Raw genomic sequence first — 84,924 nt, 5'->3', positions numbered from 1 at the left:
GATTTTGCCTCTTGACAATGTCCTGCTCATATTAAAAGGAACGTCCCTAACTGTCACGACTACCTCAAAAGAAGCGTCCCCAAGTGCCGGCTTTGGCAACGCCGATGTCTTGGCAACGACAGCGAAAGCCCGCCAGAGCGAGCAAGGTGCCTTGAAACGAGGCGGCATTGACTTTTTGGTCATACCGCCGAAGTTGAAAGGCAGATTGCCGCACTGGCGGGCTTGTAGCGTCGGCCGGTTACGGCGTTTGGCAAAACGCCGTAACTCTAAACCCGCTCTGCGATCTCGTGGATGAGGTAGTCGGTCTTTTCCCAGCCCAGGCACGGGTCAGTAATCGACTTACCAAAGACACCGCCATCGACCGGCTGGTTGCCGTCCTCAAGGTAAGACTCGATCATAAAGCCCTTGACCAGCTTGGAGATGGACTCGTTGCGGCGGCAGCTGTCGAGCACCTCCTTGCAAATGCGGTACTGCTCCAGCGGGCGCTTACCTGAGTTGTCGTGGTTGCAGTCGATGACCGCCGCCGGGTTGGCGTAGCCGGCATGCTCGGTATAGCGCTCGGCCAGGCGTTCCAGGTGTTCGTAGTGGTAATTGGGGTAGGTACGACCGTCGAGACCGATGTAGCCACGCATAACGGCGTGCGCGAGCGGATTGCCGTCGCACTCGACCTCCCAGTTGCGGAAGATGAAGCTCTGGTGTGCCTGGGCGGCGTAGATGGAGTTGAGCATAACGGTGGTCGAACCGGCGGTGGGGTTCTTCATGCCCACAGGCACCGAAATGCCGCTCGACACCAGACGATGCTCCTGGTTCTCGACCGAGCGCGCGCCCACGGCGACGTAGCTCAGCAGGTCGACGAGGTACTGGTAGTTGGACGGGTAGAGCATCTCGTCGGCGGTAAAGAAACCGGTCTCTTCGATGACGCGCAGGTGCATGTGGCGGATGGCCTTGACGCCTTCGAGCAGGTCATCGGGCGCCTCGGGGTCGGGGTTGTGCAGCAGACCCTTGTAGCCGGTGCCCTTGGTGCGCGGCTTGTTGGTATAGACACGCGGAATGATGATGAGCTTGTCCTTGACCTCTTCGGCGACCTTGGCCAGTCGGTTCATGTACTCAAGCACCGAGTCCTCGCGGTCGGCAGAGCACGGGCCGATGATGAGCACTTTGCGTGCGTCCTCGCCGGTAAAGACCTTGGCGACGTCGGCGTCGAATGCCTGCTTTTTGGCGGTAAGCTCGGCGGAAAGCGGCATTTCCTCGCGGATCTCCATGGGGATCGGCAACCTGCGCTTGAATTCCATGGCCATATGGGGCCTCCTTTATCAATTAACGGCAACAATTGGCGAATTCTCGAATGCTCGGCATTATCCGCTGTCGCACGCTAAAGTGCAAGTCCTTGTCACCCCGAAACCTGCCAAAAAGGGACAGGTTTATTTTGGCAGGTTTTACCTGGGCAAACGTTGGCGGGTCCTGGAATGGAATGATGCCACGTGGCTTGGAAGGGGCTGTTAATCAGGTCCCAGGGGAGGTGGTTCGAGGTCCGCAGAACAAAAAATGGGGGCGCTGGTTGTCCTGCGCCCCCATTCTTTGGGTATTGCGGTTGTTTGCCGCCGGTTTTACGCCGCTTCGTCGAACTGCGAGTTGTACAGGTCGGCGTAGAAGCCGCCTTGGGCGAGCAGTTCGTCGTGTGTGCCCTTCTCGACGATGTCGCCGTCGCGGATCACCAAGATCACGTCGGCGTTACGGATCGTGGACAGGCGGTGCGCGATGACAAAGCTTGTACGGCCTTGCATCAGCGCATCCATGGCGCGCTGAATGAGCTCCTCGGTGCGGGTGTCCACGTTGGAAGTCGCCTCGTCCAGAATCAGCGCCGGGCGGTCGGCCAAAATGGCACGGGCGATGGTCACGAGTTGGCGCTGACCCTGCGACAGGTTAGTGCCCTCCTCGTTGATCATAAAGTCGTAGCCACCGGCGAGCGTATGGATAAAGTGGTCGCAGCGTGCGGCGCGTGCGGCGGCCTCGACCTCGGCGTCGGTCGCATCGGGGCGTCCGTAGCGGATGTTCTCGCGGATGGTGCCGTTAAACAGCCAGGTGTCCTGCAGCACCATGGCAAACTCGCCGCGCAGCGCCGCGCGGTCCCAGTCGCGCACGTCGACGCCCTCGACGCGCAGCGAACCGTCGTCCACGTCGTAAAAGCGCTGCAGCAGCTTAATGAGCGTGGTTTTGCCGGCGCCGGTGGGGCCGACGATGGCGATGGTCTGGCCGGGCTGCGCCTCGCAGCTAAAGTCGTGGATGATGGTCTTGTCGGGCGTGTAACCAAACTTGACGTGGTCGAACTCCACGTGGCCGGGGCGCTTTTCGGGAATCTGCGCGTCGACCTTCTGCTCCTCCTCGGGCGCGGCCAGGAACTCAAAGACGCGCTCGGTGGCGGCTGCCATCGACTGCATCGTGTTGCTCACGTTGCCCAGCTGCTGCACCGGCTGCGTAAAGTTGCGAACGTACTGGATAAAGCTCTGGATGTCGCCGGGTGTGGCATTGCCGGTCAGCGCGAGCTGCGCGCCCACCACGACGACGCCCACGTAGCCCATGTTGCCCACCAGACTCATAAGCGGCATCATCAGGCCCGACAGGAACTGAGAGCGCCAACCGCTCATAAAGAGGCGGTCGTTCTCTTTGTCGAACTCCTCGATCGAGGCCTCGGCGCGGTCGAACACCTGAATGACGTTCTGGCCGGCAAAGTCCTCCTCGATAATGCCGTTGACGGCGCCCAGGACTTGCTGTTGCTCGCGGAAGTACGGTTGCGAGAAGTGAATCATCACGGTCAGGATAATCGCGGCGGCCGGCAGCGTGAGCACGGTGACGCCGGTGAGCGGCAGGCTGATCGACAGCATCATGACGAGCACGCCGATAATCTGCGTCACCGACGTGATGAGCTGCGTCACGCTCTGGTTGAGCGACTGGCCGAGCGTATCGACGTCGTTGGTGATGCGACTGAGCACGTCGCCCTTGCTGTGTCCGTTAAAGTAGCTCATCGGAACGACGGCGATCTTGGCGGCGATCTCCTTGCGCATGCGATAGCAGATCTTTTGCGTGACGCCGGTCATGAGCCAGCCCTGGATGAGGCTGCAGACAGAGCTCGCCAGATACAGGCAGAGCAAAAAGCCGAGCGTCTTGGCAATCCAGGCAAAGTCGACATCGCCGGTGCCGTTGACCTTGGCAACTAAGCCCTCGAACAGTTTGGTGGTAACCTGACCGAGCACCTTGGGCCCCACAATGTTAAAGATGACCGAGCACACGGCAAAGGCGACGGCGGCAAACACGGCAATCTTGTGCTGGCCGATATAGCCGAGCAGCTGCCTCATGGTGCCCTTAAAGTCCTTGGCCTTTTCGCCACGACGCATGCCGCCCATGCGGCCCATGGGACCACGCTGGCGGGTGGGCTTGGGAATCTGAGTCTTGGTCTCGTCTGCCATTAGCGCTCGCCTCCTTCCATGACGGCTGCAATTTCTTCTTGGGTAAGCCCCAGCTCCTCGGCGGAAAGCTGCGACTGTGCAATCTCCAGGTACGCCGGGCAGCCGTGCAGCAGCTCCTCGTGCGTGCCGGTGCCCACTACGTGACCGTCGTCGAGCACGATGATCTGGTCGGCGTGCATGATGGTCGCGATGCGCTGGGCCACGACCACGAGTGCGGCGTCGGTGACGTTTTTGGCCAGCTCCTCGCGCAGGCGCGCGTCGGTCTTGTAGTCGAGGGCGCTAAACGAGTCATCGAACACCACGACCTCAGGCTTTTTGGCCAACGCGCGGGCAATGGCCAGGCGTTGGCGCTGACCACCCGAAACATTGGAGCCGCCCTGGCTGATGGGGGAGTTGTAACCGCCCTCGCGCTCGGCGATAAAGTCCTCGGCTTGGGCGATGCGCGCGGCCCGGTGCATGTCCTCGTCGCTCACCATGTTGCCGGCAAACTTGAGGTTGCTCTCAACGGTGCCCGAGAACAGACGACCCTGCTGCGGGATGTAACCAATGCGGCGGCGCAGCTCGGAAAGGGTCATGTCGCGCACGTCGATGCCGTCGAGCGAAATGCTGCCGCCCGTGACGTCGTACAGGCGCGGAATCAGCTGCACGAGCGTGGACTTGCCCGAGCCCGTGGAGCCAATGATGCCGAGCATCTGACCGGCGTGCGTGGTGAAGTTCACGCCGCTGATGACATCGGCGCGGGCGTCGGGGTATTGGAAGCTCACGTCGCGGAAGCACAGCTCGCCGTGCGGCGCGCTGGCCGCGGGCAGTTTGGGCGAGGCGGGGTCGTTGATGCTCGTGGGGCAAGTGATGACCTCTTCCACGCGCTCGGCTGCGACCTCGGCACGGGGCAGGATAACCGAAACCATGGTGAGGATCATAAACGCCATGACGATCTGCATGGTATAGGAGATAAACGCCATCATGTTGCCGACCTGCATCACGCCGTCGGACACACCCTGCGCGCCAAACCAGACGATAAGCACGGTGATGCAGTTCATGACGAGCATCATGAGCGGCATCATAAAGCTCATAGCTCGGTTGGTGTGGAGCTGTGTGGTCATCAGGTCGAGCGATGCCTTGTCAAAACGCTCGAGCTCATGCTCCTCGCGGTTGAACGAGCGGATGGGCATAAGGCCGTCGAGCAGCTCGCGGGCGGTGAGGTTCACGCGGTCCACAAAGCTCTGCATCTTTTTGAACTTGGGCATGGTAAGGCCCATGAGCACGCCGACGACGGCCGAGACCGCGATGATGGCCACGGCGATGGTCCACTCCAGGCCGGTGTGGTTGGCCAGGACGCGCATGACCGCGACGATACCCATGACAGGCGCCATGAGGCACATGCGAATGAACAGAGTCGCTGCCATCTGGATCTGCTGAATGTCGTTGGTGCAGCGGGTGATGAGCGAGGCCTGGCTAAACTTGCCCACCTCGGCCGGCGAGAAGTGCATGACCTTGTTGAAGGTCTCGCGGCGCAGGTCGCGGGCGATGGAGCAGGCGGTGCGCGACGCCACAGCGCCGGTCAGGATGGTGGCGACCAGCGAGATCAGGCACAGGCCAAACATCGTGGTCGCCATGCGGCTCAGGTAGGCGTTCTGCACGTCGGCGGGGTCGATGCCCTGCGCCTTGTACTCGTCCTGCACGTAGGTCACGGCGCGCTGCGTGACGATAGAGCCCGACATGGAGCCCATTTTGTCCGCCATTTCGTTGGCGCCTTCGACGAGCTTGCCCTGGTCGATCAAGCCACCTTCAACGCCCAGACGCAGGCTCTTCATGGTGATCTTGCCGCCGTCGGCATCAATCTGCTTTTGCATGTTCTGTGCCGCTGCGGCCTTCTGCTGCATCTCGGCGAGCTGCTCGGGCGTCATCGCCGCCATCTGCTCGGGGGTGGGCATGTCCTGGGCGGCGCTGTTGTCTTTTTCGCTGGACGTGCCCATCATGTCGCCCATGGAGCTGGCGTCGATGCCCTGGTTGAGCGAAAGGACGACGGTCTCGGGCAGGCTCATGATGTCGGCAATCTTGCCGCCGTCGGCGCGCTCCTCCTCGGTGCCCTTGTACGTTCGAATGCCGTTGTTGTCCGCCTTGCTAAACACGGCATCCACAGCTTTGGCGTCCTTGGCGCCCATAAAGAGCTTGAGGTCATCGAGTGATTCGGCACGAATGGTGTCGGGCACGGGCGAGGCGATGCCGCCTTGCTGCACGCCCACATCGACGATGTCACTCATATACGTAGGCAGCGCTAGGTCGGCATTGCAACTGATTACGATAAGTACGATAGCCGTGAGCAGCGCCAGGACATGTTTTTTAAAGAGCTTGAGAATCCTCACTCGGCATCTCTCCTTTCTTGGTTGCGGTCGATAATTTCGTTGGCACGCCTTAGAAGGCGCACCATCTCTTGGGTATCCGTTTCGCCGAGCTGCTCGAGAAAGGCCGCGGTGCGGTCCTCGAATTCCCGACGTTTGATTTCGAGGTCTTGTCGGCCTTTGTCGGTCACCGTGACGTGTACGCGACGACGGTCGGTTTTTGAGTGCTCGCGCTCGACCCAGCCCTTGCCCTCGAGGGCGCGCAGGATGTTGGCGATGCGGGCGCTCGAGACCCAAGCGCGATCGGCGAGTTCGCTCGGCGTAAGCGAACCGCCGGCGAGCATGAGAGCGCGCATGACGGCCATCTCGCCGCTCATCGCCTGGTCGACAAAACGCGAAACGTGCTGGTGCATGCTGCCAAACTCGGTAAAGAGCTGACGCCCAAGCTCATGGAAATCGGTATCTTCCACCGAAAACCCCTAACACTAGAAACTATTTTCGGTGAAAGATGATACCCGCATATTCGGGCCTCATGCAGTGGGCAATATAAAGAGCGCATAAAGAGTTAAAAAATTCAATTGCTGAAGCGTTTCAAAGAACTATTATGCCCGCGGTTAGGCGAGGGGTTGTCACCACCATGACGACTGGGACTCATTTATCGCCACGTGCGATGCTCCAACTTCCCGCAAGGAGGCACCTTATATAAAGGGGGATGGAGTCATGGCATTTGACTTCACGGGCAAGACCGCGATTGTCACGGGTGGCACTCAGGGCATTGGCCTCGAGATCGCCAAGGGCATCGTCGCGGGCGGCGGACACGTCGCGCTCATCGCAAGGAACGCTGCCAAGGGCGAGGCCGCTGTGGCCGAGCTTGGCGAGGGCAACAAGTTCTATCAGCTCGATGTTGCCGATGCGCCTAAGGCGCGTGAGACCGTCGAGCAGATTTTTACGGACCTGCCGCAAACCAACATCCTGATCAACTGCGCTGGCGTCATCAGCACCAAGAAATTCGACGAGATTGATGACACCGAGTGGCGTCGCACCATCGACATCAACCTCAACGGTACCTTCACTATGATGAACGCCGTGTATCCGCACTTTAAGGCGGCCCATGCCGGCACTATCGTCAACGTGAGTTCCGTTGCGGGCAAGATCGGTGGCGGCCTGCTCGGCACAGCCGCCTACGCCAGCTCCAAGGCCGGTGTTAACGGTCTAACCAAGGCAGTCGCCAAGGAAGGCGGCAAGTTTGGCGTCCGCTGCAACGCCGTGTGCCCGTCACTTACCCTTACCGATATGACCTCGATTCTCTCTGACGAGAACTCTCAGCGCATCATCAACGGTATTCCTCTGGGCCGCGCCGCCCAGGCCAGCGAGCCTGCGCAGATGGTGCTGTTCTTCGCTTCCGACCTCGCCAGCTTCGTGAACGGCGAGATCGGCGACTGCGACGGCGGCATCGTCCTGGACGGGTAATACCCCACGACGATTATTCGGCGACGGTTCCTGCGACTCGGGACCGTCGCCTTCTTTCTGACATAGGCGCGTGCGGCTACGATTCGCATGCATCCAAAGGAGATATATATGAGTGAATCGACTGCGGTGGAGGCGCCGGCGGCAAAGGAGCCGTTCTTTAAGATGTCCTCCATCCCGGGTGCCAATATTTTGGTGCCGCTTTTGTTGGGCTGCCTGCTCAACACGCTGTTCCCCGACCTGTTCAAAACGCTCGGCAGCTTTACGCTCGGCATGACCCAGCAGGGCGCAGGCCCGCTTGTTGGCGCTTTTTTGCTCATCGTCGGTACGACGATTTCGTTTAAGAGCGCTCCTGCCGCCGCTGCCCGCGGCGCCATCATCATCGCCGTCAAGCAGATCGTGGTCGTTGCCGTGTCGCTGCTCATCCTTTATGTATTCAACGACAACCTGTTTGGCATCTCTGCCATGGTGATGCTGGCCGCTTGCACCGGCGCCAACAACGCTATGTACGCTGGTCTGATGGGCACCATGGGCAATGAGGCCGAGCGTGGTGCCGTCGCAATCACCACGCTGGTTGTCGGCCCTCCGGTCACGATGATCGTGCTCGGCGCTGCCGGTCAGGCTCCGATCGGTTGGTCGCTCGTGGGCGCCATCCTGCCGATCGTCGTCGGCATTATTCTGGGTAACCTCTTCCCGAGCTTTAAGAAGATGATGGCACCGGCACTTTCCGCCATCATCGTGCTCGTCTTCTTTGCCATGGGCTCGACCATGACCTTTGGCCAGCTTATCAACGGTGGTCTTCCCGGCATCCTGCTCGGCGTGATCTGCTCGGTAGTCTTTGCAATTCCCGTCATCGCGGTCGATAAGCTCACGGGCGGTACGGGTGTCGCAGGTGCGGCCATTTCGAGCTGCGCCGGAGCCAATGTGGCCACGCCTGCTGCCATGGCAAGCGTCAACGAGGCCATGTACGGCGGCGCGGTGCTCGCGACGGCTACGGCGCAGGTTGCAGCATGTGCTATCGTGACGGCCATTTTGACCCCGCTGGTCACCAGCTGGTGCTACAAGCATTTTGAGGGTCAGGGCCACAGCAAGGCAACGACCGACAAGGCCGCCGCAGCCGCCTAATGCCAAGCGGCAATCAAAGCTAAATAACTAACCATGCCACAGGGCGGTCCCGGGGGAAATCCCGTGGCCGCCCTGCAGTTTCTGCGGGGTCTCTGGGGCACTTTACCCTGCTAAAACTGGCATAACAGCTAGAGTGAACGTCGTACAAAGGCAAGGAAAAATACCAAACAAATCGGTGAACGGTAGTTGTTCGCGCTCGCATTTCCTGCGGATTTGTAAAAAACACCCCAATGTTATAAAAAAAGAAACATATAACAGCCCTGATGAAGGGGGTGGCTATGTTATCCTTCTCAAACGGGTGAAATCTTGGGTTTGGGTTGCAGTTCCAAGGTGGACAAACGTTTTTCCCTGCACCAACGTGTGGTGAAGAACGGAAGAAGCCGGTAGTGCAAGCCGAAAATTCAAGAATTCAATAAGCAGCGGTGTGAGAGAGCGCCGCATTACACGTAACTAGGAGCGTGGTTACACAATGCAGGAGGCATGGGAAGGCTTCAAGGAAGGCATCTGGACGGGAGAGGTTGACGTCCGAGACTTCATCCAGAAGAACTACACCCCCTACGAGGGCGACGAGTCGTTCCTCGCCGGTCCGACCGAGCGTACCAAGGAGCTGTGGGGCGAAGTTCTCGACCTGCTGCTCAAGGAGCGTGAGCAGGGCGGCGTCCTCGATATGGACACCAAGACTGTCACGGGCATCGTGAGCCACCCCGCTGGCTACATCGATAACGCCCACCGCGAGAAGGAGACCATCGTCGGCCTCCAGACCGACAAGCCGCTCAAGCGCGCTCTGCACGTCAACGGCGGTATCCGCATCGCTTGCCAGGCTGCCAGCCAGCATGGCTACAAGGTCGACGAGAACGTTGTCGAGCGCTACACCTTCGAGCGCAAGACCCACAACGCCGGCGTCTTCGATGTTTACACCCCCGAGATGCGTGCTTGCCGCTCGGCTCACATCATCACCGGTCTGCCCGATGGCTATGGCCGCGGCCGCATCATCGGCGACTACCGTCGTGTCGCCCTGTACGGTGTCGACTACCTGATCAAGGACAAGGAGGCCCAGAAGGCTTCCACCCCGACGGTCATGACCGCCGACAACATCCGCGATCGCGAGGAGCTGCAGGAGCAGATCCGCGCCCTCGGCGAGCTCAAGATGATGGCCGAGACCTATGGTTTCGACATTTCCAACCCTGCTACCAACACGCAGGAGGCCATCCAGTGGATGTACTTCGCCTACCTCGCTGCCGTTAAGGAGCAGAACGGCGCCGCTATGTCCATCGGCCGTACCTCTACGTTCATCGACATCTACGCTGAGCGCGACCTTGCCAACGGTACCTTCACCGAGGAGCAGATCCAGGAGTTCGTGGATCACTTCATCATGAAGCTCCGCATGGTCAAGTTTGCCCGTACCCCCGAGTACCAGGCCCTGTTCACCGGCGACCCGCAGTGGGTCACCGAGTCCATCGGCGGCATGGGTGTTGACGGCCGTACGCTCGTTACCAAGATGAGCTACCGCTACCTGCACACGCTCGAGAACATGGGCACCAGCCCCGAGCCCAACATGACCGTTCTGTGGTCGACTCGTCTGCCCGAGAACTTCAAGAAGTTCTGCGCCAAGACTTCCGTCGCCAGCTCCTCGATCCAGTACGAGAACGACGACCTCATGCGCGTTTACCACGGCGACGACTACGGCATCGCCTGCTGCGTGTCCTCCATGCGCATCGGCAAGGAGATGCAGTTCTTCGGCGCCCGCGCCAACCTGGCCAAGTGCCTGCTCTACGCGCTCAACGGCGGTGTTGACGAGGTCTCCAAGAAGCAGGTCGGCCCCAAGTACCGCGCCGTCGAGGGCGATACGCTCGATTACGACGACGTTGTGGCAAAGTACAACGACATGATGAAGTGGCTCGCTGGCGTGTACGTCAACTCGCTGAACATCATTCACTACATGCACGACAAGTATTGCTACGAGCGCATCCAGATGGCTCTGCACGACAAGCACGTGCATCGCTGGTTCGCTACGGGCATCGCTGGCCTTTCCGTCGTGGCTGACTCCCTGTCCGCCATCAAGTACGCCAAGGTCCACCCCGTCCGTGACGAGAACGGCATCATCGTCGACTTCGAGACCGAGGGCGAGTTCCCCAAGTACGGTAACGACGACGACCGCGTCGACCAGATCGCTCACGACGTTGTGCACCAGTTCATGGAGTACATCCGCATGAACGACACCTACCGCAACTCCGTGCCCACGACCTCGGTTCTGACCATCACCTCCAACGTCGTGTACGGCAAGAAGACCGGTTCTACGCCTGATGGCCGCAAGGCTGGCCAGCCCTTCGCCCCGGGTGCTAACCCCATGCACAAGCGCGATAGCCACGGCGCCATCGCTTCGCTGTCTTCGGTTTCCAAGCTCCCGTTCCGCGATGCTCAGGACGGCATCTCCAACACCTTCTCCATCATCCCGGGCGCGCTCGGCAAGGAGGACCAGGTGTTCTTTGGCGATATCGACCTTGATCAGCTGGGCGAGTAACTATTGTTAGTGCTATACTAACAATAACGATTACTGATTAGCGCGCCGGTTTCGGCCGGCGCCTATCGATCGAAGGAGACACATTATGAAGGTTTCTGAAGTTTCCGAGACTCAGGCCGATAACCTGGTCCACATGCTCGACGCTTACGCCGAGAAGGGTGGCCACCACCTGAACATCAACGTCTTCAACCGTGAGACGCTGCTTGACGCTCAGGCTCACCCCGAGAAGTACCCGCAGCTGACCATCCGCGTTTCCGGCTATGCCGTGAACTTCCACACGCTCACCAAGGAGCAGCAGGACGAGGTCATTTCGCGTACCTTCCATGACAAGTTCTAAAGGGGTTTAACTCCCGCAGGATCGCCGGGCCGCTTTGGGTTACTTTCCAAAACGTCCTCGGACATGCAAAGGGCTCCGCTGCGCGCTTCGCGCGGCGGAGCCCTTTGCGTCCTGCGGAAATGTTTTGGAAAGTAACCCAAAGCGGCCCGGCGGGGGTCCTGTGTAGTCACCCTTTAGGCGGAACTCTCCTAATTATTTGGATGAGTCGTTTACTTACTTGTGCTGTTACCGTCTTCCCGCTGTTGTTGGGGTATGCTTTGTTCGTATGTAAACGTTTGACATGTTGATGGGGGAGGGTGCTATGGCTCGCGAGGGCGCTCGTTCTAAGGATTCTGCTAAGCCTGGCATCAAGGAAGTTGCAGCGGTGGCGGGGGTTTCGCCTACTACGGTATCTCGCGTGCTTAATAATCGCGGCTATATTAGCCAAGAGACCCGCGATAAGGTCCATGCCGCGATGGAGCGCATCAACTATACGCCCAACGATATCGCCCGTGCCATGCTCAACGGTCGCCTGAATCTTATCGGTATGATCGTTCCCTTTGTGAGCAGCCCGTTCCATGCTCAGGTTGTGCAGGCGGTTGAGCGCACGTTAGCGGAAAACGGCTTTAAGATGTTGCTGTGCAACAGCGCCAATCGACCCGATCTTGAGCGTTCCTATATTGACATGCTCCGCCGCAATATGGTCGACGGCGTCATCGTCAACTCCCTCAATATCGGTGCCGAGGCATATGCCGAGATGGGCTTGAGCCTGGTTGGCATCGACTGCGATCTTGGCGAGGGCTCTGTCCAGATTGCAAGTGACAGCTATGGCATTGGCGAGCTCGCCACGCGCCGTCTGATTGATGACGGCTGCAGGCGTATCCTGTGCCTGCGCAGCAATAGCCGCATGCGCATGCCTGCCAATAAGCGTACCGATGCCTACCTCGATGTTGTTGAGCAGGCCGGTTTGTCCGCGCTTGTCCGTGAGGTTGAGTTCGTTAAGCCCGACGACGAAAAGGGCGCGGTCGTTGCGAAGATCCTCGATGAGAACCCCGATATTGACGGCATCTTTGCGGGAGACGATACGATGGCGGCCATCTGTCTCAACGTGATGAAGCAGCGCGGCTTGAGCGCTCCAGACGATATTAAGGTCGTGGGCGCGGATGGTGCCCGCCGAACTATGACGTTTATGCCTGACTTAACAACCGTACGTCAAGATATCGATCGCATCGGAGAGCTCGCGGCGCAATCCATCATCGCTCTTATTAACGGCGATAATCCCGAATCGAATATCAAGCTCCCCGTTGAACTCATTGAGGGCAAAACCGCGTAGTTCATCCCGTGCCAAAAGAATTCCTCAAACGCCTCTGATGACCGTTCGCCGGCATATGTCAACCGTTTACCGACGACTGGAACTGCGAAAAGACGTATTGGTATGAAAACGTTTGACATATGAAAACGATTGACATATCTTGCCATTGTACCGAGTTAGTATGTCGTGGAAAGGAAGTCTCGGATGCACAAGGTGTATTACCAGCCTGAGGGAATTTGGGTAGGCGACATCATGCCGTACGGCGAGGACGGCACGTTCTATCTCTATCATCAGCGTGACACGCGTAACCCCGAACCTTTCGGAGAGCCGTTTGGCTGGGCACTCGCTACGACCAAGGATTTCGTCAACTACAAGGACTTTGGCGAGAGCCTTGAGCGCGGCGGCGACGAGGAAGTCGACCAGTACATTTATGCCGGCACGGTGTTTAAGGTGGGCGACAAGTACCATGCGCTCTACACTGGTTGCAATCGCGATAAGGTCCGCGCACGTTTGATGAAGCAGGTTCTTCTTCACGCAACGAGCGACGACGCCGTCAAGTGGGAGAAGAACATCGCCGAGACGCTGCTTCCGCCCCAGGAGGGTTACGATGACCGCAACTGGCGCGATCCCTTTGTGCTTTGGGATGAGGAGAACGAAGAGTACATGCTCATCCTCGGCACGCGTGTGGGCGAGGACAAGCGTCTGATGACCGGCCGCCTGGTCAAGTTCACCTCCAAGGATCTGACCAACTGGGAGTTCCAGGGCGACTGGTGGAACCCGGGCCTGTACACCATGTTTGAGATGCCTGATCTCTTTAAGATGGGCGACTGGTGGTACCTCGTCTTTTCCGAGTACAGCGACGGCAACAAGACCCGTTACCGCATGTCCAAGTCCATCAACGGTCCTTGGATTACCCCCGCTGACGACTCCTTCGACGGCCGCGCGTACTACGCCGCTCGCACCGCATTCGATGGCGAGCGTCGCGTTCTCTTTGGTTGGGTTCCTACGCGTGACGAGGGCGGCGACCCCAGCTCTTACCTATGGGGTGGCACCTTTATGCCCCTCGAGATCGTTCAGCGTGCCGACGGAACGCTCGGCACCAAGCTCCCCGACAGCATGCTTGGCGCCTTTGGCGAGGCTAAGGCAGTCGAGACCTTTGAGCTTTCCTGCGAGTCGGGCAAGGTCGAGCAGGTGCTCGCCGCAGATGCCGGCTCCACCTACTTGCTCGATGCCGACATTGAGCTCGGCGGTAACGCTGCCGGCTTCTCGGTCAAGTTCGCCGAGGACGCCGAGACCGGTCTTGCCTATGAGTTCCGCGCCAACCTGCGCGAGGGCAAGCTCGAGTTCACGCCGGCTCCCCAGTACCCGTGGTTCCAGGTCAACAACATGGGCCTCGAGCGTCCGTTGTTCTTTAAGGGCGAGGGCACTCACCATGTGCGTCTGGTCGTCGACGACGACATCGCGACCATCTTTGTCGATGACGTTGCGCTCAACGCTCGCTTCTGCAACAAGCAGGGCCAGGGTGTGGCGCTTACCGTCACCGACGGTGCGCTCAAGTGCGCAAACGCAACGATCGCGTCTCTGTAGCGGCAACGAACCGTTTTATGATTTAGAAAAGGAATGGAGAGGAACATGGACTACAAGGCAGTGTCCCAGCAAGTCGTCGACAACGTCGGCGGACTGGAGAACATCGAGGGCGCCACGCATTGCGTGACCCGTCTGCGTCTGGTGCTCAAGGATACGAGCAAATACAACAAGGCCGAGCTCGAGAACATCGATGGCGTCAAGGGCGTGCTGTACAACAGCGGCCAGCTCATGATCATCTTCGGCACCGGTACCGTCAACAAGGTTTACGATGAGTTTATGGCTCTGACGGGCGTTAAGGAGATCAGCGCTTCCGAGGTCAAGGGCGCCGAGGCGGACAAGAAGGGCAAGTTCTTCTCGGTCCTCAAGGTATTCTCGGACATCTTTATCCCCATCATTCCCGCCTTCGTCGGCGCTGCAATCATCATCGGCCTTAAGTCGCTGATCGTTGCCAACGGCCTCTTTGGCATGGAGGGCAGCCTCGCCGATCACAGCGAGTTCCTCAAGAACCTCGCAAGCTTCTTTGCCATTATCGCCACCACGTTCGACTACCTGCCTGTCCTGGTTATGTACAGCGCAGTCAAGCGTTTTGGCGGTAACCCGATCCTGGGCATCCTCGTCGGTATCGTCATGGTTCACCCGAGCCTTATGAACCGCAACACGTTCGTTATGGACCCGACGGGTGCTGAGTACTGGAACTTTGGTCCGCTCTCCATTCCCATGGTTGCTTTCCAGGGCGGCGTGTTCCCTGCAATTCTGACCGCCTGGTTTATGGCCAAGGTCGAAAAGATTGCCCAGAAGTACATCCCCGAGGTCGTTTCGTTCGTCTTTGTCCCGACCGTTACCCTGATTCTTGCTAACGTCGCCCTGTTCACCGTGTTCGGCCCGCTCGGTAACCTGATCGGTGACGTCCTCGCCGGCGTAATCGATATCCTGTACAACAGGATGGGCGTCTTTGGTGCCTTTGTCTTCGCCGCGTTCCTGCAGCCGCTCGTCGTTACCGGTACGCATCAGTTCATCCAGGGTATCGAGGCAAACCTTGTTGCCACGACTGGCTTCAACTACATCCAGGCCATCTGGTCGGTTTCCATCATCGCCCAGGGCGGCGGCGCCATCGGTATGTACCTCATTCACAAGAAGCACTCCAAAGAGCGCAACATCTGCATGTCGTCCTTTATCCCGACGCTGGTCGGAATCTCCGAGCCCGCTATCTTTGCTGCAAACATGCGCTATTCGATCATTCCGTTCATCTGCGCATGCATCGGTGCAGGCTGCGGCGGTGCCTTCGTCAAGCTCTTTGAGGTGCGCGCTATCGGTCAGGGTCTGACCGGCGTGCTTGGCCTGCTCATCGTCACGCCCGAGACCCTCGTGTGGTATGTGGCTGGCAATCTCATCGCCTTTATCGTGCCAATCGTCTTGATCTTTGCCTACAACAAGGCAAAGGGCGTGCCGACCACCGATGAAGAGGGCGCTGGCGCTGGCTTCGACGTTAGCTTCTAGTTGAGCCGTTCAGTGTAATCTGAGGATAAGTCCATTTGAGGAAGGGCGTTCGACTCGTGTGAGTCGAGCGTCCTTCCCCATAGACGAGAAAGTCAACGGCGATGTTTAATCAAAAAAATAAGGTGACACGCGCGGACTATGAGCAGTGGCGTGCCGGACAGGATGAGACGGCGGGTCGCATCGCGTCCGACCCCGATAGGCTCCTGTTCCATGTGGAGCCTGAGCTTGGCTGGCTCAACGACCCCAACGGTTTGGTTCAGATTGGTGATACGTATCACATCTATCATCAATACGATCCGTTCGATGCTGCGCATGGCGGTCCAGTGCTTTGGAACCATCTGACGACAAAGGATTTTGTGACGTACGAGAATCGCGGCCCCGCGCTGTTCCCCGATTCCGATTTGGATTCGAACGGAGCGTATTCTGGTTCTGCCTTTGTACGTGATGGCAAGATTCACTACTTCTATACCGGCAACGTCAAGCATTTTGATCGCGATGATTACGACTACGTGTTGACGGGTCGTGAGCAAAACCAGATTCATATGGTTGCGGAGAACCCCGACGAATTGGGCGAGAAGCGCATAGCTGTTGGACCGGTCGATTACCCCGACGATATCGGTACGCACGTGCGCGACCCCAAGATCCTTGAGCACGATGGTATCTACTACATGGTTCTGGGCGCTCGTACGAAAGACGACCGTGGCTGCGTGCTTGTCTATACCTCGCGCAATCTTGAGGACTGGAGCTATGCGACGCGCATTGAGTTGGGCGAGAAGTTTGGCTTTATGTGGGAGTGCCCCGATCTGTTTGAGCTCGATGGCGAGCTTATTCTCGTTTGCTGTCCGCAGGGTGTGCCTGCCGATGGTTGGCGTTACCGCAATCCGCATCAGTGCGTGTGGTTTCCCATCGAGGCCGATTGGGAGGCGCCGAGCTTTAAAATCGTCGGGCAGGGCATGCCCCCGATGGTCGATGCCGGTTTTGATTTCTATGCTCCGCAGTCCTTTGAGGATGCTGCAGGCCGGCGATTGATGATCGGATGGTCGGGTTGCCCCGATGCGACGGCGGAAAACCCGACGGTGGCGCGCGGGTGGCAGTGCGCGTTGACGGTGCCGCGAGAGCTGAGCATGCGCGATGGTAAGCTCTGCCAGCAGCCGGCGCACGAGATTGAGAGGATGCGCGGCGGCTGCGTTCGTGCTGTAGGCGGAGAGACAGTCGAGGAGCCGGGCCGCCTGTTTGATCTTGTGGTTTCCTGTGAGGGCGCCAAGATGGTCGAGCTCGAAATCCGCAAGGGTGTCTTTGTGCGTTATGCGGAGGGGATGCTTACCCTCGATATGGGTAATGAAGGCTATGGGCGAGACCGGAGGTCGATTGAGCTCAGCGAGCTTCGCGACCTGCGCGTGCTTTCGGACACTACGATGGTCGAGATTTTTGCCAACGGCGGCGAGGCAGCACTTACGAGCCGTACCTATTCGCCGGCGGTTTCGGCGATGGGGTTGCATGCCGAGGGTGCGGCGTCGATGGATTTCTACCGCCTCGCGCATTAACCGTGCGTGGAGCACGATTGGACTTGCCGGGCGGAATGTGTCGCAGTTGCCGCAGCGAACTACCGTTTATCGTGTATAGCTACCGTTTGCGGAGTAAGTAACACATTGTTGCAAACCGTGTAGAATCCTAAATAAGCACGGAGTTTTCCAGGGAGACGCTGTCCTTTGTTGTGTGCAAGGGGCGGCGTCTCTTTGGCGCTCTGCCGCCGTTGTGCAACAGTGCGGCGGCGCGTGCCATGTATTGAAAAGCCAATGTCGAGATGGGTCGTGATAATAATGGGCAAGTACGTAATCGTGGTTGAGTCTGGGTCGGATGTGACGCCGGAGCTCTGCGAGCGCTACGGCATCGTGCGCGTGCCCATGCACGTCACAGTTGGTGACGAGACCGTTGAAGATGGTTCAATCGATCCGCTCGAGATTTACTCGCGCTGCAACGAGCTCGGTGTTATGCCTAAGACGAGTGGCTGCGCGCCTGCGGATTTTGCTCACGTGTATGACCGTATCCATGCCGAGCAGCCCGACGCGACTATTCTGCATCTCGCGTATTCCGAGGCCACGACCTGCTCACATCAGTCCTCCAAGATTGCGGCTAAGGGCCGCGACTACGTATTCTCCATGGATACGCGTTTTGTCTCGGTGGGCCAGTCGCTCGTTGCCGTCGAGACCGCCAAATATATCGAGGCTCACCCCGATGCCACCGTCGACGAGATCTTTGCATTTACGAACTCCGTCATGGACCGCGTGCTGCTGGGCTTTGTTCCCACCGATCTGGCCTTTCTTAAGGCGGGCGGTCGTCTGTCCAACGTGGCATTCCTTGGCGCCCACCTGCTCAAGATTAAGCCCTGCATTGAGGTAACGGGCGGTAAGTTCGTGGCAACCAAGAAGTTCCGCGGCTCTATGCTCAAGTGCGCCCGCGCCTTTATCGACCACATGGTTGCGAAGGGCGAGATTGACTACTCGCACATTGGCCTGGCGTATTCGGTAGGCCTTTCCGAGGAGCTGCGCGACGACATGGAAGTCTATGCGCACGACCTGGGCTTTAAGGACGTTACCTGGACTCAGGTCGGCGGCGTCATCTCGAGCCATTGCGGCCCGACCGCCTTTGGCGCGGTGCTCACGCTCAAGGCGTAACGCCTGGCGTCTATCGATTTCTATTGCCTCGGCGGCGGGCGGGTTGCGACAACCTTCCTGCCGCTTTTGCATGGGGCCAAATAGGACAATCCAATTGACCGCTAAACCGTTTCGCCATCAAGCATATAGGCTAGAATGACTCTGGCATTTATGTAGCTAAAACCAATGAGAGGCAAGGTAGCGGGAATGGCTGAGATGACGCTCGAGGGTGTGGACGCTCGTCCTGAGGACTCCGCGTTTGCCCTGGGCCGCGTGCATTCGATTGAGACGATGGGAACGGTCGATGGACCCGGCATCCGCTTTGTGGTGTTTGTTCAGGGCTGCCCCATGCGCTGTGCGTATTGCCACAACCCCGATACCTGGTCGGTTAACGGCGGCACCATGGTGACCGTCGAACACCTGATGGACGAGTTCCAGAGCAACCATGAGTTTTACCGCAGCGGTGGTATTACAGTGTCCGGCGGTGAGCCGCTCCTGCAGCCCGAGTTTTTGGCCGACCTATTCCGCGCCATGCACAACAACCCCGATGGTCGCGTGCATACCTGCCTTGACAGCTGCGGATATGCGTTTGACCCCAACCACCCCGAGAAGTTCGATGCTGTGCTCAACGAGACCGATATGGTGCTGCTCGACATTAAGCACGCCGATCCCGTCGAGCATAAGAAGCTGACCGGTTGCGATCCCGCACGCATTCTGGCGTTTGGTGATGAGCTCGCGCGTCGCAAGATCAAGGTCGTTATCCGTCACGTGGTGGTGCCGGGCATTACCGACACGGTGGAGGAGTGCGAGGCGCTCGGTCGTCTGATCGCCCCGTGGCATAACGTGGTCGGCCTGGAGATGCTGCCGTATCACACGATGGGCATCGTCAAGTATGAGCAGCTGGGGATTCCCTATAAGCTTGAGGGCGTGCCTCAGATGGATACCGCGCGCATGCCCGAGCTGCGCAACGCAGTCATGACGGGCATGAAAAAGCGCCGTGCGGAACTCAAAAACGCCATCGGCTAGCAGCACTCATTGGGGACAGACTTAAATGAGTGCCCCCGGGCACCTAGTTGATTGCTAAAGAGCCCCGTCAAGTTGCGGTGGAATAGTTCCTGTTTATCGGCTAATACCGCCCAAACAGGAACTATTTCACCGCAACTGCGTTTTGGGCGGAGATGCGCAACAGAATCGGTGTTTTTGCATAGATACGCCTGTATTTTGTTTAGAGACACCTTAAACGCGACTGAATGTCTTCGGTAAGAAATGCCTGCTCGGTATTATGCTGCTCGTATATGAATGGTAGCAGTCAGGAGACCACGTGCGAAAGGGCGCATCGCGGGACGAGTATGTGCCGCAACATGGCAGCAGATATGAGACGAAGGGCACGTCTTCGCGTGGCCTTGCAGACGCTCGCATCCGCGGGGTGAAGATTGCCGCCATTGGGATGCTAACGTTGGCGGTTATTATCCTCGGAATTACCGCCAAAACCTACGCGTCGGAGCGAATGGCGCACCCAGATGCGTCAACGGTACAGATGCAAAACAAAAAGGTCTCTGAATCTAAAGCCACCGCAAGTCAAACCCTGTCGACAGCGAGCCTCAAGATGAGGCTTTCGAAGGCGGACTTTAACGATATTCCCTCAGGCGATACCGTGCAGACCTTCTCACTGGCTGAAGACCAGATCCCCGCCCTGGAGGATGAGAGCCTCGCCGCGCTCCAAGATGCCCTTGATCAGGCCCAGGAATTGGGCGATGTGGGCGTGGTGTTTTACGATCTGTCGAGCGGCAAGGGCGTGACGTATAACGCGGACGCCGAGGTGTACGGTGCGAGCAGTTATAAGGCGCTCTATGTACTCTACATCTGCGAGTCGCTGGTCGAGACGGGCCAGGTCTCACTCGATGATTCTCTTGGCACCTATGGTGGCTACAACATGGGCTGGCAGACGGTGCGCGACCTGATCGAGGCCGCGGTCGTTAATTCGGACAACGATTCGTTTATTGCGTTACGCGCGGCGTTTGACCGTGTCGGTTACGAGAATTGGATTGTCAGTCTTGGCATCGATTGCGATACCGCGCTCGATCCGATGAGTGATTTTCCCACCTATTGCCCGCGCACCTCAGCCAAGCTGTGGCACGAGATGAGCGAGTATTTGAGCTGCGATACCGAAACATCGCAATGGCTGTCGGGCCTTCTGGCCTCCACGACCCGATCGTTTATCCGTGACGGCATTGCGGACGAGCAGGTTCTGGTGCTCAACAAGGCTGGTTGGATCAGCGAGGCAGGTTGCAACGCGACGTGCGATGCGGGTCTCATCGATGTCAACGGCGACACTTACGTTATGAGCATCATGACATCGATGCCATGGAGTGACCATTCGAGTGAGGTTGTAGCCGCCATTGCCAGAGCCCTCTACGATACGCGTGCCGCGCTGGTCTAACGGCTTCGTATTGCGCGGATGAGCCAAAATGCTGGTACCATACCGTGGATAAGCAGTTTCACAGGTTTGGGGGATGGTGTGCCTACCATCGCAATCATCGGTGCGCTCGAAAAAGAGGTTGCGCAGATTAAAGAAGAACTGAACGGCGCTCACATGTCGCAAGAGGCGGGCTTGACCGTTGTAAGCGGTGAGCTTGACGGTTTGACCGTGGTCGCAACGACGGCAGGTATGGGTACCGTTAATGCCGCTGCCGCAACGCAGCATCTCATCAGCAAATATGCTCCGCAGGCCGTTGTGTTCTCGGGCATTGCGGGCGGCCTGAACCCCAAGCTCCACATCAACGACGTGGTTATAGGCGGGTGTCTGCGCTACCTGGATACCGATACGGCGCTCATCGCCGAGTCGGCGCCGGAGCTTGAGGAATTTGCCTCGACACCGGCTCTGGTTGATATTGCAACCGCCGTGCTTGTCGAGCATGGGTTTGTGGACGCATTGTTGGATGCGGAAGTTGCGGAGAAAGACCCCAAACAGTTCCTGAACGGCACCATCGCTACGGGCGACCGCTTTGTGACGGGTGATGCCATGCGCACTGCCGCCATCGAGGCGACGCATGCCGATTGTGTCGAGATGGAAGGTGCGGCAATCGCGCATATTGCAGCCAAGAACGGTGTCGATTGTCTGGTGCTGCGTGCTATCAGCGATAATTGTGATGAAGCGTATGACGCGTTTTGCGAGCGCGAGTTCGATCTGGACGAGTATGCCCGCACGGCGAGTGACATTACGCTCGATATCGTCCGCCGCATTGCCGCTGCGTAATCGTGCATCCATATTGTAAGAACCTACGACCAAGGAGTATCCATGGCCGATTCCATTAACTATCAGCTTGCCAAGTTCGTCGCCAGCTATGGCAAGGTTTCGCAGATTCCCGAGTCCACCTGTCCCGAGGTGAGCTTTGTGGGCCGCTCCAACGTGGGCAAGTCGTCGATTATGAACAAGCTCTTTGGCCGCAAGAACCTGGTCAAGGTTTCGAGTACGCCGGGCAAGACGAGCAACATCAACTTCTTCGAAGCCGATGACGTGCACTTTGTCGACCTGCCGGGCTACGGTTTTGCCCGTCGCTCCAAGGCCGAGCGCGACCGCTGGGCCGAGCTTATCGGCGACTTTTTCGACTCCGAGCGCAGCTTTAACTTGGTCGTCTCGCTGGTGGACATTCGTCACGACCCCAGCAAGCTCGACCACGACATGATTGACTACCTACAGGGCAACGAGTTCAACTTTATCGTCTGCCTCACCAAGGCCGACAAGCTCAGCCGCACCCAGCAGGCCCGTCAGGCAGCGGCCATCAAGAAGCAGCTCAACGTCCCGGCCGAGAACGTGATCATCACAAGCTCCCAGACCGGCACCGGCATCGACGAACTCAAGCGCCGCATCGCCGAGGCCTGCCTCTAATCAGGCTTTAGCTCACCAAAAGCTCCTATCTATATCACCTCAGTGATAGTTATTGGTAAACTATCACTGAGGTGATGTCAATTGGTTCCGAGTATTATCCCAGGCGTTTTGAGCGAGAGCAGAACGCGCGGCGTAAGTACTTGGACACCATAAACGGGTTCGACCCTGAGGGTGTCTACATTAAGGATTTAATGGCGGGGAAGGTTGATTAAATGATCCCAGAGTTAATGGATTGTGGGCCGAGTAGGACATATCCCGTCTGTTATCTCGAGGACGCAATGAACAACCTTGGCGACTGCTTTGACTACGCCGTAAACGACTATGGAGCAGAAGGATCCGAAGTCGCTGAACTCTTTTGTTTGAGCGGCGTGGCTCGTGAGTTTGAACGTGGAAACGCATGGGTCGTATCGGGAAAATCGGGCGTTGAGCTATTCGCGCTTATTGCCGAAAGGTCTGGCTACCAGGCGGGGTCGATGCCAGATCGGACCTATCGATTTGAGAAGACACCGGAATACTGGACGGGCTGGATATTGGCGTATCTGCAGTGGCGTCTAGGGGTTTCTTTTGAAGACCTGTTGCATGTCGTTCCGTTTGATGTGCTGCGCAGCCTGTACTACCCCTGGCACGAAGCCTCGGAAGAACGCGTAGCGCGTCTTGTTTGCGATATGGCGAAGAAAACACCTCGTCAAACCAAACTGGCGCTAGCAAGAAAGAGGCTCAAGAAAACCCAGCAAGACTTGGCATACGAATCGGGCGTATCGCTCCGCTCGATCCAAATGTACGAACAACGCCAGAGAAGCATCAACGAAGCATCGGTAACAACCGTAAGGGATATGGCGAAAGCCCTACACTGCAACATCGAAGACCTCCTAGAGCCAGTCTTCGAATACAAAGAAACCAGCGCAGCCTAACCCAATATATTGCCAAGGTTTGTATCTAGTAAGCGCTCCTTACCAGCAAGAGTCCCTACCAATAGAAAGCGGTTTAAAGGGCCGAAATCGTATGAATGGCATTGCGACTTCCAAATGGGCTGACTGCTGCTTGAAAAGCTATAGAAATAGGGGCCGACTTAACGGCCCCAAGCATCGCATAAATGATGTATACGTTTTATCAACTATTTCTTGTTTTTAAACCATTTGCAGATACGCCAAATAACCACTCCGATGAGAATCAAAACGAGAGCGATTGTAATGTCTGAGTGTGCAGGAATAGGGGTCATCGAACTTCCTCAATTGATGTGAGTCTAGTTTGCATAGGTGTGGAGCGTGCTGCCTTCCATGGTTGCTTGCAACACGGCGATACCGGACGCCATCCCCATCGATTCATAGTTGAGTCGATATGTCGCCTGTTTCGAGTTCCATATAAAGGACTCGTTTGTTACCGTACAGCCGATAGTCGTATAGTTTTGTCCCCAAGCGCTGGTAATGAGCGAGTTCGCAATCTTGATCTTGAATTCGCGATAAATAAAAGGACTGTTGTAATAGATAGTCCAAGTTCCAGAAGCATTGTTGTAGTAACTGTCCCATATCAGGCTGGGCTCATTGGTTTTTTTAATTCCTATTACTGCAACGGTCCCATCCTTAAGCTTGATTTGATGAGACTGCTCGGGACCTTTCGTTAAATCAAAATCTTGGGTTGCGCCAGAAATTGCGACAGCATCGCTTTCTGCAGCATAAGCAGTCGAAGGGCTAAACGAGAAACATATCGGTAATATCAAAAGTATCGAGAGGAAAAACGAAGCTTTGAGTGTGCGTAACACTTTGACCACCTCCATACTGCGATGCCTAGTTAAATAGTAGCATAGATAAACAGTTTATTATGTAACCTAAAAAGCCCCTATCTGCCCAGCGCCCCTTCAAAGCGTGGGTTCCTGTAGACATTCTCAGCAAGGTAAACGCAGGGATGGTCGGGGTGTTCCCCTCAAAATCATTCCGCAGCGCGAAGGCCCCTCGTCCGTAGCTCCGTAGGAGCACAAGATTAAATCAGCGAATGCGATTATCCTGACGAGGCCGCGCAGGTCCCCTTGGGGCTTCCCCTGAAAACAATCCGCAGATCGAATTGCCCCGTCGCGCGAAGCGCACGACGGGGCAATTCATGATCGAGGACGTTTTCAGGGGAAGCCCCAAGGGGACCGGTGAGAGCAATGAAGCAGGGCGCTACAGGTATTCGATCTGGGCGCCTTCCGTGTCGCACGTCAGAATATGCGTGTCACACTTGGGGAACTGCTCACGCAGCTTGACCTGCAGGAACTTTGCCACGATGGTGTCATCAGTTACGGCCATGAGGGTCGAGCCGGAGCCACTGATCCAGATGGTCTTGGCGCCGCCGTTAAGGCAGGTGTCGCGCACGGCGTTGTAGTCGGGGATGAGGCGGCGGCGATAGGGCTCCTGGATGCGGTCGTCATTAGCGGCGGCAATCAGGTCTAGGTCACCAGTCTCCAAACCGCGCGTCATGCCGGCGATGCGGCCCATTTGCCATACGGCGGTGGAGAGCGGAATCTCCTGCGGCACGACCTTGCGCGCCTCGCTCGTATGCACCTCGTAGGGCGGAATCACGGTAATAAAACGCAAGCGATCGCTCACCTCGTAGCGCAGGCACTGGGGCAGCGAGTCGGTCGGCGTAAAGGAGCAGACGGCGCCGCCCAGGATAGCGGGGGCGACGTTATCGGGATGGCCCTCGACCTCGGTGGCGATGCGGACGAGCTCGGCGCGGTCGACGGTGTGGCCTGTCAGCGCGGCGGCCGCCATGATGCCGGCGACGACGCAGGTGGAGCTGGAACCCAGGCCGCGAGCGACGGGCACGTCGGTCTGAATGTCGATAGCGACGGGAAAGGCCGGCTCGCTCCAGGCGGCCAGAGCATCGACAAAGCTCACGTAGACCAGGTTGTTCTCGTTTTGGAACTCTTCGGGGCATCCGGTGATGGTGAGCTTGTCGGCGCGCTCGAAGGTGAAGTGCGAGTAGAGGCTGACGGCCATGCCGAGGGTATCGTAGCCGATGCCTAGGTTGGCGCTCGTTGCTGGGACGGTGATTTTGATCATGTGAGTCCTCCTGGCGTGCCTGGCTGTTTAGTTCGCTGCTCGGGCAGTCCTGCGCAAGACGGAAAGCACATTAAGTGCTTTCCTTTGCGTGCGGAACTCGCGACGAACTAAACAGCCAGGCACGCTGTGCGCGTTCGTCATCATCCCGGGGGTTATCTGATGAAAGAAGGTGCGCCGGCTTTCGCCGGCGCTTAATAAGGGGTTTAGTTAGTAGCCATCTTTTTTGCTGCAGACTCGACGTAGCTTGCCATCTCATCGACGTCGCAGACGTCTTCGAAGCGGACGGGTTTGGATTCGAGTTCGGCGAGCTGGGTCGGGGCGACCGTGTTGGTGGCCTGCTCGAGCACACGCATAGCCTCAAAATCATCCTCGGGAACGTCGAGCCCCAGGGCGTCGCAGCAGGCGCGCGGGAACTTGTAGGGGCTGGCGGTCGAAAGCAGCACGCGGGCCTTGGCGCCCTCGGCGGAAGCGACCTGCTCAAAGACGTGATAGCCGCAAGCGGTGTGCGGGTCGATCACGTAGCCGTTGGCGTCCCAGCAGCTCTTGATGGCAGCGCGGACCTCGTCCTCGCTGGCCCAGCCGCAGCCAAACACGCTCTGGATCTTGGCCAGCAGCTCGGCGGGCACCTCGTAGCGGCCGGTCTGGGCAAGCTGATCCATAAGGCCGGCAACGAGCTCGCAGTCGCCGTCGGACAGGAAGTAGAGCATGCGCTCCAGGTTGGAGCTGATGAGGATGTCCATCGACGGCGAGATGGTCGTGAAGAACGGGCGGTTACGGTCGTAAACGCCGGTGGTCAGGAAGTCGGCAAGCACGTTGTTCTTGTCGCTCGCCACGACGAGCTTGGCGACGGGCAGACCCATGCGCTTGGCGTAGTAGCCGGCCAAGATATCGCCAAAGTTGCCGGTGGGCACGCAGAACTCTACGGCGTCGCCAGCCTCGATAGCGCCGGCGCGTAGCAGTTGCGCATAGGCGGCAAAGTAGTAGACGACCTGCGGCACCAGGCGGCCGACGTTGATGGAGTTGGCGCTCGAAAGCACAGTGCCGGCGGCTTCCAGGCGCTCGGCAAGCTCCTTATCGGCAAAGATGCGCTTGATGGCACTCTGGGCATCGTCGAAGTTGCCGCGGATGCCGCAGACGGCGACGTTATCGCCCTCCTGCGTGGACATCTGCAGATTCTGCACGCGGCTGACCTTGCCCTCGGGATAAAAGACGGTAATGCCCGTGCCCGGGGCGTCGGCAAAGCCGGCGAGTGCGGCCTTGCCCGTGTCGCCTGACGTGGCGGTGACGATCATGATGCGCTCGGCGCCGCCGTCCTTGGCGGAGGTGCGGGCCATAAGGCGGGGGAGCATCTGCAGGGCGACGTCCTTAAAGGCGCTCGTGGGGCCGCCAAAGAGCTCCATCACATAGGTCTGAGGGGCGTCGACGCCCGGTGCGGCGTCGAGTTTGACGAGCGGCGTGACCTCTTCGCTTGCAAATGTGTCGCGGTATGCCTCACTCACACAGGCAGAAATTTCTTCGGCCGTGTAATCATTCAGTAACATTCCCAACACATCTTGAGCGATTTCAAAGTAAGATTTATCTGCAAGCGAGCTGATATCGAGCTGCTGGGTGCCCAGCTCGTCCGAGACGAACAAACCCCCGTCGGGAGCGATGCCGGTGCGGATTGCCACCTTACTTGAGCACGATAAAGTGCGTCCTCGTGTACTATGATAAGTTCCCATATAACACTGCTCCTCGGATGCCTTGGTCCCAATCGGTGAACCCATGGTATCAGAGCGCGCAAAACAGGTTTGCAGAGGCTTTTAGAAAGGTAACCTCCAGCCCATGATAAAAATTGCCAAGTTTGGCGGCTCGTCGGTCGCCGACGCCGAACACTTTAAGAAGATCAAGGCCATCGTCGATGCCGACCCGGCTCGCCGTTTTGTGGTGGTTTCCGCCTGCGGTCGCCGCTTTAAGGGCGACACCAAGGTGACCGACCTGCTCTATCTGGTTAACGCACACGTTAAGTATCACGTGTCGTGCGAGGAACTGCTCGAGGACATCGGCCAGCGCTATTTTGATATCGCTGACGAGCTGGAGCTCACCTATCCCATCCGCGAGGAGTTCGCGGCCTTTGCCGAGCGCGCCCGCTCGGGCGGCTACTCCACCGAGGAGCTCGTGAGTCGTGGCGAGTACTTCACCGCTCGCCTGATGGCCGAGTATCTGGGCCTGCCGTTCCTGGACGCCGCGACGGTCGTGGCGTTCCATCACGACGGTACGCTCAGCATGAACCGCACCTCCGAGCTGGTGCAGGAGTACGGTCAGCAGGGCGGCTTTGTCATGCCCGGTTTCTACGGCGCGACGCGTGAGGGTCAAATCAAGCTGCTCGACCGTGGCGGCGGCGATATCTCGGGCTCGATCCTGGCCAAGTGCCTGGGCGCCGACCTGTACGAGAACTGGACCGACGTTTCGGGCTTCTATTCTGCTGATCCTCGCATTGTGCCCGAGGCTCAGCCCATCGCCCGCGTTACCTACGAGGAGCTGCGCGAGCTTTCGTACATGGGTGCAAGCGTCCTGCACGAGGAGGCCGTGTTCCCTGTGCGCGAGGCAGGCATTCCACTGGTCATCAAGAACACCAATGCGCCGCAGGACCCCGGCACCATCATTAGCGAGACGGCTGACGAGGGTGAGGCGGAGCCCATCATTACCGGCGTGACCGGTAAGCGCGGCTTTGTCGCCATCAACGTTGCCCGCGACCGTACCAAGCCGCGCGTCGGCTTTATGCGCCGTGCGCTTTCGGTCTTCGAACGCTATGACGTTTCCGTCGAGCACATGCCCACCGGTGTCGACCGCTTTGGTGCTGTGGTGCAGGAGCAGGACGTGCGCGATTCGCTGTACTCGCTCGTAGGCGACATTCAGCAGGAGGTCGAGCCGCTCGAGATCGAGGTGGTCGAGGGCTTGGCACTTATCGCGACCGTCGGTCGTAACCTGCGCGGCCGTGCAGGTATCTCGGGCCACCTGTTTGGTATGCTCGGCCAGGCCGGCGTGAGCGTGCGCATGATTTCGCAGAGCTGCGACGAGATCAACATCATTATCGGCGTCGAGGAGAAGGACTTCGACCTGGCGATTCGGACCATTTACCGCGCCTTCTCCGACGAGAACGGCATTGTAAAGGTCTCCGACCTGGAGGCTTCCGCGCCGGTCGATCCCGCCCTGGCCGCCTTCCGCAAGTAACGACCATCCCGGTAGATTTTTGGGACATGCCTAAAAATCTACCGTAGGGCGTTTCGTTTCGGTTTCGTTTCGACGGGGCGGGTTTCATGCCCGTCCCGTTTTTGTATAAACTGGGCAAGAAAAACCAGCCTGCTCGGCGTGCGGGCAAAAGCCACAACCTTTAAAGGGGGAAGCATGAAACAGTACACGGTTGCTATTTTGGGCGCGACGGGAGCCGTGGGCACCCAGATGCTCGAGTGCCTCAACGAGCAGGAGTTTCCGGTTGGCAAGCTCAAGCTGCTAGCGAGCGCGCGCTCTGCGGGCAAGACCGTTGAGTTCCGCGGCGAGCAGATCGTGATTGAGGAAGCTTGCCCCGAGGCCTTTGAGGGCTGCGACATCGTGCTCGGCGCCGCCGGCGACGATATTGCGAAGGAGCTACTGCCCGAGGCCGTCAAGCGCGGCGCCGTCGTGGTCGACAACAGCCACGCCTTCCGCATGGATCCCGAGGTGCCGCTGGTTGTGCCTGAGATCAATGCCGACGACATCAAGTGGCATCACGGCCTTATCGCCAATCCCAACTGCGCGACCATCATCGGCCTGGTTCCTACGTGGCCGCTGCATCAGCTCGCCGGCGTGAAGCGCATGATCGTCTCGACGTATCAGGCGGCTTCGGGTGCCGGCGCTCCCGGTATGGCCGAGCTCGAGGCTCAGCTGGCCGCCCTGGGTCGCGGCGAGGAGATTCCCGAGCCGCGTGCATTTGCCGCCCAGCTGGCGAGCAACCTGATTCCGCAGATTGGCGGCGTCAAGGAGGAGGACTTTACCTCCGAGGAGATGAAGCTGCAAAACGAGGGTCGCAAGATTATGCATCTGCCCGAGCTGCGCGTGAACTGCACCTGCGTGCGCGTGCCCGTGCTGCGCTCGCACTCCGAGAGCATTACGCTTGAGTTTGAGCGCGACATTACGGTTGAGGAGGCCCGTGCTGCGCTGGCTGCCGCTCCCGGCGTCAAGCTGGTTGACGACATGAGCGCCGAGGATGCACACGACCGCTTCCCCATGCCGATGGATACGTCCGACCAGGACCTGATTTGGGTCGGCCGCGTGCGTCGCGACATCTCGAACCCCGAGGCCGCGCGCGGTATCACCTTCTGGTGCTGCGGCGACCAAATCCGTAAGGGCGCGGCAACCAACGCCGTCCAGATCGCTAAGCTGCTCTGCGAGTAGTTTGACCTGTCCGGCGGGGGCCGGGCTTGGTTTTCAGAACGTCCTCGACCATGTGTGGCGCCTTGTCCTGCTCCTTCGGAGCCGCGGACAAGGCGCCACACTGGTCTGCGGAATGTTCTGAAAACCAAGCCCGGCCCCCGCCTGCGGTGACGCTGTTGCGAGCGCTCTGCGATGGGGACGTTGTTGGTTGGGGCCGCTGGGCTGATGTGGGGGCGCGTGGTTGTTGCGGGCTCTGGTCCCGGCGGCGGCCTCGGCGCTTCGCGCCTGCCGCCTGGGTCTACTGCGGGGCCGTGGCGGCAGCGGCGGCGCTTCGCGCCTGCTGCCTGGGGTGACTTTGGGCTTGGTGCGAATTGAGGTCTAATACTTTTCCCGTGAAGTGAACGACCTTATTTGGACCCCCGAAGCATTGGCATATTTTGACCGCTATTTCCTGCGGTTTTGCAGCGCGAATCCTGCGGTTTTTTGGTCTAAAGGTGTGGATGCTCCGGGGCTTCGTTTTTACTCGTTCACTTCTCGGGAAAGTATTAGAGCTCGGCTGACAGGGGTACCGCTCTGGTGTCGATGCCCTGCGTCTTTTTCGCTTGATTAGGGAAAACAGTCTCGCTTAAGTAATTGCGAGCCCGCCCAGACGTATCTGCGGGGTTGTCTGTACAATTCGCGGTATTATGTTGCGGAGTTTTGAAGGGAGCCGCTGGTGGTCACGACGACGTTTGCTTCGCCTTTGGGCGAAATCTTGCTTGCCGCTGATGGCCGCGGTCTGACGGGGCTTTGGTTTGAGGGGCAGGAGCACTTTGGTTCCACGCTTCTTAAAGAAAGCGCCGAATACGTTGAGGGCACCGATGCAGTTTCGGGTGCCGGGGGCATGCAGACGGTAAATCCGGCCAATGGCGCGGCTTCTTCGGTGCTAGAGCGTTCTTGGGCTTGGCTCAACGCCTATTTTGCGGGGCAGGAGCCTCGGTTTACGCCGCCGTTGCATTTGATTGGCACGGCGTTTCAGCGTGAGGTTTGGTTTGAGCTACTTTCAATTCCGCGTGGCGAGGTCGCTACGTATGGCGAGATCGCCCAGCGTGTTGCGGCTCGACATCGTGTGCCGGGAAATGAAGCGCCCGTTGTATCTCCTCGCGCGGTGGGGGCTGCGGTCGCTCGCAACCCTATTTCGATTATCGTGCCGTGCCATCGCGTGGTCGCGGCCGACGGATCGCTCAACGGATACGCCGGTGGACTGGATCGCAAAGAATGGCTGCTGCGCCTCGAGGGTGCCTATCTATAAGCTGCAGGCGGCCGCAACGCCCATGCGGCAAGCGCGCTCGCTGTACGGGCGTTGTTTGCAGGGCGAGATGTGAAGCCGCCCGTTCCTTAAGTCCGACTAAGCTATAACCTTGCTTTTTTAAATATGCTCATCGACCTGCTAAGGCAGCACTAAGGCGAGTGCGGGTGCGCTATTATCGGCGCTCACGGAGCGCTTGGTGTTCTTGGCACGCATGGACGAGGGCTCGGCGGGCTTTACCATGGCGTCGATCGATCTTTCGGAGGCGGTGAACAAGGCGGCGGCGCCGTTTAAGTCGGTGGCGGTCTCAGGCGGTAAACGCCTGTCGACGTCGATTGCGACCGGCGTGCGGACCCATGCCGATGCCGCGGCGGTGGCGCAGGTGGTTGAGTTGCTACTGGACAACGCCACGCGCTATGCGAGCGAGGGCAGCGTGATTGAGCTGAGCCTGTGCGCCGTTTCGCACGGCAAAGGCAAGGGCGCCGCCGAGCTGGTCGTATCGAACGCCGTGGACGAGCTGCCCGAGGGCGATCTGGACCGATTGTTCGATCGCTTCTATCGTGCGGATGCGTCGCGCAGCTCCAAGACGGGTGGCTCGGGCGTGGGCCTGTCCGTGGTGCGTGCCATCGCCGAGGCCCATGGAGGCGCCGCCACCGTATCCGGTCACGGCAACCAGATTACCTTCACCGTTTGCCTTTAAAACCTGCCAAAAAGGAACAGGTTTATTTTGGCAGGTTTTATCTGGGGAAACGTTCGCAGGAGAGGGCATGGGCGGTGTGAACATATGCATCTCTACCTGCTAAAATATAGGCATCGTTATTCGGCTCCTGAGTGGAAAGGAGACGGTCATGCAGTACGAGATCGGCGGAGGGGCTTTCCCGGTTGTTACGTGCAACCTTAGCGATGGCGAATCCATGATCACCGAAAGCGGCACCATGGCTTGGATGACCCCCAACATGGAAATGTCTACCTCGGGCGGTGGCATCGGCAAGATGTTCTCCAAGGCTTTTTCGGGTGAGGCATTGTTCCAAAACATTTGGACCGCGCGTGGCGATGGCATGATCGCGTTTGGCTCCTGCTTCCCCGGCCGCATCGTGCCAATCGAGATCGGTCCGGGCAAGAGCTGGATTTTGCAGAAGCGTTCGTTCCTTGCCGCGGAAAGTGGCGTCGAGTTGAGCATTCACTTTAACAAGAAGGCAAAGGCCGGCGTCTTTGGCGGCGAGGGCTTTATCATGTAGAAGCTCACGGGCTCGGGTGTTGCTTTTGCCGAGATCGACGGCGACCTGGTTGAGTACGAGCTCGCTGCTGGCCAGCAGATGATTGTGGATACCGGCAACGTGGCCGGCTTTGAGGAGACCGTGAGCATCGACGCTCAAATGGTCAAGGGCGTCAAAAACATCATGTTTGGTGGCGAGGGCGTGTTCAACACCGTGCTCACCGGTCCCGGTCGCATCTGGTTGCAGACGATGCCCATTTCCAATCTTGCGGCAGCAGTGGCCTCGATGACCAACAACAATAACTAGTCCGCATAGGATAGCGCGCGGCGGGCTTACCCTGTCGCGCGCTTTTTTGCTGGCAAACGCCTCGCTTATAGAGTGTGGCTGCGCTGCTACAGCGAGCGTCGTCATCTCGTCACCCTGATAGCTTGCGGCAAGCGTGGCAATGAGGAGTGAGAATTTGAGTGCTCAGTCCCAAGGCATAATGGCGGCCATGCCAACAAGCAAAAACGAGTTGCCGGTGTCACGGAAAGGCAGGCGTCGGTCGATTCCACGTGAGACGGCTGTGCCGATCTGCACGGCCGCCCCTGCGCGTCCCGCGCTGCCCCCAAAGAGGTACGTTTCCCCATATAAAACCTGCCAAAATAAACCTGTCTCTTTTTGATAGGTGCGAAATGGGTAATACTAAAGAGTTATCCGACCAGATGGGAACCGATCGATGGCCTATATCGAATTTAAAGACGTCATCAAAGCATACGGCGAGGGCGATGCCCGCATTCACGCGCTCGACGGCGCGAGCTTTACCGTTGAGCGTGGCGAGCTTGCCATTATCCTGGGCGCTTCGGGCGCCGGTAAAACCACGGCGCTCAACATTCTGGGTGGCATGGATACGGCGACTTCCGGCACCGTGACGGTGGACGGGCGCGATGTGAGCTCCGCTAACGAGGCGCAGCTCGTGGAATACCGCCGCGCCGACGTCGGCTTTGTCTTCCAGTTCTACAATCTGGTCCCCAACCTGACGGCGCTCGAAAACGTCGAGCTCGCGGCGCAAATCTGCCCCGATTCACTCGATGCCGAGCAAACGCTTTGCCAGGTTGGCCTGGGCGAGCGCCTCGCCAACTTCCCCGCGCAGCTATCGGGCGGCGAGCAGCAGCGCGTGTCCATTGCCCGCGCGCTGGCCAAGAACCCCAAGCTGCTTTTGTGCGACGAGCCCACGGGTGCACTCGACTACAAAACCGGCAAGCAGATTTTGCAGTTGCTGCAGGACACCTGCCGCAAGCAGGGCATCACGGTCATTATCATCACCCATAACTCCGCGCTGGCGCCCATGGCCGATCGCCTGATCCGCTTTAAGAGCGGCCGCGTGGAGAGCGAGACGGTCCAGCAAAATCCCGTGTCTATCGAGACAATCGAGTGGTAGCGCCCATGGACCAGGACCGCCACAACAGCCAACGCCGCGATGCGCAGAACACGGAGCGCGAGCAGGATTTTACGACCTACCGCACTGCCCAAAGCTCAAACGATATGGTGCCGATGGTTTTTCGCCGTGGCATCTACCGCACAATCCGAGGCAGTCTTAAGCGCTTCTTATCCATCGTCGTAATCACGGCGCTCGGCGTGAGCGTGATGTGCGGCCTCAAGGCGGGTTGCGAGGATCTGTGCGATTCGGTCGATGCCTATTTTGACCAGCAGAATGTTTATGACATCAACGTGCAGTCGACCTATGGTCTGACCGATGACGATCTTGCGGCCATTCAGGAGGTCGACGGCGTCGAGACGGCCGAGGGCATCTATACCGAGACCGCCTATACCGCCGTGGGTACGACGCGCGAGCGTGTCGTCGTACAGAGCCTCTCCAAAGAGAATATTGACCAACCGGTGCTAGTACGCGGCGAGCTGCCCGAGACTTCGGGCGAAGTGGCAGTGACCTCACGTTTTTTGAAGGCTTCGGGCAAGAAAATCGGCGATACGGTGAGTTTTGCCGCCAATGACGCGAGCTCGTCGAACCAAAGCGCCAAGGACCAGTTTGCCGATGGGGACTACACCATTACGGCTGAGGTCCTCGATCCCACTGATGTGAGCTCCGACTCGACAGTCAACGCCTTCCGTGCCGCCTCGGCCGCGGACTACAAGTTCTACGTGAGTGAGGATGCCGCGACGTCGTCGTCCTATTCCGCGATCCACGTGATCGTCGAGGGAGCCAAGGACCTCAACTCCTATTCCGATGCCTATACGGCAAGGATTAACGAGGTCAAGGGCAATATCGAGAAGATTCGTGACGAGCGCGAAAAAGCGCGTGCCCAGGAACTGACGGCCGATACGCCGGCGAGCTTGGACGCGGCCGAGCGTCAAGCGAACATGGTCTTTGGGATTGAACAGGACAACATCAACCGTATGGCCGAGGGCAGCGAGGAGCGCGCCCAGGCTCAGGCCGATTTGGACCAGCGCCGCGCCGCCGCCGACCAGCAATTCGCCGATGCCCGCGCCGAGATTTCCGACCTTGGCGAATGCACCTGGTACATCCAGGACCGTGGCAACATCGCGAGCTACTCGAGCGTCGAGAGCGACAGCTCCTCGATCGAGGCCATCGCCACGGTCTTCCCGTTTATCTTCTTTATCGTCGCTGTGCTCATTAGCCTTACCACTGCCACGCGCATGGTCGAGGAGGAGCGCACACTCATCGGTCTGTACAAGGCACTCGGCTATTCACGCGGGCGCATCCTGTCCAAATACGTGGACTATGCGCTGTGGGCGTGCCTGATCGGTGGCGTGCTGGGCAACGTCATCGGATTTGTGGGCCTGCCGCTGTTCCTGTTTACGGTGTTCGACGACATGTACTCGCTGCCCCAGATGCTGCTTTCGTACGACATTGTGTCCTCAATCGTCTCGGTGGCGCTGTTTGCCGTGGGCGTGGTGGGCGCCACGATTATCGCCTGCCGCCACGAGATGGCCGAGACCCCAGCCTCGCTCATGCGCCCCAAGGCTCCGCGCGCCGGCTCGCGCATCTTGCTCGAGCGCATCGGCTTTATCTGGCACCGTATGGGCTTTTTGAACAAGGTCGCTGCACGCAACCTATTCCGCTATAAAAAGCGCGCCTTTATGACCATCTTCGGAATTGCCGGCTGCACAGCGCTCGTGATCTGCGGTATGGGCATCCGTGACACGTCGGTGGCGCTTTCGCCCAAGCAGTACGGGCATATCACGCGCTATGACCTCCTGGCGGTCGCCAATCCCGACGATTTTTCGAAGACGTGCGCGGCATTGGATGAGCGCAGCGCAGCCAAGGATTCCGACGTGACCGTGACTGCGACGTTGCCGATTATGACCGACAACGTTACCTTTACATTTGGCGGCAAGAGCGAGACCGTGCAACTGATCGTGGTGCCCGATGACCGCACGAGCGACCTGGACGACTACGTGTGTCTCGAGGACGAGTCCAAAGAACCACTCGCCCTGCGTGACGGGGATGTGTATTTGAGCAAGAGCTCTCAGCTGGTGCTGGGGATCAAGCCGGGTGACACGGCTCACGTCCAGGATTCGTCGCTCAATGTTGCCAAGGTCAAAGTCAGCGACATTTCGCTCAACTATCTGGGCAACACGCTCTATATGACGCAGAGCACCTACGAGCGCGCGTTCGGTCGAAGCGCGCGCCTCAACGGCATCCTTGCGCTGCTTAAGGGTTCGTCGGCCGATCAGATTGCGTTTACCAACCGTCTTAAGAGCGATGGTTGGATTACGCTGTCGAGTACCGCCGAGCATTGGGAAAACTATGAGGCAAACTTTACGATTATCAATTCGGTCGTGGTGCTTGTGACCTTTATGGCGGCGTGCCTGTCGTTTGTGGTGGTGTTTACGCTGTCCAACACGAATATCTCCGAGCGCGAGCGCGAGCTGGCGACCATCAAGGTGTTGGGCTTCCGCCGTGGCGAGGTGCACCATTACGTCAACAAGGAGACGTTGATCCTCACGGCAATTGGCGCCGCGCTGGGCGTGCCACTGGGCGGCTTGCTGGCCGAGAGTTTTACGTACATTTTGCAGATGCCGTCGCTGTACTTTGACGTCGAAGTCGAGCCGCTAAGCTACGTGCTCGCCGTGGTGCTTTCCTTTGGCTTTACGTTTATCGTCAACCTCGCCACCAATCGTACCCTCAACAAGATCGACATGGTCGGCGCCCTCAAAAGCGCCGAGTAACCTGCCAAAAAGGGACAGGTTTATTTTGACAGGTTTTATCTGGGCGAACGCCGCATCTATTGTTTGCGATGCTTCCATTGTTTACGGCACCAACGCATGAGTGCTTTTACGACCGGGATGGTGATGAGTATTACCCAGGCGGGATGGGGTTGCTCCAGGCAGAGCCACATGTAGAGGAACCATGCCTCGGCACTGACTGAATAGACGACATCGATCAGCTTAGATAAGTGGCGTTGGTCGATAAAGTCGCCAAGCGCGTAATAGACGGGAATCAAAAAGACGAGGAAGAGCCCCGTAGCCCATGCGCCGCAGATGATGCCAAGCGCCAGATAGGCGAGGGCAACCACTGCGGGAAAGAGGAATTTGTTCCATGCACGTCCGACCTTGGTGTGGAAATGCTTGCCATGATGGTCGAGCTTGTCGTGTGCTTCCTTCCAGCTGGAAAACGTCTCGCCGTCGATGGTGACGGTGCCGTCGTCATTGGTGCGTACGCTATGCCCATCGTCCTCAAGCGTATCGATATGCACGCCGCCCGGCCCCACATGTACCTCTTCGCCTTTGCGCTCGTTGGTCACATGGATGCCGCTCCAACCAACATGGACTTCCTCGCCTTTATTGGGATCAATGACGTGGATACCGCGCGCGAGGGAAATATCGACAAGTGGTTTGTTGCCGCAATCGGCGTGCTCGGCAGAACCCTCAGCCTCGTCAGCCACATCCGCCGTCTCGGTGTCGGCGCTACCGTCCTTCAGGTCGTCGGCATCGTTGGCCGCCTCCCCATACAGCAGCTCATCCAGCGACACGCCATACAGCGCGGCGAGCGCAATAAGGTTATCGGTATCGGGCGAGGATTCGCTGCGCTCCCATTTACTGACAGCCTGACGACTCACGCCCAGCTGGGCGGCAAGCGCCTCCTGAGAAAGCCCGGCAGCCTTGCGGCGATCAACGAGCCGCTGTGCCATCGCAAGATCCATAGCAGTTCCTTTCATGTGGTGACCGTAATCGAATGAGCCGAGTATGCCGAGAACAACCGGTAGCGACCACCATTTCTAGTTAGAATCTGCCCCAACCCTACCGCAACTACCGGTAGCAACCCCTAACGACCAGCCATTTCAGGACAAATGTCAGTGCTACTCTCAGCTAAGAGCCTGCAACATCCCAAAATCTCAGCCCACGCACCCGCAGCAAGAAGACGAATAGCCTCGGCCTCCCTAGTTACCGCAGGAGGCCTCAGGGCTTACATCCCAAATCTTTCCGCAGGACGGAAGGACCCCGCCGCGCGAAGCGCACGGCGGGGTCCTGACATGTCCGAGGACGATTTGGGATGTAAGCCCTGGGGTCTCCGATGAGAGCAGTTTCGGCCGAGGCTATTCGTCGCCGAAGCTGATGCCCAGCGCCTTGGCCTCGCGCACCAGATCGCTCTGGGGGTCGACATACTTGAGCTTGCCGGCGACATCCTCGAGCGGCATGTGGCACATCTTGCCGTCGCGCAGGGCAATCATGTAGCCAAACTCGCCGCGCAGGCAGCCAAGCGCGGCCTCGACGCCGCACTGGGTCGCAAAGATGCGGTCCTGGGCGTCGGGCTGACCGCCGCGCTGCGTGTGACCGGGGATGGCGACGCGGGTCTCGCGACCAGTCTTGGCCTCGATCTCCTTGGCGATGTCGTAGACAATCGACGGGCTCGTGCGCTCAGCGAGCTTTTTCTTGTACTCCTTTTTGGACAGCGCCGCGTCCTCCTTGGAGATAGCGCCCTCGGCGACGGCCACGATGGTAAAGCGGCTGCCGGTCTCCATGCGATGCTCGATGGTCTTGATGACGTTATCCATGTCGTAGGGGATCTCGGGAATCAGGATGACGTCCGCACCGCCCGCGACACCGGCGTACAGCGGAATCCAGCCAACCTTGTGGCCCATGATCTCGATGACAAACACGCGGCCGTGACTCGAGGCAGTGGTGTGGATGTCGTCGATGCACTTGGTGGCGACGTCGATGGCGCTCGTAAAGCCAAACGTCAACTCGGTGCCCCAGGTGTCGTTATCGATGGTCTTGGGCAGGGCGATAACGTTGAGGCCCTCTTCGCGCAGGCGGTTGGCGGTCTTGGTGGAGCCGTTGCCGCCCAGCATAAACAGGCAGTCGAGCTGCAGCTTATGATAGGTGTGGACCATTGCGGGCACCTTCTCGACGCCGTCGGCCTCGGGGATGTCGAGGCGCTTGAACGGCGTGCGGCTCGTGCCCAGGATGGTGCCGCCACGGGTGAGGATGCCGCTAAAATCGGCGGGCGTCATGACACGGAACCTGCTGTAGATAAGGCCCTGGTAGCCGTCCTCAAAACCATAGATCTCGATAGGCTCTTCGCTATTGGTCATAAGCGTTTTGACGATGCCGCGCATGGTGGCGTTGAGCGCTTGGCAGTCGCCGCCACTGGTAAGAAGACCGATCCTGAGCATGATGAATCCTTCCGGGCAAGTTATAACATGCGCATAAGTTTACCCCCGCACACTGTTGATACGGGGGTAAAACGTGTTAGCTCAAGCGTATAGAAATGTAAGCAACGTCAGGTGAGCGTAAGGTCGACGGGCCTGGCTCCTTACGGCGTGAAGGCGTCGACGTCGCCCCAGTGGCGGCGCAGCGTGACGGCGGCAGCGGGCTCGGTGTTGTCAAAGACGACCGACCACTGCGTGTTGCTGGTGATGTCTTCCGGATTGGGCTCTTGCGCCGCAGCGCGTAGGGCCTTCCAAGCGACTGCCTCGTCTTGGGCGCCGGCACGGGCGTCAAGGACACCGGCGATTGCGACGGCGCGTTCCTTGCCATGGCCCAGCTCGCCATTCTTTTGGTTGGGGAGCACCTCGTCACCATAGCAGGCGTAGAAGTTCGTGACCTGGCGTACGGGCGTCGCCTTGCATGCACGGTCGGGATCGCGCGGATCCCACTCCACCACCCGCGCGTCACCGGCGGCGTCGTTGATAAAGAAGTGGTAGTCGCGTCCGGCCATGGCGTGCATGTCGTAGGCAGAAAGCAGGTTGACGGCCTCTTGCGTGGTGGCGGCACGGTCGAGCACCAGACGGATGGCGAGCGAGGTATTGATGACGGGGCGTTGCGTGTCCTGGTCACAGGGTTTGGAATCCAGGGTGAGCACGGCAATGGACACGCCACATTCGTTAACACCGTCGAGCTGGGCAAACGGGCCCATCAACGCCGCAGCGCGTCCGCCGACGGAGTCAAGCGGAGTGTTATCGCCCAGGTTGTTAAGAGCAGCAAACCCGATGGAGGCATAACCGCCGCGTGGGTGATTGCGCACCAGCAGCGCCGAGGTGTCGTCCTTAAAGTCGTAATTGCGACCGGTGCGCACGCGGCCTTCGGCATCTACGGCGACAAAAGCGCTGCAGGCAAACTGGGGCGCCTGGACATGTGCCGGCACACCGGGCAGCACCTGCGCCACCACGGCATCGATGTAGGCCTGGTCGTCGCGCACGCCAGCGGCAATGATGCGATCAAGATCGTAGTCGTAGGCAATGTCGATTGCGTACAGGTCATAGCCATCCGTGTAGCCGGTCAAGCGTTTGAGTGACGCGGCGGACTTGATTTGTTTGTGACAAACGGTGCCGGTGGCAGCGGCAAGGCCGACGGCGACTCCCGCGACACCGCAGGCGATGGCAATGTTACGTGGCTTCATGACGGCTCCTTTCGTCCTGTTAGCGTAATTGTCGCAAAAGGAGTGCGGGCATGATGGCTCAACTTGGCGAGCGGCGCGGGATTAAACATGGAATGAAAGGCACGGCACTGGCGCGGCGGGGTATGCTGGAGGGGACCATCAACCCAGCGAAAGGGGAGAGCATGACGGATCAGGAAACGCCCGAGCGCGCGCATGTGACGGCAGACGATATCGAGGCCGCAAACGACCTCATCGACTTTATCGAGGCATGCCCCAGCATGTTCCATACGGCGGCGACCATTATGGCCGAGCTCGACGAGGCGGGCTTTACCTACCTGCCCGAGAACGCGGCGTGGGATATCGAACCGGGTGGGCGCTATTACACGCAGCGCAACACCTCGAGTGTTATTGCCTTTAAGGTGGGCGAGGACTTGGCCGCGACGTGGGGCGAGGACGGCGTTGCCGGCGACTACCATTTTCAGCTGACGGCGTCGCACAGCGACTCGCCGACGTTTAAGGTCAAGGCCGTGCCCGAGCTCGACGGCGCGGGCGAGACGCTGCGCCTGAACACCGAGGCCTACGGCGGCATGATCGACTACACCTGGTTCGACCGTCCGCTGGCGCTTGCGGGCCGCGTGCTGGTGCGCGAGGGCGACCGTATCGAGAGCCGCTTGCTTGCCACCGAGCGCGAGGTCGCCATCATTCCGAGCCTTGCCATCCACATGAACCGCGGCGTTAACGAGGGCTTTGCTCCCAACCGAGCCGTCGACCTGTGCCCGCTCATCAGCGCCGGCGAGCTTAAACAGGGTGACTTCGATGCCCTGATCGCTGACGAACTGGATGTTGAGCCCGAGCAGATTCTGGGCCGCGACCTGTTCCTCGTCAACCGACAGGATGCGCGTATTTGGGGCTGGGCCGACGAGTTTATCTCGACGCCCAAACTTGACGACCTGGCTTGCGCCTACACCTCGCTGCAGGCATTTTTGGGTGCCGAGAACGCGCACGACGTTTCGGTCTTCTGCTGCTTTGATAACGAGGAGGTTGGCTCCGAGACCAAGCAGGGCGCCATGTCGACGTTCTTGGCCGACGCGCTGCGCCGCATCAACGGGTCGCTGGGCTTCGACGACGAGTCGTACCACCGTGCGCTTGCCGCCTCGATGCTCGTGAGCTGCGACAACGCGCATACCGTGCACCCCAACCACGCCGAGAAGTGCGACGCCCGCAACCAGGTTGTGCTCAACGGCGGCATCGTCATCAAGGAGGCCGCCAACCAGCACTACTGCACCGATGCCTTTAGCCGCGCGGTGTTCCAGGCCATCTGCGATGACGCCGACGTACCCACGCAGGCCTTTGCCAACAAGAGCGATATGGCGGGCGGTTCTACCCTGGGCAATCTGTCCAATATGCAGGCGAGCATGCACGCCGTGGACGTGGGCCTGCCGCAGCTTGCCATGCACTCGAGCTACGAGACCGGCGGCGTACGCGACGTGATGTACGCCATCCGCGCCCTCACCGCCTTCTACGAGCGAAACCTAACCATCAACGGCGCCGAAAGCGTGGAGCTCTAAATGCGAGCCGAAGAAATGAAGGCCGAGCGTGGGGCTCAGCTTATTGATCGGGGTTTTACAGCTGTTCGTCGCCGCTTGCCATGAGTCAGGGGTCGACGTGTCCAAGGCGCGACCAACGAGTGCTGAAGAACTCAAGCGTAACGCCTATTCGGACCGCTATGACGAGGAGACGGACTGGCTCTAATAAGCGAAGTGTCGAAAACGCTAGATGTATGTTTGATATCACTTTGGCGAGAGTGTCGCAGACAGAACTACCGGTATGGCGCAAGCCAACCTGACCCCATTGCACCAAACCTACCAAAAAGGGACAGGTTTATTTTGGCAGGTTTTATCTGGGCAAATGCCACAACGCCAACGGCAAGACGGAACTGCTAAGGCTTGCAGATGAAGCCGACGCCAGCGAAACGCCGCAGGTAGAGCGCACGCCAGCGAGAGCCCGCCGTTTGAGCCAAGGTGCCGTGAAATGAAAAGGCGCTGACCTTCTGGTCGCGCCTTTGAAATTGAACGGTAGATTGGCTCAAACGGCGGGCTCGCAGCGTCGAGGGGTTCCGGCGTTTGGTAAAACGCCGGAACAATCAGTGTTCGATCCAGCAACGCAGGGTCTCGCCGGCTTGCAGGTGACGCAGGTTCTCCGCGGCGATGTCGACCACATTGTTGAGCGTGGCTGCCAGGTGGAACCAACCTGAGACGTGCGGCGTGATGAGCATGTTGGGTGCATCCCACAGTGGGCTTGTCTCAGACAGCGGCTCGGGGTCGGTGACGTCGACCGCGGCGCCGGCGAGATGGCCCGACTCCAGGGCGGCAACCAAGTCGTCGGCGACCACAAGGTCGCCGCGGCCGCCGTTGGCAAAGAAGGCGCCCGGCTTCATCGCGGCGAAGAACTCGGCGTTCGCCAGGCCGCGGGTCTCGGGTGTGCTGGGCATAAAGGATGCGACGATGTCAGCCTCGGCCAGGCGCTCGGGCAGGGCATCCATGCCGTCCATGTCCTCAAACACAATGGGGTAGACGAGTGGATGGCGCTTGATGCCGCGGACGTGTGCGCCCATGCTGCGGCAGAGCGTGGCAAAGTGGCCGCCGATATCGCCCGCGCCCAGCACCAGCACGTTGGCATTTTTGAGCGAGGTGACCGGCCCCAAGTCCTCCCAGCGATGCTCACGCTGCAGGTCCTGGTAGCCGGGCAGGCGCTTCATCATGGAAAGGACCATGGCAAACATGTGCTCGCTCACGGCCTGACCGTAGGCGCCGATCGAGCAAGACAGCTTGGCGTCAGCCGGCACGGTGCCGGCAGCAAGGTAGTCGTCATAGCCCGCGGTCTGCAGCTGCAACAGCTGGAGATGCTCGCATGCGGTAAGCAGGGCAGGGTCTATGTTGCCCAAGATCACGTCGGCGTTGGCGACTTGTTCATGCGTGATGGCGTCGGCGCTCGTATAGATAAAGTTCTCGCCCGGAGCGCTCGACTCAAGGATCGCACGGTGACGATCGTTGACGGGCAGCAAAACCAGGATGTTCACAAACAGTCCTCTCCGCTCAACCTACCAAAAAGGGACAGGTTTATTTTGGCAGGTTTTATCAGGCAAAACGCTATACAAACGCCGGGCTTCGCGATGGTTAACATATCCATCGTGAAGCCCGGCGCATCCGCGGCTACCAGCTCAGCAGCTCGTAGCCGTCCTCGGTCACTACGAGCTGTACCTCGCACTGGGCCGAATCGCTGCCGTCCTTGGTGCGCACACACCAGCCGTCGCCCTTGCTAATCTTGATGTCGGGCGCTCCGGCATTGACCATGGGCTCGATGGTAAAGACCATGCCCGGAGCCATGATGGTGTCCACATCGGGCGCCTCGGTGGTAAAGCCTACAAACGGGTCCTCGTGGAACTCCTTGCCAATGCCGTGTCCGCCGTACTCGCGCACCACGCTAAAACCGGCGTCCTCGACCGTCTTTTGCACGGCCTCGGCCATCACGGACAGCGGTAGCCATGGCTTGACGGCGGCTAGACCCGCTTCCACGCTGGCGCGAGTGACGTCGACCAGACGCTGGCGCTCGGCAGAGACCTTGCCGATGCAGAACATGCGGCTCGAATCGCTAAAGTAGCCGTCCAAGATCGTGGAACAATCGACGTTGATGATGTCGCCCTCGTGCAGCACGTCCGTATCGCAGGGGATGCCGTGACAGACCACGTCGTTGATCGAGGTGCACACGCTCTTGGGGTAGCCCTCATAGTTGAGGTCAGCCGGCGTGCCACCGTGTTCGATGGTGTAGTCGTAGATCATCTGGTCGATCTGGTTGGTGGTCATGCCCGCGGCGATGTGCTCGCCTACGTAGTCGAGCACGCCCACGTTGATGGCGGCCGAACGCTTGATACCCTCGATATCGGCGGGTGTCTTGTAGAGCGTGCGGGGCAGAACCTCCCAGCCCTCTTCCCACAGGCGCTCGAGGCGCTCGTCAAAGGCGCTATGGCATTTCTTATATTTTTTGCCGCTGCCGCACCAGCAAGCATCGTTGCGGCCGGGCACGGGTCCGTTGTCAAACATGGCTAACTTCCTTTCATTCGCAGCTAGTATAGCCCACCCACGCGTCCATAAAAGTTGCGGTGATATAGTTCCGATTTAAGCGGTTTAACAGCACAAACAGGAACTATATCACCGCAACTGATGGAGTGGGATGGCGGGCGCTGGCTGCTGTGTGGTTTTGCTAGTAGCTCACCTGGCAGGGGATGCCGAGGGCGCGTACGCGCGCGGCAATGGCGTCGAGCACCTCGGGCGCAGCTTTGGCAAGGCCGGCGACCGGCGTCTCGCGCGCCACCGTGTAGATGGTCGCTTCTTGTGGGCGAATGCGCTCAAGCGCCGCGAGCCAGGGGGCAACGTACTCCTCGCCGGTGTTGTCGATGGGCTTGCCCTGATACTCGCCGGTCAAAAAGATCGTCTGGATAATAACGTGACCGTCAAAGCTTGCGAACGTCTCGATCTGGTGCTCGACGTCGTAGGCGCCAACGGGCTGGTCGAGCAGCTGGATAAACGCCGGGTCGACGATATCGAGCTTGAGGATGTTGTCGTCGACCATCATGAGCGCGTCGTGCACTTCGGGGCGGTCGGCGCGCGTGCCGTTGGAGAGCACGGCGATCTTGGAGTTTGGGGCAAGCTCGTCGCGCAGCGCGACGGCGCCGGCGATGGCCTGCGGAAACTCCGGTGCGGCGGTGGGCTCGCCGTTGCCTGCGAAGGTGATCACATCGGGGAGCTCGCCCTCGGCTGCCATCTCGCGCAGCTTTGCCTCGAGCGCGTCGAGTACCACGGCAGCCGTGTTGTACGGCTCATGACAGGGGCGCTCGGCGTTGAGGCCGTTTTCGCAGTAAATGCAGTCGAACGTGCAGATTTTGCCGCTGGCCGGCATCATGTTGACGCCGAGCGAGAGGCCAAGGCGACGGCTGCGAACGGGCCCAAAGATGGGGCTGGCATTCAAAAACGTAGACATAGGCATATGCTCCTCAAGACAATTGTGCCTAAGCATAGCATCGGCTCCAAAGCAAGGTGTGGGCTCTTGCTTTACAAGTTTCGTTTTTTCACGTCGCTCATGATGCCGTGCCATGAAAAGCCTCGGGTCGGGTACAGTTAATCTGTTAACAAGGCGTAAGGCAATGCGGGTCCATCCAACCGCACTGACGTGCAACTGGATGAGCATTGATGATGGGGGCACAACATGGATTTTACGGTCGAGAATGCGGGCACCACGATTGCCTGTCGCGAATATGCCGGCCCAGATGTGTCGCCTGATACTCCTGCCTTGGTGTGCGTGCACGGCGCTTGTGTCGACGGCGTCTTCTTTGACGCCATCGCCCGCGAGCTCGCCTGTGACTACCGCGTCATTGCCTACGATCGCCGCGGTTGCGGCGAGAGCGGCGACGCTGCAGACGGACGCTACGACCTCGCCGCCCAGGCCGCCGACCTGCAGGCCGTTATTGAGCATATCGGCGCTCCGGCAAACGTGCTCGCGCACAGTGCCGGTACGCTGGTGACCCTGGAGCTTCTCCGTGCAAACCCCGCCATAATCTCGCGTGCGATTCTGCATGAACCCGCCGTGACGGATGATGGTGCCGGCCTGGGCGCGGCCCCAGTTTTGCTCGAGATGATCGCCGCGGGAAAGGTCTCCAGGGCATTACGGGCCTTCCTGGGCGCCATCGGCGATTCGGACCCTGAGGCCCCCAAGTTAACCGAGGCAGAAGCCAAGCATGCCCTGCGCAACGGCCGCAGTTTCATGGCGAACGAATACGGGATTACTATGACCTGCGTTCCCGATTGGAATAGCGTTCGCGCGTCAAAAACGGTGGCCGCCGTGCTCCTGGGCGAGCTCTCGATTGGCACGCCCCGCGAGGCTGGCACGCGAGCGGCTGCCGAATATCTCGATTGCCCTCTCGTGACGATCCCGGGCGCGCATAACGGTCTGCGCGATCGCCCGGCAGCGGCTGCCCGGGCTGTCCGTGGCATCCTGGGGCTCTAACACCCGCAATGGCCAAAGCAGGCTTCACCCGCAAACGTTTCGGCCGTGTTAACAAATGTGCTCAAAACCTCACGTCTGCGACTTCAATCGCGCCGCCTGCCAACTCATAAAAATGTAACAGCATTCACGTACTTACCTGCATCGACAAGGTGTTACCCTTGTAGCATTTGGAACCCACCGCTACCATGCGAAACTATCGAAAGGGCCCATATGCTCAATAATCACGAGGTCAATCTAACCGACGAGGAGGCTGCCGCTGAGGTCGCCCGTGTCGCGAAGACCTACCCCGTGGTGCGTTTGCTGTCGGCCGATCAGATTAAGAGCGAGCCTAACTGCTTGCTCGCCGGCGATCGCTGCCCTTGTCTGCGTCAGTCGAGTCTTGAGGCTTTGGCAGACTCCGATGAGGTGTCGGAGCAACTGCTCAATGATGGCACTGAGTACCGCGCCCGTCTACGCCCTCTGAAGGTCGAGGGCGAGCCTCACGTCTTGCTGATGGTGCGTCCGATTGATGAGCAAGAGGCCGCGGAAGAGGACCTTGTCTACACCGACGTGCTGACGAGCGTGCGCAATCGCCGATATTACGAGGAAAAGCTTCGCAGCGCCCGCATGAATGCCGGCGTTGCGATGATCGACGTTGATGATTTTAGGGCCTTCAACGATACGTGTGGCCGTCATGCCGGCGACCTTGCGCTCGGTGCTGTGGCGACAGCCATACGCAGCGGAATTCGTTCGACTGACGAGCTTGTGCGCTATGGCTGCGACAAGTTTGTGGTTGTCATGCCCAATATTCCCTCCGATGACTTCACCCGTCGCCTGCATCAGGTGTCCGATGCCGTTCATTCCACGATTATTCCGGGCCATGAGTACGTGAGCTTGACGGCATGTGTTGGTGGCGTTCGCATTCATGGCGAGACGGTCGATGAGGGCGTTGGCCGCGCTGCCCAGTTATTGAGCCGCGCTAAGGCAAAAGCCGGTACGGTCGTGACCGATGCCGATTCCATCGAGGCCTTCCAAAGCGAAAAGCCCTTGGTGCTTATTATCGATGACTCCGAGATGAACCGAGCCATTCTCAGCGAGATGCTCAAGGACGAGTATTGCATCCTCGAGGCCGATAACGGTCGTATAGCGCTCGACATGGTCGACCGCTATGGCGATGAGTTGTCGCTCGTGATGCTGGACATTGTCATGCCGGGCATAAGCGGCTTTGAGGTGCTGGCCGATCTGTCGCGCCGAACGGGTATCGACAATCTGCCTGTCATCATGATTTCGAGCGAAGATTCCGATGATATGGTTCTGCGCGCGTACGAGCTGGGCGCCTCGGACTATATCAACCGCCCGTTTGACTCCCGTGTCGTGCGCCGCCGCGTAAGCAACACCATCCGCCTGTACGCCAAACAGCGCCGCCTGACGAACCTGCTGTCCCAACAGTACAACGAGCGCGTCAAGAACAGTCGCATGCTCATCGACATCATGGCCGGCGTCATGGAGCTTCGCAACGGCGAGAGCGGTAGGCACGTTACGAACATCGAAAAGCTGACCGAGCTGCTGCTTGGCTATCTGGTCCAGCGTAGCGGCACGGTCTCCCTCGACAATGAGGAACGCTCCACGATCGCTCTGGCTTCGGCGCTGCACGATATCGGCAAGATGTCGATTGACGATGCGATTCTCAACAAGCCCGGACGCCTTACGTCCGAGGAGTTCGAGATTATGAAGACGCATACCACGATCGGCGCCGACATGCTGCTTGAGCTGGGTAGCCATCACGCCGGCAATGCGCTTATGGAATATGCGTACCAGATTGCGCGTTGGCATCACGAGCGCTGGGACGGCAAGGGTTATCCCGATGGCCTTAAGGGCGACGAAATTCCCATTGCCGCGCAGGTGGTTTCGGTGGCTGACGTGTACGATGCACTGACGAGCGTGCGTGTGTACAAGGATGCTATCCCGCACAAGGAGGCGATCCAGATGATCCTGGACGGTAAGTGCGGCACCTTTAACCCGCTGTTGCTCGACTGCCTGCTCGAGGTGCAAGACCAAATTGCCGAGACGTTGGCACGCCCCGCCGACGTTGTCGCGTTTCCCACGATTTAGTTTGACCAAAGGAGTTTTTAATCCATGATTTCCATGCGTGAGGCGTATGAGAAGATCGGCGCTAATTATGACGATGCGTGCGCTCGGCTGATGGGCGAGGAAATGCTTGCCCGCTTTGCCCTCAAGTTTTTGGATGACGAGAGCATGGACAAGCTGGAGGCTGCCATGGCGGCAGGAGACGCCAAGAGTGCGTTTATGGCAGCGCACACGCTCAAGGGCGTGAGCCAGAACCTGGGATTCAACAATCTGTACGAGCCGGCGGTCGTGGTGACGGAAGCGCTGCGCGGCGCCGATGCCGTTGACGGCGCTCGCGAGGGAATGCATGCGCTGCAGCAGCAATATGCGGCTACGATGTCGGCCCTGCGCGAGGTGGCTGAATAAGAGCTTGCGAGCCTTGGGTTGTCCCAAGTCTGCTGATGTAGTCACAAAAGGGCGCCCCGCCGTACCATGCGGCCGGCGGGGCGCCCTTATCTGTTGTGTGGTTCGCGAGCTAGCGGGCTCGCTTAACCTTTGCCGCTGCCTCGACAAACGACTTCCACAGGTTAAAGTCGGTCTCGAGCGTTTGCCAGGTGTACTCGGGGTGCCATTGCACGCCCAGGCAGAACGGCTGGCCCTCGACCTCGATGCACTCGGGTACGCCATCGGTTGCCTTGGCAACCAGGCGCGTGCTCTTGCCCAGGCGGTCGACGCAGCAATGATGTGCGGAGTTGGTCTGGATCAGCCTGTGCCCGCCAACCGCGCGCTCCAGCAGCGAGCCCGGCACGACTTCGACCGGGTGCACGGGGTCGTTGAGCACGTGGGTATGGCGCCACTGCGTGCGGCCCTCGCGCGCGCCCAGGCTCGGCACGTCCATGCACAGGGTGCCGCCGGTGGCGACATTGAGCAGCTGCGTGCCGCGGCAGGTGGTAAAGAGCGGCTTCTTGGCGCGAAGCACCTCGTTAACCAGCTTAAACTCAAAACGGTCGCGAATCTCGCAGCACAGCGTGGGATCGTAAGGACGCTCGTCGCCCCAGCGTTTGGGATTGACATCGGGGCCGCCGGGAATGGCGATGCCGTCGGCGATATCGACGTAATGACGGATAACCTCAATGTCCTCGGTGATGGACATCTGCAACGGCAGGCCGCCGGCGGCAAGGATAGCATCGACAAAGACACTGGCGATTTCCTCGTTGGGGGAGAGCGTCTCGCTTAAAAACGGCTTTGCTTCTTCCCAGCGCGGCGCGACGAGGATGAGCGGGCGGTCGGCGGGGGCGACGTCGACATGCGGGGTAAAGGACGATGAAGTGCGGGTTCCAATCATGGGCGTGGCTTTCGAATCCGGGTGGACATGGCGCAGGGGCGGCGCGGGGCAAACGCTGTTGATGAATTTGCCCCGCGTGGCAATTGGGCTAGTGGCCCTTGATGGAGTTGAGGAAGTCTTGGGCGCGCTTGGTCTGGGGATGGTCGAAGAACTCGTCGGGTGTGCCGGTTTCCACGATCTGGCCGTCGGCCATAAACACGACGCGGTCGGCAACGCGGCGGGCGAAGTTCATCTCGTGCGTAATGACGATCATCGTCATGCCCTGCTGGGCCAGGCGGACCATGACCTCGAGCACCTCGTTGATCATCTCGGGGTCAAGGGCACTCGTGGGCTCATCGAAGAGCATGGCCTTGGGCTGCATGGCAAGAGAACGGGCGATGGCCACGCGCTGCTGCTGGCCGCCCGAAAGCTGTGCGGGCACCTTATCGGCCTGTTCGGCAACGCCCACGCGGCTCAACAGATCCATGGCGCGCTCACGAGCCTCCTCCTTGGAGACGCCCAGCACATCGACCGGTCCCAGCATGACGTTCTGCAGCACCGTCATATGTGCGAACAGGTTGAACTGCTGAAACACCATGCCCAACTCGGCGCGCATGCGGGCAAGGTCTCTGCCTTCCTGCGGCAAGGGCTCGCCCTCGATGAGGATCTCGCCCGAGTCGATGGTTTCCAGGCGATTGATGGTGCGGCACATGGTCGACTTGCCCGAGCCCGAGGGGCCGATCACGACGACGACCTCGCCGCGGTCGACCGAGAGATTGATGTCGTTGAGGACGTGCAGATCGCCGTAGTGCTTATCGACGTGCCTGAGCTCGATCAGCGGCTGATTGCCGGTGAATGAGGTGCTCTGTGCCATGGTGCTCGGCTCCTTATGACTCGAAATGGTAAAGCGTTAGCGGATGATGGTCGCGCCGGTCTTGTGCGAGACGTAGACAGCGGCCTTGTTGATCGCGACGTTGATGAGGATATAGATGACCGCGATCACCAGGTAGACCGACACGAGCGCGTCGTAGTTGGTAATGAGCACGCGGGCGTTTTGCATGAGGTCGGGGTAGCTCACCACGTAGGCGACGGTGGTGTCTTTGACGACGACCACAAGCTGCGAAATCAACGACGGAATGATAAAGCGAATAGCTTGGGGCAGCACGATTTTAAAGGTGATTTTAGCCTTGGAGAGACCGAGCGCCTGGGCGGCCTCGACCTGGCCGCGCGGCACGGCATTGACGCCGGCGCGGAAGATCTCGGCGAGTACGCCGGCTGCAGCGAGCGCGACGGGCAGCGTGAGCATCCAAAACGACGGCAGCGCGATCTTGTACTGGGGCAGCACCAAAAAGAAGAAGTAGATGAACAGCAGGCTCGGCACGCCGCGGAAGAAATCGGTGAGCACGCGGCAGACCAGCTGCAGCGGTTTAATGTCGCTGGTGCGACCGAGCATAAGGGCAAGGCCGAGCACCAGCGCGATGGCGCCGGCGGTGAGTGCGACCTTAACGGTGCCCTCAAAGCCGGCAAGCAGGAACTTCCAGGTGGTGAGGTGCGTAAAGAAATACCAATAGTGAACCGAAAGCTGGCCGGTCACATAAAAGCGCTGCAACACAAGGGCAACGAGTGCGACGACGGCAACCAGCGAGATGGCGGTGCCGATGCGAATCTTGGCGCGCATCTTGGGGCCGGGAGCCTCGTAGAGCGCATCGCGCATGGTGAGCGCGGGAGAGGAGTGCTTGCTCATCGGAGGATCCTCACCTTCTTATCGATATAGTTGCCAATGTGGCTCACCACAAAGGCCGTGCCCAGGTAGCCGAGCGCCGAGATAAAGAACGCGGCGACGCCGCCGAGCGAGCGCGTGTTGATATAGCTCACCACGCCGGTGAGCTCCTGCGGTTTAAGCGGCACCTGACTGCCGAGCGCGGTGGTGAGCATGACGGCGATAAAGAGGTTGGTCATGGGCAGCACACTCGAGCGCAGTGCCTGCGGAATCACAATCTTGGCGAGGATGCGGTTGAAGCTCATGCCCAGCGAGCGGGCGGCTTCCACCTGGCCGACGCCGACGGTGTTGATGCCGCTCATAAAGTTCTCGGAGCCAAAGGCCGAGCCCAGCAACACCGTGGCGACGATAACGCAGGTGCGGTAGGGCAGGACGACCTTGAGCGGCGGCAATGCGTAGACGACGATGATGAGCAACGCAATGCCGGGGATGTTACGGAAGACCTGGACATACAGGTCGCCAAAGACGCGCAGCGGCTTGAGCGGCGACACGCGCATCACGGTGACGGCGACGGCCAGCACCATGGCGACGGCAAACGACTCAAGCGTCATGCCCCAGGTTGCGAGCAGCGCGTCGATATAGTTCTGGCCATAGAGCGACCAGAGCTCGGAGAGACTCATGCGGACCTCCCGCCGATAAGGAAAGGGGCTCCCGTGTGTACGGAAGCCCCGACAACTCAGTAAGGAAACAGTTTAGCGCAATAAAGCGCACCGTGCGTTTCCGTATGGTTTCGTTGCGGCCGTTACTAGGCGCGTTGCCTAGGCGCCGATCTCGGGCAGCTCGGGAACATTGGTGTCACCCGTGCGGTCGCCGATGCAGATCTGCCACAGCTCGGTCCAGGTGCCGTCGTCCTCGATCTTCTTAAGGAAGTCGTTGACAAAGGCGACGCCGTCGGAATCGAGCGGCAGGCCGATGCCATAGGGCTCCTTGCTGCCGAAGGGCTTGCCGGCGATCTTATACTTACCGGGCTCGCGGACTAGGGCGCTCTGCTGCATGTTGTTGTCGATGACGTAGGCGTCAACGCGACCCTGCTGGAGTGCCTGGCGGGCCTCCTCGTCGGTCTTGAACTCCTGCTGGCTGGCCTTGGGAGCGAGCTCCTCCAGGATGGCAGGGCCGTTGGACCCGGACTGGACGGCGACGTTCTTGTCGGCCAGGTCGTCGACGCTCTTGATGTCGTCGTTGTCGGCGAGCACCAGGATGGCCTGCTGCGTGTAGTAATAGGGACCGGCAAAGGAGACGAGCTTCTTGCGATCGTCAGTGATGGTGTAGGTGGCAAAGACGGCGTCGACCTGGCCGTTCTGCAGGACGGACTCACGCGTGTCAGAGGTCACCTGGGTGATCTCGACCTTGTTCTCGCCCAGAATGTAGTTGGACAGGAGCTGTGCGATACCGGCGTCGAAGCCGCGGGTCTGACCGTCCTTCTCGTTGAGGAGGGAGAAGAGCGTGGAGGTCTGGACGCCACCGATCGTAAAGACGCCGGCATCCTTGACGGCTGTAGCCCAGGTGCTGGCGGCGATGGCGTCGTCATCGGCCTTGGGGCCGTCGTTGACGAGCTTGTCGAATGCCTTGGCGTCGAGCGTGGCGGAAACCTCGGTATCCTCGGAGCTCTTGGAGGAACCGGCGGAACCCTTGTCGGCCTCGGCGCTGGTGTCAGAGCAGCCGGCAAGACCAAGGCCGGCGACGGTTGCGAAGCTGGCGGCAACGAAGCCGCGGCGGTCGAGAACGACCTGCTGGGAGAGGTTCTTGCTCATGGTAGAACACCTTTCTCAATAAAATCCCTAGCGGTTGAGTAGAGTTATACCCCATCCCGCTCAAATGGGTCAACACGAAATAACTCAGAAACATACTTGTCTTATAGGTTATTCTACCTACCAAAAAGGGACAGGCACCTTTGTGGCGGTTCTGGCCGATGCAGCGGCATGCCTTGCTGTTTTGTCTCGATCTGTAACATCTGCAGCCATTTTTGCCGAGTAACTGTTACAGATCGAGATTTTCTCTTTAGGGGAATTCGAATGTCTCAATCTGTAACATCTGGACGGACAAAAGGTCCCTATCTGTTACAGATTGAGACAAAGGTCAGGGACTAAGACGGTTTGTCTCGATCTGTAACAGTTAGACGGGAATTCGGGCCATAGATGTTACGGATTGAGATAATCGCGCCGCGAAAATAAAAACCTCCGCAGGGGTGCTTCCCTTGCGGAGGTTTTTTACTCGTTGAGTAGCCTTACGGCCTCGGCGGCCATGTTCTCGACCGTCATGCCGTTCTGAGCGAGCAGCTCGTTGGGGTCGTAGCGGTCGGGGAAGCCCTTGGCGATGCCGAAGGTGCGCGTGCGCACGGGCGTGCAGGCCAAGTAGCACGCGACGCGTTCACCCCAACCGCCGTCCAAGATGCCGTCCTCGAGGGTGACGACAACGCGATGCTCGGCGGCAAGGCTGTCGAGGAACTCGCGGTCAAGCTCGGTTGCAAAGCGAGGGTTGACGAGCGTGGCCTCGATACCGTATTCGGCTGCCAAGCGGTTTGCCACACGCTCGCCCAGCTCAAAGAAATCGCCGAGCGCGAGCACGGCCACGTCGCGGCCTTGGCGCACCACGTTGTAGCGCGCGACACCGTAATCGGCGTCCTCGGCAGGCGCCAAGTCGGGGCGGCTTACCAGGCCAATGCCGGGCACGCGAATCGCCACAGGATGCTCGCGGTGATCGAGCGACCAGCTCAGCATGGACAGATATTCCTCCATGCAGGCCGGCGCCAAGTAGTGCATGTTGGGAAGACCGCCCAGCATGGAAATATCAAAGAACGAGAGATGCGTCTCGGATGTGGTGCCAAAGATCGACGCGCCAAATACCAGGATGGTTGCGGGGGCGTCGTTGAGGCACAGGTCGTGCCACAGCTCGTCGTAGGCGCGCTGCAAAAACGTGCCGTACACACCAAAGACTGGCTTGGCGCCCGAGCGCGCAAGCGCGGTGGCAAAGGTCACGGCGTGCTCCTCGGCAATGCCCACGTCAACAAACTGCTTGCCTGCCGCGGCGCGAAGCTCGGGTGTAAAGCCCATGATGTAGGGCGTGGCAGCCGTGATGCCCACAACCTGCGGATCGCGCTCGATGGCAGCGCTGAGCGCCTCGCCCGTAATGTCGGCATAGGTGCGCGGCGCAGGCTCGCTCGGATGACCCGGGCAGAGCTTGCGCCCAGTCGCCATGTCAAACGGACCCACGTGGTGCCAGCGCTCGGGGTCGCTCTGGGCCGGCTCAAAGCCCTTGCCCTTGGCGGTGGAGACGTGCAGCACGATGGGATGATCGATATTGCGCAGTTCCTGCAGCGCGTCGACCAGGGCCAACACATCGTTACCGGCGTCCAGATAGCGGTAGTCGAGCCCCATCGCGCGGAAAACGTTGCGCTCACAGGTGCCGTTGCTGGCGCGCAGCTCGGCCAGATTGCGATACAGGCCGCCATGGTTCTCGGCAATGGACTGGTCGTTATCGTTGACGATGATGATCAGGTTGCTGTCGAGCTCGGCGGCATTGTTAAAGCCCTCAAACGCCAGACCGCCCGAAAGCGAACCGTCGCCAATGATGGTGATGACGCTGTACGCATCGCCCGCCAGGTCACGAGCGTGCGCCAAGCCGCAGCCCAGGCTCACCGATGTGGAGGTGTGGCCCATGGCGAACAGGTCGTGTTCGGACTCGTCGGGATTGGCAAAGCCAGAGGCCTCGCCGTAGCGTGCCGGGTCGATATAAGTGTACGCGCGCCCAGTCAGCGCCTTGTGGGCATAGGTCTGGTGCGACACGTCAAAGACAATTTTGTCGGTGGGGGAGTTAAACACGCGATGAAGCGCAACCGTAAGCTCAACGACGCCCAGGTTGGGGGCAACGTGCCCGCCGACGGCGGCGGAGCTTTCGAGGATGGCGTGGCGGATCTCGCCGCAGAGCAGCGGAAGCTCGGCGCGATCGAGAGCCTTGACGTCCTCGGGCGTTGTCGTTTGCGTAAGCAGCATCGTTGTGGGTTACTCCATGCGAATCGTGCGCCGGCACTCCCTCGGCCGGCACAATTGCACAAGACAGTCTCGCACATTTTGGCGTTTGATATGTGACGGCGGCGCGGTAATTCGCCAACTGGTGGGGCAAAACGTTTTGTCCGATGCCATACTGATAAGTTCCACGATGATTTTATTCATTGCGTGCAGGCTGTGGCTTGCCGCCGAGCGCCGCCGGAAGGAGGCCGCATGTCCGATACCGTTCGTGCCGAGAAAATCGCGTGCGAAGTAGACCATGCTGCCCGTCAACTGGCACAGGCGGGCCGTCTGGACCTGACGCGCGAGTTTATCCAGCATGGCGATGTGACGGTGTATACGCATGTGACCTCGGTGGCGCGGGCAAGTCTGTCCTTTGCCGAGCGCCTGGGCCGCGTCGGTATCTCCGTCGACCGCTTGTCGCTGCTGCGCGGGGCCCTGCTGCACGATTACTTTCTCTATGACTGGCACGATCCCGACCCAAGCCATCGACTGCATGGCTTTCGGCATCCGTTTTTTGCCCTGGCGCGTGCCGAAGAGGATTTTGAGCTGACGTCGCGCGAGCGGAATATCATCGCGCGCCATATGTTTCCGCTGGTACCGGTGCCGCCGACGTGTCGCGAGGCATGGATTGTGTGCCTGGCGGATAAATGGTGCGCGCTGCGCGAGACGATTGCCGGCCGTCTGCCGCGCAAAGACAGGGCGGGCGATGACGTGAACAGCGAATCGAACGAAAAGAGGAGAGGGTAGACGGTGGGAACCGCGATCGACATGGCATTTGACGGCGCGACGCTTGCCGCCTGTCCGCTCTCGGCGCTGGTACTCTCGTTTGCCTTCTACGGTTTTTGCGGCTGGGTATGGGAGTCGACAGTCTGCGCCATGCTCAACCACGGACGCTTTGCCAACAGCGGCTTTTTGCTAGGGCCGTGTTGTCCCATCTACGGTGCGGGCGGCATCGCGTGCTGGTTGCTGCTGCGTGGAATCCCAGACGCCTCGAGCCAGTTTGTCGCTGCCGCGCTCGTATGCAGCGTGATCGAATATAGTGTGGGCGTGCTGTTGGAAAAAACGACGGGTGCCCGGTTTTGGGATTACTCGCATCTGCCGTTTAACCTGCACGGACGCATCTGCCTGTACTGGGCCTGCGCGTTTGGCTTGGGTGCGTTGTGTATTTGCCGTTTAGTGGAGCCGGCATTGCTGGGGCTGCTTGGCCATCTGCCGGTGCTGATTGTGCGGCTGTCCGCCTTTATCGTCGCGGTCGCGATGATGGTCGATGCGGTGTGCTCGTTGGCCAGCTGGCGCCGCCTGTCCGATCAGCTTGAGCGTGTGCGTGCCGACCTTGCCGACCGCATCAATGAGTCGCTTGCCGACGCCTCCGACTCTATGCTCGAACGTATTCCCGATTCGGCGATCGACTCGGTGGCGCAGACGCATATCCGCGGTCGCGCCGTTAACGCTTGGCTGGCCGAGCTGGGCGACGCGGCGCTCGATGCCCTGCGCGAGAAGGCTTCGATGCCGACGTTTATCTCGGATGGTGCTCGCGGCCTGGCGCTCGCTGCCCGCCGCGTTGCCGATGTCGCGCCGAGCATGCCGCGTCCGTCGCTCAGTCGTCGCCTTGCCGGCAAGCGCATGAGCCGTCCGGTGCCGAGTGTGTCGCTCAGCCGTCGTGACCTGCGCTTCTTTAACGCCTTCCCGCGTCTGCGCATCAATCGCTACGAGGGCGTCATCCGAGCTACCGACCTCCGCGACCGAGCCCGCGAGCTGTTCCGCCGCTAGCCAGAACGGAGCCAAGCGCGCCCTTCTCGTTCGCACGTTTCCCGTTCGTTTCGCGCCCGTTGCCGTGCCGTTTCCAAGATTGCGGCACCGTTTCCATTCGACAACGCAGCGTTTAACAACGCCGTATCTGGTCTACACCAGTTGCCCCTCGGCCGCACTATGGGCGCCGACAACGTTCATGCGACCAAGGGGGAGCGAATGTACGATACGGGATCGACAACGTTTATGCTCATCTGCACCATGCTCGTGTTTTTAATGACACCGGGCCTGGCGTTTTTCTATGGCGGCCTGTCCAGGCGCAAAAATGTCATCAACACCATGCTTATGTGCTTTGGCGCTATTGGCCTAGTTGGTGTGCTGTGGATTGTTGCCGGCTGGTCGCTGGCCTACGGTGGTGACGGTTCTAGCCCGTTTATTGGCGGCTTTGACCAGCTGCTGTGCCTGCCGGTGCTCAACCAGGTGCTGCAGGCGGCCGAGGGCAATGCTGCGGATGGTGCCGTCTACCCTCAGATCATCAACATCGCCTTCCAGATGGCGTTTGCCATGATCACCGCCGCTATCGTTACGGGCAGTCTGGCAGGCCGCGTTAAGTTTGGTGCCATGACGGCCTTCCTGGGCATTTGGCTGCTCGTGGTCTATGCGCCGCTCGCCCACATGGTTTGGGGCGGCGATGGTTCCTTTATCGGCGACATCATCGGCGCGCTCGACTTTGCCGGCGGCGACGTGGTACACATTTCGTCCGGTCTCACGGGCCTGATTCTCTGCTTAATGCTCGGCCGTCGTCGCGGCTTTGGCATGGTGAGCTACCGTCCGCATAACGTGCCGTTTGTGGCGCTGGGCGCCGGTCTACTTTGGTTTGGTTGGTTTGGCTTTAACGGCGGCAGCGAGTTTAAGGCCGACGCCGTGGCGGCACTCGCCATCCTCAACACCGTGACGGCCAGCGCGGCGGGCATGGTCTCGTGGCTTGTCGTCGAGCGCGTGCACACCGGTCGTCCCACGCTGGTGGGTGCCAGCACCGGTTTGGTTGCGGGCCTTGTGGTGGTTACGCCGGGTGCGGGCTTTGTCGAGCCGTGGGCGGCACTGGTCATGGGCCTGATCGTATCGCCCGTCTGCTATCTGGCCATCAGCCATCTTAAGACCAAGTTCGGCTACGACGATGCGCTCGACGCGTTCGGTTGCCACGGTATCGGCGGCATCTTGGGCGGTGTGCTCACGGGCCTTTTCTGCGTGCCGGAGCTCTCGTGGACCGGTAAGGGCGGCCTGTTCTACATGGGCGACGTGTCGCTGCTTGTCTCGCAGGTTCTGGGCATTGTGGTGACGGTCGTTATTGTGCTGGTGCTCGACTTGGTGATCGCCGCGGTGGTCAAGGCGCTGTTCCACGGTAGCCTGCGCGTGGACGAGGCCGACGAGGCCCTGGGTCTGGATGCGAGTCAGCACGGCGAGAGCGCCTATCCTTCGTTTAGTGGTCTGGACTAACAGTTTCAAACGTTCTGTCAGACCAACTCTTAAAGAGAGGAATTCACTATGAAGAAGATCACGGCAATCGTTCGTGCTGAGAAGCTCGAGGTTCTTAAAGACGCGCTGTTTGCTGCTGATGTTCGCGGCATGACTATCAACCAGGTGCAGGGCTGCGGCGCGCAGCATGGCTGGAAGGAATACGTGCGCGGCAACGAGTTGCTTGTCAACACGATCCCTAAGGTGCAGTTCACCCTTATCTGCGCTGATGAACATGTCGATGGCATTGTCGACATCATCTGCAACGCCGCCCGCACCGGTGCCGTTGGAGACGGCAAGATTTGGGTCGAGCCGGTCGAGGATGTTATCCGCATCCGTACCGGCGAACACGGCCCCGCCGCGGTGTAGAATCGACCGTCTGCCATCCGCAACGTTAAAATGCTGCAATGAGGCACAAGGCTTGCGTTGCGGATGGGCGGATTATGGGTCGCAATAAATATCCCGAGGAGACGGTCGCGAAGATTCTCGACGCGGCACTGGAGCTATTCTGCGCACAGGGTTATGAGGGGACGAGTATTCAAGATATCGTTGACCGTCTCGACGGCATGACCAAGGGCGCTGTCTATCATCACTTCAAGAGCAAAGAAGAGATTTTCAACGCCGCGTTTGATCGGGCGATGACTCCGATTGTCGAGCACCGCCGCTCGATGCTTGGCGTCGGTAATATGACCGGCGCCCAAAAGCTAAAAAGGCTTTACGCTCCCGAGTCCGTTGTTCCGCAAATTGAGCTATGGGCACGCATGCGTCCTGCAGCAGATCCGGTAAAAAGCTCGCGTCTACTGGCGATGCAGTACCAGGGCTCGTTTGACGAGTCAGCCGATGGCTGTCTCTTGCCAGTGATCGAGGAGGGCATCGCCGACGGCTCCATTGCGTGCGAATGCCCGCGCGAAGCGGCGGAGGCCGTATCGTTGCTAGCGAATCTCTGGCTGCTGCCACTGTTCCGTCCGCTCGAGCCCAAGGAGCGAATGCTCGCTCGCGCTCAATGTTTGGCGCAGATGGCCTCTGCGGTGGGACTCGATTTGGGCGAGGAAGTGCTCCAGACAACGGCGCAGATTTGGGACGTATGGGACTGCGCCGGGTGGTAATATAGATACCAACGGTATGTAATTGATTTGTGAGGGTAGCCACGGCTGCCCTTTTCAAGTCATTAAATACATACTAGTGGTATGTATAGGGGGTGGGCTTATGGCTGGGCTGAGAGACGTCGGCGTCTCGTTGAAATCAAAAACAGTGCGGTCAATCAGGCTCGCGGAACTTCTGGTTGCGCAGCTGTGCACGTATTCGATGCTGTCGGCGCTGTGCTTTGCGTATCCACTTTACTTGTTCGATCGCAGTGGATCGTCAACGTTATATGGCGTCGTCGCGGCGATAGCGTTCATACCCGGCGTACTTGCAACTCCGGCTGGCGGAATCTTGGCGGATAGGGGAAGACATCGCGAGGTCCTCGTGGCCCTCGGCATTGCTCTGATGACTGCATCACTGCTGTCTATCCCCATGAAGCGCTCGTTGCCTCTTGCGGTCGTCGTAGTAGCGATACTTTGTGTTCAATATGGTGTTCAATCGCTGCTAAAGCCAATGCTCCAAATTGAGACGGTGCGCATGGCGGGTGAAAAGAAGGTTGAGCGGGCCACTGCATTGGTTTCGCAGGTGACCATGGTGAGCAATATCTTGGGTCCTGTGGTCGGGACGGCAGTCTATGGGTGCTTTGGCATCGATGCTCTTTGCACAATCGCGTCGGTAACGTTTGCGATTTCAGCTCTGTTGTTTGGTGGCGTACTCAAGCAAAATGCCTCATCTGAAACGATGGGAGACGGCGCGACTCGCACGACATGCCGAAACGATTTTCGGGAGTCGATTCGGTATCTGTTGCAAAATGCATCATTGGTCGCTGTGATTTTGCTTGCGGCCGTTTTGAACCTTGCGTTGGTTGGGCTAACGATTGGCGCTCCCATTATTGTTACAAAGCATCTCGGCATGCAATCGTCCTGCGTTGGGATAGTTGAGGTTGCTCTGGGCTTGGGTGGTCTTACCGGCAGTGGCTTGGTCGGCATTTGGCCGCATCGCTTTTCTTTCAATGGCATATGTCGATATGTTGCGATGATCTGTTTTGGAGTCGCGCCGATCATTGTCGCGCTATTGTGCGGCACTGATGTATGTGCGTTCGCCGTGTTTGCAGTTGGTTCGGCATGGGTCATGGTGTGGGCAAGCATTGCGTCGGTTGAAATCATCGCGTTTGTTCAGCGGGCAGCGCCGACTGAGCTCTGCGGAAAAGTGCTTTCGGTCGTTTACATGGTCCTTTCCTGCGCAACGCCTATCGGCCAATTGACGTACGGGGCTGCATATGATCGATGGACACCGGCGATTGTATTCGCAGCCATGTTGGCGGTGCTGACGTTGATGACGGCTCTGTTTTATCGGCTGAAAAATCGATTGCGGCGATTGTCTTAACGCGCTGGGGCACCGTGAATTTGTGAAGGCGGTGGTACGCCGCGCCGGGACGGCATTGTTTGGACATGCCTCTCCTTCGTCTACAATATCGGGCAGACGAAGGAGAGGCATGTCCATGATCAAGATGTTCGCGAGTGACTTAGACGGAACGTTGCTGAACGCCCTGCACGAGGCGGATGGGACCATCCGCCGCGCCATTCGCGAGCTGACTGAGGCTGGCCTGCACGTGGTTCCCGCGACTGGACGATCGACGTTGCCGATCGGCGAGCATGGCTTTACGGGCCTGGCGCTTGACGCCTGCTGCTCCAATGGATCCATCGTGCGCGACAGCCATGGCGAGGTGCTCAAGACTTGGACCATCGATCCGCAGGTCACTGAGGAACTGCTCAAGGCGTTCCCGGACATTTGCTTTGATTGTTCCACGCCCGATGGCATGTACTCGAGCGGTTCGTTCGAGATGCATCAGGCGGGCTTTAAAAAGGACAGCCCCATCAAGCGTATTGTGATGCGCGGCATGCGTGCGCGCGGTGGGTATCACGAGGAGCAGTATTTCGACCAGTCGATCGGTGGCATCCTGCGCCACGATGTATGCAAGATCAATTGTCGCGTGACCTCGCCCGAGCTGGAGCGTGACCTTAAGGCCTATCTTGCCGAACGCTCGGACCATGTGGTCAACGCGCCGTTCGATCCGGTGATGTTCGAGATCACGGACGTGGCGTGCAACAAGGGCGAGAGTGTGGCCTGGCTGGCGGGCTACTACGGTATTGCCGAGGACGAGGTCGCGGTCTACGGCGACGGCGGCAACGACATCGCCATGCTCAAGCGTTTCCGCCACAGCTATGCGACCAAAAACGCTAGCGATGCAGCTAAGGCTGCTGCGAGCGCAACTATCGGCAGCTGCATGGTCCACGCCGTCCCCAAACACATGCTCGCCACCATGCGCAAACAAAACGCCCGCACCATCATCGAATAATGTGACAAAGGGACTGCCCCCTCGTCACATTCCAAATATTGCCTTTACGTGTTGGTACACACGGTGTGCAATAATACTCGCACTGTGCAATAGCGCACAGGCTGAGTAACAAGGAGGACGCTTGTCCCAGCTCGAGAAATGCGATCGCAGGTCCCTTCGCTCGCAGCGCGCCCTTCGCCAGGCACTTGCCAGCGAGCTTGCCGAAAGCGGCGATCTTTCGCGCATTAATGTCGCGTCGCTCACCGAGCGTGCCGGCCTTACGCGCCGCACGTTCTATTCGCACTACCGCGATATTCCCGACTTTATCAATCAGATCGAGGAAAGTCTGCTGGCTGAGATCCGCGAGCACGTTGAGCTCATTACCGCAGCTCATCTGCCCGATCTGTATCGCAGCATCGATGAGCTCGAGCCAGCACCTGGTTCGGTTGAGCTGCTGCGCTATCTTGCGGCCAACCGCGATCTGATCGGATCGCTGCTGGGCCCGGGCGGCGATCAAGCCTTCATTAAAAAGATTATCGACACCGCGCGTGAGGCCGTGGTGCCGCGTGCGCAGACGGGTATTTTGGGCCTGGCGCTGGGTACGTTCTTTGACTACTACGTCACCTTCGTCGTGAGTGCCGAGGTCGGTCTGCTCCAACGCTGGTATGAGCGCGGGCTCACCGAATCGCCCGAGGCCATGGCGCGCATTATGACGGTTATCGCCTTTGTGCGTCCCGGCGACTTGTATGGCCAACCCATCGATATCAACGTGCCGGAATACGGCATGAAGCTATTGAACTTGCAGCTCGAAGACGCGGTCGACACCGCCGTGTCCGTTGAGTCCCATAACTAAGAGGAGAGACAGATGAGCAAACTCGTCGAGGGCATTAAGGACCGTATGGTCGCTGCCGCGCGTGAGGCCGCGCCCGCCGTGGCGGATGCCGCGCAGAAGGCGGCGACCGCTGCTGCCGAGAAAGTTGCCGGGGCAGTCGCCGAGGCCAAGAATGCAGCGGGGGAGGCAATCGTCGCCGGCGTACCGACTGGCGTAACCACAGCCACCGCTGTCGAGCCCGTAGCCGCCGCTCAGGCCCCCGAAGGCGCGATCTTCAACCCCGAGAACGCCCGCGGCAACCTGCACCTGGGCATCGACGTGGGCTCCACCACCGTCAAGCTCGCCGTGCTCAACGACGACAACCAAATTGTCTACGCCAAGTACCAGCGCCATCACACCGATGTCCGCGCCTGCGCCCGCGACCTGTTCGAAGGCGCCGCGACCGTGTTGCCGACGGCTCAAATGACCTGCGCCATCACCGGCTCGGGCGGTCTGCTGCTCTCGCAGTGGCTCGACCTGGAGTTTGTCCAGGAGGTCATCGCCAGCAAACGCGCCGTCGAGACCCTCATCCCTGCCACCGACGTCGCCATCGAGCTGGGCGGCGAGGACGCCAAGATCATCTACTTCGATAACGGCATCGAGCAGCGCATGAACGGCACCTGCGCCGGCGGCACGGGCGCCTTCATCGATCAGATGGCCACCCTGCTGCACACCGATGCCAGCGGCCTCAACGAGCTCGCGGCCAACGCCACCACCATCTATCCCATCGCCAGTCGCTGCGGCGTATTTGCCAAGACCGACGTGCAGCCGCTGCTCAACGAGGGCGCCCGTCCCGAGGACGTGGCCGCCTCCATCTTCCAGGCCGTCGTGACCCAGACCATCTCGGGCCTGGCGTGCGGTCGTCCCATCCGCGGCAACGTCGCCTTCCTGGGCGGCCCGCTGCAGTACCTCTCCGAGCTGCGCCACCGCTTCTACCTCACGCTCAACCTGGACGAGGAACACCGTATCGTGCCCCAAAACGCTCACCTGTTTGTGGCGAGCGGCGCCGCCATGGCGCACGAGTCCAACAAGCTCAGCACGTTCCCGCAGCTCATCGAGGCCATCGATGCCCTGGGTGACACGCAGGGTGCCGAGGTCGAGCGTCTGGATCCGCTCTTTGCCACCGACGAGGACTTTGCCGAGTTCAAGGGTCGCCACGACCAGGAAGTCGTCCCCAAGGGCAAGCTCGACGGCTACACCGGCCGCGTGTTCATCGGTATCGACGCCGGCTCCACCACCATGAAGGCCGCGCTCGTGGGCGAGGACGGCCAGCTGTTGCACACCTGGTACGGCAACAACAACGGCGACATCCTGGGCACGGCCAAGGTCATCATGGCCGATTTCTACAACCACATCCCCGCCGGCTGTACCATCGGCCACGTGACCACCACGGGCTACGGCGAGGCGCTGCTCATCGAGGCCCTCAAGGCCGACTCCGGCGAGATCGAGACCGTTGCGCACCTGCGTGGCGCCAAGGCATTCCTGCCCGGCGTCGAGTTCATCTTGGACATTGGCGGCCAGGACATGAAGTGCCTGCGCGTGAAGGACGGCGTCATCGAGCACATCATGCTCAACGAGGCCTGCTCGTCGGGTTGCGGTAGCTTTATCGAGAGTTTCGCCGTGTCTATGAACATGGACGTGCGCGCGTTTGCCGACGCCGCCATCCATGCCAAGGCCCCGGTCGACCTGGGCAGCCGCTGCACGGTCTTTATGAACTCGCGCGTCAAGCAGGCGCAAAAGGAAGGCGCCACGGTGGGCGACATCGCGGCCGGCCTGTCCTATTCCGTCATCAAGAATGCCCTGTTCAAGGTCATTAAGCTGCGCGACCCCAAGGAGATCGGCAGCCAGGCGATCGTCCAGGGCGGCACCTTTATGTCTGATGCCACGCTGCGTGCGTTTGAGCAGCTCACCGGCGTGCACGCCGTGCGCCCCGATATCGCCGGCTGCATGGGCGCCTACGGTGCGGCCCTGCTCGCCCGCGATCGCGCTGGCGCCGACGGCACCTCGACCATCCTTTCGGCCGAGGACATCGCGCACCTCACCGTGACGCAAAAGCATGTTCGCTGCGGCCGTTGCTCTAACAACTGCCAGCTCACCGTCAACGACTTTGGCGGCGGCAGGCGCTTCATTACCGGTAACCGCTGCGAGAAGGGTGCCGGCCACAAAAAGCAAAAGACCGAAGCCCCCAACCTCTTCAAAAAGAAAAACGAGCTGCTGTTTAACCGCGAGGTGCTGAGCCCCGACGAGGCCCCGCGCGGCACCGTGGGTATCCCGCGCGCACTCAACATGTACGAGAACTACCCCTTCTGGCACGCGTTCTTTACGCGCCTGGGCTTTAGCGTGCAGCTGTCCGACCAGTCGAGCAAGAAGACCTACCAGGCGGGCATCGAGTCCATGCCGTCCGAGAGCGTGTGCTATCCGGCAAAGATGAGCCACGGCCATGTGATGAACCTTATCGACCGCGATGTCGACTTCATCTGGATGCCGTGCGTGCGCTGGGAGCGCAAGGAGGATCCGACGGCTGGCAACTGCTATAACTGCCCCATCGTCATGAGCTACCCCACGGCGTTGGCACTCAACATCGACGAGATCCGCGAGCAGAACATCGAGTTCCTGTATCCGTTTGTGCCGTATCACGACAAGACCGAGCTCAAGCGCCGTCTGTACCAGGTGCTCGCCGTCGACCGTGTGGCCGATGCGCAAGCCGGTCGCGGTCGCGTGCGTGGGCCCAAGATCACGCGCTCCGAGGTCGATGCCGCTGTCAACGCTGCCTTTGAGGCCGATGCGCGTTTCCATGAGGACATCCAGACCATGGGCGAGGAGGCTCTTAAGTGGGTCGAGGACCACGGTGGCCACGGCATTGTGCTCGCCGGCCGCCCCTACCATAACGACCCCGAGATCAACCATGCCCTGCCCGAGCTTATCTCGAGCTTTGGCTTTGCGGTCTTTACCGAGGATTCGCTCGCGCACCTGGTAAAGCCTGAGCGTCCGATTCGCGTCGTCGACCAGTGGATGTACCACAGCCGCCTGTATGCCGTCGCCCGTTTTGTGACGATGCGCAACGACCTGGATCTGATCCAGCTCAATTCCTTCGGCTGTGGCCTGGACGCTCTGACCACCGACCAGGTGCAGGAAATCCTTGAGGCCAGCGGCAAGATCTACACCGTGCTCAAGATCGACGAGGTGTCCAACCTGGGCGCTGCGCGCATCCGCATCCGCTCGCTCATGGCGGCGCTCAAGGACCAGGAGGCCGAGCGCTTGGCCGAGGCTACGGCAGCGGGCGAGGCCTACGAGCAGGGCGACGCCGCGCCGGTGGCACCCTCCATGGATGCTCCCGCATTCGCGAGCCGCAAGTACACGTTCGAGGCGCAGCGTGAGAGCGCCTCGACCGCATGGCCCAAGGTGCCCTTTACCGAGCAGATGCGCGAGGAGGGCTACACCATCCTGTGCCCGCAGATGGCACCAATCCACTTTGACCTGGTCAAAGAGGTGTTCCGCGGTGCCGGCTACAACTTGGAGCTGCTGCCCTCGACCGATCACGACGCCGTCGAGGCTGGCCTGCGCTATGTGAACAATGACATTTGCTACCCGTCGATCCTGGTAACGGGCCAGATCATGGAAGCCATCGAGAGCGGCCGGTACGACCTGTCCAAGACGGCCGTGGTTATCAGCCAGACCGGCGGCGGCTGCCGTGCCACCAACTACATCGCGCTCATCCGCAAGGCCCTGCGCGAGAGCGGCCACCCCGAGATTCCGGTGATCTCGCTTTCGGCCGTGGCGCTGGGCGAGGACAACCCCGGCTTTAAGATTACGCCGGCGCTGCTTAAGCAGGCAGTCTACGCGGTGCTCTTTGGCGACGTGATGATGCAGATGCTCTACCGCTGCCGCCCGTACGAGGCCACGCCCGGTGCGGCGAACGCACTCTACGAGGAGTACATGGCGCGCGCCCGCAAGCTGGCGCCCAAGTTCAACCGCCACAACTACACCAAGCTGTGCCGCGAGGCCATCCGCGCGTTCGATACCATGCCGCTCGTGGGCGAGGGTACCAAGCCGCGGGTGGGCGTGGTCGGCGAGATTCTGGTCAAGTTTCACCCTACGGCCAACAACCACGTGGTCGATGTCATCGAGCGCGAGGGCTGCGAGGCCGTGGTGCCGGGTCTGCTCGACTTCTTCCTGTACTCCATGAGCAACGCCGAGCTGCAGAAGGACGAGTTGGGAAGCTCCGCCACTACGCGCGCGGGCATGCAAGCGCTCATTAAGCTGGTGGACTGGATGCGTACGCCGGTGGAGGAGATGCTCGAGAAGTCCCGCCGCTTCGAGGCGCCCGAGCGCATCGGTACCATGGCCGACAAGGCCCGCACGGTGCTTTCGGTGTGTAACAACATGGGCGAGGGGTGGCTGCTCACGGCCGAGATGCTCGACCTGATCGACCATGGCGCGCCCAACATCATCTGCACGCAGCCCTTCGCGTGCCTGCCCAACCACGTGGTGGGCAAGGCGGTGATCAAGGAACTGCGTCGCCAGCATCCCGAGAGCAACATCGTCGCGGTGGATTACGACCCAGGAGCGTCCGAGGTCAACCAGCTCAACCGCATTAAGCTTATGATCAGCGTGGCAAAGGAGAACATGCGCGCCGGCAAGGGCTTTAAGCTCGAGAAGGTGGCACCGCTCGCGATGGACGAGGTTACCGGTCAGATGCGCGCTCACGACGGCTGTGTGAGCTGCGGACCGGCCAGCGAGGAGGCCGTGGCATCGGTCGCCAAGCGTCTGGGACGCGGCATTAAGAAGTAGCTGGTCTGCTATGGGCTAGATATGAGGCAAGCGGGTGGTAGCCGGTACGGCTACCACCCGTTTTTATTGCACATATGTTGCGTAAATAGCGTTGCAGGCGCCTTCAGCGGACTCGGATTTCGGAAGTATGCGGCAAAATTTGAATAGGCCGAGCACACTGGATATGCCCAAGCTTTGTACCTGCGGTTTTATTGGTGAAAAACCGGGGTGTGCTCGAGGGCTCCGGAATTTGCCGCATACTTCCGAAAACAACGTCTCGGTGGCACCAAAAATTGCCTCCAGAACCCTGAGATAATGAACATATTGTAGCCGTTCGCCGCAAATTATCGTCCGTTCATGGAACCTATCTCCAACGAGTTGTAACCATATGGTTTGATGTTGAAAGCATATGATTGCCGGCAGGCCATAGGTGACGTTCCCCCTGATATCGGAGGTTCCAGGTATGTTTCGCGCTCCGTTAAATAACTATCGGTTGGGCTAACATGGGTCGCCGTGCTATTTCGATAACCCTTGCAGTGGTCTGCCTGGCTGTGCTCTTAGGCGCTACGGGGCTGTTTGCTATAAGTCGAGAAACATCCTATATGCAGGAATGTGCTTCCGAAGGCTTTGTCATTGATGGTTACTATCGGGATGACAAAACGAGTCGGGAAACCCTGGCTTTTCTTGAGGAGGACAACTGTCGATGGCAGCTGGTCGACCAAGACGGAATCTGCACAGACGGGCAGTTTAAGCGTACGGATGACCCCAACATCCTGATATTAAAGAAGGAAAACGGTGAAGAATTCGGTACGGTCCACGTGGCGTACTTGTCACGCCGACGCGATCAGGGCTTGCTCTACCTATTTAGAGATACCAGGGTGACCCGTTTTTATCTGGTGAGTACCGGTCCGGCGTTTACGGTGGAGTCTGGCGATGTCGATGCGGACAGTTGATTCACGGCAATAAAACAGCGAGCGGGGCACGGACATGAATCGCGCCCCGCTTTTTTGCTCGCGGCCTGCGTCGCGTCTGCGCCTCGTTCCGACTCGCGCCCGTGCGCGCATCCATCTCACATCCCGCATCACTTCACATCGAACTCCACGCGATCGAGTTCGGGCACGTTGAGGTCGATGAGTTTGCGGGCAACGCGACGGTCGTGCGCCCCAAGCGTCTCGCTTGTCGTCACGTGGGCGACAACCTCGCGCTCGACCATGCCTTCCTCGTTCCCTTCGGCAGCCGAGGTCTCGACGGCGACGGTGTAATCCTTAAAGCCTGGCAGCACCGCGGCAAGCTCGCGTGTGGTCTCGGTGACACCGTAGCCGTCCTGCACGCCGGCCTGTGCCGAGCCAATGGAACCCGCCGTCATGATGATGCAGGGGATGGCAAAGATCACCGTGCCCACAATAATGCGGCGGCGCACCTTGCGTGACAGCTCGTCGACCTCGGCATCTTCTTCGGCGGTCACAATGCCGTCGCCGTTGAGGTCGCGCTTGAGCGGTACGCGTAAAAGAAGTAGCACAGCTTCGGCCGCGAGCGCGATAAAGACCACGTTGATGCCAAACTCGTAGAGGGCCGAGAGAAACAGCGACCCGCTTGCGATGGCGATGCCATAGCCCGCCGCGCACAGGGGCGGCATGAGCGCGGTCGCCACGGCCACGCCGGCGATGAGCGTGGCGGGTTCCTGGTCGCGCGAGTTGCCCAGGCCACCCGCAAAGCCGCCCGCGAGCGCGACGGCAAGGTCCCACACAGTCGGTGTCGAGTTGTCGATGATGGCGGCCGTGGTGGTGCCAAGGGGCGAGAGCTTAAAGTACAGCGTGGACGTGACCAGGCATAAGGCCATCTGCAGTGCGAGGCCGGCAATGGCCTCGACAGTAATATCGCGGTCGAGCGTGGCGACGCCGTATGCCGTGGCAAGGACCGATCCCATGAGCGGACAGATGAGCATGGCGCCCACGATGGCGATGTCCGAGTCGATATCGAGGCCGATGCTCGCGATGAGCATGGCGATGATGAGGATGCACAGGTGCGAGCCGGTCAGGCGCGCTCCGTTTACAAAACGCTTGCGGATCACGTGGTAGGGTGCGCGACCCTCACGAATGTTGAATGCGCGCTTTAAGAAGCGCGCGGTCTCGTCGGCGGCCTTGGTGTGAAGCGGTCGAATGTCGTGACGTCGGTGATGGCGCTCACGCAGTCGCTTGATTTGTTGTTTGTCGAGTTCCATGTCCACCTCGTTTTGGCGCGGGCCGTACATCTTGCCCGTCGTACTTACTCTACACCGTAGCGGGCAGGTCGGTTATCCTGCCATGGAGTTTAGGCGAGCAGACAAACGAGGACGCATCATCTGCGGGTGCGGCCGAGGGTTTTGGCAGATACAAAAAAGCGCGGGATCGGATTGACTCCGACCCCGCGCTTTGCGTTGGTGCGTTGTTGTTGGGCTTAGCCCAGCAGGCTCAGACCAACAGAGACAAACGCCAGGATAACGCCGACGATGGACTCGCCGCCGAGCAGGCCGCTGGCGACGACCAGGCCCTGCTCCTGGAAGGCGGCATCCTTGGAGGCCTTCTCCTCGTCCGAAAGACCGGCAGCGGCGTCGCGGCGTGCGGCCCACTTGTCGTAGGCGAGCTTGACGCAGGAGCCCAAGAAAGCCGTGAGCGACATATAGAACGGTAGGTACACGCCCAGGCCGATCATCATGGCCGGAATGCCGAGCCAGTACATGACGATGCCGGCGATAAAGCCGCCTGCGAACCACGGCACGCTCGGGATGCCCGAGACCATGGTGGCGACCACACTTGCCTGCGCGGCCACAAAGCTCTTGTCGGGGCCGAAAGCATCCGGACCATAGGCGGTGACGAGCGCGACCATGACGGCGGCGGCGACCAGGGCGCCCACGATGCCGCCGATGGCCTGGCCGATCCACTGCGCACGCGGGTTGGTGCCCAGCACGGCGCCGGCCTTAAAGTCGTTCATGACGTCGCCCGCAAGGCCGCATGCCACGGCCACGATGCCGGCGATAAAGAACAGCTTGACCTGGGCGATCTGTGCGAAGGCAGCCACGATGAGCATGACGATGAGGCCGAAGATCTCCATGGGGTCGATGCCCGTCTGGCCGCAGCTCTGCGCGCTCATGATGGTGGTGACAAAGGTGAACAGCGTCACGATGACGGCCGGGACGGGGCCAAGGTCGAGCGCGATGGCGACGATCACGGCGATGGCGGCAGTACCCAGGCCGATGATGCCGGCGTCGAGCTTAAGCGAGCCCGAGATGAGCGACTGCTCGTCGGTGTCGCTGGAGCTGTCGGCGGCGAGGCCGCGGGCGATGCCGGCGACCTGCGGCAGGATGTCCTTGAGGACGACGGCGACGCCAAAGCCCATCATGAGGCCCATGCCGAGCGATTTGACGATGCCCTGCGCAGTCACAACGTCGAATAGACCGGCAGCGGTGCCGCCCACGATGATGCCAAAGTTACCTAGCAGCGCGCCGGCAAACCAGAAGGCAACCGGGGCGAAGCCAACCAAAAAGCCGATGGAGAGCAGCATGGGCGAGTTATAGATGGCAAAGGTCACGCCGGGGATATTGAGCGTGCACAGCATGCTGGGCACCACGCCCAGAGCGTCGCGAAGCACGCTGTAGATGCCTGCGATGGCCATGGAGCCAAAGAGCTGCTTGCCGGTCTTGCCGCCGGCCTCGGTGGCGCGCAGGGTCTGAGCTGCGGCATTGCCGGTGGGAAACTCCAGCGCGGCGTCCACGATAAAGTGGCGGTGGATGAGCGCCGTTGCCAGCAGGCCCAAGATGGTGCCGACGAGTGCCACGATAAACATGTCGAGCCAGCTGATCTGGTCGGCATAGCCCAGCATCCAGGCGCCCGGGATGGTAAACGCCAGACCGCCGGCGACCATGGCGCCTGCGGACATGATGGTGTGGGTGACGTTTGCCTCGTTGAGGCTAGCGTTGCCCATGAGCTTAAGGAAGAACAGCGAGATGACGGCAGCGAAGACGATCGGCCAGGGGAGTGCGCCCATCTTGAGGGCAGTGTAGGCCGAGCTTGCCGTGATGATCACGCAGACAAGGACGCCGATGACGACTCCGCGCAGCGTGAGTTGCCCGCGCATCGAAGCGCGGTTCGAGGGATTGCTCATATAAAACTCCTTTGCGTATATCCGCTTCCCCCGGGAGCGCCGTTACGGATACGGCGCGGGAAGTCGGGTTACCAAGGGCCGCCGCGTGAGCTCGCGCGCGGCCGCGCATCAGTATAACCGCAAGCCAGTCATTTTGGGATGACTGGTTTAGGTAGGCGATATACTGCTGGGCAGACGAAAGGAGCGCCGACGATGCTTAATGGGTGCGCATATATATTGACGGTCGACGTGGGTAACACGTTCATTCGATTTGGTCTGTTTGCCGAGGATTCGGCCGCGGCGCAGGAGCGCCCGCTCGCGACGTGCGAGATCACGACGCCGGCCCGTATTACGGCCGACGAAGTGCGTATGCGTCTCGCTCAAGTCATGGCCGCGCTTGCCGCCGATGCGGGCATGCCGGGCGCGCTCGTTCCCGCGGCCGCCGTGCTGAGCTGCGTGGTGCCGGCGCTCGAGCGCCCGTGGAAGGCGGCACTTTCCCGCACCTGCACGGGACGCGTGCTCACCGTGGGGCCGGGCCTCAAGACCGGCATGCCCGTACACTACGACGATCCGGCCGAGATCGGCCCCGACCGCATCGCCGACGCTGTGGCGGCACGCGCCGTCTACGGCTCTCCCTGCATCGTGATTGACTTGGGTACCACGACCAATATCGAGGTCATCGACGCGCACGGTACCTTTGTGGGCGGCGTCATCGCGCCGGGTCTGGCGCTTGGCGCCCGCTCGCTTTCGGCTGCTGCGGCGCGCCTGCCTCAGGTTGAGCCCTCGGCGCCAACGCATGTGATCGGCCGCAACACGCGCGAGGCCATGCGCTCGGGCGTGGTCTTGGGCGAGGTGGCCCGCATCGACGGCATGCTCGACATGGTGCTCGCCGAGATGCGCGCGACCAAGGCCGCGGGGGAGGGCGACGTGCCCATCGTCATTACCGGCGACGACGCCGAGGCGCTCGCGTCGTTGGTCGGTCACAGTCTGACGGTCGACGACACGCTGACGTTGCGAGGACTCGCCGAGCTCTACCGCATCAACCAAAAGCCCCGCCGCGTGTAAAAGTGAGGGCGCCGGTGGGACAAACGCCTCCACCTTTCACCTGCTACAATGGGTCAAACTATTGCGATTACGGAGGTGTCTGCCATGTCGGACGATCTTCATCAAACTTCGTCAGGCAAGCGCCTGGACGTCATTAGCTGGGACGAGTTCTTTATGAGCGTGGCCATCGCCGCACAGCGCCGCAGCAAGGACCCCAACACGCAGGTGGGTGCGTGCATCGCCAGCACCAACCACCGTATCCTTTCGGTGGGCTACAACGGTACGCCCTCGGCGCTCAACGACGACTTTTTCCCGTGGGGTACGAGCGACGACCCGCTGCAGGACAAGCACAACTACGTGGTCCATGCCGAGGCCAACGCCGTGCTCAACTACCGTGGCTCGCTCAAGGACCTCGAGGGTTCCACGGTCTACGTCACGCTGTTCCCGTGCCACGACTGCGCCAAGATTTTGGCGCAGGTGGGTGTGGGCGAGGTTGTCTACCTGGACAACAAATACGCCGACACCGACGACGGCCGCATCAGCCGCCGCATTCTCGACTCCTGCGGTATTAGCTACCGCCAGGTTATCGTCGATGTTCACATCGGTACCGAGGGGCAGGCTCAGCAGTAGCGCGTGACAATGCCAGCTGGTAACAACAGGCAGCTAAAAGATCCCCGTCCCAAATTGACTGCTCGTGAAAGTCGTGTCCGCGCGCATGGATGGCTCGTGAGCGGGTACATGGCTGTAGTAACATAGCCCCTGTCCGCGGGCGTGCCCGCGTTATTGTGAGAAAGGAGCCCCTGTGGCTGTTAACGAAGAGCTGCTTAAGAAGGTTCTTGAGGAGATCCGCCCCAACCTGCAGGCTGACGGCGGCGATATGGAGTATGTGGGTGTTGACGACGAGGGCGTCGTCAAACTGGAGCTGCAGGGTGCCTGCGCCGGCTGCCCTATGAGCGCGCTGACCCTGTCCATGGGTATCGAGCGCATCCTGAAGGAGCATGTGCCCGGCGTTACCCGTGTCGAGCAGGTTAATGCCTCCGGCGAGACCGACGACCTGTACGACGAGTACGCGCCGTTCTAAGATGTAAAGGCTGCGGACCGTGCGTACCGCATAAACGTTATGCTCAGATATGCGGCTGCGAGCGCAAGGCCCGCGGCCGCATTTGTATGTAGGGAGTAGGAGGGTCGACATGCTCAACGACTTCTACCATATGCTTGATCCCGTCGCGATTTCGGCGGGGCCCATCACGATTTACTGGTATGGTCTGGCCTATGTGGTCGGTGCCCTGCTCACGGCGGTCGTCATGTACCGCACGCAGCGTCGCTGGGGCTTTAGCATCACGATTGACGACCTGACGAGTGTCGTGGTCGGCGTGGTCTTTGGCCTTATCATTGGCGCCCGTCTGTTCTACGTCATCTTTTACGGCGACGGCTACTACTGGGCGCACCCGCTCGAGATCTTTGCCACCAACGAGGGCGGCATGAGCTTCCACGGTGGCCTGGTCGGCGGCATCTTGGGCGGCATCATCGTGTGCCGCATGTATAAGCTCGATGCATGGACGTTGGCCGATCTTGCCGTCATCGGCGCTCCGCTGGCCCTGTGCCTGGGCCGTTGTGCCAACTTTGTCAACGGTGAGCTGTGGGGCAAGCCGACCGATCTGCCCTGGGGCGTGGTCTTCGGTGGCACCGCGGGCGATATGTCGCGTCACCCCTCCCAGCTCTACGAGGCATTTCTTGAGGGCATTGTGCTCTTTTGCATTCTGCAGGTGCTCAGCCGCAAAAAGCCGCTGCTGCCCCAGGGCACGTTTATGGGCGTGTTTGTGATGGGTTACGGCATCGTCCGCTTCCTCGTCGAGTTCGTGCGCGTGCCCGATGCGCAGCTGGGCTATCTGCTGGGCGGCGTCATCACGATGGGGCAGCTGCTGAGTCTTCCGCTCGTGATCGCCGGCCTGGCGCTCATCATCTTCGCGCGACACCGCAACCGTCCCCAGCGCATCTACCTCGACGCCTAACCACCACAAAGGGGACACAGGCACCTTTGTGGTGGTTTTGCTGAGTTTGATAGGTTTCTAGAAAGGCTTTCGGACTGTGAAGGATTCCGATCTCTCCACAACGGCTGCGCGCGACGCTGCCCGCATCGTCTGGTTTAAGCGCTACCCCGCCAAGCAGACGCTCATCGCATTTCTGCTCGCGCTGTTGGCGACCACGGCGTTTTCCATCGATCCCGCCCCGGTGTCGAGCAACGCAGTCTTGGCGATTGACCCCAAAGCCTCGGGCATGCTGTACGTGTGCTACGAGGTGCTCCTCTCGTTTGCCGGCCATACCGACGCGGTCATGCTGCTTGCGCTTGCCTGCCTGCTCACGCTGCCGTTTCGCTACGTATTCTTTGGCCGTGGCGACACCTGGCGCCCGTCGATCATTCTGCCGTCGCTGTTTTTCGCCATCTGCATGGTGTTCGGCCGCAGCTACGATCTCACCGACTCGGCCGAGATTGTTCTTGGCGACAAGGCCCGCATCATCTGTGCCTGGATTGGCGGCGCGGGCTGGATGCTCTTGGCGATCGTTGCCTTCTATCTGGCTTTTGAGTGTCTGGATTGGCTGAGCTCCCGACGCATCCCGTTTTCCGAGGCGCACTTTGGCCGCATATGGCGTGTGGCTCACGCCGTGCTCTCGGTCCATCCCTTTGCCGGGCCCTTCCTGGTGCTTATGATCGCCTGGGCGCCCACGCTCATCGCTTCGCTGCCCGGCCTTTTTATGGGAGATACGGGTGCGCAGATTCGCCAGTGGTTCAACTATCCCAACGGCACGAGCGACTACCTGCGCCTACTCAACCCCAACGTGCTGCTCAACGGGCATCATCCCGTAGTGCACACGGCCATTATCGGCTCGTGCGTTCAACTGGGGCTTTCGCTGTTCAACAGCGCTAACGCGGGCCTCATCATCTATACCTGCGCTCAATTTGTCATCACGGCTGCCTGCATGGCCTATTCCATTTCGTCGCTGCGCAAACTGGGCGTGAGCCTGCCGGTTCGCGGTGCGATCCTGCTGTTCTTTGCGTTTATGCCGATGTTCTCTAACTACGCGGCGTTGCTCACCAAAGACGTGCTCTTTGCCGACGCGTTTTTGGTGCTGCTGGTACAGACCGCCAAGCTCGTGGCATGTGGCTTGCCCCGTCGTGATGCCAATGCCGAGCGTGCGGGCGAACAGAGGCCCGTGCTCTTTGCGCGCCATGACTGGCTGTTGTTTGCGCTTGCTGCCATGGGTTCCACGTTTTTGCGCAATGGAGGCCTGGTGTTTCCGCTGGCGGCGTGTATGATCGCGGCGGCGTTTTGCGCATGGGATGTACATGTCGCTCGTCGTGCGGCTAAGCAGACGGGCACCGCGGTCTCATGCGTCACGCCGCGATTCCGCTGGGTTGGCGTCCTCGCGGTGCTCGCGCTCTGCCTTGCCTCTAATATGTACTTCACCAAGGTCTTTATGCCGGCGCACGACATCACGCCCGGCTCCAAGCGCGAAATTCTCTCGATTCCGTTCCAGCAGACGGCTCGTTTCGTTCAAAAGCACGATGGCCTCAACTCGGGTGTCAACCCCACGGTAAAGGAGGACGGCACCATCGTGGAGGCGCCCTGCGACGGTTTGGTGACCGACGAGGAGCGCGTCGTGATCGATCGCGTGCTCAAGTACGAGAACCTGGGCCGCCGCTACAACCCTGACAAGTCCGATGCCGTCAAGAACTGCTTTAACGAGTACGCCTCGCAGGAGGACATCAAGGCCTATTTTGAGGTCTGGGCGCAGATGTTCAAAAAGGATCCCGAGTGCTATATCTCGGCGCTCATCAATAACTATTACGGCTACTTTTATCCGAGTGCCCGCGATGCCTGGGTCTACAGCACGGCGCGTAGTGCCGAGATCATGGCGCGTCCCGACAACCTCAAGTACTTCGACTTCCATCCGGTTGACAGCAACGTGGTGCGCTGGTGCGACCACCTGATCAATCTGTACCGTGTGGCGGTGCAGCGCATCCCGTTTATTTCGCTCACCATGAGCTCGGCCACCTATGTGTGGATCATGATTGCCGTGGTGGTCTACCTGCTGCGTCGTCATTCATGGCGTGTGCTGGCGATCTGGGTGCCGCTGTTGGGCGTGCTCGCCGTGTGCCTGATTGGTCCGTGCAACGGCTCGACCTACATGCGCTACCTGTATCCGGTCATCGCCTGCATGCCCTTCGCCATCGGCGCCACCGTCACCCGCAGCGACTTCCTCTGGTCCTAACTTGGTGCATTGGGGTCAGGTTTCTTTGCACCAAAGGGGACATCATCACGACGCCTTCATTTTGGGGTTTATCTCGCAGGCCAGTAGGTATATCATAACGACGTTTGTTTATATTGCCCGAGCATCTGCGCTGGGCTTTAGGTCGAAACCGATAGGAGACACGTATGTCCGGACACTCTAAGTGGGCCACAACCAAGCATCGTAAGGGCGCGCAGGACGCCAAGCGTTCCGCCCTCTTCTCCAAGCTCAGCCGCAACATCACCGTTGCTGCCCGTCTCGGCGGTGACCCGCTGCCCGAGAACAACGCCAGCCTCGCCGCTGCCGTTGCCAAGGCCAAGGCTCAGTCCATGCCTAAGGACAAGATCAAGTCCGCTATCGACAAGGCTTTTGGTTCGGGTGCTGACGCCGCCGTCTACGAGAACATCGTGTACGAGGGCTACGGTCCCGCCGGTGTTGCCGTCTACGTCGACTGCCTGACCGACAACCGCAACCGTACCGCCGCTGATGTCCGTTCCGCCTTCTCCCACGCTGGTGGCAACCTGGGCACCTCCGGCTCCGTCGCCTTCCAATTTGAGCGCAAGGGCCAGATCGTCGTCGCCAAGGAGATCCTGGACGAGAACGCCAAGAAGGAGACCATGATCGCCAACGGTGCTGCCGGTGACGAGGATGAGTTCATGATGGCCATCGCCGAGGCCGGTGGCGAGGACTACGAGGATGCCGGCGAGGAGTGGATCGTCTGGACTGCTGCCAACGACGTCATGGCTGTCTCCAAGGCGCTCGAGGAGCAGGGCGTCCAGGTCAAGGGTTCCGAGACCACCATGGTCCCGACCACCCCGACCGAGGTCTCTGGTACCGACGCCAAGAAGGTCCAGCGCCTCATCGACCGTCTTGAGGAGCTCGACGACGTCCAGGACGTCTACAGCACCATGGACATGACCGACGAGGTCATCGCTGCCCTCGAGGAGGAGTAGCGCCAGCACGGATTGAGCCGTGCATATCTGGGCATAATGAAGCGAGCATGCAAGCCTCGTGGAATAGATGAGCCGGATCCGCGTGCGTAGAGCACCGGACCCGGCTCTTTTATAATGATGCGAACCGTTCTGCATTTCGAGAGCCGAGATTTGAAGGGAGCGCCGCGTGCGCGTACTCAAACGAGCCCTAGCGATCGTGTATCTTGCCGCCACCATCGTGGCACTGGGTACGCTTGTCTGCCAGTTTTGGGGGCCGTATACGTATCGCTTTATGCTGCTGATGCGCGACCCCATGCCGCGCATCGTCGTGACGGCGTGCGCCGGCGTCGTGGCGATCGACGTACTGCTGAGCTTTTTTCGCCTGATGTTCGCCCGTCGCGAACCGTCCTGCGTGCATCCGGCGGGGGAGCGCAATATCGAGGTTACCCTTGCGGCGCTTTCTTCGTGCGCCAGGGTTGCTGCCGAGCGCGACGACCGCGTGATGGTCGAGCATGTCGAGGCTCGCGTCCAAGGCCCCGACGATTCGCACGTCCGTTTTAAGGTCGAGGCTATCGCGCTTGACGATAAGGACGTGGCATCTCTGGCTACCGCGATGCAGCAGCGCATCGAAGAAGCCTGCGATACCATGCTCGGCGCGCCGGGTACGACCGCGCGCGTCCGTTTTTTGCCGTCCAAGACTACCGTCCAGACCGTGGAGGTTTCCGGTGAGTGATACCAATCAAGATAAGACCGCTCGTACGCCGCGCCTGACGATTGACCAGAGCGCCACGTCGGCGAGCGAACCTGTTGATTCCAAAGCAGAGGCAACCGAGTTACAAGACGCGGCAGCCGCGGATTTTGACGAGGCTATGGGTCTCATCAAGGGTACGGGCGCTGCCGTCTGGAGCTATGCTGTGCGTCATCCCAACACCACGCTCGGCGCCGTCGCCGGCTTTATCCTCGCCGTGTTGGTGCTCACGTTGGGCCTGTGGGACACGCTCGTCATTGCATTCTTCGTGCTGATCGGCGCTGTGATCGGCCAAATTCGCGACGGCGAGAACGGGATCGTCAACTTCTTCGGCCGTCTGTTTAGCGGCCGCTAATATGTATTCGACTGTCGCATCCGCGGCAGGCATAAGGAGGAACCATGGCTTTTAATACGAAGGTCGATGTAGCCGATACCGAGCTCGAGGAGAACGAGGCGGTCGTCGCCGAAGCTGAGGATGTGACGCTCGAGGATGAGGCTCTCGTCGAGGCCGAGTCCGATACGGATGAGGACGACGAGGAAGCGGATGAGTCCGAGGACTCGCTGACCTATTCCAACGGCGTGATCGAGAAGATCGTCGCCATGGCCACCCGCGAGGTTCCGCACGTTCTGGGCATGAAGGGTAACCTCATGCACTTTGTGCAGGAGCAGTTTGGTGCCGAGAATCTGACCAAGGGCGTGACGGTCGAGGTCACCGACGATAATCGCGTGGTCGTCAACATTTCCGTCATCATCGAGTACGGCGCCTATGCGCCCGCGATCTTCGACGATGTTAAGGCACGTGTCACCGAGCGCCTTGCCGCGATGACCGGCCTTGAGGTGGCGGGCGTCAACCTGCGCATCGAGGATGTCATCACCCCCGAGGAGTACGAGCACCGCACCAGCCAGCACGAATAACCTTCCAAAAAGGGACAGGTTTGTTTTGGCAGGTTTTATCTGCGAAAACATTAAACGGCCGACCGCGCAAGCAAAAGCGTGGCCGGCCGTTTTTGTACGCTCCCGATATAGTCATACCGCTCGTCTAACTAAGGGTTGCAATCCCCACGTTCCGCGTTACTCTAATGGGCGCATTGTTTCCAAATTGTTAACGAGGGGTTGCCGTAATGGCCGACGAGCACGAAACAGAAAGCAAGGCATGGGCAATTGAGGCCGCTGCGGCAGAGGCGGCGTCGCGTGCTGCCGAGGAGGTGCATCGTCCTCCCGTAGTGCCGATGGAGCGCGTGGTCGATCGCGATGTTATCGAGCGGGGCGAGCGCGCTGGTCGCAAGCGCAGCCAGGAGCCGGGCTTTCCGCGCTTTTTTGCCGAGCTCAATCTGGGCCTGATCCTCACGGCCTTTGCCATCGTTGCGTTTAAAACCCCTAATCACTTTGCTTTTGGCGGCACCTCGGGCGTGTCGGTCATTCTGTCCACGCTGTTTCCGACCCTGCCCGTCGGCGTCTTTATGTGGATTATCAACGCGGTTCTCGTCGTTTTGGGTTTTATCTTTTTGGAGCGTAAAGCAATCCTGTGGAGCGTCTTTGCCTCGTTTGCGCTGTCCGCCTATGTTTCGCTGTTTGAGCTCTTTATTCCGACCGATGTCTCGATGACGGGCGATATGTGGCTCGACCTGTGCTTTGCCGTGATTCTGCCGGCGCTCGGCAGCGCCATCGTCTTTGATATTGGTGCCTCGACGGGCGGCACGGACATTCTCGCCATGATCCTCAAACGTCGCACGACGCTCGAGATTGGCCGCGCCCTGCTGTTGGTCGATATCGGCATCGTGACCATCGCGGCCTTCTTGTACGGCCCGCGCGTCGGTCTGTATTGCGTGCTCGGCCTGTTTGCCAAGACGCTTGTGGTCGACAAAGCCATCGAGAGCATCCACCTGCGTAAAGTCTGCACGGTCATTTGCTCCGAGCCCCTTAAGGTCGAGGAGTTTATCGTCAAGCATCTCAACCGTACGGCGACTATCAGCCGCGGCTACGGTGCTTTCTCGGGCAAGTGCGTGACGGTGATCATGAGCGTGCTAAGCCGTCGCGAGGCCGTGCAACTGCGCCGCTATGCGCGCGAAGTCGATCCGGGTGCCTTTATCACGATTGTCGACAGCTCCGAGATCGTCGGCAAGGGTTTCCGCGGAACGAACTAACGCAGACGTATTCAACGAACCGCCTGCTGGCGCCGTGTACCTTGCAAATCGGTCATCTTTGAGTATTTGACCCCACATTGGGCAATAATGATGCTAAAGACATCGTTTGCGATCCAAGTGATTCGCTCAAGATACGAAGGGATGATTCTATGTTCTGCTCGCAGTGTGGCGCCCCCATGGGCGATAACGACAAGTTCTGCGGCGCGTGTGGTGCTCCTAATGCCGGTGCCGCTGGACCCGCTCCCCAGGGACAGCCTCAGCCCCAGCAGTTTGTTCCGCAACCGCCCGTGGCGAATGCGCCAAAGGGCTGTGTGGCTCAGGCGTTCCAAGATATGACCAAGACTCCGGGTGTGCTTCAGCGTGTATGCCAAATCGCGTTTTTGCCGGCGCTGATTTGCGTTGTGTCGGTGCTCGTGTTGTTTATTCCCGTTATTGGCGGCATTGCGGCTGCCATCGGCTTTTTGGCAGCTTGCATTGCGAGCGTGTGCGGTTCCGGCTTTGGTATCGAGTGGGGCCGTGATCTTTCGCTCAAGGTCGATGACGGCATGGACCGTCCACTCATGCGTTCCACGTCGTTTGGCCTCGGAGTCTTTTCGAGCGTTATCTCGGTCGTGCTCGAGGTTATCGCTGCCATTCCCGTTATCGGTGTAGTGCTTTCGCTGGTGGAGAGCGTGGTAATTGGCGCCGCGGGCTCGTATTCGTATTACGGCTCCTATGCACTCGAGGCAGCGCTGTTTGGCTCGCTTGGCCTGCTTGTCCTGGCTATGATTGCCACGGCGGTCTTGGGGGTCTTCTTTAAGATGTTCGCCGACATTGCCGTGATGCACTTTGCGGTGACCGGTCGTGTCGAGAGCGCGTTTTCGCTCGACAAGGTCTGGGCGGCGTTTAAGCACAACAAGACCAAGCTGTTCTGCGCTTCGTTCCTTCCCGAGTTTTTGACGGGTCTGGTCGCCAACGTTGTCACATGGATCCTGACGCTCGTCTTCGGCGCCATTGCCTCTGTCGGTATGTATAGCTACTACTACCGTCCTTCGGCTATTGAGGCGCTTGTTACCGGCGGTGGCATCACGCTCGTATTGTTCTTGGTGCTGACGGCGTTTGTCACGGTATTCCTCACGGTCTTTGGCAAGATGCTCAAGCATCGTGCCGTTGGCTATTGGGTAGCGCGTTATGCAGCTGAATGGGCTGATGAGGATAAGGATGACGTCCTGACCTTTGTGCTGCCGTTTGAGAAGAAGTCTGCTCCGGCTGGTTTTAGCACCGACGCAGCGCCCGTATCCGATTCCGCTGCGGCGCCGGCGCCTGCGCCCGAGCCCGCGCCCGAGCCCGTGCCTGAGCCTGAGCCTGTGCCCGCGCCCGTGCCCGTGCCTGAGCCCGACCCCGCGCCCATGTCGGAACCGGAGCCCGAGCCTGCGCCTGAGCCCGACCCCGCGCCAAGCTCCGACGAGGACCCGCAGGACGAGTAACCCTGCCACCTGCCATTTGGGGACGGGGTAGAAACGGTAGAAATAGCGCTTGACAAATAAGCGGGGGCGGACGTGCCGAAGCGTCCGCCCCCGCTTTGATATCGCGATGCGGCTATGACTGCGAGATGGTCGTGGATCGACTACTCGTCGTGCTTCTCCTCGCGGCGAGCGGCGGCACGTGCATCATGGATGCCCTTGATGGCGGCATGGCGCGCCGTGCGGGCATCATGGATAGCATCGCGAGCCTCGGCGGACGTGGCCTTGGCAGAGCGCAACTTGGCGGCCAAGTCGGGGTTGGTTTCGGCGACCGCGGTGATCGCGGGGCCGTCGAGCTCCTCTTGGGTGGGCTCGGCCAAAAAGTCGATGGCATACTGGGCGGCCACCATGGAGCCCTTTGCCAGTACCGACTCGTCGATCTTGTAGAAGCAGGAATGTTGGGCGTACGTGGCGCCAATCTTGGGGTTGCGCGTACCTACAAAGGCGAGCACGCCCGGTACGCGGCGCAGGTACTCCGAAAAATCCTCGCCCGAAAGCGTGCCGCGGTAATGGCCTTGGCCGGTGGGGCCCAAGCATTTGATTACTGCCTGGCGGCAGCGCTCGCTCGAGGCGGCATCGTTTTCGACCTTGTAATTGGCGATGGTGTAGTCGGTGAGCTTTGCCTCGGCGCCCAAGGCGGCCGCGGTATGCTCCACGATGCGGCGCATGAGCTCCGGCATTTCCTCGTGGGTCGAATCGCCGTAGGTGCGCACCGTGCCGGCGAGGTAGGCCGTGCCGGCGATAACGTTGCGCGCGGTTCCGCCGTGCAGCTCGCCGACGGTAATGACGGCCGGCTCGTAGGGACTGATTTCGCGCGAAACGATGGTCTGCAGAGCGTTGACGATCTCGGCGGCAACCATAACGGCGTCGTGACCGCGCTGGGGCATGGCACCGTGGCACGAGGTGCCGCGGACGTCGATGCGGAACCAGTCGGTATTGGCCATGCGCGGTCCGGGCTCGCAGCTCACGGTGCCGGCGTCGACCTCACTCCAGATGTGCGCGGCGTAGGCGCCATCGACGCCGTCGAGCACGCCCGTGCCGATCATGAGCTTGGCGCCCTGGCCGTTTTCCTCGCTGGGTTGGAAGACGATGCGGACTTCGCCGTGGATGTCGTCGGTCATATGGCGCAGGATTTGCAGCGTGCCGAGCATCATGGCGATGTGGCAGTCGTGGCCGCAGGCGTGCATGCAGCCCTCGTTGACGCTGGCAAACTCCTCGCCGGTCTGCTCGGTGACGGGCAGGGCGTCGATATCCGCGCGCAGCAGGATACGGCGGCGCGGCGTGCCGTCCTCGCGATAGGAGTCGGGCGCGGTGCCGCGAAGGGTCGCCACAAGGCCCGTCTTAAGGGGACGCTCGTAGGGGATATTCATGGCGTCGAGCTGGTTGGCGATGTCAGAAGTCGTGCGCTCCTCGGCAAGGCTCAGCTCCGGGTGCTTATGGAAGTGCCGGCGCTGCTTGATGATATAGGGTTCAAACTCGGTAGCGATATCTTTGATGGCTGCGGTGACGTCGTCAGCCGCGCGAGCCTCGGTCGCCGCCATAATCTGCTGTGCCTTGGTCTTCGTCATGGTCGATTTGCTCCTTGCTGGGTTGATCGCAAAATCGTACAGGCTCTCTCCAGTATGCCACCTGCCGCTAGGGCTGGTAAAGTTGCCGTTTGCCGCTTGGGGTTTTGTTACAAGGGCGGGGGAGTACACTCGGGGGTGTTGAATTTCCTGCCAGAGATGGGGATGCCCATGCAACATATCGATCGGATTATCCGCTCCAAGAACGTCTTTACCGCGCAAGACGGCATCGATACCGCCCGCGAGCTGGCGATTGCCATCGCAGGCGACCGTATCGTCGCAGTCGGTGAGCCCGATGACGTGATCGCCGCCGCTCCTGCCGCCACGTCGGTTATCGACTACGGCGAGCAGTTTGTCTGCCCCGGCTTTCATGACGCTCATCTGCACTTCTTCCATACCTCGGTCGGTTCCTCGCCGTACATGCTCATGGATATGGGCACGTCCGAGGCGGCACTGGTGCAACATGCGCTCGAGTTTTCCCAGGACTTGCCCGACGACGCTTGGGTTGTGACGCAGGGCTGGCGCGATTACCGTTGGGACCCGCCCGAGCATCCTAGCAAGGCGTCGCTCGATGCGGCATTCCCCGATCGTCCCTGCGTTATGTATTCGGGCGACGGGCACACGCTTTGGCTCAACAGCCGTGCACTCGAGGCGCTCGGCGTCACGCGCGACAGTGAGCCGCCGGCGGGCGGCAGCTACGACAAGGACGCAAACGGCGAGCTCACGGGCATTGCTCACGAGGCAGCTGCTATGCAGCTGCTACCGCGCTGCCTTGAGTGGCTGGGCGAGGATCGCATCGCAAGCGCTTACGCCGATCAAATGAGGCGGATGGCCGAGCAGGGCATCACCTCGATATGCGATATGTCGCTCATGCCCATGCCGGGCTGCGATTTTATCCGCGATGACGTCTACGACAAACTGCAGGCAGCTGGCAAACTGGGCATCCGTGCCCATCTGTTCCCCACGTTGCTGGATGACCAATCGCGCTTAGAAGAACTGCAGACCCGCTACGCGAACAACGCGCTGCTCTCGGCGCCTGGTTTTAAGCAGTTCTTCGACGGCGTCTCGAGCGAACACACGGCCTA

General features: G+C 59.9%; 68 protein-coding genes and 2 pseudogenes (1 of these 70 running past the window's edge). 47 read left to right on the top strand and 23 right to left on the bottom strand.

The features are described from left to right. Positions 1–266: 266 nt before the first annotated feature. The 4 genes from DWV58_RS01505 to DWV58_RS01490 all read right to left on the bottom strand — a co-directional run bounded on the left by DWV58_RS01505 (position 267) and on the right by DWV58_RS01490 (position 6,276). Positions 267–1,298 (bottom strand): 3-deoxy-7-phosphoheptulonate synthase, encoded by a 1,032-nt coding sequence (locus DWV58_RS01505; RefSeq protein WP_117775937.1) that lies wholly within the window; start codon positions 1,296–1,298, stop codon positions 267–269. A 309-nt stretch (positions 1,299–1,607) separates the two neighbouring features. Further along, positions 1,608–3,464: an ABC transporter ATP-binding protein gene (locus DWV58_RS01500; RefSeq protein ID WP_117775936.1), complete on the bottom strand. Its 1,857-nt coding sequence runs from the start codon at positions 3,462–3,464 to the stop codon at positions 1,608–1,610. Then, positions 3,464–5,830, bottom strand: coding sequence for an ABC transporter ATP-binding protein (locus DWV58_RS01495; RefSeq protein ID WP_117775935.1), 2,367 nt, complete (start codon positions 5,828–5,830; stop codon positions 3,464–3,466). Before DWV58_RS01495 ends, DWV58_RS01500 begins: the two co-directional genes overlap by 1 nt. Then, positions 5,827–6,276 (bottom strand): MarR family winged helix-turn-helix transcriptional regulator, encoded by a 450-nt coding sequence (locus DWV58_RS01490; protein WP_117775934.1) that lies wholly within the window; start codon positions 6,274–6,276, stop codon positions 5,827–5,829. Before DWV58_RS01490 ends, DWV58_RS01495 begins: the two co-directional genes overlap by 4 nt. Before the next feature lie 250 nt (positions 6,277–6,526). Between DWV58_RS01490 and DWV58_RS01485 the strand changes: the two genes are divergently transcribed. The 14 genes from DWV58_RS01485 to DWV58_RS01420 all read left to right on the top strand — a co-directional run bounded on the left by DWV58_RS01485 (position 6,527) and on the right by DWV58_RS01420 (position 23,085). Further along, a complete protein-coding gene (locus DWV58_RS01485; RefSeq protein ID WP_006234857.1) occupies positions 6,527–7,276 on the top strand; it encodes an SDR family NAD(P)-dependent oxidoreductase in 750 nt (249 codons plus the stop codon). Between the two features lie 108 nt (positions 7,277–7,384). Further along, positions 7,385–8,398, top strand: coding sequence for a 2-keto-3-deoxygluconate permease (locus tag DWV58_RS01480; RefSeq protein WP_117564719.1), 1,014 nt, complete (start codon positions 7,385–7,387; stop codon positions 8,396–8,398). A gap of 469 nt (positions 8,399–8,867) precedes the next feature. After that, positions 8,868–10,919 carry a formate C-acetyltransferase gene (pflB, locus tag DWV58_RS01475; RefSeq protein ID WP_117629918.1) on the top strand — a complete coding sequence of 684 codons (2,052 nt, stop codon included), beginning with the start codon at positions 8,868–8,870 and terminating at the stop codon, positions 10,917–10,919. Positions 10,920–11,004: 85 nt separating this feature from the next. Further along, positions 11,005–11,256: an autonomous glycyl radical cofactor GrcA3 gene (gene grcA3, locus DWV58_RS01470; protein ID WP_117583521.1), complete on the top strand. Its 252-nt coding sequence runs from the start codon at positions 11,005–11,007 to the stop codon at positions 11,254–11,256. 301 nt (positions 11,257–11,557) lie between these two features. Beyond that, positions 11,558–12,568, top strand: a complete 1,011-nt coding sequence (locus DWV58_RS01465) for a LacI family DNA-binding transcriptional regulator (RefSeq protein ID WP_022094949.1) — start codon at positions 11,558–11,560, stop codon at positions 12,566–12,568. Between the two features lie 183 nt (positions 12,569–12,751). Next, positions 12,752–14,134, top strand: a complete 1,383-nt coding sequence (locus DWV58_RS01460) for a family 43 glycosylhydrolase (protein ID WP_035137642.1) — start codon at positions 12,752–12,754, stop codon at positions 14,132–14,134. Between the two features lie 45 nt (positions 14,135–14,179). Then, complete coding sequence (locus DWV58_RS01455; RefSeq protein WP_052044095.1) at positions 14,180–15,631, top strand: PTS transporter subunit EIIC; 1,452 nt, start codon at positions 14,180–14,182, stop codon at positions 15,629–15,631. 101 nt (positions 15,632–15,732) lie between these two features. Then, positions 15,733–17,175: a glycoside hydrolase family 32 protein gene (locus DWV58_RS01450; RefSeq protein WP_117775933.1), complete on the top strand. Its 1,443-nt coding sequence runs from the start codon at positions 15,733–15,735 to the stop codon at positions 17,173–17,175. A 276-nt stretch (positions 17,176–17,451) separates the two neighbouring features. Then, positions 17,452–18,306 carry a DegV family protein gene (locus DWV58_RS01445; protein ID WP_233502578.1) on the top strand — a complete coding sequence of 285 codons (855 nt, stop codon included), beginning with the start codon at positions 17,452–17,454 and terminating at the stop codon, positions 18,304–18,306. Between the two features lie 186 nt (positions 18,307–18,492). Then, a complete protein-coding gene (gene pflA, locus DWV58_RS01440; RefSeq protein WP_117654955.1) occupies positions 18,493–19,311 on the top strand; it encodes a pyruvate formate-lyase-activating protein in 819 nt (272 codons plus the stop codon). Positions 19,312–19,891: 580 nt separating this feature from the next. Beyond that, positions 19,892–20,725, top strand: coding sequence for a serine hydrolase (locus tag DWV58_RS01435; protein ID WP_158564499.1), 834 nt, complete (start codon positions 19,892–19,894; stop codon positions 20,723–20,725). A gap of 78 nt (positions 20,726–20,803) precedes the next feature. Then, positions 20,804–21,541, top strand: a complete 738-nt coding sequence (gene mtnN, locus DWV58_RS01430) for a 5'-methylthioadenosine/S-adenosylhomocysteine nucleosidase (protein ID WP_233540472.1) — start codon at positions 20,804–20,806, stop codon at positions 21,539–21,541. A gap of 42 nt (positions 21,542–21,583) precedes the next feature. Beyond that, positions 21,584–22,174 carry a ribosome biogenesis GTP-binding protein YihA/YsxC gene (gene yihA, locus DWV58_RS01425; protein ID WP_055252447.1) on the top strand — a complete coding sequence of 197 codons (591 nt, stop codon included), beginning with the start codon at positions 21,584–21,586 and terminating at the stop codon, positions 22,172–22,174. Between the two features lie 278 nt (positions 22,175–22,452). Continuing rightward, positions 22,453–23,085, top strand: coding sequence for a helix-turn-helix transcriptional regulator (locus DWV58_RS01420; protein ID WP_117775949.1), 633 nt, complete (start codon positions 22,453–22,455; stop codon positions 23,083–23,085). A 332-nt stretch (positions 23,086–23,417) separates the two neighbouring features. On the opposite strand, the gene DWV58_RS01415 is transcribed toward DWV58_RS01420, so the two are convergent. The 3 genes from DWV58_RS01415 to thrC form a co-directional block, all read right to left on the bottom strand. Continuing rightward, complete coding sequence (locus DWV58_RS01415; protein WP_117775930.1) at positions 23,418–23,948, bottom strand: DUF5626 family protein; 531 nt, start codon at positions 23,946–23,948, stop codon at positions 23,418–23,420. A gap of 382 nt (positions 23,949–24,330) precedes the next feature. Then, positions 24,331–25,212 carry a homoserine kinase gene (thrB, locus tag DWV58_RS01410; protein WP_117775929.1) on the bottom strand — a complete coding sequence of 294 codons (882 nt, stop codon included), beginning with the start codon at positions 25,210–25,212 and terminating at the stop codon, positions 24,331–24,333. A gap of 203 nt (positions 25,213–25,415) precedes the next feature. Then, entirely contained in the window at positions 25,416–26,933 is a 1,518-nt protein-coding gene (gene thrC / locus DWV58_RS01405) for a threonine synthase (protein ID WP_117775928.1), read from the bottom strand. A gap of 103 nt (positions 26,934–27,036) precedes the next feature. Here thrC and DWV58_RS01400 point away from each other — a divergent pair, with 103 nt between their 5' ends. The 5 genes and pseudogenes from DWV58_RS01400 to DWV58_RS09975 all read left to right on the top strand — a co-directional run bounded on the left by DWV58_RS01400 (position 27,037) and on the right by DWV58_RS09975 (position 32,415). After that, entirely contained in the window at positions 27,037–28,425 is a 1,389-nt protein-coding gene (locus DWV58_RS01400) for an aspartate kinase (protein WP_117775927.1), read from the top strand. Between the two features lie 174 nt (positions 28,426–28,599). Beyond that, the gene (locus DWV58_RS01395) at positions 28,600–29,625 is read left to right on the top strand and encodes an aspartate-semialdehyde dehydrogenase (protein ID WP_117775926.1); all 1,026 of its coding nucleotides are present in this window, start codon (positions 28,600–28,602) and stop codon (positions 29,623–29,625) included. 694 nt (positions 29,626–30,319) lie between these two features. Further along, positions 30,320–30,895, top strand: coding sequence for a methylated-DNA--[protein]-cysteine S-methyltransferase (locus DWV58_RS01390; protein WP_233508860.1), 576 nt, complete (start codon positions 30,320–30,322; stop codon positions 30,893–30,895). A 196-nt stretch (positions 30,896–31,091) separates the two neighbouring features. After that, positions 31,092–31,592 (top strand): cell wall metabolism sensor histidine kinase WalK, encoded by a 501-nt coding sequence (locus DWV58_RS01385; RefSeq protein ID WP_117637629.1) that lies wholly within the window; start codon positions 31,092–31,094, stop codon positions 31,590–31,592. A 148-nt stretch (positions 31,593–31,740) separates the two neighbouring features. Then, positions 31,741–32,415: pseudogene (locus DWV58_RS09975) on the top strand (TIGR00266 family protein). 162 nt (positions 32,416–32,577) lie between these two features. On the opposite strand, the pseudogene DWV58_RS10120 reads toward DWV58_RS09975, so the two are convergent. Further along, positions 32,578–32,718: pseudogene (locus DWV58_RS10120) on the bottom strand (hypothetical protein); the annotation flags it as partial. A gap of 109 nt (positions 32,719–32,827) precedes the next feature. Here DWV58_RS10120 and DWV58_RS01370 point away from each other — a divergent pair. Together DWV58_RS01370 and DWV58_RS01365 are read left to right on the top strand one after the other, a co-directional pair. Then, positions 32,828–33,529: an ABC transporter ATP-binding protein gene (locus DWV58_RS01370; RefSeq protein ID WP_117774146.1), complete on the top strand. Its 702-nt coding sequence runs from the start codon at positions 32,828–32,830 to the stop codon at positions 33,527–33,529. Positions 33,530–33,534: 5 nt separating this feature from the next. After that, positions 33,535–36,300: an ABC transporter permease gene (locus DWV58_RS01365; protein ID WP_233540471.1), complete on the top strand. Its 2,766-nt coding sequence runs from the start codon at positions 33,535–33,537 to the stop codon at positions 36,298–36,300. Positions 36,301–36,356: 56 nt separating this feature from the next. Here DWV58_RS01365 and DWV58_RS01360 read toward each other — a convergent pair whose 3' ends face one another. The 3 genes from DWV58_RS01360 to DWV58_RS01350 form a co-directional block, all read right to left on the bottom strand. Then, on the bottom strand, positions 36,357–37,274 hold the full coding sequence (locus tag DWV58_RS01360) for a helix-turn-helix domain-containing protein (RefSeq protein ID WP_117775925.1): 918 nt from the start codon (positions 37,272–37,274) through the stop codon (positions 36,357–36,359). Between the two features lie 393 nt (positions 37,275–37,667). Continuing rightward, complete coding sequence (locus DWV58_RS01355; RefSeq protein WP_117736125.1) at positions 37,668–38,747, bottom strand: 6-phosphofructokinase; 1,080 nt, start codon at positions 38,745–38,747, stop codon at positions 37,668–37,670. A gap of 140 nt (positions 38,748–38,887) precedes the next feature. Then, on the bottom strand, positions 38,888–39,973 hold the full coding sequence (locus DWV58_RS01350) for a carcinine hydrolase/isopenicillin-N N-acyltransferase family protein (RefSeq protein ID WP_117775924.1): 1,086 nt from the start codon (positions 39,971–39,973) through the stop codon (positions 38,888–38,890). 161 nt (positions 39,974–40,134) lie between these two features. On the opposite strand from DWV58_RS01350, the gene DWV58_RS01345 reads away from it, so the two are divergent. Beyond that, the gene (locus tag DWV58_RS01345) at positions 40,135–41,520 is read left to right on the top strand and encodes a M18 family aminopeptidase (protein WP_233540470.1); all 1,386 of its coding nucleotides are present in this window, start codon (positions 40,135–40,137) and stop codon (positions 41,518–41,520) included. A 575-nt stretch (positions 41,521–42,095) separates the two neighbouring features. Here the strand turns inward: DWV58_RS01345 and DWV58_RS01340 are convergent. From DWV58_RS01340 to DWV58_RS01330, 3 genes are all read right to left on the bottom strand, one after another. Further along, positions 42,096–43,031 carry a D-2-hydroxyacid dehydrogenase gene (locus DWV58_RS01340; protein WP_117775923.1) on the bottom strand — a complete coding sequence of 312 codons (936 nt, stop codon included), beginning with the start codon at positions 43,029–43,031 and terminating at the stop codon, positions 42,096–42,098. Positions 43,032–43,164: 133 nt separating this feature from the next. Beyond that, a complete protein-coding gene (gene map, locus DWV58_RS01335; protein ID WP_117775922.1) occupies positions 43,165–44,052 on the bottom strand; it encodes a type I methionyl aminopeptidase in 888 nt (295 codons plus the stop codon). Positions 44,053–44,212: 160 nt separating this feature from the next. After that, positions 44,213–44,989: a radical SAM protein gene (locus DWV58_RS01330; RefSeq protein WP_117775921.1), complete on the bottom strand. Its 777-nt coding sequence runs from the start codon at positions 44,987–44,989 to the stop codon at positions 44,213–44,215. Positions 44,990–45,214: 225 nt separating this feature from the next. Here DWV58_RS01330 and DWV58_RS01325 point away from each other — a divergent pair, with 225 nt between their 5' ends. The 3 genes from DWV58_RS01325 to DWV58_RS01315 all read left to right on the top strand — a co-directional run bounded on the left by DWV58_RS01325 (position 45,215) and on the right by DWV58_RS01315 (position 48,484). Next, the gene (locus tag DWV58_RS01325) at positions 45,215–46,012 is read left to right on the top strand and encodes an alpha/beta fold hydrolase (protein WP_117775920.1); all 798 of its coding nucleotides are present in this window, start codon (positions 45,215–45,217) and stop codon (positions 46,010–46,012) included. A gap of 210 nt (positions 46,013–46,222) precedes the next feature. Beyond that, positions 46,223–48,103: an HD domain-containing phosphohydrolase gene (locus tag DWV58_RS01320; RefSeq protein ID WP_117775919.1), complete on the top strand. Its 1,881-nt coding sequence runs from the start codon at positions 46,223–46,225 to the stop codon at positions 48,101–48,103. A 24-nt stretch (positions 48,104–48,127) separates the two neighbouring features. Further along, the gene (locus tag DWV58_RS01315) at positions 48,128–48,484 is read left to right on the top strand and encodes an Hpt domain-containing protein (RefSeq protein WP_117775918.1); all 357 of its coding nucleotides are present in this window, start codon (positions 48,128–48,130) and stop codon (positions 48,482–48,484) included. 109 nt (positions 48,485–48,593) lie between these two features. Here the strand turns inward: DWV58_RS01315 and DWV58_RS01310 are convergent, their stop codons facing one another. The 6 genes from DWV58_RS01310 to DWV58_RS01285 all read right to left on the bottom strand — a co-directional run bounded on the left by DWV58_RS01310 (position 48,594) and on the right by DWV58_RS01285 (position 55,151). Further along, positions 48,594–49,403 carry a gamma-glutamyl-gamma-aminobutyrate hydrolase family protein gene (locus tag DWV58_RS01310; RefSeq protein ID WP_117775917.1) on the bottom strand — a complete coding sequence of 270 codons (810 nt, stop codon included), beginning with the start codon at positions 49,401–49,403 and terminating at the stop codon, positions 48,594–48,596. Positions 49,404–49,491: 88 nt separating this feature from the next. Continuing rightward, on the bottom strand, positions 49,492–50,256 hold the full coding sequence (locus tag DWV58_RS01305; protein ID WP_117775916.1) for an amino acid ABC transporter ATP-binding protein: 765 nt from the start codon (positions 50,254–50,256) through the stop codon (positions 49,492–49,494). A 36-nt stretch (positions 50,257–50,292) separates the two neighbouring features. Next, entirely contained in the window at positions 50,293–51,126 is an 834-nt protein-coding gene (locus tag DWV58_RS01300; RefSeq protein WP_117775915.1) for an amino acid ABC transporter permease, read from the bottom strand. Beyond that, entirely contained in the window at positions 51,123–51,782 is a 660-nt protein-coding gene (locus DWV58_RS01295) for an amino acid ABC transporter permease (protein WP_117775914.1), read from the bottom strand. Before DWV58_RS01295 ends, DWV58_RS01300 begins: the two co-directional genes overlap by 4 nt. A 138-nt stretch (positions 51,783–51,920) precedes the next feature. Next, the gene (locus tag DWV58_RS01290) at positions 51,921–52,913 is read right to left on the bottom strand and encodes a glutamate ABC transporter substrate-binding protein (RefSeq protein ID WP_117775913.1); all 993 of its coding nucleotides are present in this window, start codon (positions 52,911–52,913) and stop codon (positions 51,921–51,923) included. A 456-nt stretch (positions 52,914–53,369) separates the two neighbouring features. Further along, positions 53,370–55,151 carry a 1-deoxy-D-xylulose-5-phosphate synthase gene (locus DWV58_RS01285; RefSeq protein WP_117775912.1) on the bottom strand — a complete coding sequence of 594 codons (1,782 nt, stop codon included), beginning with the start codon at positions 55,149–55,151 and terminating at the stop codon, positions 53,370–53,372. 228 nt (positions 55,152–55,379) lie between these two features. On the opposite strand from DWV58_RS01285, the gene DWV58_RS01280 reads away from it, so the two are divergent. From DWV58_RS01280 to DWV58_RS01235, 10 genes are all read left to right on the top strand, one after another. Then, on the top strand, positions 55,380–55,916 hold the full coding sequence (locus DWV58_RS01280; RefSeq protein ID WP_117775911.1) for an HD domain-containing protein: 537 nt from the start codon (positions 55,380–55,382) through the stop codon (positions 55,914–55,916). Positions 55,917–55,919: 3 nt separating this feature from the next. Beyond that, complete coding sequence (locus tag DWV58_RS01275) at positions 55,920–56,939, top strand: putative ABC transporter permease (protein WP_233505172.1); 1,020 nt, start codon at positions 55,920–55,922, stop codon at positions 56,937–56,939. Between the two features lie 198 nt (positions 56,940–57,137). Further along, the gene (locus DWV58_RS01270; RefSeq protein WP_117775910.1) at positions 57,138–58,415 is read left to right on the top strand and encodes an ammonium transporter; all 1,278 of its coding nucleotides are present in this window, start codon (positions 57,138–57,140) and stop codon (positions 58,413–58,415) included. Between the two features lie 48 nt (positions 58,416–58,463). Further along, the gene (locus tag DWV58_RS01265; RefSeq protein ID WP_117775909.1) at positions 58,464–58,802 is read left to right on the top strand and encodes a P-II family nitrogen regulator; all 339 of its coding nucleotides are present in this window, start codon (positions 58,464–58,466) and stop codon (positions 58,800–58,802) included. Positions 58,803–58,876: 74 nt separating this feature from the next. Continuing rightward, positions 58,877–59,539 carry a TetR/AcrR family transcriptional regulator gene (locus tag DWV58_RS01260; RefSeq protein WP_158564498.1) on the top strand — a complete coding sequence of 221 codons (663 nt, stop codon included), beginning with the start codon at positions 58,877–58,879 and terminating at the stop codon, positions 59,537–59,539. 100 nt (positions 59,540–59,639) lie between these two features. Continuing rightward, a complete protein-coding gene (locus tag DWV58_RS01255; protein WP_117637646.1) occupies positions 59,640–60,902 on the top strand; it encodes an MFS transporter in 1,263 nt (420 codons plus the stop codon). Between the two features lie 115 nt (positions 60,903–61,017). Then, positions 61,018–61,875, top strand: a complete 858-nt coding sequence (locus DWV58_RS01250; protein ID WP_117775946.1) for an HAD-IIB family hydrolase — start codon at positions 61,018–61,020, stop codon at positions 61,873–61,875. Between the two features lie 121 nt (positions 61,876–61,996). After that, positions 61,997–62,707, top strand: a complete 711-nt coding sequence (locus DWV58_RS01245) for a TetR/AcrR family transcriptional regulator (protein WP_117775907.1) — start codon at positions 61,997–61,999, stop codon at positions 62,705–62,707. Between the two features lie 12 nt (positions 62,708–62,719). After that, positions 62,720–67,516 (top strand): 2-hydroxyacyl-CoA dehydratase, encoded by a 4,797-nt coding sequence (locus DWV58_RS01240; protein ID WP_117775906.1) that lies wholly within the window; start codon positions 62,720–62,722, stop codon positions 67,514–67,516. A gap of 482 nt (positions 67,517–67,998) precedes the next feature. After that, on the top strand, positions 67,999–68,448 hold the full coding sequence (locus DWV58_RS01235; RefSeq protein ID WP_147344059.1) for a hypothetical protein: 450 nt from the start codon (positions 67,999–68,001) through the stop codon (positions 68,446–68,448). A 128-nt stretch (positions 68,449–68,576) separates the two neighbouring features. Here DWV58_RS01235 and DWV58_RS01230 read toward each other — a convergent pair whose 3' ends face one another. Both DWV58_RS01230 and DWV58_RS01225 read right to left on the bottom strand, forming a co-directional pair. Then, on the bottom strand, positions 68,577–69,716 hold the full coding sequence (locus DWV58_RS01230) for a DUF389 domain-containing protein (RefSeq protein ID WP_117775905.1): 1,140 nt from the start codon (positions 69,714–69,716) through the stop codon (positions 68,577–68,579). 215 nt (positions 69,717–69,931) lie between these two features. Continuing rightward, positions 69,932–71,635, bottom strand: a complete 1,704-nt coding sequence (locus DWV58_RS01225) for an OPT/YSL family transporter (RefSeq protein WP_117775904.1) — start codon at positions 71,633–71,635, stop codon at positions 69,932–69,934. 228 nt (positions 71,636–71,863) lie between these two features. On the opposite strand from DWV58_RS01225, the gene DWV58_RS01220 reads away from it, so the two are divergent. The 11 genes from DWV58_RS01220 to DWV58_RS01170 all read left to right on the top strand — a co-directional run bounded on the left by DWV58_RS01220 (position 71,864) and on the right by DWV58_RS01170 (position 82,238). Continuing rightward, entirely contained in the window at positions 71,864–72,679 is an 816-nt protein-coding gene (locus DWV58_RS01220) for a type III pantothenate kinase (protein ID WP_233540469.1), read from the top strand. A gap of 84 nt (positions 72,680–72,763) precedes the next feature. Further along, entirely contained in the window at positions 72,764–73,288 is a 525-nt protein-coding gene (locus DWV58_RS01215; RefSeq protein WP_099432128.1) for a dCMP deaminase family protein, read from the top strand. Positions 73,289–73,460: 172 nt separating this feature from the next. Beyond that, the gene (locus DWV58_RS01210) at positions 73,461–73,739 is read left to right on the top strand and encodes a NifU family protein (protein WP_117637654.1); all 279 of its coding nucleotides are present in this window, start codon (positions 73,461–73,463) and stop codon (positions 73,737–73,739) included. A gap of 109 nt (positions 73,740–73,848) precedes the next feature. After that, positions 73,849–74,670 carry a prolipoprotein diacylglyceryl transferase gene (lgt, locus tag DWV58_RS01205; protein ID WP_117640264.1) on the top strand — a complete coding sequence of 274 codons (822 nt, stop codon included), beginning with the start codon at positions 73,849–73,851 and terminating at the stop codon, positions 74,668–74,670. Positions 74,671–74,746: 76 nt separating this feature from the next. Further along, entirely contained in the window at positions 74,747–76,930 is a 2,184-nt protein-coding gene (locus DWV58_RS01200) for a DUF6020 family protein (protein WP_233540468.1), read from the top strand. A 164-nt stretch (positions 76,931–77,094) separates the two neighbouring features. Beyond that, positions 77,095–77,901, top strand: a complete 807-nt coding sequence (locus DWV58_RS01195; protein ID WP_055251993.1) for a YebC/PmpR family DNA-binding transcriptional regulator — start codon at positions 77,095–77,097, stop codon at positions 77,899–77,901. A 166-nt stretch (positions 77,902–78,067) separates the two neighbouring features. Then, the gene (locus tag DWV58_RS01190) at positions 78,068–78,613 is read left to right on the top strand and encodes a hypothetical protein (RefSeq protein ID WP_147345854.1); all 546 of its coding nucleotides are present in this window, start codon (positions 78,068–78,070) and stop codon (positions 78,611–78,613) included. Then, on the top strand, positions 78,606–78,983 hold the full coding sequence (locus DWV58_RS09970; RefSeq protein WP_233503061.1) for a DUF2273 domain-containing protein: 378 nt from the start codon (positions 78,606–78,608) through the stop codon (positions 78,981–78,983). Before DWV58_RS01190 ends, DWV58_RS09970 begins: the two co-directional genes overlap by 8 nt. Before the next feature lie 44 nt (positions 78,984–79,027). Next, a complete protein-coding gene (locus tag DWV58_RS01180; protein WP_055251999.1) occupies positions 79,028–79,543 on the top strand; it encodes an Asp23/Gls24 family envelope stress response protein in 516 nt (171 codons plus the stop codon). Between the two features lie 206 nt (positions 79,544–79,749). After that, positions 79,750–80,772: a YitT family protein gene (locus DWV58_RS01175; protein ID WP_117584120.1), complete on the top strand. Its 1,023-nt coding sequence runs from the start codon at positions 79,750–79,752 to the stop codon at positions 80,770–80,772. A 149-nt stretch (positions 80,773–80,921) separates the two neighbouring features. Then, positions 80,922–82,238, top strand: coding sequence for a zinc-ribbon domain-containing protein (locus tag DWV58_RS01170; protein WP_117775901.1), 1,317 nt, complete (start codon positions 80,922–80,924; stop codon positions 82,236–82,238). A 140-nt stretch (positions 82,239–82,378) separates the two neighbouring features. On the opposite strand, the gene DWV58_RS01165 is transcribed toward DWV58_RS01170, so the two are convergent. Continuing rightward, positions 82,379–83,842, bottom strand: coding sequence for a M20 family metallopeptidase (locus DWV58_RS01165; RefSeq protein ID WP_117775900.1), 1,464 nt, complete (start codon positions 83,840–83,842; stop codon positions 82,379–82,381). A 162-nt stretch (positions 83,843–84,004) separates the two neighbouring features. Here DWV58_RS01165 and DWV58_RS01160 point away from each other — a divergent pair, with 162 nt between their 5' ends. After that, positions 84,005–84,924, top strand: the 5' portion of a protein-coding gene (locus DWV58_RS01160) for an amidohydrolase (protein ID WP_233540467.1). 724 nt of this gene lie beyond the right edge of the window; only the first 920 of its 1,644 coding nucleotides appear in the window; the start codon lies at positions 84,005–84,007; the stop codon falls past the right edge of the window.

The sequence above is a fragment of the Collinsella sp. AF11-11 genome, from assembly GCF_003465485.1.
Classification (GTDB): Bacteria; Actinomycetota; Coriobacteriia; order Coriobacteriales; family Coriobacteriaceae; genus Collinsella.
This window is presented reverse-complemented; position numbering and strand designations above follow the sequence as displayed.

Excerpts from the sequence above, each read along its gene's own strand:
- DWV58_RS01505 (WP_117775937.1), bottom strand. The coding sequence starts at position 1,298 with ATGGCCATGGAATTCAAGCGCAGGTTGCCGATCCCCATGGAGATCCGC.
- DWV58_RS01500 (WP_117775936.1), bottom strand. The coding sequence starts at position 3,464 with ATGGCAGACGAGACCAAGACTCAGATTCCCAAGCCCACCCGCCAGCGT.
- DWV58_RS01485 (WP_006234857.1), top strand. The coding sequence starts at position 6,527 with ATGGCATTTGACTTCACGGGCAAGACCGCGATTGTCACGGGTGGCACT.
- DWV58_RS01480 (WP_117564719.1), top strand. The coding sequence starts at position 7,385 with ATGAGTGAATCGACTGCGGTGGAGGCGCCGGCGGCAAAGGAGCCGTTC.
- pflB (WP_117629918.1), top strand. The coding sequence starts at position 8,868 with ATGCAGGAGGCATGGGAAGGCTTCAAGGAAGGCATCTGGACGGGAGAG.
- grcA3 (WP_117583521.1), top strand. The coding sequence starts at position 11,005 with ATGAAGGTTTCTGAAGTTTCCGAGACTCAGGCCGATAACCTGGTCCAC.
- DWV58_RS01465 (WP_022094949.1), top strand. The coding sequence starts at position 11,558 with ATGGCTCGCGAGGGCGCTCGTTCTAAGGATTCTGCTAAGCCTGGCATC.
- DWV58_RS01460 (WP_035137642.1), top strand. The coding sequence starts at position 12,752 with ATGCACAAGGTGTATTACCAGCCTGAGGGAATTTGGGTAGGCGACATC.
- DWV58_RS01455 (WP_052044095.1), top strand. The coding sequence starts at position 14,180 with ATGGACTACAAGGCAGTGTCCCAGCAAGTCGTCGACAACGTCGGCGGA.
- DWV58_RS01450 (WP_117775933.1), top strand. The coding sequence starts at position 15,733 with ATGTTTAATCAAAAAAATAAGGTGACACGCGCGGACTATGAGCAGTGG.
- DWV58_RS01445 (WP_233502578.1), top strand. The coding sequence starts at position 17,452 with ATGGGCAAGTACGTAATCGTGGTTGAGTCTGGGTCGGATGTGACGCCG.
- pflA (WP_117654955.1), top strand. The coding sequence starts at position 18,493 with ATGGCTGAGATGACGCTCGAGGGTGTGGACGCTCGTCCTGAGGACTCC.
- DWV58_RS01435 (WP_158564499.1), top strand. The coding sequence starts at position 19,892 with ATGAGGCTTTCGAAGGCGGACTTTAACGATATTCCCTCAGGCGATACC.
- yihA (WP_055252447.1), top strand. The coding sequence starts at position 21,584 with ATGGCCGATTCCATTAACTATCAGCTTGCCAAGTTCGTCGCCAGCTAT.
- DWV58_RS01420 (WP_117775949.1), top strand. The coding sequence starts at position 22,453 with ATGAACAACCTTGGCGACTGCTTTGACTACGCCGTAAACGACTATGGA.
- DWV58_RS01415 (WP_117775930.1), bottom strand. The coding sequence starts at position 23,948 with ATGGAGGTGGTCAAAGTGTTACGCACACTCAAAGCTTCGTTTTTCCTC.
- thrB (WP_117775929.1), bottom strand. The coding sequence starts at position 25,212 with ATGATCAAAATCACCGTCCCAGCAACGAGCGCCAACCTAGGCATCGGC.
- thrC (WP_117775928.1), bottom strand. The coding sequence starts at position 26,933 with ATGGGAACTTATCATAGTACACGAGGACGCACTTTATCGTGCTCAAGT.
- DWV58_RS01400 (WP_117775927.1), top strand. The coding sequence starts at position 27,037 with ATGATAAAAATTGCCAAGTTTGGCGGCTCGTCGGTCGCCGACGCCGAA.
- DWV58_RS01395 (WP_117775926.1), top strand. The coding sequence starts at position 28,600 with ATGAAACAGTACACGGTTGCTATTTTGGGCGCGACGGGAGCCGTGGGC.
- DWV58_RS01370 (WP_117774146.1), top strand. The coding sequence starts at position 32,828 with ATGGCCTATATCGAATTTAAAGACGTCATCAAAGCATACGGCGAGGGC.
- DWV58_RS01365 (WP_233540471.1), top strand. The coding sequence starts at position 33,535 with ATGGACCAGGACCGCCACAACAGCCAACGCCGCGATGCGCAGAACACG.
- DWV58_RS01360 (WP_117775925.1), bottom strand. The coding sequence starts at position 37,274 with ATGGATCTTGCGATGGCACAGCGGCTCGTTGATCGCCGCAAGGCTGCC.
- DWV58_RS01355 (WP_117736125.1), bottom strand. The coding sequence starts at position 38,747 with ATGCTCAGGATCGGTCTTCTTACCAGTGGCGGCGACTGCCAAGCGCTC.
- DWV58_RS01350 (WP_117775924.1), bottom strand. The coding sequence starts at position 39,973 with ATGAAGCCACGTAACATTGCCATCGCCTGCGGTGTCGCGGGAGTCGCC.
- DWV58_RS01345 (WP_233540470.1), top strand. The coding sequence starts at position 40,135 with ATGACGGATCAGGAAACGCCCGAGCGCGCGCATGTGACGGCAGACGAT.
- map (WP_117775922.1), bottom strand. The coding sequence starts at position 44,052 with ATGTTTGACAACGGACCCGTGCCCGGCCGCAACGATGCTTGCTGGTGC.
- DWV58_RS01330 (WP_117775921.1), bottom strand. The coding sequence starts at position 44,989 with ATGTCTACGTTTTTGAATGCCAGCCCCATCTTTGGGCCCGTTCGCAGC.
- DWV58_RS01325 (WP_117775920.1), top strand. The coding sequence starts at position 45,215 with ATGGATTTTACGGTCGAGAATGCGGGCACCACGATTGCCTGTCGCGAA.
- DWV58_RS01320 (WP_117775919.1), top strand. The coding sequence starts at position 46,223 with ATGCTCAATAATCACGAGGTCAATCTAACCGACGAGGAGGCTGCCGCT.
- DWV58_RS01315 (WP_117775918.1), top strand. The coding sequence starts at position 48,128 with ATGATTTCCATGCGTGAGGCGTATGAGAAGATCGGCGCTAATTATGAC.
- DWV58_RS01310 (WP_117775917.1), bottom strand. The coding sequence starts at position 49,403 with ATGATTGGAACCCGCACTTCATCGTCCTTTACCCCGCATGTCGACGTC.
- DWV58_RS01305 (WP_117775916.1), bottom strand. The coding sequence starts at position 50,256 with ATGGCACAGAGCACCTCATTCACCGGCAATCAGCCGCTGATCGAGCTC.
- DWV58_RS01300 (WP_117775915.1), bottom strand. The coding sequence starts at position 51,126 with ATGAGCAAGCACTCCTCTCCCGCGCTCACCATGCGCGATGCGCTCTAC.
- DWV58_RS01295 (WP_117775914.1), bottom strand. The coding sequence starts at position 51,782 with ATGAGTCTCTCCGAGCTCTGGTCGCTCTATGGCCAGAACTATATCGAC.
- DWV58_RS01290 (WP_117775913.1), bottom strand. The coding sequence starts at position 52,913 with ATGAGCAAGAACCTCTCCCAGCAGGTCGTTCTCGACCGCCGCGGCTTC.
- DWV58_RS01285 (WP_117775912.1), bottom strand. The coding sequence starts at position 55,151 with ATGCTGCTTACGCAAACGACAACGCCCGAGGACGTCAAGGCTCTCGAT.
- DWV58_RS01280 (WP_117775911.1), top strand. The coding sequence starts at position 55,380 with ATGTCCGATACCGTTCGTGCCGAGAAAATCGCGTGCGAAGTAGACCAT.
- DWV58_RS01270 (WP_117775910.1), top strand. The coding sequence starts at position 57,138 with ATGTACGATACGGGATCGACAACGTTTATGCTCATCTGCACCATGCTC.
- DWV58_RS01265 (WP_117775909.1), top strand. The coding sequence starts at position 58,464 with ATGAAGAAGATCACGGCAATCGTTCGTGCTGAGAAGCTCGAGGTTCTT.
- DWV58_RS01260 (WP_158564498.1), top strand. The coding sequence starts at position 58,877 with ATGGGTCGCAATAAATATCCCGAGGAGACGGTCGCGAAGATTCTCGAC.
- DWV58_RS01255 (WP_117637646.1), top strand. The coding sequence starts at position 59,640 with ATGGCTGGGCTGAGAGACGTCGGCGTCTCGTTGAAATCAAAAACAGTG.
- DWV58_RS01250 (WP_117775946.1), top strand. The coding sequence starts at position 61,018 with ATGATCAAGATGTTCGCGAGTGACTTAGACGGAACGTTGCTGAACGCC.
- DWV58_RS01240 (WP_117775906.1), top strand. The coding sequence starts at position 62,720 with ATGAGCAAACTCGTCGAGGGCATTAAGGACCGTATGGTCGCTGCCGCG.
- DWV58_RS01235 (WP_147344059.1), top strand. The coding sequence starts at position 67,999 with ATGGGTCGCCGTGCTATTTCGATAACCCTTGCAGTGGTCTGCCTGGCT.
- DWV58_RS01230 (WP_117775905.1), bottom strand. The coding sequence starts at position 69,716 with ATGGAACTCGACAAACAACAAATCAAGCGACTGCGTGAGCGCCATCAC.
- DWV58_RS01225 (WP_117775904.1), bottom strand. The coding sequence starts at position 71,635 with ATGAGCAATCCCTCGAACCGCGCTTCGATGCGCGGGCAACTCACGCTG.
- DWV58_RS01215 (WP_099432128.1), top strand. The coding sequence starts at position 72,764 with ATGTCGGACGATCTTCATCAAACTTCGTCAGGCAAGCGCCTGGACGTC.
- lgt (WP_117640264.1), top strand. The coding sequence starts at position 73,849 with ATGCTCAACGACTTCTACCATATGCTTGATCCCGTCGCGATTTCGGCG.
- DWV58_RS01195 (WP_055251993.1), top strand. The coding sequence starts at position 77,095 with ATGTCCGGACACTCTAAGTGGGCCACAACCAAGCATCGTAAGGGCGCG.
- DWV58_RS01180 (WP_055251999.1), top strand. The coding sequence starts at position 79,028 with ATGGCTTTTAATACGAAGGTCGATGTAGCCGATACCGAGCTCGAGGAG.
- DWV58_RS01175 (WP_117584120.1), top strand. The coding sequence starts at position 79,750 with ATGGCCGACGAGCACGAAACAGAAAGCAAGGCATGGGCAATTGAGGCC.
- DWV58_RS01170 (WP_117775901.1), top strand. The coding sequence starts at position 80,922 with ATGTTCTGCTCGCAGTGTGGCGCCCCCATGGGCGATAACGACAAGTTC.
- DWV58_RS01165 (WP_117775900.1), bottom strand. The coding sequence starts at position 83,842 with ATGACGAAGACCAAGGCACAGCAGATTATGGCGGCGACCGAGGCTCGC.